Origin of the sequence: Microvirga mediterraneensis (assembly GCF_013520865.1) — a bacterium.
GTDB classification, from domain to species: domain Bacteria; phylum Pseudomonadota; class Alphaproteobacteria; order Rhizobiales; family Beijerinckiaceae; genus Microvirga; species Microvirga mediterraneensis.
Genome location: NZ_JACDXJ010000001.1, coordinates 3,956,399 through 4,071,741 on the forward strand (window position 1 = coordinate 3,956,399; position 115,343 = coordinate 4,071,741).

At 61.3% G+C, this 115,343-nt stretch carries 95 protein-coding genes, 2 tRNA genes and 2 pseudogenes (1 of these 99 cut by a window edge); 61 read left to right on the top strand and 38 right to left on the bottom strand.

The annotated features are described in order from the left end of the window. The first annotated feature begins 109 nt into the window (after positions 1–109). Entirely contained in the window at positions 110–1,345 is a 1,236-nt protein-coding gene (locus H0S73_RS18825) for an acyltransferase family protein (protein ID WP_181053585.1), read from the top strand. 513 nt (positions 1,346–1,858) lie between these two features. After that, positions 1,859–6,406 (top strand): glycosyltransferase family protein, encoded by a 4,548-nt coding sequence (locus H0S73_RS18830; protein ID WP_181053586.1) that lies wholly within the window; start codon positions 1,859–1,861, stop codon positions 6,404–6,406. Between the two features lie 281 nt (positions 6,407–6,687). On the opposite strand, the gene H0S73_RS18835 is transcribed toward H0S73_RS18830, so the two are convergent. Next, complete coding sequence (locus H0S73_RS18835) at positions 6,688–8,766, bottom strand: glycosyltransferase (protein ID WP_181053587.1); 2,079 nt, start codon at positions 8,764–8,766, stop codon at positions 6,688–6,690. A gap of 572 nt (positions 8,767–9,338) precedes the next feature. Between H0S73_RS18835 and H0S73_RS18840 the strand changes: the two genes are divergently transcribed. Both H0S73_RS18840 and H0S73_RS18845 read left to right on the top strand, forming a co-directional pair. After that, positions 9,339–11,237: a glycosyltransferase family 2 protein gene (locus H0S73_RS18840; RefSeq protein WP_181053588.1), complete on the top strand. Its 1,899-nt coding sequence runs from the start codon at positions 9,339–9,341 to the stop codon at positions 11,235–11,237. 252 nt (positions 11,238–11,489) lie between these two features. Further along, complete coding sequence (locus tag H0S73_RS18845) at positions 11,490–12,383, top strand: glycosyltransferase family 2 protein (RefSeq protein WP_181053589.1); 894 nt, start codon at positions 11,490–11,492, stop codon at positions 12,381–12,383. Between the two features lie 42 nt (positions 12,384–12,425). Here the strand turns inward: H0S73_RS18845 and H0S73_RS18850 are convergent. Both H0S73_RS18850 and H0S73_RS18855 read right to left on the bottom strand, forming a co-directional pair. Beyond that, positions 12,426–13,177 (bottom strand): annotated as a pseudogene (locus H0S73_RS18850) (IS5 family transposase). A gap of 495 nt (positions 13,178–13,672) precedes the next feature. Further along, entirely contained in the window at positions 13,673–15,070 is a 1,398-nt protein-coding gene (locus H0S73_RS18855) for a hypothetical protein (protein ID WP_181053590.1), read from the bottom strand. Positions 15,071–15,749: 679 nt separating this feature from the next. Between H0S73_RS18855 and H0S73_RS18860 the strand changes: the two genes are divergently transcribed. From H0S73_RS18860 to H0S73_RS18920, 13 genes are all read left to right on the top strand, one after another. Beyond that, positions 15,750–16,814: a lysylphosphatidylglycerol synthase transmembrane domain-containing protein gene (locus H0S73_RS18860; RefSeq protein ID WP_181053591.1), complete on the top strand. Its 1,065-nt coding sequence runs from the start codon at positions 15,750–15,752 to the stop codon at positions 16,812–16,814. A gap of 21 nt (positions 16,815–16,835) precedes the next feature. Beyond that, positions 16,836–17,795, top strand: a complete 960-nt coding sequence (locus H0S73_RS18865) for a glycosyltransferase family 2 protein (protein WP_181053592.1) — start codon at positions 16,836–16,838, stop codon at positions 17,793–17,795. Further along, on the top strand, positions 17,795–19,156 hold the full coding sequence (locus H0S73_RS18870; protein ID WP_181053593.1) for an FAD-binding oxidoreductase: 1,362 nt from the start codon (positions 17,795–17,797) through the stop codon (positions 19,154–19,156). Before H0S73_RS18865 ends, H0S73_RS18870 begins: the two co-directional genes overlap by 1 nt. Continuing rightward, positions 19,153–19,887, top strand: a complete 735-nt coding sequence (locus H0S73_RS26370) for an SDR family NAD(P)-dependent oxidoreductase (RefSeq protein WP_181053594.1) — start codon at positions 19,153–19,155, stop codon at positions 19,885–19,887. The genes H0S73_RS18870 and H0S73_RS26370 overlap by 4 nt, the downstream gene beginning before the upstream one ends. Positions 19,888–20,022: 135 nt before the next feature. Then, positions 20,023–21,212 (top strand): IS3 family transposase gene (locus H0S73_RS18880; RefSeq protein ID WP_425488199.1). Its coding sequence is split into 2 segments (ribosomal slippage): positions 20,023–20,275 and positions 20,275–21,212, totalling 1,191 coding nucleotides; the frame shifts between segments, so codons are not numbered across the junction. A gap of 542 nt (positions 21,213–21,754) precedes the next feature. Continuing rightward, positions 21,755–22,534: a glucose-1-phosphate cytidylyltransferase gene (gene rfbF / locus H0S73_RS18885; RefSeq protein WP_181053596.1), complete on the top strand. Its 780-nt coding sequence runs from the start codon at positions 21,755–21,757 to the stop codon at positions 22,532–22,534. Between the two features lie 7 nt (positions 22,535–22,541). Further along, complete coding sequence (gene rfbG, locus H0S73_RS18890; RefSeq protein WP_181053597.1) at positions 22,542–23,645, top strand: CDP-glucose 4,6-dehydratase; 1,104 nt, start codon at positions 22,542–22,544, stop codon at positions 23,643–23,645. 26 nt (positions 23,646–23,671) lie between these two features. Beyond that, positions 23,672–24,919 (top strand): class I SAM-dependent methyltransferase, encoded by a 1,248-nt coding sequence (locus tag H0S73_RS18895; protein WP_181053598.1) that lies wholly within the window; start codon positions 23,672–23,674, stop codon positions 24,917–24,919. A 92-nt stretch (positions 24,920–25,011) separates the two neighbouring features. Further along, the gene (gene tnpA / locus H0S73_RS18900) at positions 25,012–25,434 is read left to right on the top strand and encodes an IS66-like element accessory protein TnpA (protein WP_181054385.1); all 423 of its coding nucleotides are present in this window, start codon (positions 25,012–25,014) and stop codon (positions 25,432–25,434) included. Continuing rightward, positions 25,431–25,775 (top strand): IS66 family insertion sequence element accessory protein TnpB, encoded by a 345-nt coding sequence (gene tnpB, locus H0S73_RS18905; RefSeq protein WP_181053599.1) that lies wholly within the window; start codon positions 25,431–25,433, stop codon positions 25,773–25,775. The genes tnpA and tnpB overlap by 4 nt, the downstream gene beginning before the upstream one ends. Positions 25,776–25,822: 47 nt before the next feature. Continuing rightward, entirely contained in the window at positions 25,823–27,496 is a 1,674-nt protein-coding gene (tnpC, locus tag H0S73_RS18910) for an IS66 family transposase (protein WP_181053600.1), read from the top strand. 93 nt (positions 27,497–27,589) lie between these two features. Then, positions 27,590–28,171 (top strand): dTDP-4-dehydrorhamnose 3,5-epimerase, encoded by a 582-nt coding sequence (gene rfbC, locus H0S73_RS18915; RefSeq protein WP_181053601.1) that lies wholly within the window; start codon positions 27,590–27,592, stop codon positions 28,169–28,171. Next, the gene (locus tag H0S73_RS18920; RefSeq protein WP_181053602.1) at positions 28,168–29,073 is read left to right on the top strand and encodes an NAD-dependent epimerase/dehydratase family protein; all 906 of its coding nucleotides are present in this window, start codon (positions 28,168–28,170) and stop codon (positions 29,071–29,073) included. The genes rfbC (H0S73_RS18915) and H0S73_RS18920 overlap by 4 nt, the downstream gene beginning before the upstream one ends. Before the next feature lie 308 nt (positions 29,074–29,381). On the opposite strand, the pseudogene H0S73_RS18925 reads toward H0S73_RS18920, so the two are convergent. The 9 genes and pseudogenes from H0S73_RS18925 to H0S73_RS18965 all read right to left on the bottom strand — a co-directional run bounded on the left by H0S73_RS18925 (position 29,382) and on the right by H0S73_RS18965 (position 43,398). Next, positions 29,382–30,157: pseudogene (locus H0S73_RS18925) on the bottom strand (IS5 family transposase). A gap of 566 nt (positions 30,158–30,723) precedes the next feature. Then, positions 30,724–35,031, bottom strand: a complete 4,308-nt coding sequence (locus H0S73_RS18930) for a rhamnosyltransferase WsaF family glycosyltransferase (RefSeq protein WP_181053603.1) — start codon at positions 35,029–35,031, stop codon at positions 30,724–30,726. 397 nt (positions 35,032–35,428) lie between these two features. Then, a complete protein-coding gene (gene rfbA, locus H0S73_RS18935) occupies positions 35,429–36,301 on the bottom strand; it encodes a glucose-1-phosphate thymidylyltransferase RfbA (protein WP_181054386.1) in 873 nt (290 codons plus the stop codon). Between the two features lie 61 nt (positions 36,302–36,362). Beyond that, positions 36,363–36,944 carry a dTDP-4-dehydrorhamnose 3,5-epimerase gene (gene rfbC, locus H0S73_RS18940; protein WP_202049830.1) on the bottom strand — a complete coding sequence of 194 codons (582 nt, stop codon included), beginning with the start codon at positions 36,942–36,944 and terminating at the stop codon, positions 36,363–36,365. Between the two features lie 44 nt (positions 36,945–36,988). Continuing rightward, on the bottom strand, positions 36,989–38,050 hold the full coding sequence (rfbB, locus tag H0S73_RS18945; protein ID WP_181053604.1) for a dTDP-glucose 4,6-dehydratase: 1,062 nt from the start codon (positions 38,048–38,050) through the stop codon (positions 36,989–36,991). Between the two features lie 184 nt (positions 38,051–38,234). Beyond that, the gene (locus tag H0S73_RS18950) at positions 38,235–40,256 is read right to left on the bottom strand and encodes a glycosyltransferase (protein ID WP_181053605.1); all 2,022 of its coding nucleotides are present in this window, start codon (positions 40,254–40,256) and stop codon (positions 38,235–38,237) included. 130 nt (positions 40,257–40,386) lie between these two features. Then, positions 40,387–41,154 (bottom strand): ABC transporter ATP-binding protein, encoded by a 768-nt coding sequence (locus H0S73_RS18955; protein WP_181053606.1) that lies wholly within the window; start codon positions 41,152–41,154, stop codon positions 40,387–40,389. 9 nt (positions 41,155–41,163) lie between these two features. Beyond that, positions 41,164–42,018, bottom strand: a complete 855-nt coding sequence (locus tag H0S73_RS18960) for an ABC transporter permease (protein ID WP_181053607.1) — start codon at positions 42,016–42,018, stop codon at positions 41,164–41,166. A 72-nt stretch (positions 42,019–42,090) separates the two neighbouring features. Continuing rightward, on the bottom strand, positions 42,091–43,398 hold the full coding sequence (locus tag H0S73_RS18965; RefSeq protein ID WP_181053608.1) for a nucleotide sugar dehydrogenase: 1,308 nt from the start codon (positions 43,396–43,398) through the stop codon (positions 42,091–42,093). Positions 43,399–43,777: 379 nt separating this feature from the next. On the opposite strand from H0S73_RS18965, the gene H0S73_RS18970 reads away from it, so the two are divergent. Continuing rightward, the gene (locus tag H0S73_RS18970; RefSeq protein ID WP_181053609.1) at positions 43,778–44,671 is read left to right on the top strand and encodes a glycosyltransferase family 2 protein; all 894 of its coding nucleotides are present in this window, start codon (positions 43,778–43,780) and stop codon (positions 44,669–44,671) included. Between the two features lie 108 nt (positions 44,672–44,779). On the opposite strand, the gene H0S73_RS18975 is transcribed toward H0S73_RS18970, so the two are convergent. From H0S73_RS18975 to H0S73_RS18985, 3 genes are all read right to left on the bottom strand, one after another. Further along, the gene (locus H0S73_RS18975) at positions 44,780–45,103 is read right to left on the bottom strand and encodes a hypothetical protein (RefSeq protein WP_181053610.1); all 324 of its coding nucleotides are present in this window, start codon (positions 45,101–45,103) and stop codon (positions 44,780–44,782) included. A gap of 174 nt (positions 45,104–45,277) precedes the next feature. Next, positions 45,278–46,276 carry a Gfo/Idh/MocA family protein gene (locus H0S73_RS18980; protein ID WP_181053611.1) on the bottom strand — a complete coding sequence of 333 codons (999 nt, stop codon included), beginning with the start codon at positions 46,274–46,276 and terminating at the stop codon, positions 45,278–45,280. 45 nt (positions 46,277–46,321) lie between these two features. Then, positions 46,322–47,344 carry a substrate-binding domain-containing protein gene (locus tag H0S73_RS18985; RefSeq protein ID WP_181053612.1) on the bottom strand — a complete coding sequence of 341 codons (1,023 nt, stop codon included), beginning with the start codon at positions 47,342–47,344 and terminating at the stop codon, positions 46,322–46,324. 207 nt (positions 47,345–47,551) lie between these two features. Here H0S73_RS18985 and H0S73_RS18990 point away from each other — a divergent pair, with 207 nt between their 5' ends. From H0S73_RS18990 to H0S73_RS19040, 11 genes are all read left to right on the top strand, one after another. Beyond that, entirely contained in the window at positions 47,552–48,793 is a 1,242-nt protein-coding gene (locus tag H0S73_RS18990) for an ABC transporter substrate-binding protein (RefSeq protein WP_181053613.1), read from the top strand. Between the two features lie 131 nt (positions 48,794–48,924). After that, the gene (locus H0S73_RS18995; protein ID WP_181054388.1) at positions 48,925–49,809 is read left to right on the top strand and encodes a carbohydrate ABC transporter permease; all 885 of its coding nucleotides are present in this window, start codon (positions 48,925–48,927) and stop codon (positions 49,807–49,809) included. Beyond that, positions 49,806–50,690 (top strand): carbohydrate ABC transporter permease, encoded by an 885-nt coding sequence (locus tag H0S73_RS19000; protein ID WP_181053614.1) that lies wholly within the window; start codon positions 49,806–49,808, stop codon positions 50,688–50,690. The genes H0S73_RS18995 and H0S73_RS19000 overlap by 4 nt, the downstream gene beginning before the upstream one ends. 3 nt (positions 50,691–50,693) lie before the next feature. Beyond that, the gene (locus H0S73_RS19005) at positions 50,694–51,773 is read left to right on the top strand and encodes an ABC transporter ATP-binding protein (RefSeq protein ID WP_181053615.1); all 1,080 of its coding nucleotides are present in this window, start codon (positions 50,694–50,696) and stop codon (positions 51,771–51,773) included. Between the two features lie 70 nt (positions 51,774–51,843). Next, a complete protein-coding gene (locus H0S73_RS19010) occupies positions 51,844–52,611 on the top strand; it encodes a sugar phosphate isomerase/epimerase family protein (protein WP_181053616.1) in 768 nt (255 codons plus the stop codon). Between the two features lie 4 nt (positions 52,612–52,615). After that, the gene (locus tag H0S73_RS19015; RefSeq protein ID WP_181053617.1) at positions 52,616–53,791 is read left to right on the top strand and encodes a Gfo/Idh/MocA family protein; all 1,176 of its coding nucleotides are present in this window, start codon (positions 52,616–52,618) and stop codon (positions 53,789–53,791) included. 34 nt (positions 53,792–53,825) lie between these two features. After that, the gene (locus H0S73_RS19020) at positions 53,826–54,470 is read left to right on the top strand and encodes a ThuA domain-containing protein (RefSeq protein WP_181053618.1); all 645 of its coding nucleotides are present in this window, start codon (positions 53,826–53,828) and stop codon (positions 54,468–54,470) included. Positions 54,471–54,757: 287 nt separating this feature from the next. Then, positions 54,758–55,747, top strand: a complete 990-nt coding sequence (locus H0S73_RS19025; protein ID WP_181053619.1) for a ketopantoate reductase family protein — start codon at positions 54,758–54,760, stop codon at positions 55,745–55,747. A gap of 126 nt (positions 55,748–55,873) precedes the next feature. Then, positions 55,874–57,205, top strand: a complete 1,332-nt coding sequence (locus H0S73_RS19030; protein WP_181053620.1) for an NAD(P)H-dependent oxidoreductase — start codon at positions 55,874–55,876, stop codon at positions 57,203–57,205. 80 nt (positions 57,206–57,285) lie between these two features. Beyond that, complete coding sequence (locus H0S73_RS19035; RefSeq protein WP_181053621.1) at positions 57,286–58,305, top strand: aldo/keto reductase; 1,020 nt, start codon at positions 57,286–57,288, stop codon at positions 58,303–58,305. A gap of 276 nt (positions 58,306–58,581) precedes the next feature. After that, the gene (locus H0S73_RS19040; protein WP_181053622.1) at positions 58,582–59,019 is read left to right on the top strand and encodes a DoxX family protein; all 438 of its coding nucleotides are present in this window, start codon (positions 58,582–58,584) and stop codon (positions 59,017–59,019) included. Positions 59,020–59,194: 175 nt separating this feature from the next. Here H0S73_RS19040 and H0S73_RS19045 read toward each other — a convergent pair whose 3' ends face one another. Further along, positions 59,195–59,665 (bottom strand): Lrp/AsnC family transcriptional regulator, encoded by a 471-nt coding sequence (locus tag H0S73_RS19045; RefSeq protein ID WP_181053623.1) that lies wholly within the window; start codon positions 59,663–59,665, stop codon positions 59,195–59,197. A 99-nt stretch (positions 59,666–59,764) separates the two neighbouring features. Between H0S73_RS19045 and H0S73_RS19050 the strand changes: the two genes are divergently transcribed. Continuing rightward, positions 59,765–60,724: a threonine ammonia-lyase gene (locus H0S73_RS19050; protein WP_181053624.1), complete on the top strand. Its 960-nt coding sequence runs from the start codon at positions 59,765–59,767 to the stop codon at positions 60,722–60,724. Between the two features lie 45 nt (positions 60,725–60,769). Further along, positions 60,770–61,627 (top strand): GNAT family N-acetyltransferase, encoded by an 858-nt coding sequence (locus H0S73_RS19055; RefSeq protein ID WP_181053625.1) that lies wholly within the window; start codon positions 60,770–60,772, stop codon positions 61,625–61,627. Between the two features lie 55 nt (positions 61,628–61,682). Here H0S73_RS19055 and mgtA read toward each other — a convergent pair whose 3' ends face one another. Both mgtA and H0S73_RS19065 read right to left on the bottom strand, forming a co-directional pair. Beyond that, positions 61,683–64,319, bottom strand: coding sequence for a magnesium-translocating P-type ATPase (mgtA, locus tag H0S73_RS19060; protein WP_181053626.1), 2,637 nt, complete (start codon positions 64,317–64,319; stop codon positions 61,683–61,685). A gap of 19 nt (positions 64,320–64,338) precedes the next feature. Continuing rightward, positions 64,339–65,058, bottom strand: a complete 720-nt coding sequence (locus tag H0S73_RS19065; protein WP_181053627.1) for a CBS domain-containing protein — start codon at positions 65,056–65,058, stop codon at positions 64,339–64,341. 412 nt (positions 65,059–65,470) lie between these two features. Here H0S73_RS19065 and H0S73_RS19070 point away from each other — a divergent pair, with 412 nt between their 5' ends. From H0S73_RS19070 to H0S73_RS19095, 6 genes are all read left to right on the top strand, one after another. Next, the gene (locus tag H0S73_RS19070) at positions 65,471–66,493 is read left to right on the top strand and encodes an ABC transporter ATP-binding protein (protein WP_181053628.1); all 1,023 of its coding nucleotides are present in this window, start codon (positions 65,471–65,473) and stop codon (positions 66,491–66,493) included. 456 nt (positions 66,494–66,949) lie between these two features. Then, positions 66,950–67,360: a hypothetical protein gene (locus tag H0S73_RS19075; RefSeq protein ID WP_181053629.1), complete on the top strand. Its 411-nt coding sequence runs from the start codon at positions 66,950–66,952 to the stop codon at positions 67,358–67,360. Between the two features lie 318 nt (positions 67,361–67,678). After that, on the top strand, positions 67,679–68,971 hold the full coding sequence (locus H0S73_RS19080) for an HlyD family secretion protein (protein WP_425488200.1): 1,293 nt from the start codon (positions 67,679–67,681) through the stop codon (positions 68,969–68,971). Continuing rightward, positions 68,968–71,730, top strand: coding sequence for a ribosome-associated ATPase/putative transporter RbbA (rbbA, locus tag H0S73_RS19085; RefSeq protein WP_181053631.1), 2,763 nt, complete (start codon positions 68,968–68,970; stop codon positions 71,728–71,730). The genes H0S73_RS19080 and rbbA overlap by 4 nt, the downstream gene beginning before the upstream one ends. Before the next feature lie 17 nt (positions 71,731–71,747). Then, the gene (locus H0S73_RS19090; RefSeq protein WP_181054389.1) at positions 71,748–72,875 is read left to right on the top strand and encodes an ABC transporter permease; all 1,128 of its coding nucleotides are present in this window, start codon (positions 71,748–71,750) and stop codon (positions 72,873–72,875) included. An 897-nt stretch (positions 72,876–73,772) separates the two neighbouring features. Next, positions 73,773–74,186: a DUF2721 domain-containing protein gene (locus H0S73_RS19095; RefSeq protein WP_181053632.1), complete on the top strand. Its 414-nt coding sequence runs from the start codon at positions 73,773–73,775 to the stop codon at positions 74,184–74,186. 127 nt (positions 74,187–74,313) lie between these two features. Here the strand turns inward: H0S73_RS19095 and H0S73_RS19100 are convergent, their stop codons facing one another. The 3 genes from H0S73_RS19100 to H0S73_RS19105 form a co-directional block, all read right to left on the bottom strand. Continuing rightward, positions 74,314–76,689, bottom strand: coding sequence for an arylsulfatase (locus H0S73_RS19100; protein WP_181053633.1), 2,376 nt, complete (start codon positions 76,687–76,689; stop codon positions 74,314–74,316). Between the two features lie 286 nt (positions 76,690–76,975). Then, complete coding sequence (locus tag H0S73_RS26160) at positions 76,976–77,107, bottom strand: hypothetical protein (protein WP_281369184.1); 132 nt, start codon at positions 77,105–77,107, stop codon at positions 76,976–76,978. Between the two features lie 265 nt (positions 77,108–77,372). After that, positions 77,373–77,447: transfer RNA gene (locus tag H0S73_RS19105), tRNA-Gln, on the bottom strand. Between the two features lie 149 nt (positions 77,448–77,596). Here H0S73_RS19105 and H0S73_RS19110 point away from each other — a divergent pair. Next, a tRNA-Pro gene (locus H0S73_RS19110) sits at positions 77,597–77,673 on the top strand. 94 nt (positions 77,674–77,767) lie between these two features. On the opposite strand, the gene H0S73_RS19115 is transcribed toward H0S73_RS19110, so the two are convergent. Next, entirely contained in the window at positions 77,768–78,085 is a 318-nt protein-coding gene (locus H0S73_RS19115; protein WP_181053634.1) for a hypothetical protein, read from the bottom strand. Positions 78,086–78,681: 596 nt separating this feature from the next. Between H0S73_RS19115 and H0S73_RS19120 the strand changes: the two genes are divergently transcribed. Further along, positions 78,682–79,083, top strand: a complete 402-nt coding sequence (locus tag H0S73_RS19120) for a DoxX family protein (protein ID WP_181053635.1) — start codon at positions 78,682–78,684, stop codon at positions 79,081–79,083. Between the two features lie 61 nt (positions 79,084–79,144). Here the strand turns inward: H0S73_RS19120 and H0S73_RS19125 are convergent, their stop codons facing one another. Next, positions 79,145–79,843 (bottom strand): hypothetical protein, encoded by a 699-nt coding sequence (locus tag H0S73_RS19125; protein WP_181053636.1) that lies wholly within the window; start codon positions 79,841–79,843, stop codon positions 79,145–79,147. 174 nt (positions 79,844–80,017) lie between these two features. On the opposite strand from H0S73_RS19125, the gene H0S73_RS19130 reads away from it, so the two are divergent. Next, entirely contained in the window at positions 80,018–80,308 is a 291-nt protein-coding gene (locus tag H0S73_RS19130; RefSeq protein ID WP_181053637.1) for a hypothetical protein, read from the top strand. Between the two features lie 79 nt (positions 80,309–80,387). Here H0S73_RS19130 and H0S73_RS19135 read toward each other — a convergent pair whose 3' ends face one another. Further along, positions 80,388–80,996 carry a biotin transporter BioY gene (locus H0S73_RS19135; RefSeq protein WP_181053638.1) on the bottom strand — a complete coding sequence of 203 codons (609 nt, stop codon included), beginning with the start codon at positions 80,994–80,996 and terminating at the stop codon, positions 80,388–80,390. 209 nt (positions 80,997–81,205) lie between these two features. Between H0S73_RS19135 and H0S73_RS19140 the strand changes: the two genes are divergently transcribed. After that, a complete protein-coding gene (locus H0S73_RS19140; protein WP_181053639.1) occupies positions 81,206–82,117 on the top strand; it encodes an MBL fold metallo-hydrolase in 912 nt (303 codons plus the stop codon). Between the two features lie 135 nt (positions 82,118–82,252). Here the strand turns inward: H0S73_RS19140 and H0S73_RS19145 are convergent, their stop codons facing one another. Genes H0S73_RS19145 through H0S73_RS19155 form a run of 3 tightly spaced genes read right to left on the bottom strand, consistent with a single transcriptional unit; the run spans position 82,253 to position 85,373 of the window. Next, the gene (locus H0S73_RS19145; protein ID WP_181053640.1) at positions 82,253–83,032 is read right to left on the bottom strand and encodes a DUF1499 domain-containing protein; all 780 of its coding nucleotides are present in this window, start codon (positions 83,030–83,032) and stop codon (positions 82,253–82,255) included. Beyond that, positions 83,032–84,114 (bottom strand): M48 family metallopeptidase, encoded by a 1,083-nt coding sequence (locus H0S73_RS19150; protein ID WP_181053641.1) that lies wholly within the window; start codon positions 84,112–84,114, stop codon positions 83,032–83,034. Before H0S73_RS19150 ends, H0S73_RS19145 begins: the two co-directional genes overlap by 1 nt. A gap of 8 nt (positions 84,115–84,122) precedes the next feature. After that, complete coding sequence (locus H0S73_RS19155) at positions 84,123–85,373, bottom strand: YjgN family protein (RefSeq protein ID WP_246389092.1); 1,251 nt, start codon at positions 85,371–85,373, stop codon at positions 84,123–84,125. Positions 85,374–85,572: 199 nt separating this feature from the next. On the opposite strand from H0S73_RS19155, the gene H0S73_RS19160 reads away from it, so the two are divergent. The 3 genes from H0S73_RS19160 to H0S73_RS19170 all read left to right on the top strand — a co-directional run bounded on the left by H0S73_RS19160 (position 85,573) and on the right by H0S73_RS19170 (position 87,330). Then, positions 85,573–86,061, top strand: a complete 489-nt coding sequence (locus H0S73_RS19160; RefSeq protein WP_181053642.1) for a MarR family winged helix-turn-helix transcriptional regulator — start codon at positions 85,573–85,575, stop codon at positions 86,059–86,061. A gap of 7 nt (positions 86,062–86,068) precedes the next feature. Further along, positions 86,069–86,914 (top strand): patatin-like phospholipase family protein, encoded by an 846-nt coding sequence (locus tag H0S73_RS19165; protein ID WP_181053643.1) that lies wholly within the window; start codon positions 86,069–86,071, stop codon positions 86,912–86,914. Positions 86,915–87,141: 227 nt separating this feature from the next. Next, complete coding sequence (locus H0S73_RS19170) at positions 87,142–87,330, top strand: hypothetical protein (RefSeq protein ID WP_181053644.1); 189 nt, start codon at positions 87,142–87,144, stop codon at positions 87,328–87,330. Between the two features lie 62 nt (positions 87,331–87,392). On the opposite strand, the gene H0S73_RS19175 is transcribed toward H0S73_RS19170, so the two are convergent. After that, the gene (locus tag H0S73_RS19175; RefSeq protein WP_181053645.1) at positions 87,393–87,980 is read right to left on the bottom strand and encodes a L,D-transpeptidase; all 588 of its coding nucleotides are present in this window, start codon (positions 87,978–87,980) and stop codon (positions 87,393–87,395) included. Positions 87,981–88,175: 195 nt separating this feature from the next. Here H0S73_RS19175 and H0S73_RS19180 point away from each other — a divergent pair, with 195 nt between their 5' ends. After that, a complete protein-coding gene (locus H0S73_RS19180; protein ID WP_181053646.1) occupies positions 88,176–89,117 on the top strand; it encodes a histone deacetylase family protein in 942 nt (313 codons plus the stop codon). Positions 89,118–89,364: 247 nt separating this feature from the next. On the opposite strand, the gene ribB is transcribed toward H0S73_RS19180, so the two are convergent. From ribB to H0S73_RS19215, 7 genes are all read right to left on the bottom strand, one after another. Next, the gene (ribB, locus tag H0S73_RS19185; RefSeq protein ID WP_181053647.1) at positions 89,365–90,654 is read right to left on the bottom strand and encodes a 3,4-dihydroxy-2-butanone-4-phosphate synthase; all 1,290 of its coding nucleotides are present in this window, start codon (positions 90,652–90,654) and stop codon (positions 89,365–89,367) included. A 203-nt stretch (positions 90,655–90,857) separates the two neighbouring features. Further along, complete coding sequence (gene aroC / locus H0S73_RS19190) at positions 90,858–91,973, bottom strand: chorismate synthase (RefSeq protein WP_181053648.1); 1,116 nt, start codon at positions 91,971–91,973, stop codon at positions 90,858–90,860. 582 nt (positions 91,974–92,555) lie between these two features. Beyond that, a complete protein-coding gene (locus H0S73_RS19195; protein ID WP_181053649.1) occupies positions 92,556–92,975 on the bottom strand; it encodes a hypothetical protein in 420 nt (139 codons plus the stop codon). 48 nt (positions 92,976–93,023) lie between these two features. After that, positions 93,024–93,617, bottom strand: a complete 594-nt coding sequence (locus H0S73_RS19200) for a histidine phosphatase family protein (protein ID WP_181053650.1) — start codon at positions 93,615–93,617, stop codon at positions 93,024–93,026. Between the two features lie 22 nt (positions 93,618–93,639). Further along, the gene (fabI, locus tag H0S73_RS19205; RefSeq protein WP_181053651.1) at positions 93,640–94,464 is read right to left on the bottom strand and encodes an enoyl-ACP reductase FabI; all 825 of its coding nucleotides are present in this window, start codon (positions 94,462–94,464) and stop codon (positions 93,640–93,642) included. A gap of 345 nt (positions 94,465–94,809) precedes the next feature. Further along, positions 94,810–95,763, bottom strand: a complete 954-nt coding sequence (locus tag H0S73_RS19210; protein ID WP_181053652.1) for a DnaJ C-terminal domain-containing protein — start codon at positions 95,761–95,763, stop codon at positions 94,810–94,812. Positions 95,764–95,961: 198 nt separating this feature from the next. Continuing rightward, entirely contained in the window at positions 95,962–96,387 is a 426-nt protein-coding gene (locus H0S73_RS19215) for an RT0821/Lpp0805 family surface protein (protein ID WP_181053653.1), read from the bottom strand. Positions 96,388–96,485: 98 nt separating this feature from the next. Here H0S73_RS19215 and pdxH point away from each other — a divergent pair, with 98 nt between their 5' ends. The 3 genes from pdxH (at position 96,486) to H0S73_RS19230 (ending at position 98,357) form a co-directional block, all read left to right on the top strand. Next, entirely contained in the window at positions 96,486–97,094 is a 609-nt protein-coding gene (gene pdxH / locus H0S73_RS19220; RefSeq protein WP_181053654.1) for a pyridoxamine 5'-phosphate oxidase, read from the top strand. 94 nt (positions 97,095–97,188) lie between these two features. Continuing rightward, positions 97,189–97,911, top strand: coding sequence for an SDR family NAD(P)-dependent oxidoreductase (locus H0S73_RS19225; RefSeq protein WP_181054391.1), 723 nt, complete (start codon positions 97,189–97,191; stop codon positions 97,909–97,911). Between the two features lie 11 nt (positions 97,912–97,922). Then, positions 97,923–98,357: a hypothetical protein gene (locus H0S73_RS19230; RefSeq protein WP_181053655.1), complete on the top strand. Its 435-nt coding sequence runs from the start codon at positions 97,923–97,925 to the stop codon at positions 98,355–98,357. A 23-nt stretch (positions 98,358–98,380) separates the two neighbouring features. Here the strand turns inward: H0S73_RS19230 and H0S73_RS19235 are convergent, their stop codons facing one another. Together H0S73_RS19235 and H0S73_RS19240 are read right to left on the bottom strand one after the other, a co-directional pair. Then, positions 98,381–100,360 carry an acyltransferase family protein gene (locus tag H0S73_RS19235; protein WP_181053656.1) on the bottom strand — a complete coding sequence of 660 codons (1,980 nt, stop codon included), beginning with the start codon at positions 100,358–100,360 and terminating at the stop codon, positions 98,381–98,383. Between the two features lie 178 nt (positions 100,361–100,538). After that, a complete protein-coding gene (locus tag H0S73_RS19240) occupies positions 100,539–101,606 on the bottom strand; it encodes a citrate synthase/methylcitrate synthase (protein ID WP_181053657.1) in 1,068 nt (355 codons plus the stop codon). Between the two features lie 74 nt (positions 101,607–101,680). Here H0S73_RS19240 and H0S73_RS19245 point away from each other — a divergent pair, with 74 nt between their 5' ends. From H0S73_RS19245 to H0S73_RS19270, 5 genes are all read left to right on the top strand, one after another. Beyond that, positions 101,681–102,814: a citrate synthase family protein gene (locus H0S73_RS19245; protein WP_181053658.1), complete on the top strand. Its 1,134-nt coding sequence runs from the start codon at positions 101,681–101,683 to the stop codon at positions 102,812–102,814. 166 nt (positions 102,815–102,980) lie between these two features. Further along, on the top strand, positions 102,981–103,370 hold the full coding sequence (locus H0S73_RS19255; RefSeq protein ID WP_343058415.1) for an NUDIX hydrolase: 390 nt from the start codon (positions 102,981–102,983) through the stop codon (positions 103,368–103,370). Further along, on the top strand, positions 103,367–103,942 hold the full coding sequence (locus H0S73_RS19260; protein WP_181053659.1) for a TIGR02301 family protein: 576 nt from the start codon (positions 103,367–103,369) through the stop codon (positions 103,940–103,942). The genes H0S73_RS19255 and H0S73_RS19260 overlap by 4 nt, the downstream gene beginning before the upstream one ends. A 395-nt stretch (positions 103,943–104,337) precedes the next feature. Further along, positions 104,338–104,601 (top strand): hypothetical protein, encoded by a 264-nt coding sequence (locus tag H0S73_RS19265; RefSeq protein WP_181053660.1) that lies wholly within the window; start codon positions 104,338–104,340, stop codon positions 104,599–104,601. 16 nt (positions 104,602–104,617) lie between these two features. Next, positions 104,618–105,013 (top strand): VOC family protein, encoded by a 396-nt coding sequence (locus tag H0S73_RS19270; protein ID WP_181053661.1) that lies wholly within the window; start codon positions 104,618–104,620, stop codon positions 105,011–105,013. Positions 105,014–105,148: 135 nt separating this feature from the next. Here the strand turns inward: H0S73_RS19270 and H0S73_RS19275 are convergent, their stop codons facing one another. After that, complete coding sequence (locus H0S73_RS19275) at positions 105,149–106,483, bottom strand: dihydroorotase (protein ID WP_202049831.1); 1,335 nt, start codon at positions 106,481–106,483, stop codon at positions 105,149–105,151. Between the two features lie 72 nt (positions 106,484–106,555). Here H0S73_RS19275 and ygfZ point away from each other — a divergent pair, with 72 nt between their 5' ends. From ygfZ to H0S73_RS19315, 8 genes are all read left to right on the top strand, one after another. Next, positions 106,556–107,434, top strand: a complete 879-nt coding sequence (ygfZ, locus tag H0S73_RS19280) for a CAF17-like 4Fe-4S cluster assembly/insertion protein YgfZ (protein ID WP_181053663.1) — start codon at positions 106,556–106,558, stop codon at positions 107,432–107,434. A 109-nt stretch (positions 107,435–107,543) separates the two neighbouring features. Then, a complete protein-coding gene (locus H0S73_RS19285; RefSeq protein WP_181053664.1) occupies positions 107,544–109,490 on the top strand; it encodes a hybrid sensor histidine kinase/response regulator in 1,947 nt (648 codons plus the stop codon). Positions 109,491–109,586: 96 nt separating this feature from the next. Next, a complete protein-coding gene (locus H0S73_RS19290) occupies positions 109,587–110,234 on the top strand; it encodes an FMN-binding negative transcriptional regulator (protein ID WP_181053665.1) in 648 nt (215 codons plus the stop codon). Continuing rightward, positions 110,227–110,697 carry an aminoglycoside 6'-N-acetyltransferase gene (gene aac(6') / locus H0S73_RS19295; RefSeq protein WP_181053666.1) on the top strand — a complete coding sequence of 157 codons (471 nt, stop codon included), beginning with the start codon at positions 110,227–110,229 and terminating at the stop codon, positions 110,695–110,697. Before H0S73_RS19290 ends, aac(6') begins: the two co-directional genes overlap by 8 nt. Positions 110,698–110,961: 264 nt before the next feature. Continuing rightward, positions 110,962–111,681, top strand: coding sequence for a DNA-3-methyladenine glycosylase I (locus H0S73_RS19300; protein WP_246389094.1), 720 nt, complete (start codon positions 110,962–110,964; stop codon positions 111,679–111,681). After that, a complete protein-coding gene (locus H0S73_RS19305; protein WP_181053667.1) occupies positions 111,681–112,274 on the top strand; it encodes an HD domain-containing protein in 594 nt (197 codons plus the stop codon). Before H0S73_RS19300 ends, H0S73_RS19305 begins: the two co-directional genes overlap by 1 nt. A gap of 263 nt (positions 112,275–112,537) precedes the next feature. After that, on the top strand, positions 112,538–113,056 hold the full coding sequence (locus H0S73_RS19310) for a tyrosine phosphatase family protein (RefSeq protein WP_181053668.1): 519 nt from the start codon (positions 112,538–112,540) through the stop codon (positions 113,054–113,056). A gap of 59 nt (positions 113,057–113,115) precedes the next feature. Next, on the top strand, positions 113,116–115,343 hold the 5' portion of the coding sequence (locus tag H0S73_RS19315; RefSeq protein ID WP_246389325.1) for a DUF2339 domain-containing protein. It continues 460 nt past the right edge of the window; 2,228 of the gene's 2,688 nt are visible here — the first part of the coding sequence; its start codon is at positions 113,116–113,118; its stop codon lies off the right edge, out of view.

A 115,343-nucleotide genomic window follows, 5' to 3' on the forward strand; every position in this document is an offset into this window, starting at 1 on the left:
CGCCCGCAATCCATTGCGATCGTCGGCACTCACCTAGGGGCGCCGCTAGGGAGGCTTGTCCTCGAAGGTGAGGTTCTGTAACGGATTGCTTCACGATCTGGAACTTCCGATGCCCCATGCACAACGAAATGCACCCCTTGAGGCGCTGCGCGGCCTTGCTGCAATCATAGTCCTGCTATGGCACACGATGCTGGGGTTTTTTCCAAGTAAATCAGGGATATTTGATGGATTTGACCCAGATAAAGCCGCAGTAGGAAAGATATGGTTTGGGCTCATCTATGGCACTCCGGCTGTCGTATTCTTTTTCGTATTGTCGGGATACGTCCTGACAAGAGGATTTTTCCTCTCACAGAACCCTTTCATAATCCTTCGAGGAGCTGTAAAGCGCTGGCCGCGCTTGGCAGGTACAGTGACGGTCGCCACTCTCACATCATCCATCCTTTTTGCACTCGGACTCTATCACTACCAGGAAGCAGGTCGGATAACCGGTTCTCCTTGGCTCGCTACTTTTGCGACCGGGGCTATGACCGCGTTCACTCCAAGTATTTGGGATGCCTTCACACAGGGCAGCTATTTCACGTTTTTTCGAGGGGACGCTTACTACGACACAAGCCTCTGGACGATGCGATATGAGTTCATTGGTAGTTTCATCGCTTTCGGTCTGGCGCTCCTTCTATCACCCATCCGTCGACTCCGCCCTTTGGTCGCCGCTGCCTTATTAGGCGTGGTCGCTATTCTCTGCCATTTCGCGTCACCGTACTTTGTGGCGTTCCCTGTCGGGGTGATGCTGGCGGCACTTATGCCGGAGAAGCGCTTGAACATCCCGACTTGGGGTGCTGTTAGCATGATCATCCTGGCGATTTATCTTTGGGGCTATACAGGTCGGGGAGTTGGTGCCTTTGCCCCTCTGAACATGATCCTGCCAAACATGCCGAGTCTCTGGCTAAGCTATGTGTACATGATCGGTGCTGTTCTGATGATAGTTGCCGTTGAGTCAACTTTCGCTCTGCGGCAGTTCTTATCAAAACGCTGGGCCCTGTTACTTGGTCAGTTTTCATTCCCGCTGTATCTGATTCATGTTCTAGTGCTGTGCTCAATTGGCAGCCTTACACTCGTGCTGACTAATTCTATGATCAGGCCGCCGTATCCCAACATCATTGCCGCCGCCGTGACTATCGCAGCGTCCATGATCTTCGCGCTTCCATTGGTATTGTTTGAGCGGTGGTGGGTGAGATTGGTCAACAGAGAAAGCGATAGGCTTCTGTCGCCTCACATGAGCAGCTATGACCAAGGGGAACGACAAACTCACAGCAGGTCTCTCAGTAAAGCGTCAGAACTCATGTAGGATGCGCCTAACGATGGCGCGCGCCCTGCCAAGACTTCGATTGAAGGGCTCGACAATAGGCTATGGTGTCAGCGATCAGGTTTTCCAGGGCGCCGAGACTAGGTCGGCAGATAAAGCAGCATAACCGGCCCACCGCGCCTCGCTGCGCCGCCTCCACCTCCTCATGCGTGTGGCGTTGCCCCAGGCCACGTACATGGCCTTGTCGGGATATGATTGAGGAGAGCCTGGAGCAGTTCCACGATCTCCCGAACGCGTCATCAGGATCGGGGCTGGTGTGACAGAGGTGGTCAGGCCCACTCATTTGCTCTCGCCTGAACGTATCGACGTGGGTGGCGGCCCACGGCTGCCCTTGCATCCTAACAAACCACAGAACTTCCAGCGCTGTACTTGGACGAGAAGCTCCGCCGAATCGTATCTTAGGGTTTAGGTATTGCGATCCTGATCGGTTAAACTTATTGATCTTCTAATCTTTAGTGGGCCGAGATTTAGGCCTTACAGCCACTGGCAATCGTCATGATCGAATCCTCCCCGAACGGAACTTTCCCTTTTGGAACTAAACTTCATCGTGCAATTGCCTCAGGACAGTGGACACAATGCATATCGCCTGCGTCCTTTTGGTCAGTCTCGCACCTCATCGAGTCTGCCTGGCTGGAACACGCCCCGTTTGCGCTATGGCTGATTGACGCCCTCCGGCCAAGCGTATTGGTTGAACTGAACTCCCAGGATGGGTTTTCCTATCTGACTTTTTGCCAAGCCGTGCGCGACCTTGATTACGCCGCGACCTGTTATGCAGTCGGGGCTCGAAAGAGCGACCAAGGTTCGGGCCTGACCCGCGAAGACGCGTTCGCTCGGTTAATGACGCTCAATCAGGAGAGCTATGCGAACTTCTCGCATGTGTTGGATGTCACGTCCGACACTCCCCTCCCGCACATTGCTGACGGCAGCATCGATCTGCTTCATATCGACGGCTGTCACAGCTATGAGCAAATAAAAGCCAAGTTTCAGAACTGGCAACCCAAGCTTTCCGCGCGCGGAGTGGTGCTGTTCCACAATATCAATGCCCGTGGCGACAATTCCGGAGTCTGGCGCTTCTGGTCCGAACTGAGACCGCAATTTCCGTCGTTTGCATTTGTTCACGGCCGTGGATTGGGTGTGCTAGCGGCTGGATCGGACGTACCGGCTACATTGCAAGCCTTATTTTCTGCGCGTGACGGCGACATCGACATCATTCGTGCGAGCTATGCCCAATTGGGCGGCGCCCTAAGGAAACAATTCGAGCTCGGGGAGTCCAAGAGCCGTCTCGTCGACGCTGTCGCGGAGCAACGCCGGTTGCGCCGCAACCTGGACGAGCAAAGGCATCGCTACGAAGCAGAGATCGCCGCTCAGGAAAAGGCGCTCCAGCAGCTTAGCAGCCTCATCGCACGCGTTCCCAAGTCACTTCGAATGATCGTTCGCCGCAGTGCGAAAGCCGCCTGGTGGCTCCTGACGCCTCATCGGATGCCGGCGCGCGTTGCGCTTATGCGGGCCCGCATGAATGCTGGAACCTCCGTGCCGCGGACGGAAACCCGCCGCACCTCAAAGGACAGCAAGCCTCCTTTACGGCCTGCGAAGGACCGAGTCCAAGGAGCGCATCCGGCAGACGAGCGGGAGGCAACCGAAATCCGCCCAAGCAAGCCCACTCAGGTGCGGTTGGGCGTCCTGACGGCGGCGGTGCGTGATTTCACACTCTCGATTTCAGGATGGGTGATCCATGAGCAATATCCGGGCCTCCCGATCGAGCTTGCGATTGAGCTCAAGGGTGCCCCCCTCCCCCTCAAGACCTTCTTCGCATCGACACCATCTGGAGACATCGCATGGGGACTTCCCGACTCCGCTCTTTATTTCACCATCTCGCATGACATTCCCGAGAGCCTGATCGGCAAGGATTTCCAGATCCGGGCGGTGAAGGATGGCGTCGTCTTCGAGGATCTGCTCATAAACTGGGGCAGCGGACGATCGACGCGGCGCGATGAAACGACATCCTCCAGCATGGAGGAGGAGGTCGGCACGACCGATCTGATCGCCGGCCAGGTCGAGACGGCGAAGCCGAGCAGGATCAGCGGCTGGGCTTTGAACAGAAGCAATCCCTGGAGTGCCCCGGCGGAACTCATTCTGACCGTCGACGACGAGCCTTACGCTCGCACGAAAGCCGTTAGCTTGCGTGAAGATGTTCGAAAGGTCGAAGGCGGCAACGGCTTCGTCGGATTCGAATTTCCTCTGGCGCCGAATGTCCTTGCCGGCGGTAGCATCACGGCAAAAGTGGAACCTTCGATGGGACGACCATCGATTCTTCAGAACATTCGCGAGATCCATCTGCCGGGCTATCATCTTGGGGCAAAGCGCGACCCTGAAGCCCATCTCTTCGAGGTGTGTTCCCGGATTCCACGCGGTCAGAAGATTTCGGTCATCGTCTTGAACCGGAATGGAGCGGGCGTTCTGGAGGGACTCCTGGAATCGGCCTGGAAAACGGGCGATCTCGGGCGGTTCGAGTGGATCGTCGTTGACCACCAGTCGACCGACACCTCGGCCGAGGTTTGCGCCAAAGCCAGGAGCAGTGGCGCCGCCATTCATTTCTTCGATCGACACGGGAATTTCAGCTTCAGCGAATCCAACAATTTCGGCGCGCAGAGAGCAACGGGCGATATCCTGGTTTTCGCCAATAATGATCTGATCCTTAGAGACTCGATCTACGAACGTATCCTTGACACCCTCGAAGACGATCGCGTCGGAATCGTGGGCGCGAAGCTCTTGGACTATGTCGACGCGCCGGGCTGGGAAGCTCGCGGCCCCGTTCAACACCTCGGCGTATTCATGAAGCCTGGGATAGAGCAAGAATACCTAAGGCCGTACGAATCACGGCGGACGAGAGAAACACCTGTTCTTCCCGACGCCCGGCAATCCCGGCCGGCAGTGACCGCCGCATTCATCGCAATGCGTCGAAGTGACTTCGATGCCGTCGGCGGGTTTGATGAAGCTTATTCCTACGGGCTTGAAGATGTTGACATAAGCTTTAAGGTCAAGCGTCAGCTGAAGAAGGAAGTGATCTGCGACCAAGGCCTGGAGATTATCCACCGGCATGGCTACAGTCGAAGCAAGGACGCCAGCGCCGCCTTACGGCGCCGCAACAACAATCATCATTTCAACCGGCAATGGGCGCAATGGCTCCGCCGCAACATCCGTCATGATGTACTGACCAAGCCGGGCTTTTGGATCGGCGCCCGACCCACCATCGGTTTCATTGTCAGCGATACGTCGAGCAGCGATGACTATCTGGCGGCGTTCGAACTCGGACGCGCACTCCAGACGATGGCTCCCGTTCACCTCCGATACCTCAATCATCGCGATTGGTACAGCCTCGGAGGAATTGATATCCTGATCGTGATGGCAAGCGAATTCGATCTTGCCAAAGTGAAGGTCATCAGCCCCTATGTCACGACCGTAAACTGGGTCCAGCATTGGCACCAACATTGGAACGAAGCTCCGCCCGTCGACATGTATGACCATGTTTGGACGGGATCCAGGCGTGCGGCCGACGACCTTCAGACGAGGACTGGGCGTGCAGTCGCCGTTCTCCCAATGGCCAGCAATACAAAGCTTTCTTCAAGGGGCCGAGCACAAGCGGAGTTCACTTGCGACTACTGCTTCATCGGCAGCAATTCCGGTCGTCCGCGCACCATCCAGTTCGACCTCGACCCGTCATCCATCAATGGGCGCGGGCTCGTCTTTGGAGCGAATTGGGAGCGCACTCCAATCGCCCCGATCAGCAGGGGCCCATTGGACTACAAGAGATATCCGGACGTATACGCATCGGCAAAAGTCGTAATCGACGATATGCAAGCTTTTGAAAGTGGATTGAGTATCTGCCGGAACGGGATGTTCGACGCACTGGGTGCAGGCTGCCTCGTCATCACGAACCGTGTCGAAGGCGTCCATGAGTTATTTGGCGACCGAGTGCCGACTTACCGTGATCGCAAGTCACTGACCGAGACACTCAACTACTGGCTCAGCCATGAGGAGGAGCGAAACCAGCGCGTCGCGGAACTCCGCCGGGTCGTGGAGGAACAGCACACCTATGAACACCGGGCCCAGAAAGTCATGGAACTTCTCACGGCCCCATCTTTCTCCCCTCGCGTGGCAATCAAATGTCCGGCTCCTTCAATCGACGGGAAGGATTGGGGCGATTACCACTTCGCACAAAGCCTCGCAGGTGCTCTCCGCCGCATCGGATGTGTGGTTCGAGTGGACATGCGCGAGGATTGGGAATGCGCCTTGTCCGAGATCGATGACGTTTCGATCATGCTGCGCGGCCTGAAGGGCCTGAAGCCGAAGCCGCATCAAAAGAATATCCTGTGGCTGATCAGCCACCCGGAGGCTGTGTCGACACAGGAGCTGAATCGATATGATCAGATTTATGTCGCGTCTGCCGCCCACGCGGAGATCCTGAGAAAACAATGCAAGGTGCCAGTGGAGCATATGCCTCAATGCACCGACATCACGCGGTTCAAGTTCGAGCCTGCCCTTGTAAACAATCCCAAGGATCGAGTCGTCTTCGTTGGAAACTCGCGCGGCACCTTCCGGGACTCGGTGCGGTGGGCCGTTGAGCACGGTTTGGACATTGATATCTATGGGAGTGATTGGGAGCCATTCATCACCGACAATCGCCTCAAAGGCAGAAAGGTACCAAACTCCGTCCTGGGCGAGTTCTATGCTTCGAGCCGCCTGGTATTGTGCGACCACTGGGAGGACATGCGCCGTCTGGGATATGTTTCAAACCGGGTCTTCGACGTTCTCGCGGCGGGCGGAGCTTTGGCCGTAGATCCTGTCGAAGGTCTGTCCGACCTGCTTCCGAAGGGATCATACCAAGTATTCAGGAATGGTGAGGAACTGGCCTCCCTGACGAGGAACACTGACCCGGTGGATTTGGAACGGCGTGCAGAAATCGCGTCCTACGTAGCTGCACATCACTCTTTCGACGCCCGTGCTGCGACGATCATGCGCAAGCTTCAAGAGTGGAATCTATGATGCACCTGACGTGATGCCCTGATTTCTCCTGAAGGCCATTCGGCAACGTGTGTTCAGATAATCGTCAGAAAAATGCAGCGCAGCAAAGGAGCGAGATGTTTCCAAATCTGCAAGGCTGTCTCTCGAAGAACGGCGCTGCACCGTCTCTACGAACTCATTCGCAAAAATCTGGTTCAAGGAGCCGAAACGCTTCAAATTGATCCGCCCCATCAAATGCCGGAGCGGACCATGTAAGCGAGTACTTTTGCATCTTGTCTCAAACCGCGATGCCGATCCGAAGGCTATCGCCTGGCCGACGTCATCCTCTTCTTGATCCAGCGCAACGGCTCAGCCACGCGGAGCAAAACGAGAACCCGAACGGCTTTCCCTCTAAGCCTGAATACTTTTCTGCGAGCATAGGATCTGATCGCCGGGAGGGGGAAAGCGCCATGCGTCTCGAGCGCTTCCAAAACGTGGAGGCCATCGACTATCGGCAGAGAATTCTCACCAGGAAATCCCCTGGCCACTTCGGAGGCGATGGTTTCGATTGATGCGAGATATTGCTCGACCGAGAACTCTTGGTGACGGGCAAAGCAATTCCTTGAAAGAGTGGCATAGTCTTCCGAAGGTATGTGCTCGAGTCGTGAGGCGACTTCGTGCGCTGAGTACTCATCGAGCACGAAGCCGTCTTCTCCATCCCGGATGACCTCGACCGCTCCTGGAACATAGCCAGGGGCAATGACAGGTACGCCGAAGGAGAAGGCCTCCAAGACCCGATCCCAGGCACTATCCCCCCAGGGTGGCAAGATGACGATACGAGCTTGATCGTAAATTGCGTGCCTGGCCGTAACCCCGCTTTTAACGATTACAGGCTCATGCACACCGACATGCGTCAATCTCGCAGACAGCTCTTCCAGAACTGGCGTTTTTTCATCGCCAGTCGCAAAGACATGCAGCGGTGGAAGCTCCCGGTCCACTAGAACCCTGGCAAGTTCCACGAGGAAGTTCACCTCTTCCGGGGGGCAATCCGGAGACACGATGTAGGATAAGCGCTCATTCCCCTGCACATCATAAGTGTTGGAAGAGCGCACCCGAACGGGGCGATTGATCCTTGCCAACTCGTTGATGCCACACTGTTTATAGAGTGCGACATCCTGGCTGTTTGCGCACACGACCCGGGAAGCCGCACATGACTCCATCGTCTCCCATACCGGGGCATCTTGGACAGGTTTTTTCCGGCGACCGGCTATCAACGGCAGCCACCGCATGTGAACGAGGGGCAGCCGCAACAGCCGGCTCTGAACCGATATGGGAAAGCGTTTGATACTGTCATCGTGGATAACCACGACGGCCTCTGCAAAGTGACATTCGTCGAGAAATGAGCAACTGGCTTGCTCGTCCGATGGACGTTGCACAATCTTGACGGCAGGATGCGCTTCGCTTTCCTGCAAAGCCATCCAGGTATGCCTGATCTCCCGGTTGCCCGTGGCTTGGATCAGATCAGGCGCTGCGTTCGACCTCACGCGAAGGCTGGAGAGATCCTCCATCACGTGAATGACGTCCCTAAACCGGAAAGCCATTGCGGCGCTGATGCCTCTGCGCTGCTTCTTCCGCTCGGACTCCGTCAAGGTCGGGTCCCTCTGGACCACTTCAAGGAGATTTCGGTGCAGCGTTTTAAGGTAGATATCGTCAAGGCCATACCTGTCCTTGAGAATTCTATAATTTGCGACACGTGCTGACAACTCATGTGGCAATATATTTTTTGAGTAAGTTGACTTTCGCGACGTTTCTATAAAATAGAATGGCTTAACACTTTCTATACGCACGCGATCAAAACCAGCGAGCAGTATTCGCATATTTAGACGAACATCTTCGCTTCTCCCTTTTATTTCATCTCTTGCATGCAAGAATACAGCCTCGCGATTGTAAATCTTGCCCGCGATACCCGAGAGAAGACGGCTGATCGTGGTGTTGGAGATCGGCCGGGCGTTATCGAACTCCTTGACGAAGTTTATTCTGTTTCTCAGGGCGAACGGCGTCATCACAATATCGAAGCCGGGCCGCAAACGCTCGGCTGCGGAGGCGAGCGCATGCGGGTCGATCAAATCGTCCCCATCGACGAAGGTGATATACGGCGTCGTCGCGTGCTCGGCGATGAATCTCCGTCCCACGGAAGGTGACCCGAAGTTCACATCCGCGAGGTGGGCCTGGAAATTCTCCTGGCGGAACAGCGGGTGCTGAGCGATCAGCGTTGCCGTACCGTCAGAACTCCCATCGTCGTAGAGGATGATCCGAATTCGGCTTTTGGGAAGCCCAAGGAGTCGATCAAGCAGAACGGTTATGTTATCCCGTTCATTATGGGTGGTAACGCCAACTGTCAAGCAAGGATTCATGGGTAATCTCGACCGCTGTTCAATTTCATAGCCTACCGGAATGCTCGGCCAGGCTATGTGCTGACATTAAATGCAATGCCAAGGTTTCACCTTGAGGCTACCAAGGTCTCATTACACTCTCGCGCATGGATGGAATTGTGCGTCGCCAGCCTGTCCAGGAAGCGGTACTTCAACCTTCTTCGCGAAACAAGCGGAGTGCCAGAATTAAGAAAGACGCCCCCGAGCTCCTCCCCGAACAGAGAGGTAGGTTCCAGGCAAATGTGCCGCGACGATCCCGATCGGGCGGCCGATTGCCGAATGCGCTCCGGAAATGGGGTCTCCAGTCGCTTTGTCGCAAAGCCCAGACCTGCCCCCCTCCTTTGATTGCTCTTCTCTGCCGCATAGGGTATCTGCCGACGACGGTCGATCTCTTAGAACCTAACGATCTTTGGGGCGGGCTTGCGAAGAATATACCCCCAAAAGGTGGTTGTATGCGCTGTTCAGCGGAGGCGCGGCCCATAAAGCTTTGGACTCTGGTGGACGCTTCCGGTCACCAAAGCAATCGAACGAGTGCGCATTCGATGACGGATAACAGACGGGCGGAAAGTGAACGAGATACTGCTCAAGTCCAAGAATTGATGCAGAAACTTGCTCAGCTCGAGAAGGCGCTTCTGGTACAGAGCGCTCGTCTCGACAGAGCCGAGACGGCCATCAAGGATGCGAAGCAGCGCGAGGACAGGCTTCTCTCCGGACCCGTCTTTCGGACGCTGAACCGGATTCAAGCCGTTGCACGCTCCTTCAATCGCGGCCTCAGAAGCGGTTACAGGTCGCTTTCTCAGCGCTGGTCCGAGCGCGGGCTTCGCGCGCGCGCGAAGCCGGTCGAAGCGGCTCAACCACCGCAGCCTTCCCATGCAGGAGCCCCCCTCCTCCCGGTGGAGGATCTACCTTGGCCGGTGCAGGTCGACCGCAAGCTCCGTATGGAGCGCAATCGGACCTTGGTAGTTGGGCAGCCGCCAATCCCGTCGGAGCCCTTGATCACCGTCATCCTGACGACCCGTGATTCAGCCTTATACATACGAGATATTCTCCAGTCGGTTCTGCAACAGACGTATTCAAGGTTTGAACTGCTGGTCGTTGACGACGCGAGCCGCGACAACACATGCGCTCTTGTCGAGGAGTGCATTGCCGCAGATCCCAGGGTGCGATTGATCCGGCTGAACAGCAACCGAGGCATTTACTGGGGCTGGAATGCGGCCATCTCCGAGGCCCGCGGGGAGGTAATAGCGCTTCTTCCCGATCGTCAGGTCTGTCTGCCGAGTTACCTCGATGAACATTTGAAGGCGCTCCGCAAGCGGGGTGTCGCCGCTTCGCTATCCTATGGAGAGCCCGCGCCGGAGAGCGCCTCCTCTGCGACACCCGGGTTGGGCTTGGCGCCGGATGTCGCACCGGCGTCTCTGATGCTCAAGCGGCATGTATTTGATGAAATTGGCTATTTCGACACCGTCAAAGCTCTTGCGGAAGCAGAGATGCGCGACCGGGTCCAACTGGCTTACGGAGCAGCATCGGTTCAGTCCGTAACCGGACATATGTGCCGCACCATTCCAGGATCGGGAAATTCGAACCTCAAGACCTCAGCCGAAAAGTCCGCACACTACATCAGATCCTATCAGGCTTGGCACAGGGCAGTTTCGGATGCCCGTTCGCAGCCCTATGTGCCGTTTCCTGTCACCAACCGGTCGTTCGCCCCACATGAGGACCTCCTGGTGGAAGGCAAAAGATTCCTGGCAGAGCCCATCGTCGCCTTTATGGCCACGTTTCCGAAACGTCGGAAACATTTGGCGCGGGCCGTCCAATCCTTGCTCCCGCAGGTCGATCATCTCTACATATATATGAATAATTATGAAGAAATTCCTGAATTTCTGCTAAACGAGCGGATTACGGCACTACCCGCTTCACACCTGGAAGATCTCCGCGACATTGGTAAATTCTATCATATGCCCGATGTACCAACAGGCTACTTCTTCACTGTCGACGATGACATCGAGTATCCTGACAACTACTGCGATACCCTTGTGCGCAAGATCGAGGACTACGATAGAAAGGCCATCGTTGGCGTTCATGGGGTCATTTTCGAACAACCGCTCCAACGGTTCTTCAGCCCCAACAGAACAACCTTTCGGTTTCAACGTGCGCTCGACGTCGACGCAAAAGTGAACCTCATCGGGACTGGGACCATGGCATTCCACTCGTCAACGATCGCCTTCGAGCCCGGCTCCCTCCCTAAAGGCATGGCCGATATCGGGGTCGCGATCGCCGCAAAGGTCAATCGTGTGGACATGATTGCCATCGCGCGCCCGGAGAAATGGCTGACGCCCATTCTGGTGAGAGGACAGGAGGATCAAAGCCTCTGGGAGGAGTTCCGGGAGAACGACGATGAGCATACCGAGATCCTGAAACAGCATGGAGACTGGCGTCTTTGACAGCGCCGAAGCCGATGCTCGCCTGGCACGCGAGCGGCCCGGTCCCAGGCAGTTTCACGTCAGCCAGGGTCCCTGGGGGCCCCGGGAAAACTCTTAACCGCCACCTCCGGTCGAGAAGCCTGCTATAGGATGGGACCACGGACCCTGAAGGCATAAGTCGGTGTGTAGAGAATGAACAGCAGCAGAAACTCAGACCGCGGGCGCATCCCGCAACAGCCCTGATGCTTCCAACCGCTTCCAGAGGACACGAATATGCGCCCTTCTCTCCTTCGTCGTGGATACCAAAGGTTCAAATTCTTTGCCCAAGCCTTCTCAGACCAGATGGGCCGCGGCCGCATGCATCTAACCTCGACGCCGGACGGCACCCAATCCCCCGAACTTTCAGGAAGGCCCCGCGTGCACGTCATTGTCCCGACCTACAACCGGCCCAACGAACTGCGGCGTCTGCTATCGCAAATCGACAGAGAATCCCCCGGCTTCGAGGTCAGTGTTCATGTCTACGATGACGGGAGTTCCGAGCCCGCTTATGTCGAGTGGTCCTCCTATCCGAACATCGCGAGCCTTTCTGTGTCACGATCGGCGAACCATGGCAAGAAACGGTACTGGGAGCTCGTCCATCGCATCCTATCGACAGTGCGATCCACAAACGGCGACTATTTCTATTACCTTGCCGATGACGTGCAACTTGTTCCGAAATTCTTCGAACGCTCCATCGCGCTATGGGATGGGATCAGGGATAGCCAGAAAGTTTCGCTTCACCTTCTCCTGGATCAGCGCGAGGGGCAGCCATGCTGGACCAACTATCAGCCCCACGTGGTCGACACGCCTCAGGGCAAAGTCTACAAGTCCCAATGGGTCGACATGCTCATGATGTTTAACCGCCGCTTTCTTGAGGAGCTGGAGTATAGGATCGATGCGGTCGATCCGGGTCGTTGGAACAAGGACCCCAACCTCTCGAGTGGTGTCGGAATGCAGATTTCGCGGCGGCTCCATCAGCGCAGGGCCTCGATGTATCTGGTGACGGATTCCCTCCTCATCCATGAGGACGAGCCGAGCGTCATGAACCCTGAGGAGCGCCGCCGAAGCCCCATCGTCAGCCGTTTCAAAGAAGCGGGCCGGCCATTGAGCGGATCAGCCACTGACTGACAGCCATGCGGACAGAAGGCCAAGCTGAGGGCTAGGTTTGACCTAGGTAGAGGACACATAACCGCGGATCCAGATGAGAGCTGAGATAAGCTCGATGGCGGCGAGGAAGTTCGCCAAGTTCTTGTCGTATCGCGTGGCAATGCCGCGGAACTGTTTAGGCTTATTGCAGAACCACTCCACGAGATTTCTGTAGCGATACAGAAAGGCGCTGAAGGCAAACTCGCCCCTGCGGTTGCGCTTGGGTAAAATATTGGGCTAGGCGCCTTGCCCTTGGTTCTGATCACGAATGGCGTTGCTGTCGTAAGCCTTGTCGACCAGTAGGGTCGCACTAGAATTCAACTTCGTCAGAAGCCCCTCGACTGCCGTTACCTTATGCACTTGCCCCGTCGTCAGCGAGATCCAAATCGGGCGACCTTCCGCATCTACCAGAGCATGGATCTTGGTGCTCAGGACGCTGCGAGGGCGTCCCATACCCCGATCTCTGCACTCTTTTTACCCGTCGCGCGATGCTGATGGACACGAACGCAGGAGGAGCCGTTCATGATCAGATCGCAATCTTAGCGGCTGAGACTGCATTCAGGATACCGCCCCGCCCATCGGCCTTGCGTCAGTGCACAAAGCGATTGTAGCAGGTGGTGGAGGACCATAGCGCTCGGGATGTCACACCAAGTCGAGCCGGTGCGGAAGCGCCAGACAATGCCGTTACGAACCCGGCGGCCATTCACCCGCGGCTGATTGGGCAGCAACGGCTCGATGACCTTCCAATAGAGGTAAATCAACTCGTGTCGACGCATCAACCCCTCCCAGACACGGGAGATATATCATCACCTCGCTGCGAAGAAAGATCCTTTATGGATTCACGACCTAACTCGGCACCGTGCCTCTGCGTCAGAAATGCCTTTGAATCTTCTATACGTGCACACCCGTTCGCATTTGAAGTTGTGGCAAATATAAAAGTGATCACGACTAAGTCACGCGTGTGTGATAGCCTTCTTTGCCAAGCGGCCAAGATGGATGCTTTATCCGGCAAACTTAGGGCCTAAGCCTTGTGGCAATCGTTTATCGCCCGATTGCTTCTTAGCGCGTCCCTTGCCATTCCCTTCAGGGCTTTGGCATTCATCTTCGAAAATGACCTTCGACGGCAATTCCGTACCGTTGACAATAAGTCTCCATTTCTCGAGGCGCACACTGTCTGGCATTGGAACTCCATTAATTATAGCATAAACCAACGTACTCCTATGCACCTCGTTCCAGTAGTAGAATTGCGGTCGCGGCCGGTGAAAGGCGGATTACCTCTCCCTGTAAGGACCGATCTTTAGCCGCTGCAGGTCCGCCTTAAGCTGGCGAACGAACTCCGGACTTGGATGGATAAAGCCATCGCGTGGTGTAGGCTCGAGCCCTATAGGGTAAGCAGTAGCCAGTTCCGCACTGAAAAATCGCACATCCTGATAAATGCGGATGGCCCGATAATAGGTGATACTGCCCAGCAGGACGGTGGCGCTCACGGCCAGAGATGCAGCGAGTGACGACCAATGCAACCTCCTCGGTTGACTTGGCGCCCGGAGCGCTTTGCGCTGAGCCATGAGGTGCGCTACATAATAGACCTGTCCCAGCAGCAGATAGACACCGAAAATTGTGTAGCGGCTGGCATTCGCGTTCGAGACGCCAGCAGCATCGAATCCCGCCCGCCCCCATCCTGTGACGATCGCTGAACCACCAGCGAAAAGAGCGAATCCAACGAGGATCAGCGCCGGGGGCCGACCGCTGCGCAGATCATCCCAAGCTCGCCAAACCCAGAAGCAACCCGTACCGACCAAGGCGAAGCCACAGATCCCGTTGAACATAGTGGAAGCTGGAACATCAAACTGGTTCTTGAACGGAAACCAAATGAGGCTTCCGAGCGGAGCGCCAAGATAGACGAAAGTAAATCGTATCAGATCGACCACACCTGGGTGTGCCGACTCCATAGAGCCACTCATGCCAGGCACATAGGTCAGCAGAACAACTGCAAAGTTTATAACCCAGAACAGAACCCACTTACTCGGCCGCCATAGACTATGCGATCCGAACTGCAACGTGATGATGATCGCGATGAAAGCCACCAAGCCGTTCGTGAGGCAGTAGGCCGCCAGCCAGCAGCTGATTGCTCCTATCACATGGTTCAACCATTTGCCAGGATTAGTAAATATGACCAGGAGCGCAAGAGCGATGAGAGCGTTGGTCGCATTCAACTGAAACATCATTGACCACCAGTGATTGTTGTGGCCGGCCGGCGAAAATATGAAAATTGAGACCACCAGCATTGCTGCAGGCAAGACAAGCCCGTCATTGGAAGGAATAAGCCTCTTAAGTCCCCACCAATGGCATGCGAAGGTGCCGAATATCGCCACATACATGTAGATGTATTCAGAGCGGAGATCCCAAGCCGTCAGGATGGCATTGGCCAGCATCACGCCGCGATAGACGAGAGGGCGCGTGTGATTGTGCGGAGCCAGCAAACTAGCGAATGTGAACGTCCCGTCATGCCACGCCGCAATCCATCGGATCAACTCAGTGTGATCCCAGAATGGCAATGTGATAGCTGAATACTGTATAACAACAAATACATAGACTGCGGGAAGCACCGCAAGGACATAAAGCGCTCTACGAACGCTAGCAGCAACACCAGATTCTCTCGAGATCTTCAATTTTTGAGTTCCCGCGCTTCTACAGCTTTTATTCGGCGAACCGCCATCTGTCAGCGGCGCATGGTTTTGTCAACTTGCTCGAAATGGAGGTAGAGACCTCCAAACCGCTGGATCATTCTCATAATCCGTGAGCCGCGCCTAGGTACTAGGGCGCCGTTCAAATAGCTTGAGAATCAGAAATCAAGCACCCTGCCGCCTCACCCATTGGGTGGCCTTGTCGCCCTCATGGGCGGCCCGATCGTCGCGGATCACCACATCGCCTTCGACAGAATCGAAGCGATCTATGTATGCATTTTGTTTCGGAAGCCGATGCTGCCCCTGAGCCTAAGCCCATCCCACCACAGTGCGGCGAGGAAGGTTTAAGTTTTCCAGTGTCCGAATAGCACGATCGTATGTAAACGCTGGCCGAACAAAAGCGACTGCCCGGCAGGGATGGCCAGCATCGGCAAAGGCCTCAATCCGATGTTTAAGCCTAGGAAAACCTTCACTCTACAAGCGAACTTCCCTTATTGCAACTATATTGCTTAATAATGATCTGGAAAATGAATAGGCTCATTCTTAGCCTAATGAGCTTCCGACATAACATTTCAATTAATGGCGTCTGTTTAGCCACTGCAAAACTCAATGCTCCGGTGTCCGGTTCGTCATTCGCTCTTGCCTTTGGGCTGAATTATGCGAGATGAGCAGGCTTCAAGTTCAAATGGCAGGTGGAACACTAGCGAATATAGCTCCACACAGAAAATTACTTATAGGCATTCCAACTATGAATCCTTTCCCGAAATTCCGATCGCCTGAGGCACGCTCGAAACGGTCAAAGTCAATTCTTGTCCTTGCGAAGGTTGTCGTTTCAGCTGCCATCCTGATTTTCCTTGCACAGGACCTCGAGCTTGCTGCCATCGAACGCACCTTCAGGACGATGACTGTGGAGATGTTCGGACTTTGCCTTCTGCAGCTCCTCCTCATTCCAGTTCTGGGGGCGGTTCGCTGGAAAATTGTCCTCTCTCGCCTAGGATACGCCCTTAGGCTGAGACCCTTAGGACGGATCTTCTGGATTGGGATGGCGCTCAACCAAGTCCTTCCTACAGCCGTCGGGGGGGATGCCGTCCGAACCTGGATGATTTATCGGGATGGCGTGAATGCGGTTGATGCAACCATCAGTGTGCTTCTTGAGCGAATCGTCCTGCTTGGCAGTCTCCTGGCCATGATCTGTATGGCCGGCTGGATCGGCTCGGCGTTTGTTCCTCATGCGCTGTTCAAGCTGACGGGACTTGCAGTCCTTGCGGGAGTTGTTGCCGTCGCCCTCCTTCCGTTTGGAGAAAGGCTTTTTGCTTTGCTTCCCAACAGCAGGTTTGCCCGCCTGGGGCGCAGCATGTGGAGTAGCCTGAGCAAGGTCGTGCTCAACTATTGGGCTCTTCCACTCGGAGTTCTCTGCATTCTCACTAATTTGAACTTTGCGATAGCAGGATGGTGGCTGGGTCTTGCGATGAATCTGCCTTTCGACGGTGCGGTTTACCTTGTCGCCATCCCGGTTGTAACACTCGCGACCGTAATCCCAATTTCCGTCGGCGGATGGGGCGTCCGGGAAGCTGCTATGGTTGGAATGCTTGGGCCGCTTGCGGGAAATGACGTGGCCCTCCTCTACTCGGTGATGTTTGGTATCGCGCTCTTGCTCTCAAGTCTCCCAGGTCTTGTTCTCATGCTTTGGAACCCGGCTGAGAACCGTAATCTACAAAGTAGCCGCTAGCCCCGTCCTAAGAGGGTCAACATGAATTCCATTACCCAAGCCACGCGACCTGTTCTCACTATCCTGTGCCCATGCTTCAACGAGCAAGGAGTGGTCAGCGCATTCTTCGACCAACTGCGCCCGGTAATCGAGTCGGTCTCGGACCGCTATCACGTCAAGACGATCTTCCTGAACAACGGTTCCACAGACGGTACCCTCGATGAAATCCTTGGCCTTCGGATGAAATGGCCGGATATATACGTAATAACGTTTAGCAAAAATGTAGGTTACCAGCGCTCGCTCGATAGTGGCTTACGGAACACGATCAGCGATCTTTACCTTTTCATCGACGTGGATTGTGAGGATCCGCCTGCTCTCATCCCGGTGTTCCTTGAGAAGTATGAACAGGGCTACGACATCATTTATGGCGAACGCATCGATCGTGAGGAGCCCGAGGCCCTGAAATCCGCTCGGCGCTACTTCTACCGACTTCTCAAGCGTCTGGCCGATGATGAAATCCTACTCGATATGGCCGAGTTCGGCATGTTCACCGCCGAGGTGCGCGACGCGATCATCAGCGACCAAAACTCTTTCCCGTTCATCCGATCTTCCATCAGTCGTGTCGGGTTCAGACGCTGCGGCATTCCGTTCAAGCGCCAGCGCCGCATTGGCGGACAGACCCACTACAACATCATGGGAATGGTCATCTTTGCCGTAGCGGGAATTCTGTCCGCGTCTACTCTTTTCCTGCGGCTTCCTATCTACATTCTCCCATTCTGGATTCTCGTGCTGACCGGCCTGATGATCGCCTTTCTACAGACAGGCGCGTATTGGACGGCGATAGTTGGTCTGTACGTCTTTGCAATCTATGTCGGTACAGCCCTGGCATTCGTCAGCTTGTACGTAGCGCGCAGCTACAAGAACGGATTGCAGCGGCCAAGTGCCTTCATCAACCGCAGGGACACCTATCTCGAACCCGCGGTTGCTAAGGCGAACGCCTGATGGGCGACAGCATAGACATGCAGGACGGGCGGCCGACGCCCGACGCCGCACTTGCCCAAAAGTGTCTTCGCAGCTTCGACGGCGGAGTTCTCTGCAACGTCCGGACCGTCAAGCCCGAGTCCTATCGGGCCATTTCCGCCTTGGGGCCGGGGCAAACCCCTTTCGTGCCTCGCGGTCAGGGTCTATCGTATGCGGCCGCGAGCTTCGGCTCATCAAGTACGGCGATCGACATGCGATCCTTCGACCGAGTTTTGGATTATGACTCGGATACAGGCGAGGTTGTTGTTGAAGCAGGTATGACGCTGGCGAGCCTTTTCGAATTCCTGTTGAGGAAAGGGCGATACCTTCCGGTCCAACCAGGGCATGGGCAGATCTCCGTCGGAGGCTGCATCGCAGCGAATGTCCATGGCAAGAACCAAGCAAGAGACGGAACCTTCTACGACCAAGTCCAGCAAATTACCCTCTTTCATCCCCGGCATGGCATCGTCACAGTGAGCCGCGAACAGTCGCCAACGGTCTTCGAGACCACCTGCGGCGGTTACGGGCTAACCGGGCTCATCTTAACTGCGCGCCTGAGGACACGGCGCATCCCGGGCGGTACCGTGACAATGAAGACGTCCGTGGCCGATCGGCCCGAGACCGGGATGGAGATGATCAGCAAGGCAGCTGCATCCTGCGACGTCGCCTATTCCTGGCACGACATGATCGGCACCGCAGGTTCGGGCCTCGTCGTGACCGGCAGTTTCGATGAGGGCCCGTTGGAGACCGAACGACGGCAGCGCCACCGCACGATTTCATCGGAGTGGCGTGCGGCAATGCCAATCTCAGTGCAGACGGCACTTGTCGGTCGAGCGGTCAACACGCTGTACCGTATTCTGAACGGACCAGGGGAGCGGAAGGTCCATCTGCGCGAGGCTCTCTTCCCCGCGCAGGGTAAGGAAATCTATTTCCGTCTCTTCGGAAGAGCGGGCTTTCACGAATATCAAGCCATCGTTCCAGTTTTACAATTTCCGGAATACATCGCGCAGGTGCGGGCGAGCGCACGCAAACACAGAGTGCCCATTGTACTTGCCTCGGGAAAGAGCTTCGATGGCGTTTCAAAACTTCTTCGATTTACCGGCGCGGGGACATGCTTCGCCATCAATGTGCCACGAACACGAACGTCGCTCGATTTCCTCGCTGAACTTGATGGCATTGCCATTGACCTCGGTTGCCGTCCTAACATCATCAAGGATGCGCGCCTGCCCCGCTCCGTCGTAGAGGCCACCTACCCGGACTACGATCGCTTTAAGAGACTTCTCTCTGAGTGGGATCCCGAGCGCATGTTCCGATCTGAACTCTCTGAAAGGCTGGGCCTTTGACTGCCGTTATCCTCGGTGCGACTGCCGGCGTTGGACGTGCACTTGGCCGCGAGCTGGCTCGGCGCGGGATGAATGTGCTTCTGATAGCCAGGGACGAGCAGAGCCTTCAGGCGGAGGCGGCCCACCTTCGCTTGATGTACGGTGTCTGCGCTTCCACGGTCGTAGCCGACGGCACGCGGCCTCAGGAACTCGCTGCGAAGCTATCTGAGGCATGTAGTCATCTGGATAGTATCGACGTTTTACTATGCCCGATCGGAGCCTCCCGTTCGGACGATGACGGCTCTCAACCTTTGCAAGAGACGCAATCCCTGATCGACACCAACTTCACTGCGGTCGTAGCGGCTACAGACGTTATACTTCCTGCCATGATACGGGTTAATCGCGGAAGTATTGTCGGATTCAGTTCAATCGCAGCGACACGCGGACGCGGCGCGAACGTCGTGTACTCCGCCTCTAAGCGCGCTCTCGAGAGCTATTTCGAAAGCATGCGCCACAGGCTGGCTGATACTGGAGTCCGCACCACCGTCTATCGGCTTGGATATATTGCAACTCAGCAAAGCTACGGAAAGACTTTGCTATTACCAATCGCTACTCCAGAAGACGTCGCCCGCACGGTCTGCGCTCATTTGCAAATGCGGGAGGGATGCGTCACCTACCCGTCATTCTGGCTGCCAATTATCTACCTTCTGCGTGTAGTACCCTGGGCCATTTTCAAGAAGATGAAGTTTTAGATTCTTGATCTAGGGCTTTGTGACGGGTTGTTTCCTCCCACATAAAGGGATGTGCTATAGGCTACGTAATCCTGACCTGCCCCTGAGATTTCCCTCCAACTGGAGTTAGAGTCCGGCCCATCATAAGGACGGACCATGAAGCGTTCACGGTTTACGGAAGAACAGATCATCGGGATCCTGCGCGAGCAGGAGGCTGGGGCAAAGGCGGCCGATCTGTGCCGCAAGCACGGCATGTCGGAAGCCACCCTGTATAACTGGAAGGCCAAGTACGGCGGCATGGACGTCTCGGACGCCAAGCGCCTCAAGGCGCTGGAAGACGAGAACGCCAGACTGAAGAAGCTGTTAGCCGAATCCATGCTGGATGCCTCGGCCCTGCGCGATCTCCTCTCAAAAAAGTGGTAGGGCCCGCCGCGAAGCGCGAAGCCGTCGCGCACCTGCAGGCCGGCTTCGGCCTGTCGGAGCGGCGGGCCTGTACCCTGATCGGGGCTGACCGAAGCACGATCCGATACCGCTCATGCCGGCCGGACGAGGCCGTCTTGCGCGGCCGCCTGCGTGACCGGGCGCGGGAACGGCGTCGGTTTGGTTATCGGCGGCTGTTCGTGCTGCTTCGGCGTGAGGGCGAGACGGCGGGTCTCAACCGGATCTACCGCCTCTACCGTGAGGAGGGTCTGGGCGTTCGCAAACGTCAGGCACGTCGGCGGGCGGTCGGCACGCGAGCGCCCATTCTGGTGGAGGCGAAGGCCAATGCGCGCTGGTCGCTGGACTTTGTCCATGACCAGTTCGCGAACGGCCGGCGCTTTCGCATTCTGAACGTCGTCGATGACGTGACACGGGAGTGCCTGGCGGCGATCCCCGACACCTCGATCTCAGGCAAGCGGGTCGCCCGGGAGCTGACGACCCTGATTGAGCGACGCGGCACGCCGGGGATGATTGTGTCCGATAACGGCACCGAACTGACCTCGAATGCCATCCTCGCCTGGTGCACCGAGCACCGGATCGAGTGGCATTACATTGCCCCAGGCAAGCCGATGCAGAACGGCTACATCGAGTCGTTCAACGGCCGCATGCGCGATGAACTGTTGAACGAGAGCCTGTTCTTCGGACTGGATCATGCCCGCGAGCTGATCGCCGCCTGGGTCGAGGATTACAACACCGAGAGACCCCACTCTTCCTTGGGTTATCAGACGCCGCAGGCGTTCTCCAAAGCCCTACGAACCGCAAGGGACCATCGCGCTGCGCAACGGACAGGCTCCGCGCGCTGGCCCCTTGCTCCTGTCGCGCCATGCGGCCTATCACCGGTCGAGGCTCTAAACGCCATTGGATGAAGCTTCGGTGGCAGGTCAGCAGACGTGGAGTATGCCCAAGTTCGGCGATCAGGGAGAGTTCGCCAGTCGTGACATGCGGCATCTCTGTATCCATCGGCAGGTTCACTGACGCTTCCTTCTCGCTCTTGAACCTATCGGAGACTCGACTGAGAAACTTGGCCGCGTTGGTTGATTCAGTCAGGTTGTACACCGTGCGGCAGGGCTACCGCTGTGGGGCCTCGCCCCACAGTGACCAGCGCCACTTCAGGCTCAAAGGCAAGAGAGTCGTTCCCGCTTGGTCTCTTGCTCATCGTTTCTCCTGCCCAGCAGCTGTTCCAACTGCTGCCAAGCGAAACTTCCACCTATCTCGCTGGCTTGCTCTTTCCCGAGTCATCTCTGGGTGTCAGGGTCTTTAATTTTGTTGAGGCTTAGGGTATGTGCCAAGTTCAAATCTATAGAGCTGCTTCCACGCGTGTGGAATCACCTCTCTTCTTTGTTTGACCGCATCTTCTGGCGGTGAACCGGATCCACGTTACCGAAAAAACGCTCTAGAAGGACCCGACATGAACGTGCGTAAAGCTGTAATTCTCGCTGGTGGATACGGCACTCGACTATCAGAGGAAACCGGTTTACGCCCGAAACCATTAGTAGAAATCGGCGGTCGCCCTATACTCTGGCACATAATGAAGACGTATTACCATCATGGCATTTCAGAATTCATTATTTGTCTAGGCTACAAAGGGTATATGATAAAGGAATACTTCTCCAATTATTTTCTTCATATGTCCGATGTTACCTTTGACTTCAATGACAATAGCACGACGATTCATGATCGCCGCTCAGAGCGCTGGAAGGTAACCCTTGTCGACACGGGCCAAGACACAATGACCGGAGGACGCCTCAAGCGTATCGCTCCCTACGTGGGCGATGAGACGTTTTGCATGACCTATGGCGATGGCGTTGGTAGCATCGATATCGGCAAGCTAATCCGGCATCACGCCGACAGGGGGCGCGATGCCACGGTCACTCTCGTCAGACCCCCCGGACGTTTCGGTGCGGCTGACCTTGATGGCGACACCGTCCACGGGTTTAAAGAAAAGCCAACCGGCGGCAGTGGCTGGATCAATGCTGGATATTTCGTCCTGGCTCCGTCGGTGTTCGACATAATCGAAGGAGATGCAACGATATGGGAGCGCGAACCATTGGAGCGCCTCGCAGCGAAGGGGCAGTTGAGCGGGTATCAACACGAGGGGTTCTGGGAGCCCATGGACACGTTGCGTGACAAAAACAACCTTGAGGACTTGTGGGCTCGCGGTTCGGCGCCGTGGCGCGTTTGGGAGTGAGTGATCTATGGGTAGGCTCTCAGCGTCCCAAGCGCTAGACAGTTACAAGTCTCGGCGCGTCCTTGTTACTGGCCATACAGGCTTCAAGGGTTCATGGCTCACGGGTTGGCTGCATGCACTCGGCGCTGAGGTGACCGGCTTCTCGCTCGCGCCGGATCAGGGGCCTGACAACCTGTTCGATCAGGCTGGGATCGACGGATTGTGCTGTTCACGAATTGGAGACATTCGCAATTTCGATGCCGTTCGCAGTACATTTGAGGAATCGCGTCCAGAGATTGTGCTGCACCTCGCCGCTCAGCCGCTGGTACCGCGGAGTTACGCCGATCCAGTCGGCACCATGGCAACAAACGTGCTCGGAACCACACACGTTCTAGAGGCTGCGCGGCTCTGCTCCAGCGTCAATGCAGTTGTATGTGTAACGACAGACAAGGTTTACCGTAATCACGAGTGGGCTTGGCCATATCGTGAAACGGACGAACTCGGCGGCTTCGATCCATACAGCGCGAGCAAAGCCGGGGCCGAGATGGTTGCCCGATCTTACCGGACTGCTCTTGCACCAAAGGATAGGCCTTTTGCACTCGCTACCGCACGCGGTGGGAATGTGTTAGGAGGAGGCGACTGGTCAGCTGATCGCCTTGTGCCGGATATGGTGCGAGCGCTTCGTGCCGGCGTCCCTCTTGAGATCCGCCATCCGAACGCAATCCGTCCGTGGCAGCACGTCCTCGACCTCTGCTATGCCTACCTGCTCATTGGAGCCGTTCTCCGGGAGCGCGCCGATGGTGTTGACGTTGAGGCCTGGAATATTGGCCCTGATCCGAGCACCTCCATCCCGGTTCAGTCGCTAGCGAGCCTGTTCTTCCGGGCTTGGGGGGCACCAGATCACCCTATCACCTCTACCGACGCGGTTGGCTTTGAATCGCGTACTCTGTCGCTCGACTCGTCACTGGCCCGCAGCCGCCTCGGCTGGGCACCTGTGCTCGGGGCAGAGGAAATCGTCCGCCTTTCCGCTCAATGGTACCGCGGATATGTGAATGAGCCCAACCAGGCCCGTGTCCTTATGGATGCGCAACGTACCGCGTTCGAGCAGCGTCTCGTCTCAAGCAATTACTGATTAGCTCTGGAAAATAGCTTATCGCCATGCATCAATTTAGCTCCCCCCCCTGCCGCCACTGCGGTACTGCGTTGAAGCTCACCTTCGCTGACCTCGGATCGACACCGATTTCGAACGATTTCCTATCGGCCGAGCAGGTCAACGGGCCAGACCCTTTCTATCCTCTGCGAGCATTTGTGTGTCAGGAATGTAGACTGGTGCAACTCCAGGACTTTTTCCGCTCGGACGACCTTTTCCGCGAGGATTATGCCTACTTCTCATCGTTCTCGCCCTCATGGCTGCAGCACGCCGAACGTTATGCCGCTGACATGGCAGAGCGATTCAATCTTACCCCACAAAGCCATGTCGTCGAGGTGGCGAGCAATGATGGATATCTTCTGCAATATTTCAAGAAGCGGGGTATTTCGGTTTTGGGCGTGGAGCCAAGCCGGTCGGTAGCAGACGTTGCCGTGGCAGAGCGGCAAATCCCGACCGTGGTCCAGTTCTTCGGTGTCGACACGGCGCGAGCTCTTCTAGCAGATGGCCATGCCGCGGATGTGATGTCTGCTAACAACGTGCTCGCGCATGTGCCCGACATCAACGATTTCGTGGGAGGATTTACGGTTCTGCTGAAGCCGAACGGTGTCGTAACCTTCGAGTTCCCGCACCTTCTCAACCTGATCCGTCTCAACCAATTTGACACCATCTATCACGAGCACTTCTCGTATCTGTCCTTGTTGGCCGTCGAGCGAATTCTCGCGAAGAACGGGCTGCGCGCTTTCGATGTGGAGGAACTTCCGACTCATGGCGGCTCTCTGCGGGTTTTCGCATGCCGCCCGGAGGCCATCCATGCGGAACAGTCCGGGCTCAGTGCTATTCGTGCAAAGGAGGCTGAGGCTGGCCTTGACCGCGACGAAGTTTATTTAGCGTTCGGCGAGAGAGTGCGGGAGACGAAACGCAGCTTACTTGAGCTCCTTATCCGTCTTAAGCGTGAGGGCAAGCACATCGTCGGATACGGCGCGCCGGCGAAAGGCAACACGCTCCTGAATTATTGCGGCATTGGTACCGATATGCTCGACTTCACCGTCGACCGCTCCCCATATAAGCAGGGGCGCTTTCTGCCGGGCACACGCCTCCCCATCCTCGACCCGGCTGCCATTGATCAGGCGCGGCCGGATTATGTGCTGATCTTGCCCTGGAATCTCAAGGAGGAAATCACAGAGCAGTTGGCATCGATCCGCTCCTGGGGCGGGCGCTTCATCGTGCCGATCCCAGTTGCTACTGTGCTCGACTGAAACGTACGCATCCGAGCTGGGCCGTCTTGTAGAATTGAGGCATTTGGAAGAGCACTGGCTATATCGACGTCGATATGGACGGTGTTGTAGCCATGGACATTATCAGGGATCGTGAGCCGGTCAGCCGCCTGGATGTGGTCGACACGGGCCGCCGTCGCCGGTTCAGCGATGAAGCCAAGCTGGCAATTGTGGCCGAGAGCTATCGCGGGCCAAAGCAGGTGTCGGCCACGGCGCGCCGGCACGGGATCACCCGCTTTCAATTGAACAGCTGGCGCAAGGCTCATAGAGAAGGACGGCTTGGCGCTGGTTCATGGGATGGGTTTGTGCCCGCCCTGGTCGTTCCGGACGCTCGCGCGCCCTTGGAGCCTTCGCCGACGGCACCGGTGCCGTATCCCCCAAGCGGCCTCGGTCGGATGGACGTTGTCACCGCGAACGGGCGGCATGTGATCGTCGACCGGGATGTCGATGTCGATGCGCTGCTGCGGATCATCCGGGGTCTTGAGGCGCTGCGATGATCCCAATCCCAACCGGCGTTCGGGTATGGCTGGCGACGGGCTATACTGACATGAGACGGGGCTTTCCATCGTTGGCCCTGCAGGTGCAGGAAGTCTTGAAGCATGACCCGCTCAGCGGTCATTTATTTTGCTTTCGGGGCCGTCGCGGCGATCTGATCAAAGTGATTTGGCATGACTCCCAGGGAGCATGCCTGTTCACGAAGCGCCTTGAGCGCGGCAGGTTCATCTGGCCGTCAGCGGCCGATGGCGTCGTGACGATCTCGCCGGCGCAGCTGTCTTACTTGCTGTCCGGAATTGACTGGCGTGCCCCTCAGGAAACCTGGCGTCCGACACGGGTGTGAGCCTGTTTTGCCATTGAAGTTGCTGGGAAATCTGGTTCAATGGTGTCATGTCATCGGCACCGTTCTCCCTGCCTTCGGACCTTGCCAGCGCCCAGGCCGCGCTGCTAGCTGAGCGCGAGGCACGGCTGCGCAGCGAGGCCGAGCGGGATGCGGCGGTTGCCGATGCCACCAATGCGAAGGCGAGGCTGTCCAGCACGGAAGCGCTGATCGCGTATCTGCAGCTGCAGATCGGAAAGCTGGAACGTGAGAAGCATGGCCCACGCCGTGAGCGCACCCAACGGCTGATCGACCAGCTGGAATTGCAGCTCGAAGAGCTGGTGACGGCGGCGACCGAGGATGAACTGGCGGCTGAGGCTGCGGCGGCGAAAGCACAGACCGTGCGCGCCTTCACCCGCAAGCGCCCGGTGCGCAAGCCCTTTCCGCAGGACATTGAGCGTGAACGCGTCGTGGTTGAGGCGCCGACGGTCTGCGGGTGCTGTGGCGGCGCACGGCTATCGAAGCTGGGCGAGGACGTGACGGAAACGCTGGAGGAGATCCCGCGCCGTTTCAAGGTGATCGAGACGGTCCGGGAGAAGTTTACGTGCCGGGATTGCGAGGCGATCAGCCAGGCTCCCGCGCCGTTCCATGCCACGCCGCGCGGCTTCCTCGGCCCGCATCTGCTGGCGACGATCGTGTTCGACAAGTTCGGACAGCATATCCCTCTGAACCGCCAGAGCACGCGCTTCCAATGCGAGGGCATCGCGCTGTCGACCCAGACCCTGGCCGATCAGGTCGGCCATGTCAGCGCCGCGCTTCAGCCGATCTTCGACCTGATCGAAGCCCATGTGTTTGCCGCCGAACGGCTTCATGGCGACGATACCACGATCCCGATCCTGGCGAAGGACAAGTGCACGACCGGACGGATCTGGACTTACGTGCGGGACGACCAGCCGTTTGGCGGACCTGCACCGCCGGCCGCGGTCTACTACGCCTCCCGCGATCGGCGCGGCGAGCATCCGCAGAAACACCTGGCCGGGGTCGGCGGCGTGCTTCAGGCGGATTGCTACAATGGTTTTAATCCGCTGTTCGACCCCGCGAAGAACCAAACGCCGATCACGGCCGCCTTCTGCTTCGCACATGCCCGCAGGAAATTCTTCGAACTGGTCGATGTCTCCCGCAATCCCCGGTGCGGCCAGAACGCCAGGCCGGTCTCTCCGATTGCGCTGGAGGCGGTCAGGCGCATGGATGCGCTGTTTGCCATCGAGCGCGAGATCAACGGCCGGAGTGCGACTGAGCGGCGCGCCGTGCGGCAGGAGAAAAGCAAGCCGCTCCTCGACGAGATGGAGGCCTGGCTGCGCCAGGAGCGGGGTCATCTGTCGCGATCCTCCCCGGTGATCGAGCCGATCAACTACATGCTCTCGCGCTGGGCCGACTTCTCCCGCTTTGTCGACGATGGCCGAATTTGTCTCACGAACAACGCCGCCGAAAGGGCATTGCGTGGTGTCGCCTGCGGCAGAAAATCGTGGCTCTTCGCCGGTTCTGATCGTGGCGCCGACCGGGCCGCCGTCATGCTGACGCTGATCATGACGGCCCGTCTCAACGATGTCGACCCGAAGGCATGGCTCGCCGATATCCTCGCTCGGATCGCCAACCTGCCGATCTCACGCCTCGATGAAATGCTGCCATGGGAATGGAAGAGATTGCGCCAGGGCGAGGCCTCCACGCCACAGCAGGCCGCCTGAACATCCACCATCATACAACAAATCGGATTACGCGCGACACTCAAAGTCCGCGTGGCTCCTCGGATGCTTACACTGAAACTGACGGCTACTGCAATGCAAGTTTTCGACACTCCGCTTTCAGGTTGCCGGCTGATCAAGCCAACGCCTCTCAGCGACGAGCGGGGATACTTCGTTCGTCTCTTCGACGCCGATGTCTTCGTGGCCCACGACCTCAACCCTGCTCTTGCACAAGCGAGTTTGTCCTACAATCTCCAGAAGGGAACTTTGCGTGGACTGCATTTTCAGGCGCATCCCCGTATGGAGGACAAGCTGGTGCGCTGCGCGAGCGGAGCTGTCTTCGACGTAGCGGTCGATATCAGGCCAGGATCTCCCACCTTCGGACAGTGGTATGGGGTCGAACTCTCGGCCGATAACAACTATCAGCTTTATATTCCCGCCGGGTTCGCACATGGGTTCCAGGCCCTAACTTCGAATGCGGTGGTCGCTTACCACATCAGTGTCCCTTATGACCCAGCGTTGACGGCGGGACTGCGTTTTGATGACCCGGATGTTGCCGTCGATTGGCCGCTGCCGCCGGCTCACTTGTCGGAACGTGATCGGTGCCTTCCTCGCCTCTCGGAGCTGGGATCGAGTTGCCTCATGCCGTACCCAGGATTTGGCGGGGCGCATCAGTGAGCAAGCGCCTGCTCGTGACTGGAGCGCGAGGCTTCATCGGACGACAAATCGTCACTGCTGCCGTGCAGGCGGGATACGATGTGCATGCAGTCGGAACACGGGCGCCCCCTGCAGATGAAGCAGGACCGGTCCAGTGGCATGTCGCAAATCTCCTTGCAGAAGGCGAGCCGCGCCGCTTGGTGTCCGTAGTCAAGCCGACGCACCTCCTGCATGCTGCTTGGGAAACCAGCCACGGCAACTATTGGACAAGCCCGGACAATGTGCTTTGGCTCGGGACGACCGCTGCGCTTGCTCACGCATTTGCGAGTAGTGGCGGCCAGCGCTTCATATTGGTTGGGACTTGCGCCGAGTACGACTGGCAGCAAGGCGTGATGGTGGAGGGTGTCACGCCGAACCGTCCGCATACGCTCTATGGCGCGTGCAAACTTGCCGCTCACCAGATGCTTCAGTCGATGACCCCGGAGGTGGGATTTACCGCTGCGACAGGGCGTGTATTCTTTGCATTCGGCCCGCGCGAGAATGCTCAGCGGCTGATCCCATATATTTCTCGCTCATTGTCTGCCGACGATGTCGCCCTCCTGTCGAGCGGCCGTCAGATTCGAGACTTTCTCCACGTTGATGATGTCGCAAATGCCTTCGTGGTTTTGTTGAACAGCGAAGCTAACGGCGCCTTTAATATTGGCATGGGCGAACCGGTTCGACTATCCGAGATTGCGCAGACCCTTGGCCAGGTTAGCGGGCGACCGGATCGGATCCGCCTTGGTGCTCGGCCCGATCGATCTGATGACGTCCCCGTGCTGGTGCCCGACACTCGGCGCCTGCAAAGCCTTGGCTGGAAGCCGCTCATCTCACTTGAGCGAGGTTTGGCTGAGACCTATGCTTGGTGGGCGGCTCAAGAGTGAGTGCCGTGTAATCTCTGAGTTTTCAACTTGGCTCTCTGTGAACGGACGGAGTTCCCGGATCGCTGTTTCGAAGCGCCTGCCAAGCTATGTTGCTATGTGTCTGCGGGCGGGGAAGATTGGTTTGTAGACCCTGAATAACACACAATTAGTTGAGGTGAAGAATTCTCCATCATCGCGAAGCATTGCGAAATGCCAGCTCCGGGGTGCCGACCCACGAGATCCCTGTATATTTCCGTGGGGTCTAAGCCGACAACGCCGTTCTCTACTGCAGCCGTCTCGATCAGATCCTCGCTCCGCACTAGGCTCTGTTAGCTCTTGATCCAGTCGTGAGTTGCGGCGATGCACAGCACCGCCATGAAGCAGCGTGCCGTCTTCTCGTAGCGAGTGGCGATGGCGCGCCATTCCTTCAGCCGCCCCCAGAGCTGCTCGACACGGGAACGGTTGGCGTAGATCCAGGCGGGACAGGCCAACGGGCCCTCGGTGGGATTGGTGGGGATCGCCGGTCGTGCACCTCTGTCCCAGACGGCTTGACGCAAGCCATGCGACGAGTAGATGCGATCGCCCACCACCCACAGCGGCACGCCCGGCAAGCTGTCGAGCAGGGGCAGCGCCAAGCGCAGTTCGTGCGCCTAGCCTGGGGCAAGGAGGAACGTCACCGCCCGCCCGAGCGCATCGGCAATCACGCAGGCCTTCGTACCGAAGCCGCCACGGCTTCGTCCAAGTGCCTCATGCTGATCGCGGCTTGCCGCACTCCCCCCTTTTTAGCCGCGCCCGCCGCCTTGGCATGCGCCCGGATGCTGCTGCCGTCGAGGAACACCATGCCCAGTTCGACCTTGCGCTCTTGCGCCAGCTCGAAAATGGCTTCCCACACTCCCAGTTCGGCCCAGCGGATGAACATCTGCGCGGCACGCCACCATGGCCCGAGTTCCGCCGGAATGGAGCGCCACTTGGCGCCGTTGCGGTGACGCCAGACAATGGCTTCGAAGGTTTGGCGCAGATCGAGCGGTTGGGTCTTGCCATGCGGGCGGCAGGCCGCAATCAGCGGCTCCCAGACCGCCCACTCAGCATCGTCTAGAACTTGCATGATGGCCTCCCTCGGCATCCAGCAAAGGGAGAACGCTTTCAAGGCCTAACAGGGCCTAGGACCTCTTTCGCTCTAGTTCTGATCGGGCGCGCTCTGATCTCCGCTTGAGCAAGCCTTAGGCGACGCTCATAAGTCCGAAAATCGCCAATCCACAGTAGACCCGAACCGGATGCACTGGTAACGGCAGTTGGTGACGTAGTTCCGACGCCGTCGGACGGTAACTATCGAGAAACTCGTCGATAGGGCTCCAGAACGCCTCCTGAGTGCGAGCGGCCGCCAATACACAAAAGCGACTTGAGATTATCAAACGGCTGCTTGTTCAGTTCGGGTCGACTAAGTACGGCGCCCGGTAACCAGACTGGTGCCAGCCAAACGGGCCTTCTCCCGGACGCTTGCCACCTTGTGGGAAGCTCGGCGGTCAAGCACAACTACGTCATCGGACGAGAGGCTCAGGATCAGCGCTTGCTCAACGCAAGCGCGGAAAACATTTGGCTAGGAGTGGCACTCGCACTGCACTCTCCGTCGCCAATCGGAAATCCGATGTCCGATTTACGCCCTATCTCTCACTACTGGTTTCGCTCGGGAAATACCATTTCCGCGAGCGCATTGTAGTCGAGCAACGGGTGGCGGCATTCCAGCGATGCCACAGTTGCACACGCTGTTATATCCACCAAGTTGACGCGCTTCTTGGCTTCCTCTAGCGCCCTGGCAACGGCCTCCGGGGTGACCTCGTCTATGCTGATAATGTTAGCGGAGCGCTTTGAAAGATCTTTAGATTCATAGCTATTCGTGATCGTCACACAGCCCGCGCTGGCCATTTCTAATGGTGGGTAACTCGGGTGCGGGCTTATCATAAGTGATAGTCCGATCGCTGATCGATTGAGCAGTTCAGCATACTCGTCGAGTGACAACTTCCCCACTACCGAGACATTCTCTAGCTCGCGCACTAGGTCAGGGTTGAAGCCCTCTCCAGCAAGAACGATTTTGTATTGGCAGTTTTCCTCAGGATTGTGAGCTTGCCACTGCCGCACTGCTTCCTGCACGGTTGCGAAGGCGTTCCGTTCGACTGAGGGCCTGCCGTAGGCTAGCACAATCCTTTCTTTCTGGGTTGGACGCAGCTTCGCTTGTATCTTTTCATTCAAGGTGAAGGGAAGCACATAGGTTTCGGAGAAACTGAAGCGCTTACCCAGGAAGTCAGCAAGTTCTTCCGAATTGATCAGAGCGATTGTATCTGCGCCATTTCTATACGTGGCGTCCGCGAGCGCTTGCCGAGTTGACCATGCATAAAAGCCAGGTTCGTAGTCTTGGATAAGATACAGCAGCTTTGAGTTCGTATGGAACAAAGCTCGCTGATCACGCAGAAGGCGAAATCCGAGATCGGCGGTCCACCAAGCTGTTGCCAGGAAAACATCCCTGCTTCGGACCATCAGCGGAGTGAATTGCCGTTCAGCCATACTAACGACCGAAACATCCCCGACATCGTCGTCAGGCTGTACCAAGACACAGGACTTGCGGAGATAGGATGACAATGCAGTGAGCGAATCCCTATCCACGGGATCCGATGTAATTATAATCCTCAAATCTACATTGGTCGTACACGCCATAATGTCGGCGGCACAGCGAAGTGCGCTTGAGACACCGCCGTAGATTTTCTCCGGTTTGGCGGTTGGCAGCAAGAGATTAAGACGAGCCTTTAGACCATTAGATCGAGCCGTCGTTACGGGATAGATCTCGGAGACAGCCTCAAAGAAGGCAGATCGTCGCCCCGAAGTACCTAGGATCTTCGATGAGCGTCGGCTGAGATGATAACCGATATCAGAAACGCTGAGGCGCATGAGGTCGCCGGTCGCCTGTGCACGACGGTTGCTGGCGACGGCACAAACGTGTGTATAGCCGCGGCTCTCAACCAAATATAGCAGAGACCTCTCTATAGCGTGCGCGAGTGTTCCATCGACTTGGCCCAACTCTTCATCAAAATCATCATAGTCTAGGCCTAGTTCGAACAGCGGCTCGATGGCCTCCTTCCGGGCCCAGAACATAGTACTGGTTGGAAACTCAAGCAGATCGTCAGCGGATACATTCACGTTGAGGCGCTTAAGGAGCGCACTGGCTTTATCGAAGTCGTAACCCCAATTCCGCAGCCCCACGACTTCCCTATGGTGATCCGAGTAGACGATGCCAACTCGAGGATCTTCGAACAGGTCCCAAATCGAGCGGACGATTTCCTTCGAACCTAAGAGGTTATCCCGCACATATTTTCCCCAATCCGCGTAACGGCTGTCATGAGGAGATTTTTTGGTGTGAAGGTGGAAGATTAACTCCGCATCGTGAATAAATTTTTTGCCCTCGATAAGGAACGGCGCAACATCGCGGCCGCGATTTGGACAAACAACAGCCTTCCCAGACAAGTGGAGCGCTTCTAGCAGCCGCTCAAGATCATGCCGCTTCTCTTCCGTATCTGTTGTCAAGACAAGGCTTAACTGCAAGTCAAGACTTGCAATCTCACGCAGGATCTCCTCAGCAACATCTGTATAGAAGCAATGAATGACCCCTAAGACTTTCGGCTCCCGTACTTTGGTCGGATTGTCGCCCAAGAATGGTAACACAAGGGATGGATACCTACTGCTTGGTGGATTAAATGCCTGTTGCGCACCATACTCGTTAAAGAGTGCGGGTATCCCTATAGAAGGCTGAGCAGGTGAGTTCGGATCACTCCCCGTCGACTCAGTACTTGAACTGCGCTCACGGACATGCTCATCCAGCATCGCGACAATTTCATCACCAAGAAAATCTCGAACGTCGGGATCTGAGATGCTGACTAAACCGAGCGTAAAAAGCTGGATCTTCAAGAACGGATAGCCATCACGGATCAACGTACGCCAATTGTGTATTGTCGGATTTTCGCGGTTGCTTTTTGCCTCCTCACAATCATAGATTGCCTTTACTTGCAATCCAGCTTCAACAATGCGTTCTGAAAGCGTCAGCTCGACATTGTCGATAAGTTTCTGTTTGTCGAAGTAGCAAGGAATTGAGGCAAGGATTCTGAATGCAGCAGAAGATTTCGACGGTTCCTTAAAGCAGAAGAAATAACTTTGCAGATGGGGCCGGTGCTCCGTGTTTTCAGTAGCAAACACGACGTCCGCCATGGTCGAATCAACCTGTCTCCGCAACTGCGCAATGCCGCCGCGAGGAGCAATGACACTATCATTGGTGAAGATGATTGAACGCGCCGTCTCAACGCCCCCGATCAAACGGACGGCCTGCCTCCACGCACCAAAATCATAGCCCAGGTTCTCGCGTACGATCTGAATCGCGGCAGGAGAAGTCCCGAGATCGCGATGCGATTCAAAGCACCCCGAGTTTGCGATAAGAGCCACCAAGTAGCCAGCATCGTTATACTCGCATGCGAGTTGACGCTGCAACCGTGTCAAGCGCCCGTTTGGACAGTAGCAGACGAGAATAACAACATCCTGCCCGGCAACACTCGCAGTTCGATCAACACGGTAGCGCGCTTCGACATCAGCCGAGTGCTGCTCCCGCGAAAGAGGGACATCTGCAATCTCATGCTTATATGGAGACTTCTGCAATTGGCCCGAAGCAAGCGAGCTCTGCTTCCGAGAGCGTAGAAATGCTATACGCGCAGGGATGCGGTGAGGCGTCATCGCCCACCATACTGCCTTTGCACCTCGACGTAACAGGTTCCGAAGCGGAAGCCTTTGCAGGACGCTGCGAAGAGGGTTAAATGCGCGCCATAGTGTGCTCTGCTGAACCTCGGCCAGCGCCTTCCGCGCAAGCATCTCTCTCTTGTTGGTACGGTTTATCTCTCGCTTCAGTTTTGCCACACGGGCACTGTGCTGAGCGGCGGCTGCGGCCAACTGTGCGGCACTGTCAAGGGCAACATTGGACATTGTCGCGTGCAACTGAGAGATCGCACTGCGCAACTCCTCACCTTCGTTGCGCAGCTTCTCACCTTCGCTACGCAGCTTCTCACCTTCGCTACGCAGCTCCGCGACCTCTATACTCAGTGCATTCTTCTGATGCAGTTCTTCGTGCAAAGCTTGTTCAAGACTCCGCCCGCGCTCCGATGCCTGGCGTGCGGTATAGGCCTCTACCCAACGCGCACCCAACTCGCTGAAACGTTCCCGAACTTTTGCAGAATCGTCTGCTGTGAGCCCCACTAGGGCCGTTACCGACCCGGGAGGCTCAGTCCCAACGACAAGAACTCCGAGTCCGTGGCAGTGGAAAAATTCAAAACCGGCGTAATCTTTCCGCAACTCTTCCCAAAGGCGCCAAACTCCGAAGCCTCGCTCCCGGACGTTTATGTCATGAAATAGGATAACTCCCCGCTTCGACATCTTCGGGAGCCAAGTTTCAAAATCGTGCTTTACAGCTTCGTACGTATGCAGTCCGTCAATATGCAGGAGGTCGATTGAGGCATCCGCAAAGTACTGCAACGCATCGTCGAAAGTGGATCTGATAAGTCTTGAGAAAGAGCTATATCGCGCAGCATTGACGCTGTTCAGTTCCTCAAAGACCTGTTCACCATACTGTCCAGCATGCTCGTCACCCATCCAAGTATCAATCGCGAAGCACCGGGTCCCTAGCCCTTCACGAAGGACTGCCTCACAGAATGCTCCGTAGGATACGCCCGCGTGCGTTCCCAATTCCACGATCGTTCGAGGGCGTGCCGATTTAGTCAGCCAATGAGCGAAAGGAACGTGCCCCCACCAGGCGCTAACAGCTCCGGCCCGAGATGATGGCCAGAAAACGACATCGAGCTCCGGAGCGAGGAGCGAGCCGATAGTACCGTCTTTAGAGCTTCTGGGACCCTGGCTATCAACTTCTCGATCCGCGACAGGAAGGTTCGGGAGCATATATTTCCTTGAAATACGGAGGACTTGAATGCAGGTTTGGATATGGCTTTAAACAATGCCGAGCGTGATTTCAAGCAAGTAGAGCAGATCGCGTGGGGCGTATCTTGGCCCCGCAAATCTGTTCTGTAAGGGTAGACGATAAGCTCCCGTTCTAATGGGAATTATCTGTTTGCACTCTCAAGGCGGATCAATCTCCAACAGGGTAAGTTATCTGAGCTATAATTCCAGCCGCACATCGCGTATTAAGATATCGTTATCTTTGGAGGATTGCCAGTTGAGTATAGAATTTCTGGGGAATGACGTAGAGTATCTATACCCAACTCCTGCGTTCGCTTAATATGCAAGACCCGCTGTGCGAAGCGCGCATTACACAGGCTTGAAGCGACGTCTTCGACCCTCAACGAGACGATGTAGCGATTTGGAGCAAGTACTGTCCATAGGTGCTCTTAGATAGCTTCGTGCCAAGCTCGACGAGCTGCTCACGTTCGATCCAACCAGCGTTATACGCGATCTCTTCAGGGCATGCGATCCTGAAACCTTGGCGCTTCTCCAGAGCGCGTACGAACTCGGCTGCCTCGACTAGGCTGTCCGGCGTCCCGGTATCGAGCCACGCATAGCCGCGTCCCATAAGCTCGACCTGGAGTTGCCCTCTCTCCAGGTAGACACGGTTAACATCGGTAATCTCAAGCTCGCCTCGCGAGGAGGGCTTGAGGTTTGCGGCAATATCGACGACTTGGCTGTCGTAGAAGTACAGCCCAGTCACTGCCCAATTCGAACGTGGAGCTTTCGGTTTCTCTTCGATGGAGATGGCTCTGCCACTGCTGTCAAACTCCACAACACCGTATCGCTCAGGGTCAGTAACGTGATAGGCGAAAACTGAGGCGCCCGAAGGACGGCTGGCAGCCGAACGCAGTAGTTCTGTCAGGCCGTGGCCATAGTACACGTTGTCACCGAGAACGAGAACAGAGGGACCACCCGCGACGAAGTCCGCTCCGATGATGTAAGCTTGGGCAAGCCCTTCTGGCTTGGGCTGTTCTGCATAAGAGAGACGGATTCCCCATTGGTCACCGCTTCCCAGGAGCAGCTTAAAGCGCGGCAGATCCTCGGGCGTCGAAATAATCAGGATGTCCTTCACACCAGCCAGCATGAGCGTGGTCAGTGGATAATAGATCATCGGCTTGTCATAGATCGGAAGCAGTTGCTTCGACGTGACATAGGTCATCGGGTGCAGTCGAGTTCCGCTGCCACCGGCCAGAATAATGCCTTTCATCGATGTGTCTTGTCCCTTGTTCATGAATTGAACCTTGTACAGATCTGCGGCTCAAGCAGGCTTACGAGAAGTAACTTGGCAACTCCGCCAAGATCGGCTGTCGACGATCCTTATCGGAAATCGTTGCCTGCTCGGATGCAACTGGCCAAGCTATGGCCAAAACAGGATCGCTCCAGAGAACTCCATGATCATTAGCAGCGGAGTAGAAGTTAGAAACCTTGTACTGGATTTCGGTGTTTGGTTCGAGAGTACAGAATCCGTGCGCAAACCCAATCGGAATGAGGAGCTGACGTCCATTCTCGGCCGATAGTTCAACAGCCACGTGCTTCCCGTAAGTCGGAGACGATGTGCGAATATCAACAGCCACATCTAGAATGCGCCCTCGAACGACGCGGATCAGTTTGTCTTGAGCGAATGGAGCGCTCTGGAAGTGCAGGCCGCGCACTGTGCCAACTGCAGCCGACATTGAATGGTTGTCCTGCACGAAGTCGATCGTGATGCCGGCCTCTGCAAAACGCTGCCTATTGTAGGTTTCCGAGAAAAATCCGCGATGGTCGCCGAAACGATCAGGCGTAATTATTTTCACGTCGGGGATCGCGGTCGGCTCCACTGTTAACACGTCGTATCTCTCCTCAAACACCATGGCGCCAGGATCCAGCGCCGTACACTTCAGAACGGCAGAGGACCCTAGACGGCCGCTCCCAGCCGTTCACCCCGATACACTCCCGAGCGAATACGTTCCCACCAGGCTTGATTATCAAGATACCACGCGACGGTTTTCCTCAAACCGCTCTCGAAGGTCTCGGCCGGGCGCCATCCCAGTTCGCGCTCAATCTTGCTGGCGTCGATGGCATAGCGCAAATCGTGGCCGGGCCGATCGGTCACATAAGAGATGAGCTTTTCTCGCGGTCCAATCGCATCGCTCGGCGCCATCTCATCGGTAAGGTGACAGATGGAGCGAACGACATCAATGTTCGTGCGCTCGTTCCAACCGCCGATGTTGTAGTTCTCGCCCACCCTACCCTTCTCGGCCACGAGGATCAGAGCCTCAGCGTGGTCCTCGACGTAAAGCCAGTCGCGCACGTTCTCGCCCTTGCCGTAAACCGGCAGAGGCTTTCCCTCGAGCGCGTTCAGGATCATGAGGGGAATGAGCTTTTCGGGGAAATGATATGGGCCGTAGTTGTTGGAGCAGTTGGTGATTAGCGTCGGCAGGCCATAGGTGTGGTGCCAGGCGCGCACGAAATGATCCGATGCAGCCTTCGAGGCTGAGTAAGGCGAGTTGGGCTGATACGGATATTCCTCGTGGAAGAAACCTTCCTCGCCCAAGGAGCCGAAGACCTCATCGGTCGAGATGTGATGGAAACGAAAGGCATCGCGGCGCGCGGCGTCCAGCCTGTTCCAATAGGCCAAGGCCGCCTGGAGCAGTGTGAAGGTGCCTACGACGTTGGTCTGTACGAACTCACCTGGGCCGTCGATCGAACGATCAACATGGCTCTCGGCGGCAAGATGCATGATCACGTCCGGCTGGTACTCGCTGATCACAGCCTGCATCTGTTGGGCGTCAGCGATATCAGCGCGCACGAATCGATAACGATCGCTGCTTGCGACAGGGTTAAGGGAGTCGAGGTTACCTGCATAGGTAAGCTTGTCGACGACGAGCACCTGATGCGACGTGCCCGAAACAAGCTTGCGAACGACGGCCGATCCAATGAATCCGGCGCCTCCAGTGACCAAGTATCTCTTTGCCATAACGTTGCTCTTGTTCATCCCCTTGCGGAACAAGCCTCGCCACTTGGCCCAGGCACCCCGCTTCTCGCGTCGTCGGCAGGGTACTACCCTATAATTGAAACATCGTCCACGCCCTCTGGCTTTGACCCGGCTTAGGGGGCAATAAGCCACATCTCAAGGAATATCAACTTCAGGTTTCAAGACCTTAACTCGGTCGTCCATTCCGCGATGAGTGAGGATTGTGCTCTGCCTTCTTGCGCATCCGCTCCAGCATGGGGTGCCTCTCCACTTGCCGGTAGGCCACCAAGATCTTGTCCGTACCGTGGAGCTCCCGCAGACGTTTCCAGGCTTCAGCCATGTGGACCACCCGCTTCTCCTCATCGATGCTCCGCGACTTGCGATGGTAGACGAAGGTGTTGGTCGCAACGGAAAGTTCAAATCCAGCAGCCAGGGCTCGGAAACAGTAGTCGTTTTCCTCACCGTAGAAGAGCTTGAAGTTCTCATCGTCGAAGAAGCCGATGGATTCGATGACCTCCTTCTTGATGCCGAAGCAGAAGCCATGGATCAGCGGTACGCGGGGCGCGAGATCGGCATCGCTCCAAGTCTCGCAGGCCAGATCGAGATCGGAGGGTGACATTCCTGGCGGCAACAGGTTGATTGCCGTGTTCTTACCCTTCGGCTTGATCTGGGGAATGGATTGTGCCCCTGCGGCATTCGAAAGCGGCCCAACGATGCCGATCCTTGGGCTTCTGTTAGCCACCTCGAGAAGCTTCAGAGCCCAGTTGGGGCTGACAATGGTGTCACTGTTCAGGAGAATGCGAAAATCCGCGGTTCCGGCGGCAAGGCCCCGGTTTGCCGATCGCGTATAGCCCAGGTTCTGGTTGTTGTTGAGTAGGATGACCGACTCCCTGCCCTCAACGAACTCACGCAAATAGGACGACGTCTCCTCATCGGAACAATCATTGACGATGAAGATCCTGTGACTGGGCAGCAGGCACGCCCAAGCGGACTCGAGGCAGAGGCGGACATCTTCCAACGCGTTATGAACGCATACGACAACGTCGATAGGAACCTCGGCCAAGGACTGAAGCCGCTGGTTCTTCACTTCGGCAAAAGAGCGGTTCGCCAGGGGATCTGCAAGCGTGCCCAATTTCAGGAGCCCTTCCGGGACCATCAAGGCCTGTGCGAAGCTGTGCCGAAAATATCGGAAATCCTCGTGATCCCTCACCGAGGCTCCCTGCGGCAGCACCGAAACAATGTCGAGATCGGGACAGCGATAACTCACCCACGCCAGACCAAGCTGATCCCGACGACTGTACCGTTCAATCTGTTGCCACCATAGGTGAAGAGCGGCGGAGGTTTCCTGTCTATTCAGCGGAACGATCATGAAGCCGGTTTCGAACAGAGGCTGCTTGAGGGGCAATCCAGCCTTTCTGTATTCCTCGACCTGCCTGTCGATGAGCTTCGCGGCATCCTTGTTGAGGCGCTTGCAGGCTTCAGCCTCGTCGTAAAAGCATGCGCGATGCGGATGAGCGATGAGGCCGAGATGGGCATCCTTGCCCGCAACCAGTCCGATGTAGCGATGAATATCGCCCTTCAGGATGATGTTGGCGTCGAGCCAAATGGCAACCTCATGACCTGGGAACAGCTCATGCGGGTGGGTCTTAACCCAGCGGGCAATCCGCGTCGGATCGGGATGATAGAACGGTGAGGCGCGCATCTGCCAGACGCCATAACCATTCCGCGGCCGATCCGTGAAGCACACATAATCGACATCGGGATCGATGCGCTCCGGGAGGAGCAGGTTATCGTATTCTCCGAAAATCGCCGTGTAGAGAACAATCTTCCGCCCGCCTGCTACGGACTTTCCATAGGCGGAAATCTGCTCCACTAAGTCGTCTCGGACCTCCCAGCGATTGTCGAACAAAACCCGCACAGTTCGTTTCGGCAATATGACGACCAAAACATCCCTGGATCGGTCTATAGTACGTCGAACCAGGGCGGCTACGCCGGGAAGGCCGCGTGCCAAGGTGCGCAATGGACGCGTTACCATCCAGGATAAGGATCCACGGAGTCCCTTGATCTCGGCTTGCAAGCGACTGATGGTCGCTTGAAGTTCAGTGATTTCCTCCCTTTGCCGCTCCAGTTGCTCATGCAGCGAGGCAGCATTCCCTCCTCCACCAGTATCGGCTTCCTGAGATGATGAATGCAGGGTGTCTTGGGTCATTTATCCAGGCCCTTACCGCTCAGTGTTCAAAAGCGGAAAGAGGCAAGGCTGAGCCTGCTGCACCAGATACGAGTGAAACTCTCGCATCAGGTCACCCGCCTTCATCCGACCGCCTTCCAGCATAGCGGGATCATCCATGGCTGGGGTCGACACCCGCAGAGGCGGAATAGGTTTCGATCACCTCCTCAAGATCTCCGAATGCTTTGATGCGACCATGCTCCAGGAGAACTGCTTTATTGCAGAGGTCCCGCAGAATCTGGTTGGAGTGCGAAGCCAGGACAAGAAGCTTGGATTCCCGCGCGAAGCTCTCCAATTTCTCGTTGGCTTTTCTCAGGAAGCGAGCATCGCCGGTTGCCACGGCCTCGTCCAGTAGCAGGATGTCCGTCTCGACATGGGTTGAGATCGCAAAAGCCAAGCGCGCCCGCATGCCGGAGGAGTAGGTGCGCATGGGCAGGTCGAGAAACTCTCCGAGTTCGCTGAACTCAGAAATGGCATCGGCCTTTTTCTTCAGCTCTGCCTTGCTCATCCCCAAAAAGAGGCCGCGAATGAAGATGTTGTCGTAACCGGTCGAATCCATATCCATGCCGAAGCCGAGATTTAGCAAAGGCGCAACGCGTCCCTGAATCGTTACTCGTCCATGGGTAGGTATAAAAAGCTTGGCCATCACGCGCAGAAGTGTGGTCTTGCCCGCCCCATTGTGACCCAGCAGGGCCAATCGGTCGCCTGCTCCCAAACTGAGCGACACCCGATCGAGGGCACGCACCACCATATGCCCCGACTGTCCTGACGACAGTTGCCCGCCGATGGGCTTTTCCTCCTTAGATGAGCGTCTCCTGTCGGACTTCCAGGCCTGAACCGGGAATTCCATCGTCACATTTTCTAGGTTGATTAGCGCCATATTTCGACCTCAAACCCAGAAGGCAATCCGCTGCCGCCAATGGGCATAAATCGGCAAAGTGATACCCCAGCCAACCGCTGTAATCCCGATAGCGACGATCCAGATCAGAGACGTCGGCGCCTGCCCTAAGAGGGGCGTACGCATAAGCTCGATAAAATAATAGAAGGGGTTGAAGTCTACGAAAATCCTTCGGATTCCGCTAACGCTGTCTGGGTACCAGAGGATTGGTGTTACGAAAAATCCGAGACGCATCGCATTCGGGATCAGCTGACCGAAGTCTCTATAGCGCACGTTGATAAGGCCCAGCAGAAGGCCTACCCAGATCCCATTGACCAACACGAGTGCCAGAGCCGGCAATACGAGAAGAATGTTCGGAAATGGTGAGACTTGGTAGAGGATAAGGACCGCGACATAAACAAGTGAGTTGTAGCCAAGGATGATCAGGTTTTTCCAGAGAAGCTTATAGACATAAACTGTTCCCGGGACGGCGATTTCCCTAATGGCGGCGGCGTTGCTCACGAAGGCATCCTTACCCTCGCTCACCAACGCCTGCAGCAACGTCCAGATCATGTAACCTGCAACGAGATGAGGAATATAGTCGGACATTGGCCGTTCCATGATCCCGCCGTACAAGCCACCGATGCAGATCGCGACGAAAGCCAGGCTGAGCGTGTTCCAGAACGGCCCGATCTCCGAACGACGGTGGCGCATCTGGACCTCACGCCAACCTAGCGTCATCCAAAGTTCGCGCCAACGCCAACCATCTCGAACCTCGCGCAGTACCTCCAGCACTTGCGAACCGACCGTTCTCGACTTCGCTTCCTTGAATCCGTTGTCCGCGCTGGGGCTATCAACCTGCAACACCAAACGTCTTCTCCTTGCGCCCGCTTTCAACGATCAGGCAATGGTACAATTTCAGGATTCCGCACCTGCGGCTCACGCCTTCACCACATTGCGGCGGGCACCCAGGTACCGTCCCCGGGTATCCACGATGAGCTTGGCGTGCCGCTCGATGGCGTCGTAGTCGAACCTGTCGTGGTCCGTGGCCAGCAGCACCAGATCGTAGCCCGCCAGCGTCTCCGGCGTCAGCTCGACGCTTTTGAGATCGAACGCATAGCGCCGCATCTTCGGGAAAGTCGGGACATGCGGATCGCTGTAGGCGATCTCAGCGCCCTTCGCCTGAAGAAGTGTCATCAGCTCGACCGACGGCGACTCCCGCATATCGTCGACATTCTTCTTGTAGGCGATGCCAAGGACGAGGATCTTGCTGCCGCGGATCGGCTTCTCGCGCTCGTTCAGAGCATCGGCGATCTTCTCGACAACCCACTCGGGCATCGTGCTATTGATCTCACCGGCCAGCTCGATGAAGCGCGTGTGAAGGCCGTACTCGCGCGCCTTCCAGGTCAGGTAAAAGGGGTCGATCGGAATGCAGTGACCGCCGAGGCCGGGCCCCGGATAGTACGGAACGAAGCCGAACGGCTTGGTTGCGGCCGCACGGATCACCTCATGGATGTCGATTCCCATGCGATCCGCGATGATCTTCATCTCGTTGACCAGGCCGATATTGACCGCACGATGAATGTTCTCGAGAAGCTTCGTCAGTTCGGCCGCTTGGGTGGAACTCACCGGAACGACCGTGTTGATCACTTGTCCGTAAAGAGCCAGACCAACCTCGAGACAGGCCCGGGTGCTGCCGCCGCAGACTTTCGGAATGGTGTGTGTGCTGAACTTGGCGTTGCCCGGATCCTCGCGCTCCGGCGAGAACACGAGAAACGCGTCTTCGCCTACCGTGAAGCCGGCTTTCTCAAGCCGCGGCCGCAGCTCCTCTTCCGTGGTGCCGGGATAGGTCGTGCTCTCCAGTGACATGACCTGGCCCGCCCTGAGATGCGGAACTAGGGCATCGACCGTGTTCAGGACGAAACTGAGATCCGGTTCGCGGTATTTGTTGAGGGGCGTCGGAACGCATAGGATCAGCGCATCCACGTCGCGGGCGCGAGACAGGTCGGTGGTCGGTTCGAACCCATTCTTAATGGCCCTGGCGATGCCCTCCGAGCCGATGTGCTCGATATAGGTCTGCCCCTGCTTCAGGATATCGACCTTGCTCTGATCGATATCGAAGCCGACGACTCTATATCCGACCTCGGAATACCGAAGAGACAGCGGGAGACCGACATAGCCCAGGCCGACGATGCCGATCACGGCCGTCTTGTCATTCAGCTTCTTCAGCAACGTATCTTTGTGCATCGAAAATCTCGGCTTCAGGCTCGTGGGACAGCGCGCCCCTTCTATCAGGGCATTGATCCGGACCGCATACCTCCGGAAAGCGCTATAGTGCCGCGCCTTTCCCAAGGTAAGGACATTCCAGTCGGCAAGCCTAACTGGAGCCCTTCGGACGCCGCTATACCTCTTCGGCAGTGCTCCAGCAACCCTGGTACCTTATTGGCCTTACGACCGGGATCGGATGCGGCCAGGAATGAAAGCCATGCGTGCGCGGGGCTGCCATGGAGGCGCTGCTGGGCACGATGCTCCGCCCCGAGACCGGAGCAATGCCCTCTGCATCATCCCCAAGCTTGCCCGCGTGTGAACATCGCTTTACTACGCTCGCCTGATCCAGGGGGCTTCCATGCGCATCTTGGCCGTCGCGGTCACTTATAATCCGGAGATTGCGCTGCTGGCCCAGGTGTTGGAGGCGGTGTCGCCCCAGGTGCAGGGTCTCGTCGTCGTCGACAACGGGTCGGCCAATGTCAGGGAAATCAGGCGGATCGTCACTGGGAACGACGGTCAAATTATTGAAATCCCTGGAAATATCGGCATTGCCGCAGCTCAGAACAAAGGCGTCTCTCGGGCCCGGGACGACGGCTTCACCCATGTCCTGCTGCTCGACCAGGATACGGTTCTCGCCCCCGGCATGGTGAGAGATCTGGCGGATCACCTGGATGCCCTCACCCATGGGTCGGAAGCGGTCGCGGCCATAGGGCCGGCCTATTTCGAACTCAACAGCCGGCGGCAAACGAGAGCTTATCGCGCCGACAGGCTTCGTGTCTCGCGGCTCCCCCTGGATGCGGAGACCCGGCCGGTCGCAAGCGACTTCATCATCGCCTCGGGCTCCCTGGTGCCCCTGTCGGTTCTAGAGGCGGTGGGAGGGTTCAAGGAAGACCTCTTCATCGATCTCGTCGACGTGGAATGGTGCTTCCGCGCCCGGGCAGCCGGATACAGGAGCTATCTCTCTCCCACGGCTGCCGTCGAACATCGGCTCGGGAGCGGAACCGTGCAGATCGGAGCGCGCCAAGTAGCCGTCCATGTGCCCATACGGAATTACTACTGGGTGAGAAACGCTCTCTGGCTGGCCCGTCAACCCTACACACCCCTCGCCTGGCGCCTCTATTTCATCAGCCGAAGCTTGGCTTTTCTTGGTACTTATACAGTCATGGCCGATAAGCGGGCGCTCAGACTCAAGCTGATCCTCCGCGGCATTCGTGACAGCGTCGCCGGCCGCCTCGGCCCATTAGGCGGCTGAAGACGGGCCTGATCGCACCTGGTTCTGCGCGAGGGTCAGTCCCAGTTCAGCAGCTCCTCTGCTCGTTCTTAGGTTGCGGCCTCCACATAGACCCGCAGTTCCGGCGCGTTACCGGACGGCCGGAAAGCCAAAGCGCATGCCGTGGTGAGCGAGCGCGGGCTTAGGAAGAGCGCCGCAATCGACCGGAATGAGCCCGGATTCATGCAAAGCAGCGCAACAGAGCCGGGCGATGCTCGGGCTGCTCTCTCGCAGTTCCTGCCCGACCAGCACCTTGTTCCCGGACGCGGCGGCCGAGCCGTCCTCCTTGAGCATCTCGGCAAAAGCCCGGGTATAGGCGAACGCCGGAACGCCGTTCGGCTCGACAACGAGCCCTCGCAGCCCGCTCGTGCCGAACTTCAAGGACGATGGAATGTCTGCTGAATTCTCGCTCATAAGGAGTGTCTGCCTGTCGATTGGGGCCGGTCCCCACCCGGTCATCGAGATCCGGCGCGGGGTGGCCTTCTGTTCCGAGAACATGTCCTCCGTGCAGAGCCGCACAAGTCAATGAATCCAATCGGCTTCGGTGCCGCCCGGCCTCCGCCCCTGGCCAGCACCCCTGCCCCGCTCTCAAACCCGCTCCCACGCCGCCGATGCCTCCGACTGCCGCAGGGCGTCGAGGATGCGCATGTTCAGGACGGCATCGTCCAGGCCGTAGTCCAAAGGCCCGGCGCCCCGGATCGCCCGGCTGAACGCCTCTCCCTGGAGCTGATACTGGTCCGTGGCCGGAAACTCGATGGCCCGGGCGGAGCGGTTGCCGTGGGCGCTGCCGTCGTCCACGAGGATCCGGGTCGGCGCGTCGGGCGGTGCGTTGAAGGGGATCTCGATCTCGATCCGCCCCCTCGTCCCGAGGATCTGGACGCGCTGGTAGGGCACCGCCTGGGTCGAAACCGTGAACGCCAGTTGCCGCCCGGCGCCGAAATCCAGGAGCGCGCTGGCGGTCCGGTCCACGCCGAACGCGGGATCGCGGTCCATGAGGGTGACGACGCGCAGAGGCTCGGCCTCGAAGACATAGCGCCCCGTCACGACGGCATAGCAGCCGATGTCGAGGAGCCCCCCCCCGCCGATATCGGCCTTGTTGCGGATATTGCCCGGGTCGACGTTGAAATAGGAAAAGGCGACCTGGATCGCGCGCGGCTCCCCGATGTCGCCGCTCCGGATGATGTCGCGGGCGCGCTGCCATTGCGGATGGTGGCGCACCATGAAGGCCTCCGCGATCAGCACCTGCGAGGCCGCCTGCCTGAGCTGCTCCGCCTCGCTGGCCGTTACGGCAATCGGCTTCTCGCACAGCACGTGCTTGCCCGCGGCGGCGGCCGCCAGGGTCATGGGCACGTGCAGGTGATTGGGCAGGGGGTTGTAGATCGCCTCGATATCGGGATCGGCGAGCAACGCTTCGTAGGAGCCATAGGCCTTCGCGATCCCGAGCTCCTCCGCCATCGCCCGGGCGGATCCCTCGTCCCGGGATGCGACGGCGGCCACGTCGCAGAGCGGGCTCTTCATCATGCCGGGGGCCACCTTCGTCCGGCCGATTTTCGCGGTGCTCAGGATCCCCCAACGGACCGGCTGCATGGCGTTCTCCTCCTCGTTGAAAAAATGATTGTCGTTTCGGCGCGCTCAGAGCGAGGAGCGCCGCAGGGATTTGTAGTCCTTGTGCAGGACCGGTCCGGTCGTGCCGCGCTCCAGCAGGGTCAACGGCAACCGGATGTTCCAATCGTCGGGCGTCATGCCGTTCTGGATCAGCTTCAGGAGAACGTCGGCCCCGGCCCGCCCCAGCTCGTGCAGGGGCTGCCGGAAGGTGGTGAGCGCCGGCTCGGTGTAGTCGGAAAACTCGATCCCGTCGAAGCCGATCACGGACACATCCTGCGGAACACGGACACGAGCCTCCCGGACGCGCTTGATGAAGCCGATGGCGCTCTCGTCGCAGGCGGCGAAGATCCCCGTGGGACGATCCTTCATCGCCAGGAACGATTCGGCCGCCGAGACGCCCGTCGAGAACACGAAGTATCCTTCCCAGCGCACGAAATCGTCCTCGCCGAAACCGGCCGCCGCGATTCCCTCGCGGAACCCACGGAACCGTTCGTGCTCGATGATCGAAGTCGGCGTTCCCGAGATGTAGCCGAACCGGCGATGCCCGAGCCCGGCCAGATATTCCACGGCCTGGCGGGTGGCCTCGCGATCCTGGACGACGACGTTCGGGATCTTGTCGTCATCGATGGCGGCGCACATGGCCACGATGGGAAGCCCGGATTCCCGCATGTCGCGGGCCCCCTTCTCCGGAATGTACCCCGTCAGCAGAAGAACGCCGTCCACCTGCCGGGACAGGGCAAGATCCACATAGCGGGCCTCGCGCTCCCGGCGGTTGTCCAGGTTGCCGATGATGATGCCGTAGCCAGATTGCGTCAGCTCGTCGTCCACGCCGCGGAGGATCTCGGCGAAGACCGGGTTGGTGAGTCGCGGCGCCACCACCAGCACGTTCATGGTGCGACGGGTGCGCAGCTTCTGCGCCGTGCTGTTGGGGATGTAGCCGCTGCGGCGCACCGCCTCCATCACGAGATCGTGCGTCTTCTGCCTCACCTTTCCCGGTTCCGAGAGGACGCGGCTGACCGTCGCCGTCGATACCCCGGCAAGTCGAGCCACATCGGCAATGCGTATCTCCTTTACGGAGCGCCATCCTTTTCGGCTCATGCAGGTTACCTTCGGGCGCTGGCCAAGATATGTTACCTCCTCTCATAGGAAATGACTTACCTCAACTCGTGTCTTGACTAATCTAAAAAGCCACTACAACCTATATCGCAAGATGTAATCGATTACAAAAATCGATAAAACGCTTCTCGGGAGGAAGCCATGAGCATGAAGACACGCGTTTCCGCGTATACCCTTTCTGTTGCCCTTTTCTGCAGCACCGGAGCGATGGCTCAGCAGATGAAGGCGGAGGTGCTGCATTGGTGGACCTCGGCCGGCGAGTCCGCCTCTGTCAAGGTGTTCGCCGACCAGTTCACCAAGGCGGGCGGCACCTGGGTCGACAACGCCATCGCGGGCGGCGCCAATGCCCGCACGGCCGGCATCAACCGCATGGTGGGCGGCAATCCCCCGACCATGATGCAGTTCAACACCGGCAAGCAGTTCGACGAGCTGGTCAGCAACGGCCTGGTGCGCGACGTGGATGCGATCGCCAAGGCAGGCAAATGGCGCGAGATCATGCCAAAGCCGATCGTGGATGCTACCGTGCGCGAGGGCAAGTTCTTCGCCGTCCCGGTCAATATCCACGGCCAGAACTGGATGTTCTACAACACCAAGGTCTTCGCCGATGCCGGGCTCGAAGTCCCGAAGACCTTCCCCGAGCTGGTCGCGACCGGCGAGAAGCTGAAGGCCAAGGGCATCATCCCGATTGCGCTCGGCGGCCAGCCGAACTGGGAGCACAACCTTTTCCGGGCCGTGCTCGTCGGCCATGGCGGGGCGGACATGTTCCGCAAGCTCTACGGCGCCCGTGACCCGCAGATCGCCAAGGATCCGAAATTCAAGGAATCGGTCGAGCTCTTCGGCAAGATGCGCGCTCTCGTCGATCCCGGCAGCCCGGGGCGCAACTGGAACGACGCCACCGCCCTCGTGATCACCAACAAGGCCGCCATGCACTTCAACGGCGACTGGGCCAAGGGCGAGTTCATCGCGGCCGGCCAGACCGCCGGCAAGGAATACGGCTGCACGGTCGTGGGCCAGGAGCCGAAGCTCCAGATCGGCGGCGACGTGTTCGTCTTCCCGGCCACGAAGGACAAGAGCCAGCTCGCCGTCCAGGACAAGCTGATCGAGGTCATGCTCGATCCCACCACGCAGATCGAGTTCAACAAGAAGAAGGGCTCGATTCCGGTGCGGATGGATGTGGACGTGTCCTCCATGGATGTCTGCGCCCAGAAGTCCCACGCGATCCTGAGCGATCCGGCCAACCAGGTGGAAAGCATGGAGATCCTGAGCACGCCGAACTTCTCCGGCGCCATGCAGGACGCGGTCACCCAATATTGGAACAACCCGAACATGTCGGCGGACGCCTTCATGGAGAAGGTCACCAACGCCATGCGGGACGCGCCCTGATCGGCCGCCCGCCTCGCCCCGGCAACACGGGGCGAGGCACCCATGCCTGAGGTTCGAACACTCTCCATGGAGCCTGTCCGGTGGAAACCATCTCGATCCGCGCTCCCAGCGTCGCCCCGGGCGGCACGAAGATCCGGCGCAGCCTGCGAACGCGCCTGCCCGCCGCCATCGCGCTCCTGCCGACCGCGCTCGTCGTTCTCGTCGTCTATATCGGCTGCATGCTCTGGACGGTGCGGCTCTCGTTCACGAGTTCCACCCTGCTGCCGAAGCTCGATTGGGTCGGCCTTGCGCAGTATAATCGTCTCTTCGTCAATGACCGCTTCGTCACCTCGGCGGAGAACATCGTCATCTTCGGCATCCTGTTCATCTCGGGCTGCCTGATCATCGGCTTCCTGCTCGCCGTGTTCATCGACCAGAACGTGCGCGGCGAAGGCCTCTTCCGGACGGTTTTCCTCTATCCCTATTCCATGTCCTTCGTCGTCACCGGCGTCGCCTGGCAATGGTTCCTCAATCCGGGGCTCGGCCTGCAGAAGCTCGTGCGCGACCTGGGCTTCGGGAGCTTCACGTTCGACTGGCTCGTGAATCAGAGGATGGCAATCTACACCATCGTGATCGCGGGCCTGTGGCACGGGGCGGGCCTCACCATGGCCATCCTGCTCGCCGGCCTGCGCGGCGTCGACAAGGACCTGTGGAAGGCCGCCAAGGTCGACGGCATTCCGACCTGGCGCGTCTACACCTCCGTCGTCCTGCCCCTGCTCCGGCCCATGATCGTCACCGCCGTTGTGCTTCTCGCGACCGGCGTGGTGAAGCTCTACGACCTCGTGGTCGCCATGACGCTCGGCGGCCCGGGCATCGCCACCGAAGTGCCGGCCAAGTTCGTCATGGACCACCTCTTCGAGCGCAACAACATCGCTCTCGGAACGGCCGCCGCGACCATGATGCTGATCACCGTCGTGATCGTCCTCGCGCCCTGGGTCTATGCCCGCTACATCCGCCAGGAAGGGAGGCGCGCATGAGCACCCTCGTGCCTCAGGGCCGCCGCCCGCAGCATCTCACGATCGGCCGCGTCGGCGTCTATGCCTTCCTGGTGACGGCCGCCCTGTTCTTCCTGCTGCCGCTCTGGATCATGGTCATGACCTCGCTCAAGCCCATGGACGAGATCCGGCTCGGCAACATCGTCGCCCTGCCGGCCGCCATGACCTTCGAGGCCTGGAGCAAGGCGTGGTCCTCCGCCTGCACGGGCCTGGAATGCAACGGCATCAGCGTCGGGTTCTGGAACTCGGTGCGGATCCTGATCCCGTCCGTGATCCTCTCGATCGTCGCCGGCGCCATCAACGGCTATGCGCTGTCGTTCTGGCGCGTGAAGGGCGCGAACGTGATGTTCGGCATCCTGCTGCTCGGCGCCTTCATTCCCTACCAGGTCTTTCTCTATCCCCTGGTGCGCATCTTCTCGATGACGGGCATCTACAACTCGCTCACCTGCATCGTGCTGGTGCATGTGATCTTCGGCCTGCCGACGATGACGCTCCTGTTCCGCAACTATTACGCGGGACTGCCCATCGAGCTGTTCAAGGCCGCGCGCATCGACGGCGGCGGGTTCTGGACGATCTTCTTCCGGGTGATCCTGCCCATGTCGACGCCGATCCTGGTGGTGGCTACCATCCTGCAGGTCACCGGCATCTGGAACGACTTCATCTTCGGCCTGACCTTCGCGGGCCGCGAGAACCTGCCCATGACGGTGCAGCTCAACAACATCGTTCACTCGACGCAAGGCGAGCGCGCCTACAACGTGGACATGGCGGCCACCATGCTCGCGGCGCTCGTTCCGCTCGTCGTCTACTTCGTCTCCGGACGCTGGTTCGTCCGCGGCATCGCCGCCGGCGCTGTGAAGGGATAAGGCATGTCGTCCGTTTCCGTTCGCGACGTGACCGTCGCATTCGAAGCCGTCCAGGTGTTCGACGGCCTCTCGCTCGACATCAGCGAGGGCGAATTCATCGTCCTGCTGGGACCATCCGGCTGCGGCAAGTCCACCCTGCTCAACGCCATCGCGGGCCTGCTCGACGTGGCCGAGGGGCAGATCTGGATCAACGGCAGGAACGTCACCTGGGAGGAGCCCAAGGACCGGGGCATCGCCATGGTGTTCCAGTCCTATGCCCTCTATCCGCGCATGAGCGTGCGCGAGAACATGTCCTTCGGCCTGAAGATGGCCAAGACGCCGCGGCCCGAGATCGAGAAGCGCGTCGCCAAGGCGGCCGAGCTGCTGCAGATCGCGCCGCTCCTCGACCGGCGCCCGGACCAGCTCTCCGGCGGCCAGCGCCAGCGCGTCGCCATCGGTCGCGCCCTGGTGCGCGACGCCGCCGTGTTCCTGTTCGACGAGCCGCTCTCAAACCTCGACGCCAAGCTGAGGAACGAGCTGCGCGTCGAGATCAAGCGGCTCCATGCCCGGCTCGGCAAGACCACCATGGTCTACGTCACGCACGACCAGATCGAGGCGATGACGCTGGCCGACCGGATCGTGGTCATGAAGGAGCAGAAGATCCAGCAGATCGGCACGCCCGACGAGATCTATCACCGGCCGGCCAACCTGTTCGTGGCGGGCTTCGTCGGATCGCCGCAGATGAACTTCATCAAGGGCCGCATCGAGAACACCGGCGAGGGCCTGAGCTTCCTTGCGGGCGACCGCCGTCTCTCCCTCTCCGCCTATCCGTTCGCCACCGCGCCGCAGACAGGTCAGGATGTCGTGCTCGGCGTGCGGCCGGAGCATCTGGAGATCGCGCGCGACGGCGCATGGCCGGGCTTCAAGGTCGACATCGTCGAACCCATGGGCGCCGACACGGTCATCTGGTGCAGCGATCCCGTCGGCTCGGTGCAGGTCCGCACCACCGGCAGCCGCAAGGCGATGCCGGGCGAGAGCCTGACGCTCCATATCGACCCCACGCAGGTATCTCTCTTCTCGGCCGAAACCGGCGAGCGCCTGTGATCACACCAACATCGCGACAGATCGCGCCGCGAGGCTCGTCGCGCCGATTTCCACGAACCCTGAGGACCTCATGAGCGTCACGGACATTCTCTCCATTCAACTCTACACCTTGCGATCCCTGGAGGATCTCGACCTGATCCTCGATACGGTCGCGGATGCCGGCTATCGCCACGTGGAGACGGTCGGCTCGCATCTCGACAAGGCCGCGGAGGTCCGCGCGAAGCTCGATGCGCGCGGCCTTAAGGCATCCTCGAGCCACGTCGGCATGGCGGCCCTGCGGGACAAGCCCGACGCCGTCGTGGACGCCTGCAAGACGCTCGGTCTCACGCATCTCTACATGCCGGCGGTCCCGCCCGAGGAGCGCGACATGGCCGCCGACGGCTGGCGCTCGCTCGGCCGCGAGCTCGGGCAGATGGCGGAGCAGTTCAAGGCCAAGGGAATCCGCCTCGGCTATCACAACCACCATTGGGAGCTGAAGCCGAAGGACGGGGCGAAGACGGCCCTCGAACTGATCTTCGAAGCAGCCGGATCGAGTCCTCTCGAATGGCAGGTCGACGTCGCATGGCTCGTGCGCGGCAACGCCAATCCCAGCGAATGGATCGACCGCTACCGCAGCAGGATCACGGCCGCCCACGTGAAGGACATCGCCCCCGCAGGCCGCAACGAGGACCAGGACGGCTGGGCCGATGTGGGTTCCGGCACCCTGAACTGGCGCGAGTTGTGGCGCGTGTGCCGCGATGCCGGGGCCGAATGGATGGTCGTCGAGCACGACAAGCCGGCCGACCCGGCCGCAACCGCCCGCAACAGCTTTGCCTTCCTGCGCACGATCGAGGATTAGGATCATGAACTCCCTCAATGTCGGCATCATCGGATGCGGCAACATCTCCGGCATCTATCTCCGGAACATCCCGGCCTATCGCGGCCTCACCCTGCGCGCCTGCGCGGACATGAAGCCGGAGGTCGCGCAGGCCCAGGCGAGCCGGCACGGCATCGAGGCCCTGACGGTCGATGAGTTGCTCGCCCGCGAGGACATCGACCTCGTGGTCAACCTCACGGTCCCGGCCGCGCATTTCGGCGTCTCGCTCGCGGCGCTTTCCGCCGGCAAACACGTGTTCTCGGAGAAACCGCTCGCGGTCGATTTCGAGCAGGGCCGCAGGCTCGTGGACGAAGCGGAGGCGCGCGGCCTCCATCTCGGTTGCGCCCCCGACACCTTCCTCGGCGCGGGCGGGCGCCTCGCCCGCAATCTCGTGGACGAGGGCAAGATCGGGCGCATCCTGTCCGGGACGGCGTTCCTGATGTCGCACGGCATGGAGCACTGGCATCCGGATCCGGAATTCTTCTTCAAGCCCGGCGGCGGCCCGATCCTCGACATGGCGCCTTATTACCTGAGCACCCTCGTCAATCTCATCGGCCCTGTCCAGCGCGTCGTCGCCATGTCGAGCATCGGTTACCCCGAGCGCATCGTGACATCCGAGTCGCCGCGCAAGGGCCAACGCATCGCCGTCGAGACGCCGACACACGTGATGTCGCTTCTCGAATTCGCCTCGGGCGCGCAGGTCACCTTCTGCATGAGCTGGGACGTGTGGAAGCACAGCCATCCGGCCATCGAGATCTATGGGGCGGAGGGCTCGCTGCGAGTACCGGACCCGAACTTCTTCGGCGGACAGGTGGAGATCACCGAGCGTGGCGGCGACTGGCGCGCAGTGGATTCCAGCGAAATGCCGCTGGGTTCTCCCAACTGGCGCTCGCCGAACTGGGCTCCCGACGTTCCCAACAAGGCGAACTATCGGGCGCTCGGCCTCGCCGACCTCGCAAGCTCCGTTCTGAGCGGCACGCCGCACCGCTCCAGCGGTCGTCTCGGCCTGCACGTTCTGGAGGTCATGCACAGCATCCTCGAAGGAGCGGCCACCGGACAGCCGCGCGCGATCACCACGTCCCTCGAACGGCCGGCCGTGCTGCAGGATTCCGACGCGGCGCTGCTCTGGAAGGGTCTGCCCGAGACGGCGTCCGCCGCCTGAGATCGAGCGACGCAAGACAAGGAAAGTACGAACGATGCGCGAAGCACTCATCGTGTGGGGCGGCTGGCCCGGCCATGAGCCGGAACAATGCGCCGCCATCGTGGCCGGGATGCTGCGGGACGAGGGTTTTCAGGTTCACCTGGAAAACTCGACCCGCGCCTTCGCCAGCCCGCAGCTCTCCACGATGAGTCTCATCGTGCCGATCTTCACCATGTCGAAGATCGAGAAGGACGAGGTGTCGAACCTCTCCCTGGCGGTCCGCGAGGGCACCGGTCTCGCGGGCTTTCACGGCGGCATGGGCGATGCCTTCCGCGAGGCGGTCGAGTACCAGTTCATGTGCGGCGGGCAATGGGTGGCCCATCCCGGCAACATCATCGATTACCGCGTGACCGTCACCCGGCCCGACGATCCGGTCATGCAGGACGTCGGCGATTTCGACTACCGCTCCGAACAATACTACATGCACGTGGACCCCTCGAACGAGGTTCTCGCCACGACGACGTTTTCCGGAGAACATGCGCCCTGGATCGACGGTGTGGTCATGCCGGTCGTGTGGAAGCGCCGCCACGGCCAAGGCCGCGTCTTCTACAGCTCCCTCGGCCATGTGGCGAAGGAGTTCGACGTGCCTCAGATGCGCACCATCCTGCGGCGCGGCATGGTGTGGGCGGCGCGGGAGTGAAACGCGGCGCGTTGCTCGCGCAAGGCGTCGGCACCCACCACGTCATGACCGGGCTTGTCCCGGTCATCCCAATCGGCAGAGCGCGACGCTTCAAGTCATCGGGATCACCGGCACGAGGCCGGTGATGACGTGGATGGACCTGTTCGAAGCTCTACAGCGGGGTCTCGACCTTTCATCGCAGCCACCTCTCACCGAAAACGTGCTAAACCCTGGAACACACGGGACAAGGCGCTTAAAGAGGATGCGAGTCCCTTTCCCTCTCATCCAGCTTTCACGCGAGGATCATCATGCGGATCATTGTCTATGGCGCTGGCGCAATCGGAGGGACCGTCGCGGCGGCCCTGACGCTCTCGGGGCAAGAGGTCGTCGGCATCGCGCGCGGTGCTCAGCTCAAGGCGATCCAGGACGACGGGCTGCTTCTGCGCACGCCGGAGAAGACCGAGCGGGCGAAGTTCTCCTGCGTGTCGGACCCGACGGAGATCGATTTCCGCCCGGACGATGCCATCCTGCTGACGATGAAGACCCAGGACACGCTGGCCGCGCTCGAACGCCTGCGGGTAGCAGGCGTCACCGGGCAGCCGCTCTTCTGCGTTCAGAACGGCGTGACGAACGAGCGGCTCGCCCTTCGCCTGTTCCCCGAAGTGCATGGCGTGACGGTGATCATGCCGGCGGCGATCTCGGCGCCGGGCGAGATCGCCGCGCACTCCGTGCCGCGTCACGGCATCTTCGACATCGGGCGCTATCCGGGCGGCAGCAACGCGCACGACGCGAAGCTCGCCGAAGCCCTGGAGGCGGCCAACATCGCGGCCTTCGTGTCGCAGGACGTGATGCAGAGCAAATACGGCAAGCTGATCCTCAACCTGAGCAACATCCTGCAGGCAGCCCTCGGCCTGGATGCCGATTACAAGCACTTGGAAGCACTGCTCCGAGCCGAGGCGGAAGCCGCCTACAGGGCGGCCGGCATCCCATGGCTCGACGTCGGTGCAGCCGATGCGCGCAGGGCGCAGCTGGTGAAGCAGCAGCCGATCGCAGGGATCGACCGCCTGGGCAGCTCGACGACGCAGAGCCTTGCGCGCGGCGGCGGCTCCATCGAGACGGATTATCTCAACGGCGAGATCGTGCTGCTCGGACGCCTGCACGGCGTACCGGTTCCGGCGAACACCTATTTCACGGAGCTGGGTGCCCGCATGGCGCGGGAAGGACTCAAGCCCGGAGCGGTCTCGGTCGCAGAGGCCGAGGCGCAACTCTCCGCTCTCGGTGCATTGCCCACGCGCTGACCGCGCAGCCGCGTCCCTCACCCTTTAGGCGCAATGGGCCGCATCGAACGATGTAGCCCATTGACTTGCGCCATCGCAGCTTCGAGCCTGACCGGAAAGGAAACCCAAGCCGGGAAGCGAGGCGCCATGAATCTGACAGCATTGCTCCGCCAACGACACGAGACGGGGCGCCCTGTTCGCACCGCGCTGATCGGCGCCGGCAAGTTCGGTTCGATGTTTCTCGCCCAGGTACCGACCATCGACGGTCTTGAGGTCGCGCTGATCGTCGACCTCGATCCGGAACGGGCGCGCGCAGCCTGCCGCAATGTGGGCTGGAACGAGGAGAGGATCGCAGCCACGCGCTTCTCCACGAACGGGACGGATGCGTCCCATGCCGACGATGTGGAGGTCGTGATCGAAGCGACCGGCCATCCCGAGGCAGGCATCCGGCACGCAATGGCTGCCATCGAGGCCGGCAAGCACATCGTCATGGTCAATGTGGAGGCCGATGTCCTGGCAGGACCTCTGCTTGCCGAAAGGGCGCGGGAGCGCGGCGTCGTCTACTCGATGGCCTATGGCGACCAGCCCGCGCTCGTGTCCGAGATGGTGGACTGGGCCAGGGCCGCGGGCTTCACGGTCGCGGCGGCCGGCAAGGGAACGAAGTACCTCCCGGCCTATCACGCGGTCACGCCGGACGATGTCTGGACCCATTACGGACTGACCGCCGAGCAGGCGAAGGCGGCGGGCATGAACCCGCAGATGTTCAACTCCTTTCTTGACGGCACCAAGTCCGCCATCGAGATGGCCGCCATCGCGAATGCCTGCGACCTCGACGTTCCGGAGGACGGCCTGCGCTTCCCGCCCTGCGGCGTCGACGATCTCGCGCATATCCTGCGCCCGCGCGACGTCGGCGGCCTGCTCGACCATGACGGCATGGTGGAGGTGGTGTCCTCGCTCGAGCGCGACGGCAGACCCGTGTTCCGGGATCTGCGCTGGGGCGTCTATGTGGTGCTCAAGGCCCCCAACGATTACGCGGCAGCGTGTTTCAGGCAATATGGGCTGCCCACCGATTCGACGGGCCGCTATGCGGCCATGTATAAACCCTTCCATCTGATCGGCCTCGAATTGTCGATATCCGTCCTGAGCGCGGCCCTGCGCGGCGAGCCGACCGGCTCGTGCCGGTCATGGCGCGGCGACGCGGTGGCGGTTGCCAAGCGCGACCTCACGGCAGGCGAAAGCCTCGACGGCGAAGGCGGCTACACCGTCTATGGTCGCCTGGTGCCCGCAGCGCGCAGCAAGGCCCGGCGCATGCTGCCCATCGGCCTCGCCCACGGCGTGCACCTGACTCGCGATGTCGCGGCGGGTTGCGTGGTCACGGAGAACGATGTCGATCTCGATCCAACGCGGCTGGCCGTGCGGATCAGGCACGAAATGTGCAGCCGCGACAGAGCTCAGTCCGATCCGCAGGTCCCGCGATGAACGCCGCCGTCTTCGTTGCGCATATCGATATCCCGGCAATCGCCCTATCTTTCCCCCGACACCGATGACGGAGCTTCGCAATGGATTACCGCAACCTGGGCCGGTCCGGCCTCAAGGTCTCCCCGATCTGCCTCGGCACGATGATGTTCGGCGGGCCGACCGATGAAGCGCTCTCCGGGCGCATCATTTCGAAAGCCCATGAGGCGGGCGTGAACTTCATCGACACGGCCGACGTCTACAACGAGGGCGTCTCCGAGGAGATCACGGGACGGGCCATCGCGCCTCATCGATCCCATTGGGTGCTCGCCACAAAGGTGGCCAATGCGACCGGGCAAGGTCCCAACGAACGCGGCCTCTCGCGCCGGCACATCATGGAATCGGCAGAGGCGAGCCTGCGGCGCCTCGGCACGGACTGGATCGACATCTACTACATCCACCGGGAAGACTACACGACGCCGCTGTCCGAGACAGTGCGCGCCATGGGCGATCTCGTGCGCCAGGGCAAGATCCGGTATTTCGGCGTCTCGAACCACAAGGCCTGGCGCGTGGCCGAGATCTGCCGCCTCTGCGACGAGCTCGGCATCGACCGGCCCGTGGTGAGCCAGCCCTACTACAACGCCATGAACCGGATGCCCGAGGTGGAGCACCTGCCCGCCTGCCATTACTACGGCCTCGGCGTGGTGCCCTATTCGCCCCTCGCGCGCGGCGTCCTGACCGGCAAGTACAGCCCCGACGCGCCGCCGCCGGAAACGAGCCGCGCCGGACGCCAGGACAAGCGCATGCTGCAGACCGAGTGGCGGCCGGAATCCCTCCAGATCGCACAGGACCTCAAGCGCCATGCGGAGGCGCGCGGCATCACGGCGGGCCAGTTCGCCGTGGGATGGGTCCTGAACAACCGCATCGTCACGGCTGTGATCGCGGGCCCGCGCACGGAAGAGCAATGGGACGATTACCTGAAGGCGCTCGATTATCGCTTCACCGCCGAGGATGAGGCCCTCGTCGACAGTCTCGTCCCGACCGGCCATCCCTCGACGCCCGGATACAACGACCCCGCCTATCCGGTCGAAGGCCGGGCCCCCTGGACGGTCCCGGGAGCCTGAGCATCGTCCAGGGGCCGCTCCCGCGTGACTGGTCCGGAGAACGGCTCCGGGCTCTAAAGCATCCAACGCAAAAGTGGGAACCGGTTTTGCGCAAAAAGGATGCCACGAGACAAAAGCTGAGAGCATCGGACGTGAGTTCGAATTGACGCCCGCTGCTTTCAAAGGAGGCAACTTTGCATTACTGCAATGTCCTATCTGCACGTTGCTACGTTGCATTGCATCGATGAGCAGATCAGGTTCTTGGCAACGGACCATAGAGGTCTCGGAGACAAAACTATGATCGACACCCGCCTTGCTCCCTATGGTGCTTTCGCCCTCCGCGTGGCCCTCGGCATCATGTTCATCGCTCACGCTTATCTGAAGATCGCCGTCTTCACGGTGCCGGGCTTCGCCGGCTTTCTGACCCAGGTCGGCTATCCGGCCTTTCTCGCCTGGCCGATCATCCTGGCCGAGCTGATCGGCGGCCTCGCCATCCTGCTGGGCTTCTATGGTCGCGCCGTGTCGGCCGCCCTCTTGCCGGTTCTCCTGGGCGCCCTGCTCGTGCACGCCCCGAATGGCTGGGTGTTCAACGCCCCCAATGGCGGCTGGGAATATCCCGCCTTCCTGGCGCTCGCCGCCCTTGCCCATGTCCTGATCGGCGACGGCGCACTCGCCGTGAAGCCCGGCACCTTCGGCCTCGGCTCCGCCACCCCGCTCCGCCCTAACGCTGGGTAACTTTTCACGTAAGCGATGAGCGACCGGGCAAGGCGCCCGGTCGCTCGGCGGTCTGGAAGATGCCCTATCGTCTGTCTACCAGATGAATTGGCATCTCCTTCCAACGCCTTCCAACCTTTATCCCCCATGCCAAGCCGCCGGAGCCTCTCGGCAAGATGGACGTTGGGTCATGGGTTCAGGTCACGTCCGTCGCAATCTTCAGACCGCGCTTGATCGTCTTGAGGGAAATCAGGCTCTTGTACTTGCGCACGACCGGTTGCTCGGTCATCAGCCGCTCGATGAAGGCGTTGTAGCCGTCGAGGTCGCGAGTGGACACAAGAAGCACGTAATCCGCATCCCCCGTGACGTACCAGCATGATTGCACCTCCGGGGCCTCGGAAACCCAACGCTTAAAGGCCTCCAGGGCGCTTCGACGCTCGTTGTCGATCTCCACCTCGACCAGCACCGTCACCGTTCGCCCGAGCGACCGCGGCTCGACCAGTGCAATCACCTTCTCGATGACGCCCTCCCGCTTCAGGCGAGAGATCCTGCGCTGCACGGCGGACGCGGAGAGACCGACCTCGGCGGCGATCACCTCGCTCGATCGTTCAGCGTCGTCCTGGAGCAGATCGAGGATCAGACGGTCGAAATCATCAAGGCTCGTCATGCGGAAATCGTGCGATACATCAGGTTCTCGAGCGGGCTTTCAGCGCGCCTCGCATAAAAATCGGGAGCAAGCCGCACGGAAGATTGCTACGTTTCTCGCATGAGCAACACTGACCTGTCACCTGTCCGAATCGCCAAGGCGCGGCACCTGATCGACCCCGTCTTCATGAACTCCGCCCTGCGGACGTCGCCTGCTATCGACCGGCATCTCGGGCTGTCCCTGTGGCTGAAGGACGAGACTGAAAATCCGATCCGCTCCTTCAAGGGCCGAGGAACCAGCCTGTTCGTCGCCAGCGACCTTGGCGGGCCCACAACCCTTGTCGCGGCCTCCGCAGGCAATTTCGGCCAAGGCTTGGCCTATGCCGCCGCCAAAGCCGGGCATCGGGTCATCGTCTTTGCCGCCGAGACGGCGAGCCCGCTCAAGATCGACGCCATGCGCAAGTTCGGGGCCGAGGTCATCCTCCACGGGCAGGATCTCGATGCCGCCAAGGCCCGAGCGAAGACCTTCGCCGCCGAGCGGAGCTTCCGGTTCGTGGAGGACGGGGCGGAGCCTGCCATCGCCGAGGGTGCGGGCACGATTGCCATGGAAATCACAGACGCGCTGCCGGAGATCGATGCCGTGTTCATTCCGCTCGGCAACGGCGCTCTCGCCTCCGGCATGGGGTGCTGGCTCAGGCACCGCTCGCCCAGGACCCGCATCGTCGCCGTCGCGGCCGAAGGAGCGCCCTGCATGGCACATTCCTTTACGGCAGGGCGCCCGATGGAGACACCCTCGGTCGACACGATCGCCGACGGCATCGCCGTGCGGGTGCCGGTGCCGTTCGCGGTCGAGTCCTTGAAGGAGACCGTCGACGAGGTGGCGCTCGTGAGCGATCGGGCCATCCTGGAGGCCATGCGTCTCATTCGGCAGCATCTCGGCCGCGTGGTGGAGCCTGCGGGCGCCGCAGGCCTGGCCGGACTTCTGACCCGACGACGGGAACATGCGGGTTCCCGTGTAGCAACGGTGCTATGCGGGGCTAACCTCACCCCGCAGCAGATCACAGCCTGGCTGCCGGATTAGCGCCTTCGGCATTCCCCGCCCCTTCTCAGCCGAATGGAGGCCCCGATGTCCCTTCCCCCGGGCGTGACCAGCCGCCCTGCCCTGACCTTTACGACATCTGCGCTCGCCGAGATCATGACCGCCTGCTTCGAAGGCTATGTCGTGGCTCAGACGATTAACGGAGAGATGTTCAACGCCCGCTTCCGGCGCGAGACCCTAGACCTGCACGCCAGCCGCGTGTTCGTGGAAGGCGAATGCCCTGTCGCTCTCATCCTTGTGGCCCGTCGTGGCTGGACGGCGCGGATCGCCGCAATGGGCATCGTCCCGTCTCACCGGGCTCGGGGCCTCGGGCGGATTGCTTTGAGTGAGGTCGTCGACAATCTGCGCAGCCTCGGCGACCGCCGTGTGCTGCTCGAGGTCATCGACACCAACGAGCCGGCCGTGCGCCTTTACCGCAGCCTCGGCTTCGAGAGCAGCCGCCGGCTGATCGGCTATCGCCGACCTGCGGCGGCCGAAGCATCATCTGCCATGGCTCACCTTGTCGACATCGATCCATTGCTCATCGCCCGCAAGCTGGCCGAGGAAGGACCGGCAGATCTTCCATGGTTCATGGCCCCGGAAACTCTTTCTGCCATGGCCGCACCGGCGCGTGGGCTGTCTCTGGAGGGAGCCGCCTTCGCCCTCGTGGAACCTGCGCCGCAACCTGCAAGCCTCACCCTGCGTACCCTCTTCGTGAACCGCGACGCGCGGAGACGCGGATTGGGCCGCGCCATGATCTCTGCCCTGTCGGCAACCTATCCAAAGCATGATCTGCTCGTCACCGCGAACATGCCCGAGGAACTCGCTCTGGACTTCATGGCCCGCATGGGATTCGACCGGACACCGATCGGCCAGTTCGAGATGTATCTTGAGATCGCTACCTGACCTTATCATTCAAGGCCGACCGCTAAACCGCAAGGAGGACAAGTGGAAAGGACACTCAGCCCGCAGCTTTCAAGCCTCTGGAATAGCGTCTTGCAATCGAGCGCTGCTTTGGCAGGGCGAAGCGCTTCAGGATCTCCGCCATCAGAAGGTAGCCCGCCCCAAGAACAGCCAGGATCGCCAGGATGGGCCAGGGAAGCGTTACGAATCCTAGGCCCATCCCCATGGGCGACAAGGCCATGAGGAGAGCCACGCCCAGGGTTAAGAGCGAGCTCGCCACCAGCACCTTGTTCGGCCCGCTGATCCAAGCCGGCAGGGAGGTCCGGATCAGGAAGACGACGAGAATCTGCGTTGCCGTGGATTCCACGAACCATCCCGTCCGGAAAACCTCTGCCGATGCACCAAAGCCCTGAAGCAGGACCACGAAAGTCGCGATGTCGAACACGGACGACAGCGGCCCCATGATCAACGAGAAACGCAAAAGCTCGTGCATGTTCCAGGTATGAGGACGGGCAATCTCGCGCTCATCGACATTGTCGAAGGGAATGCCGGTTTCGCTTACGTCGTAGAGCAGGTTGTTGAGGAGAACCTGGATCGGCGTCAGCGGGAGGAAGGGCAAGAAAAGCGATGCGAAAGCCATCGACAGCATATTGCCGAAATTCGACGACGTCCCCATTCGGATGTACTTCATGATGTTCGCATAGGTCCGCCTGCCCTCGGCGACCCCATCCGCTACGACGCCAAGATCGTGCTCGAGCAGGATCATGTCGGCTGCGGCGCGGGCGACATCGGACGCTCCATCCACGGACAAGCCGGCATCTGCGGCCTTGATGGCAGGAGCGTCATTGATGCCGTCGCCGATGAATCCGACCGTGTGGCCCTGCGCCTGAAGAGCTCGAACGATCCGCGTCTTCTGATCTGGCGATACGCGAGCGAACAGGTCGGTCTGGACAGCACGCACAGCCAGCGCCTCGTCGCCGAGCTTGGCAATCTCGGCTCCCGTCAACAAACCATGCGCGGGGACATCGAGGGCCCCGACGATGTGGTGCAGAACCGGCGCGGCATCGCCTGAGATGATCTTGATTTTCACCCCGACTGCCTCCAGCCTGGCGATCGCCTGAGCGGCCGAGGCCTTCGGCGGATCGGCGAAGACGCAATAGCCGGAGAAGACGAGGTCCTGTTCATCGTCAACGGCAGGCCTGTCACGATCCGCAGGTATGCTCCGCCAGGCAACGCCGAGACAACGAAGTCCTTGAGTGGACTTCTCCTCGAGAAGGCGTTCCAATCTCATCCGGACGTTTGAATCGAGGGCAATTGCGACACTTGTTCCCTGATCGACCCGATCACATCGCGCCAGAATTTCCTCAGGCGCCCCCTTCACGATCAGAATGCGCTCTCCGTCCTTCGCGGCAAGAACAGAAACGCGTCGACGCTCGAAGTCGAAAGGCACGTCCGCGATCCGCCGCCATGCGTCCAAGGATTTGTCTTCCGCATGCGCAAGAATGGCGTCATCGAGTGCACTCCTGACGCCGCTCTCGAACCGGCTGTTGACCGTGGCCAATTCGATCACCCTCTCTGAATCCACTCCATTGAGATCCGGATGACCGACCAATGCGATGCTGGCCTCGGTCAGGGTACCGGTCTTGTCGGTGCACAGAACATCCATGGCCCCAAGATCATGGATCGCCGACAGACGCTTCACGACCACCTTGCGGGCTGCCATGCGTACGGCCCCACGCGACAAGGTCACGGTCATGATCATCGGCAGCAGTTCCGGCGTGAGCCCGACCGCCAATGCCACCGCGAAGAGGAAGGACTCAATCGCTGGTCGATGAAGCATCAGGTTGGCAAGGAGGACGAACAACACCAGGAAGGCCGTCATGCGCAGGATCAGGATCCCGAAGGCATGCAGCTCCCTTTCGAAGGCGGTGGGCGGCTCCACTGTTCGCAGGGCGGCTGCAATCCCGCCGAACCGGGTTTGTGCGCCGGTGGCGACCACCAGCATGGTGGCCTCACCGCTCACCAGCGCCGTGCCGCCAAACAGGGCATTGAAGGCTTCCGCCGGCGTGTCCGCATTGCTCGGTCCGGGCCGCTTCTCGACCGGAAACGGTTCGCCGGTCAGCAATGCCTCGTTCGTGTGGGCCGCCTTGGTGTCGAGCACGATCCCGTCAGCCGGGACGAGGTCGCCTGCGCGCAGCAGAACGATGTCGCCAGGCACGATCTCGTCAACCGGCAGGCTGAGCGGCTTTCCGTCCCGCTCCACGGTCGAGCGCACTGCCACCGAACGCTTGAGAGCGTCGGCCGCAGCTTCGGCGCGATGCTCTTGCGTGACATCGAGTGCAATGGAGAGCCCCAGGATCGTCAGGATGATGCCGAAGCTTGCCCAGTCGCCGGTAGCGCCGGAGATCAGGGCAGCCGCGATCAGGATGGCAATGAGCGGCTCGACAAGGCGCTTGCCGATCTTCGCAAGAATTCTGCGGCGCGTCGGCTCGACGGCGACATTGGGGCCGAAGTCCAGCAGACGCCGAGCCGCTTCTTTCGCGGACAATCCATCCTTCCCTGTCCCGCATCGGGTAAGGCATTCCTCTGTAGGATAGACCCAGAAGCGATCCTGGGCGCCCGCTGGCGCACGCTCAGGATCGGCAAGGCCTTGGCGCACCGCCTTTCGATCCGGAGTCGAACTCGATTGTATCATCGCCTAAGTTCCGAAGCGGCTATCTTGGGCTGTCGTCCGGCGGAAGGATCACCATTCCGGACACAGGCTCGATCCAGACCAGCTGATCCTTCACCGACTTTACACCGGGCACGTTCTCCGCGATCACGTGGGCGGCCCTCCGCTCCCGCTCATCGAAGATCGATCCGATAAGTTCAACGGCGCCGTTCAGCACATTGACCCTGATGAACGACCCACCCCAGTCCTGACTGGCGAGTTCCGCAACGATGGCATTGCGGATCTGCTCGTCGTTCATCATCTCCTGCGCGCTCGCCGGAGGAAGAGCCTGCGCCAGGGCGCGCATGATATCGGATCGCGTCACGATCCCGATCAAGCTATCGCCCTTGATGACCGGAAGCCGCTTGATGTGGCGGCGGCTCATGGCTTCGACGACGTCATCGAGCGTCGCATCGCTTTGAACCGTCACGAGGTCGGCGGACATTACCTCTTCGACCTTGCGGCCATGGGCATGGACGAATTCATCCGCGATCCTGCCGGGCCCGACGAGGAATTCCAGCCACGATGGACGTCTGCATTCGGTACCGAGCTCGCTTCGGCGCAGAAGGTCACCTTCGCTGACAACACCGACCAGGCGGCCGTTGCGTTCGACCACGGGAAGGCCGCTGATCCGATGGGCCAGCATGAGCTTGGCCGCCTCACCGATGGAGGTCGAAGGCTCGACGCTGATGACCGGCGTGGTCATGACATTCTCGACAATCACGGTACGTCTCCAGACGCTGTGGAAGGGCTCACTCGAAACCCGGATGGTGGCAGGGACGTGAGCATCTTGGTGTGGGTCGACTTGCTTGCCTCGTTCGGCCCGACGAGGCCGAATATCTCGCGGAGCCGCACGTCCAGCGACACGCTGTCGACGGCAACTATCTCACCGAGGCGTCTCGTCAACGCATGCGTTTCGACGATGCCGGGCTCTTCCGGCTCACAACGAGTGTCGGAGTCCGCCATCCCTCCTCCTATGAGACACGTTCATAACCTTGGATATCGCAACCCGGACGAACATTGATCTTCGTCAAGCATCTGCCCTCGTAGGATCGATTGATCCTTCGCAATGTGCGGCTTGGCGGACCCGGGCAGGATAAAGTTCTTGTCGTCTCTCGTACCGATGAGCGAACGCAGTGGGCAGTAACCCGTCTCAATCCAAGCTGCAGGCGAGCCATTGGAGACGGCGCCATTCGCCCCCCGCAGAGGTTGAGAGCATCGGAAAGACACCTTTTGGCCTTCTCGACTTCGTCATGTGGGCGAGCGGCTGGCATCAGTTTGGGCTGGCGCTTCTGTCTGGGCTCGCCTTTGCCATGGCCGTCGTCCCTCTCGAGCTCCAGCGGCGCATCATCAACGATACGCTCCGAAGCCATAGTATCCGTGATATCGCAACGCTGGCGGGGATCTATGTGGCGATTGCCCTCGCGGGCGGTTTGATCAAGCTCATCCTGAATCTGTACCGGAGCTGGGTCGGCGAGAAGGCCGTGCTTCGGCTGAGAACCTCGCTTCTAGCCGACCTCGTCGACCTGGAGACCGAGCATCAGCCGATGAAGGACGGAATCAAGGTTTCACTGATCATGGATGAGGCCGATCCCATTGGCGGGTTTGTAGGCACCTGCATCTCGGAACCGCTGCTGCAGGGTGGGATCCTGATCAGCGTCTTCGGCTACCTGATCCATCTGCAGCCGCTGCTGGCTATGGTTACACTCCTTGTCTTCACGCCTCAACTCGTCTTCGTGCCGCTCATGCAGCGGGCGATCAACCGAAGGGTTAGCGCCCGCATTGTCGCTCTTCGCCAGATCAGTGTCGGGATTATAGGCGGATACGCGGACATTTCTGCGCCGGGTCTGCGGGAGAACGCATTGGTCGAGATCGTCTTCAGCCTGAACATGGGCATCTACAAGCTCAAGTTCTCCATGAATTTTTTCATGAACCTTATGCATCAACTCGGCATATGCTCCATCCTGACCCTTGGCGGTTACTGGGTCATACAGGGCAAGATGGAGGTTGGGACTATTGTCGCGTTCCTGTCGGGATTGGCTCAGATCAATGATCCATGGGGCGACCTGGTCAACTGGTACCGGGACCTGCAGGTCACCCAAACCAAGTATCGCCGAATTGTGGGAGCCGTGCAGGATCTCCAGAAAAAAACTCGCTAGGATCTTTCAATGCATTCACAAAGGCCCTGCGGACGGCATACCAATCGTCTTTACATAAGATTGACGGATATGCCGCTCAGTAGAACCTGATTTCATTCTTAGGCCCTACACGCAGCTGTTACACTCGAACTCAGTTGCCAACTGCATGGCCCCAATGAGTGTCTTGTCTGCGGGGAACAATCAGGCGATCCTAATCCAACCCTCGTCAACCGCCGCAGCTTCTATCATCAGGAACCGCTGGGTTGCGTAGCCAAGCATGTGCGGTTCACGCCGAGGCTACCGTATCAAGAGGCACAGGAACCAGTTTTCGTAACGAAATCCAACCATGCGAACTGAACGATATTGCTCGAACGCGCTTCAGCGCTGAGAGGATATGCGATGGACAGATATTCCGCTTCACGATCTTATCTGTCTCTGATCGCGGCCATGATCATGTGTCTCTCAGGAGGCCCATCCATGAGAGCCATCGCGCAGGAGCAAGACGCTGGCCGCCCGACGTTGGGCGACCTTATGCTCCTGACCCAATTGAGGCACTTTAAGCTATGGTATGCGCAAAAGGTCGGAAACTGGCCACTTGCCAATTACGAACTGCAGCAGTTCAAGACGACAATCGACCGAATTGTTAAGCTGTATCCGACAGCATCGTCGATCGCTCAAGCCAACTTGATCCATGAAAAGACGGATCCGGCCATGCAGGCCCTGCAGCAGGCTGTCTCAGACCGGGACGGCTCGCGGTTCGAAGCCGCTTTCTTGCAGGTCACGAATGCTTGCAATCAATGCCACCAAGCTGCCGGCGTCGGGTTTATCACCGTGCAGGTGCCAACCCACTCGCCATTCGGCAACCAGAACTTCGGACCGGCGCCCTGATCGGTCGCAACGTCCTGGATTTGGAGCCGACGACCGCTGATCTGAACCTTCGCATCAGCACGACACATTAGGATCACCGTAAAGGCAAGGTGATCGGGGCCAATGGTAGGAATTCTGTCCTCACAGCCCTTGCCCAGCGCAATACCCCCGGATTTGCTCAATATCAATCCGCCTACCGGACAGCAGGTATAGCTTGTCTGCCAAGAGTTAGGGGATGCGCAACATGCTGCATCCAGAGGATTACGGATCCCGATGTCCAATGGGTACACAGAGCCAGGACCGAATGATCCTGCCGCAAGGACGGATGTGCGCGAGGGGATGCATCCTCCCCCCTTAGGGAACAATGCCGTCACCGTTCAAGGGCAGATCCTGCCGAGACACGAGGGCATCCAACCCGGCCAGCCGTCGCGGTTGCCGGTCATGCAACCAATGCGCCCGCGATGGCGCACGCCGTTGCTCGTCGCCCTCCTTGTAATCCTCGCAATGGCGGGATCCGGATATTACTGGTGGCGTCAACATCAGCCGACGCTGCCGCCGGGCTTTGCCGTGGGAAATGGCAGGTTGGATGCCGATGAGATCAACATCAGCACCAAGTTCGCAGGACGCATCCTCAACCTTTACGTCGACCAGGGTGATCTGGTGAAGGCCGGCCAAGCGGTCGGTCTTATGGACACACGGGACCTCCAGGCTCAGTTGAAGCAGGCCGAAGCGATGGCTCTCCAGGCGCAACGGGCCGTGGATGAAGCTCAACAGAATTTGGCGCAGCAGCGGAGTCTGGTATTGAGCACCCAAGCGGCCGCGGTTCAGTCGCAAAAGACCGTTGACGAGGTGAATGCCAATCTGCTGCAGCAGCAGAGCCAGGTGAAGCTGGCCCAACAGGAGCTCGACCGGACGACTGCGCTGGTGCCAAGAGGGATTGCCACAATCGAGTTGCTCGATCAGCGCCGGCAGGCGCTGAATGCCGCTGTGGCGGCGGAACGCGCAGCGGTCGCCAGGGTCAGTGTGGCGGAGCAGGCACTCATTTCCGCCCGGCACAATGCCGACGCGGCGATATCATCCCGCAATGCGGCGGCAGCCAGGGTGGGCCAGGCTGAAGAAGCGCGCGAAGCGGCCGCACACAATGTCGAGTATTACAACGTGAACATTGCGGACAACACGCTCGTTGCGCCACGTGACGGGCCGATCGAATACCGCATCGCCAATATCGGAGAAGTTCTGCCGGCCGGCGGCAAGGTCTTCACCATGCTCGACGCGTCTTATGTCTATATGGATATCTTCCTTCCGACAGCGGACGCCGGTCGGGTCAGGATCGGGAGCGAGGCGCGCATCGTTCTCGACGCCTATCCTCAAGTCGCTATTCCGGCCAAGGTCGTATACGTGGCCAGCGAGGCGCAGTTCACGCCGAAGACCGTCGAAACGAAGAGCGAGCGTGACAAGCTCATGTTCCGGATCCGAATTCGGATCGATCCCGAACGGCTCAAGGGTTATGAGGCTGCGGTAAGAAGTGGCTTGCCGGGTGTTGCCTATGTCCGCACCGACCTGAATGCGGAATGGCCGCCCAACATGCGTCCAGAACCTGTGCCGGACACGTTGCGAGCGGTGACGCCATGACGAGAGACGGCGCGATTGCAGTTCTTGAGGATATTGCGCTTCGTTACGGCCAGACCGTTGCACTTGACGGCATTACTCTCACGATCCCCAGCGGCTGCCTGGCCGGCTTGATCGGGCCGGACGGGGTTGGGAAATCGTCCCTGCTCGCCATCATGGCCGGCGCCCGGCAGATCCAAGCCGGCAGAGCCTATGTCTTGGGTGGGAATATGGCCGACTCCGCGGTTCGCTCCGCCCTTTGCCCACGCATAGCCTATATGCCGCAAGGGCTTGGCAAAAATCTTTATCCAGATCTCACCATTCGGGAGAATATCGAGTTCTTCGGCCGTCTGTTCGAAGAGCCCCGATGCGAGCGCGAAGCCCGCATGGCCGAGCTTCTGTTCAGCACTGGACTTGCACCTTTTGCCGACCGACCGGCCAAGAAACTGTCCGGAGGAATGAAGCAGAAACTCGGCCTCTGCTGTTCACTGATCCACGATCCGGATCTGCTGATCCTCGATGAGCCGACGACGGGCGTCGATCCCTTGTCCCGTCGGCAATTCTGGAGGCTCATCGAGCGAATTCGAGCGCGGCGTCCAACGATTTCGGTTCTTGTCGCGACTGCATACATGGAGGAAGCGGAACGATTCGATTGGCTGGCAGCGGTCGATGCCGGCAGGATCGTGGCAGTTGGATCCCCCTCCCAGCTCGAACGCGCGACCAAGGCCAGCTCTGTCGAAGAGGCCTTCATTGCCCTGCTCCCGGAGTGCGAGCGTGTCGGCTATCACGCTTTCGCAACATTCCGTCGCCCTGACGCAGATGCTGAACCGGTCATCGTGGCCGAGGATCTGACCCGCCGGTTCGGGGACTTCACGGCCGTCGACCATGTCAACTTCACAATCAAGAGAGAGGAAATTTTCGGCTTTGTCGGCTCTAATGGTTGCGGCAAGACGACCACCATGAAGATGCTCACCGGTCTTCTGCCATCCAGCGAAGGCGAAGTGCGGCTGTTCGGTCGGCCTCTCGATGCGCGAGACCTCAATGCGCGCAAGCGCGTCGGCTACATGTCCCAGGCATTCTCGCTCTACACCGAGCTGACGGTCCGTCAGAACCTCGATCTCCACGCCCGTTTGTTCCATCTGCCGGTCCAGAAGGCGAAAGAGCGGATCGCCGAATTGGTCGAAACTCTCGGCTTAGCCGAGTATATGGACGAACAAGCGCAGGATCTGCCCCTCGGGATCCGTCAGCGGCTCTCACTGGCGGTCGCCATCGTTCACGAACCCGATCTCCTTATTCTCGACGAGCCGACCTCCGGGGTCGACCCAATCGCGAGGGATCAGTTCTGGAATTTTCTGACGGATCTAGCACGCAATCGTGGCATAACGATTTTCGTCTCCACCCACTTCATGAATGAAGCCGAGCGCTGCGACCGTATCGCACTCATGGATTCAGGTCGTGTTTTGGCAACCGACACGCCGGCCGGATTGATGCAGGCCCGGTCCGCCAAGTCTCTGGAGGAAGCTTTCATCGACTACCTCGAGGACGCGGAACGGACGCGCTCCGGCACCGAAGAGCCGAACTTGAGCTTTGAATCGGAGTCTATTGAGAAAGTCGCTCCTTTCTCGCACGGATCGAACATGAAACTTGGCATGAGTGCACGCTTCAGCTTCAAGCGGCTTGCTGCCTGTACCATCCGGGAGACCCTGGAACTGGCGCGAGATCGCGTCCGGCTCGGCTTTGCCATCCTCGGCACGACCTTCCTGATGCTTGTTTTCGGCTTCGGGATTTCCACTGACGTCAACGGCCTCACATTCGCGGTTCTCGACCACGATCGCAGTCACGAGAGCCGATCCTATCTTGAGGCTCTACGCGGCTCGACCTACTTCACGGAAAAGCCTCCTCTGACAGATTATGCGGCCCTGGAGAAGCGCCTTGCCGACGGCGAGATCGATGCGGCCATTGAAATCCCTCCCGGCTTCGGTCGGAATATCATGCGCGGCCAGAGCACAGCGGTTGCGGCGTGGGTCGATGGAGCCCGCCCCTTCATCGCGCAGACGATCCGTGGCTATCTGCAAGGTCTCCATCAGCTCTATCTCGGCGACCCTTTGATGAAAACAGGCCAGACGGCGAAGCCTGCCGCTGCGGCCGTCCAGATTCGTTTCAAGTACAATCAGAATTTCGACAGCATCTACGCGATGGTCCCGGCACAATTAGCCATGCAACTTGCCCTCTTTCCTGCCATCCTCATGGCGCTTGCGGTGGTGCGCGAAAAAGAGCTTGGATCGATCACCAACCTCTATGTGACGCCGGTCACCCGTCTCGAGTTTCTTCTGGGAAAGCAGGTTCCGTACGTTGGATTGGCGATGATCAACTTCGCTCTCATGTTCACCATGGCGCAGCTCGTCTTCCATGTTCCTCTCAAGGGAAGCTTTTTGACCCTGTTTCTTGGAACCTTGATCTACGTCGTCACGACGACAGCCTACGGAATGCTGGTCTCGACCTTTGCCCGTACGCAGATCGCCGCCCTCTTCGGAACGGCGATCCTGACTGTTCTGCCGGCGACGATGTTCGCCGGCATGCTCGTGCCGGTTTCGTCCCTGACAGGAATGGCCCAAATCATGGGGCGTTTTTTCCCGATGACATACTATCTTCCAATCAGTGTCGGCACCTTCACCAAAGGGCTCGGCTTCCGCGATCTTTACGCCGAAATTCTCGTTCTCGTGGCGTTCGTACCGGCACTGACGACTTTCACCCTGTTGCTGCTCCGCAAACAGGAGCGCTAGGTTCGGTGAACTGGGTTATGCGGAAGATATCGAACATTTTCTGGCTCGGAACGAAGGAGCTGCGAAGCTTCCTGCATGATATCGTCTTGCTCAGTCTCGTCATCTACAGCTTCTCTCTTGCAATCATAGCGCAAGCGCAAAGCAGCTCACAAGAAGTCCACAATGCATCGATCGCTATCGTCGACGAGGACAACTCGAACCTGTCGCGAAGCATACGACATGCATTCCTCGCTCCTTATTTTCAGACACCGCAGCTGATCGCCGAAAGCGAGGTGGTCCCATTGATGAATGCGGGCCGGTATACTTTTGTCATCGACATCCCTCCGCGCTTCGAAGCCGATACTCTCGCGGGACGTCAGCCGGAAATACAACTCAACGTCGATGCGACCGCCATGGTGCAAGCCGGACTGGGGTCGAGCTACGCACAGCAGATCATCTCCAGAGAGATCGATGCCTTCATGTCTCGCGTCGAAAAGGCCCATCCACCCGTGGTCGATCTCGTCGTGCGTATTGCCTTTAACCCCAATGCTGAGACAGGGTGGTTCACCAGCGTTATGGGCATCATCAACAGCATCACGATGCTCGCTATCATTCTTGCCGGAGCGGCCATCGTTCGCGAGCGCGAGCACGGCACATTGGACCACCTCCTCGTCATGCCGCTGACTCCGTTCGAAATTGCGGCATCGAAAATCTGGGCAAACGGCTTCATTATCATCGCAGCAGCGGGCTTTTCCTTGTACATCGTGGTCAAGGGCGTGTTGCACGTACCGATCACAGGCTCAATCCCACTGTTCTTGCTTGGAACCGCAGCTTATCTTTTCTTTGCCACGGCCATCGGGGTCTTCCTCGGAACGATTGCGCGTTCAATGCCGCAACTCGGCCTTCTCTATCTCCTGGTCTATCTGCCCTTGGCCATGTTGTCGGGCAGCAATACGCCGCTTGAAAGTATGCCGTCTTGGCTGGCGGCGATCCTACAGATCTCGCCGACAGTCCATTTCGTCAGCTTCGCACAGGCCATTCTTTATAGAGGAGCTGGATTTGACGTGGTCTGGCCGGAGTTCCTGATCGTCGTTCTCATCGGCGGCGTCTTTCTTGCGCTAGGACTATTACGCTTTCGCAATATGACGTCCACCGCAGCAATGTGACGGTTGTTCGACTCTAGCGCCGGTCGGGCAGTAAAAGATCCGGTTCCATTCGACAGCGGGTCCTGCAATCCCATTACTTCCTTTTGGGACACTCGAACCTGATCCATCGTCACTGGCCAAGGCATCCGGGGCTTGCAAACAATCTGCCGTTCATTGGAGTGACCTGACAGGAGGCGGATGATACCGGAAGAACAATCGCGATATTGTTTGCCGAAGGCCCAAGTGGCGGGGCGAGCGCGATGGGATCGAAAGCACTCATTGGCACATAATTTGAACCGACGAGGTAAACCGGCATCGGGCGATAGAAACCGCGCGGCGTCACTCGCAAGACAAGAGGGCGGCTGTTTTCGTTCCGACGAATGTTGGATTGGGCACCGGCCTGCGAGGGAGAGATTACGGAAGTCATTCCGGCTATGGTCAAGATTGTAAGTGTTCTGCGCATGAGCCGCCCTCCTCTCCTGAGCAGATCTGCCGGGGCACCCCTTCAATAATCCTAAGCTGCTCTACGCTGTTTGCTTGACCGTCTGAGCCATCGTCTTGACATTGAAGGACATGGCTCACTGAGCGAAGCAAGATCATGTATCATGGGAAAAGTGGTCCCGGATTTCGGCAAAAAACCATGCTCTGTTCAGAGAGTGGAGCATCGGACCCGAAGTTGGTTTGGACCTTTAAGTCTGTCTCCTTGTTGATTGAGACTATCGCGCGGGCGCCATAAAATGAGCGCGGGGGCCGACCTCCATCAAATCGGCAGCGTCCCAATCCCGGAGCAGCGATAGGCGACTGCCCTCCTATCCCTTTGGGATTCTATATCGGTGATCGGCACATTTGTTCTCAGAACATGGTTGACGTATGTTTCGCCAATGTGAGTAGTGGGCGCGCCCGATTGTGAGGGTTGTGTTGATTGAACTCATTCCCGATGCAGAGAGACTGTCAAAGGTCTTCAGTGAGGCAGCCGCACCAGCCTTCTTCCTGGGCGCCGTTGCCGGATTCATCTCGATTCTGATGTCCCGGCTTTCGGACGTGATGGGGCGTATGAGAAGAGGAGAACCAGAGGCCGGAGACGATCGCGACTATCTCTTGGAGCGGGCGCGGCTCTTGCTGAGTGCGATCAGATTGTCTCTGGCTGGCGGTCTCTGCACGACGTTGCTTCTCGCGCTCGCGTTTCTTGGTGCACTCCTGCAATTACCCCATATCTATGGCGCGGCCATGCTGTTTCTCTTAGCGACCGCCTTCGTCGGACTGTCTCTTCTCCGCTTTTTCCAGGAGGTTCATGTCAGTCTTGAGGAGCTGAAGCGTTTCCGAAGAGAGTAACCATACAGTACACTCTGAACTTCATCGCAGCTGGGAGCATGCGCGAGATCGCCGACGCGCCTTGAGCTGGATGCTGAGTGGCGCTTCGCCCTACGCGCAGTTGTCTTTCGACGATCTGAATTGATTGCTATTGCCGCGCCATCATCACGCGCAACCTGTCCTCCGGCTTGATCAGGTGACTGAAATCGTCCTGCCCGGTATCGAGCTGCACCCAATTGATCGTGCCGGTGAAGTGTCCGTTATGCGCCGGATAGTCCGGAACCACGAGAGAGCCGCTTTCATACCCGATGTCGGTACTCTCCTCTGCGGAGAAGAGCAGCGGCTCGGTCTGCGGAATACGGTCCCGGCCAACCTCCTGGCCATCATAGTACAGGGTGAGAGTACCGCCCCTGCCGAGACCGCCGCCGTCATAGGCAAACTCCGCTCTGACCTGGTGCGTACCCGCTGGAAGCGGCTGCCGGGCCTTTGCCCGATAAAGATCCAGGCCGAAATAGTTGTAGGCGAACGTCGCCTTGCCATCCTCCATGTAAAGGCTCCAGCCGCCGAACCGTCCGCCCTGGGCGATGATGATGCCCTCCGTGGCATGATTCATGACGGCGACCTCCGCCGTGATCGAGAAGGAAACATTCTTCATCGACAAGACGGCGTGCTCGGAGAGTCTGCCCATACCGGGGAACAGCATCTGGGAATGCCCCTGCACGAGGACCGGACGCCCGGCTATGACAGGATTGAAACGCTCCACGAGCCGGTCATCAAGCGGGAACACGTTGTATTTCACCGCCTCGATGGCAAACATCAGATGCAGCTCTTTGAGCTTCTCCGGCATCTTTTGGGCGAGATCATCAACCTGGGTCCAGTCCTTGGACCCGTCATAAAGCTCCCAGGTGTCCTGGTCGAAGGGTATCGTGCTGTTGGTCGTCACGACCCAGGGCGTGCGGTGCTTGGTGATCGCGCTCCAGCCCTTGTAGTAGATGCCGCGGTTGCCGAACATCTCGAAATACTGGACGTCGTGGCGTTCCTCTGCGTTGGCTTCGTCGAAGCTGTAGCCCATGGAGACGCCTTCCATGGGGCTTTGGGTGATCCCGTTGACCATCTCAGGTTCAGGCAGCCCTGCTGCCTCAAGGATCGTCGGCGCCACATCGATCACATGGCTGAACTGGTGACGCAGCTCGCCCTTGGCCTTGATCCCATTCGGCCAATGCACGATCGTTCCGTTGCGTGTGCCGCCCCAGTGCGAGGCTATCTGCTTTGTCCACTGATACGGCGTGCACATGGCATGAGCCCAACCGACGGCATAATGATTATAGGCTGTCGGCGTGCCGAACTCGTCGATATGCGCCTTCAGGAATTCCGGGGTCTCGATGCCGCTGATGCCGTTGAGAAGCAGTGCTTCATTGAACGTGCCCTGTAACGTGCCCTCGGCGCTCGCGCCATTGTCGCCGATGATATAGTAGACCAACGTGTCGTCGAGGATGCCGAGGTCCTCCAGGACGGCGATCAGGCGCCCGACCTGATGATCGGCGTGTTCCAAGAAGCCAGCATAAACCTCCATCTGGCGCGCGAGAACGGGCTTCAGTTCGTCCGGCATGTCGGCCCAAGCCGGGATCTCGTCGTGGCGCTTCGTGAGCTCGCAATCTCCGGGGATCACCCCGAGTTCCTTCTGGCGTGCGAAGGTCAAGTCGCGCTGCCGATCCCATCCGTGATCGAATTTACCCTTGTACTTGTCCGCCCATTCCTTCGGCACATGGTGGGGCGCGTGGGTTGCGCCGGGAGCGAAGTAGATGAAGAAGGGCTTGTCGCCGCCCGCCAGTGCCTTTTGCTGGCGCACCCAGTTGATCGCCTTGTCGGCCAGATCCTCGGTCAGGTGGTAGCCTTCCTCCGCTGTGCGAGGGGGAGCCACAGCCGTGGTTCCTTCAAAAAGTTCCGGCTCATATTGATTGCACTCGCCCCCGATGAAACCATAGAAGTACTCGAACCCTCCGCCGCCCGTGGGCCATTGGTCAAAGGGGCCTGTCGGACCGGTTTGCCAGGTTGGAACCTCGTGGCATTTGCCGAAGTGAGCTGTCGCATACCCGTTCAGTTTCAGGATCTCGGGGAGCAGCGCCTTGGTATTGGGCCGAAGTGAGTTGTAGCCGGGAGCGGAGGTCGCCGCTTCCGTGACGCATCCCATTCCGACGCTGTGATGATTGCGCCCTGTCAGGAGGGCCGAGCGGGTGGGAGAGCACAGCGCCGTGGTATGAAACCGGGTGTATTTGAGCCCGGTCGCGGATAGTCGTTCCGCCGTAGGCGTACTGACGGGGCCGCCGAAGGCACTCGATGCGCCGAAGCCGACATCATCGAGCAGCACCACCAGGACGTTCGGCGCTCCCTTGGGCGGTCGCAGAGGCTCGATCGGGGAGAACTTCGTGTTGGGATCCTTGGCATCGTAGGTCGTCAGGCGCACCTGTGTGCGATCCGGGATGGGAAGGATAGAGCGCTGGATGCCGTCTCGTCCGTTGATCATGCTGAGCCTCGTTCCGATCTTCGCTCATCTGTACTGACGCCCGCGCAGGCGCTATCGACCCTCATCTGCCGAGGCACCATGATCCTGAACGCGTCGGGCGTTGAACGGCGCCCCTGGCCTCGGCAGGATCATACCGATCCGCTGAGCCGCCACTTCAGGTACTCTGGCGAGAAGGTCAGACATCATGGTCATGGCGGGCTCCCGACATCGCAACCCCGCCCAGGCGAGGCCGTCGCTCTGGCAAACGCCACATTGGGACCATAGGAAATGCGGGGAGCTGCTCTGATCAAGGCAGCCAGACACGGCGGCACATCCTCGTCTCGAAGAAGATGTTGCGCGCATCGAGCCAGATCGTCAACGGATCATCAGGATAGGGTTCGAAGGCTGCCCAGGCTTTGTCGGATGACCAAAAAGGCATGCCATGACACTCCTCCCGCTCAGCCAAACTCAATCAGGAGGATAGAACCTAAATTGTGCCAAGAATTTATATCGATTCCCTACTTAGGAGGAGGTGGCTGTGGTGCCCTCTCTCCCGATTCACGATCGTCGCTCTGTGGGGAACTTCATTGAACCGCCTTGCTATCGCTGAGTGCGACCGGCAGGAATACTGTCAGCTCTGCCAGGGGACCTGCCGGTTCAGGTAACTCTTTGAGTCTCTGAGATTTTTATGAGGCAGAGAAGGATGGCTGGGGCGCCAGGATTCGAACCTGGGAATGGCGGTACCAAAAACCGCTGCCTTACCACTTGGCGACGCCCCAACAGATGTGGCGTGTACATAATCGGCCAGATGGCGGCTGGCAACAGCGTTTTGCGCAAGGTCGTATATCTGGAAGAAAGACTGAATTCTCCCCTTGCGGCGCCCCCGCCTCGCCGCTATAAGACCGGCCTCCCGGGAATTTCTCGGTGTCGGAGTGTAGCGCAGTCTGGTAGCGCACCACGTTCGGGACGTGGGGGTCGCAGGTTCAAATCCTGCCACTCCGACCATTCTCCTCACAGAAATGGTCGATCGAAGCACAGGGCATCGTCCCTGTCTGATGCAGGTTGGTCGTCGGCACGGCGCGCTTCCCCGTACCGACCGTCAATGCGTCGAGAAGCGTCCGTCCTCCTGGTAGGTCTCATAATGAAGTGTCTGGGCTGGAACCGCCTCGCGCTGGGCCTTGGGCCAGTCCTGCGGGGTTTCGTTGGCTTGAGGCATGTAACGCGGACGGAACCTCAGATCGACAAGGCTACGCAGTTCCGGAGCTGCGAGGTCCAGCACATTCGCGTCGCGCCAGCGGCGATGAAGCTTGGCCTTGCCGAACATACGGCCCCAGAAGCCCATCACTTCTTCCTCGACCTGCAGGACAATGCGGCCGGTGAAGGTTTTGCGAAGATTGAAACGTCCCGTCAGAGCCATTCGACTCTCCTCAACTCTTAATTCTTCAAAACGCGGATCGCCTAAGGCGCAGCTATCGACCAAGGACCATCCAACCCTGGCTTAGGCACGCGGTTGAATGCTTTCCTGTTAGCCAATGCCGTTGCACAGCAAGGGTTCCGGCCTTTCCTGCCATCGACAAGTTGTCACAGGAGCGATGTGCGCCACGTCACGAATGCGCGCCGCTCGACATCAAATAAGGCGCCCTGCGCGAAGGTTCAGCGGAAGGGGCGATCAAATAATCGGGAGAAGAAAAGTCTTTGAGGCTCATCGGAAACGTCTAACCGCCGTCGGCAATCGGCATCACGCCCGACGCGGCTTGGAGGTGAGATCGATAGTGACGAGTTGCCCGGTTTTCGGATCGAGGATGGTCATGCAAGCCTCCTGTTCTGTTGGCGTAGGAGAAACGCCCGAGTCGTGAGCCGGATCAAACCGTGTTGGGAACGTGGTAAGCAACTCGTTACCGGAAGCTTCGCGTTGAAGACTGGGAAGATCGGAGCGGAACCTGTATCGGGGCTTCGCTCATGGGCGGATCGGCGAAGCCGTCCGCTCCCCCCTCTGAAGCTTGGAGATTTCTGATGAATACCGATCGGCTCGAGACCGTCTGGGCGCCGCGCCTTCTCAGCATCCTGCGCATCGTCGCCGCTCTCATCTTCATGGCGCATGGGACGCAGAAGCTCCTCGGTTTCCCGGCCTCGCCCAATCCTGGACCGGCCGCTTTCAGCCTTCCCTGGATTGCCGGCGTTCTGGAGATCGTGGGTGGAGCACTCCTGATCCCCGGCCTGTTCGTGCGCCCGGTCGCTTTCGTCCTCTCGGGCCTTATGGCCGCCGCCTATTGGATCGCCCATGCTCCCCGCAGCCCCTACCCCGTTCTGAACGGTGGCGACGCGGCCATTCTCTACTGCTTCGTTTTCCTGTTCATCGCAGCGGCTGGCGGCGGCGCATGGAGCCTGGATCGGGCTCTTCGCGCAGGCCGCTAAAGCGGATCGAACACGTCGAAGAGTGGAAGGCGAATGGCAGGAGATACCTTTCCTCGTCTTCCTATTCCGGCTTCGTGCCGGTCGGGCGGCGAAGGCGCTCGTCCTCCACCTCGACATGGAGTGTATGGTCGCCCTCATCCTCGTCGAGGGGGATGGGCATGAGATCCGTGGTCAGGCCCGTGGTGGTGGAGGCGGCGGCGCCGATTGGAGGAGCCGGAGCCTCATCCTGTTCCCTGGCCGCCTCCATCGCCTCTTCGCTCGGCTCGACTTCGCCCTCATCGTCGAGAATCCGCACGACCCTGTCCCGTTGCGCCTCGTCGACCTTCACGGTGACGAGCGCACCGCCGCGACGGACGCCCTCCGCATAATTCTGCGCTTCCTCGTCGCCGAGCCCGGCATCGACCAGCGCGCCTGCGAGGCCGCCGACGGCGGCTCCGGCGCCCGCTCCCACGAGGGTCGAAACGATCCATCCCGCGGCGATCACGGGCCCGAAGCCCGGAACGGCAACCGTGCCGAGTCCTGCCAGGAGTCCGGCTCCGGCCCCGGCGACCGTGCCGGCCGCGGCGGTGGCTCCGGCGAATTCGTGAGGCGCCCCCTCCTTGTCGAAGGAGCGCGTCGCGTAATGCGTATGGGCATCGTTGAAGTTGTTGGAGACCAGGCTGATCTCGAAATTCGGCACATGGGCTGCCTCGAGCCGCTGAACGGCCCGCGCGGCTTCGTCGTAAGTATCGAAGAAGGCGGTGATTCTGCGCTCGGCCATGGGAGCCCTCCAGTTTCGAGACGGTCGCAAGGCTAATGAGCGGCTGGCCGGCCCGGTTCCCCCTTGGCCTATCGCTCCAGCGGATGCGCGTCCATGCCGCCTTCCAGCGCGGGATATTCCTTGATACATTCCAACAAAAGGTGCCCGGAAAGGGTGATTTGGGGGCTTCCCGTTATGCGACATATCCACCTGGACGACGGTCTGCGGCTGCGTTTTCCCGGCCGCACCGAGGATTTCGATCAGGGCGTCGAGATCGGCATGATTGCCGTGTTGATGGATCAGGGCCTGGGCGAGTTCTCGCGCTGGATCGCCCGGTCGAACCTCAGCCAGGTCGAGGCCATCGCCAAGCAGATGGGCTACCGGATCGAGGACAATGGCGGCGACGAGGAATGGGCCGACATCACCTTCCTCCATGGCACCGCGAAGGCCAAGCCCAAGCTGCGGCTGGTGCATTCGGTCGGCTGATCCGCCGGCCCGATCCGATCCTCAAAAAGAAGAAGCCGCCCGAAGGCGGCTTCCGGAAGACATTGCGTCGCGAACCCGATCAGGCCTTGCCGCCGCGGCGGGTCACGGACCAGGCCGCCTGCATCAGGGCCACGGCCAGGGCGGTCTTCACCAGGGTTGCCGCCATGAAGGGCGCCGCGCCCACGGTCCAGGCCTTCGCGAAGGGCATGACCAGCGACAGCTGGCCCAGGCCGAAGGCGAAGATCACCGCATGACCGATGGTCATCATGATGATGACGCGCGGGAGCGAACGATCCCAACCGCGCTCGGCCATGAAGCCCATGACGACGGCCGCGGCCAGGAAGCCGATGAGGAAGCCTCCGGTCGGGCCCATGAGGTAACCGATTCCAGCCGTCGGACCGGCGAAGACCGGCATGCCCATGGCGCCCTGAGCGAGATAGAGGCCGACGGTCGCGCCGCCGAGGCGCCAGCCGTAGGACGCACCGATGAGCAGCACGACCAGGGTCTGCAGCGTCAGAGGAACGTAAGGCAGGGGCACCTGCACCTTGGCGGAAAGGGTGAGGAGCGCCGTGCCGACGGCCATCAGGACGATGGCGCGGAGGGCCGCGAAGCGGGCATCGTCCCGGGACGGCCAGAGCAGGCCGACGAGGGTCGACGGAGAAGACAGCGAAGAGACGCCGGTCGTCATGAATTGAATCTCCAGATCGTTCCGCCATTCGCGCGGCGGCTCATGAAGCCTTATACGGAGGTCCGGCCCATGCCTCAAGCGAAGGTTCGGGCATTTGCCGCTGCTGTGGACACGCAACGGCCCCATATCCGATCCAAAACCCAGGTCCACTTTTCCGCACGATGCGCTAGGAAGCGCCGGATGCCTATCGCCTCCCTGAGGATTCCTGCATGGCCGACGATCTCACCTTCGACATCCGCGCTCCGGCCCAATCGGGCGAATGCGTGCGCGTGAGCCCCCTCGTACGCAGAACCGTCGCCCGAAATCCGGGGCCCATCACGTTCACCGGAACCTGCAGCTACATCGTCGGTTCGGGGAACGTGGCCCTCATCGATCCCGGCCCCGATGTGCCCGGCCATATCGAGACCCTTCTCGACGCGGTGAGGGGCGAGACCGTGACCCACATCCTCGTCACGCACACCCACAAGGACCACTCGCCGGCTGCTCGCGCCCTCCAAGCCGCCACGGGAGCCGAGATCGTCGGCTGCGCGCCTCATCACAGCGCCCGCCCCCTGTTCTCGGGCGAGGTCAATTCGCTGGAAGCGAGCTCCGACAAGGATTACACGCCCGATCGCGAACTGCGTGAGGGCGACGCGGTCGAAGGTCCCGGCTGGACCCTGGAGGCGCTCGCGACGCCCGGACACATGGCGAACCACCTCGCCTTCGTTCTGCCCGAGGAGAAGGCGCTTTTCTCCGGCGACCACGTGATGGCCTGGTCCACGACCGTGATCGCGCCCCCCGACGGATCGATGAGCGCCTTCATGGACTCGCTCGACAAGCTGAAGGGTCGCGAGGAAACGCTCTACTGGCCCGGCCATGGAGGCCCCGTGCAGGAACCGCAGCGGTTCGTGCGGGCCCTCATCCATCACCGGCGCCAGCGCGAGGCCTCGATCCTCAACCGGCTCAAGGCCGGCGACCGGACGATCCCCGAGATCGTGGCGGCGATCTACCAGGGCCTGAACCCGGCCTTGGTCGGAGCCGCGGGGCTCTCGGTCTTCGCCCATCTGGAAGATCTTGTCGCCAAGGGACAGGCAAGCGTCGAGGGCCTGCCGGCCCTGGACAGCGAGTACCGGCCCGCCTGATTAGAGCCTCGGACCCAAAAGTGGACACCACTTTTGGGATTCATCCGATGCTCCAACTCTTGGCTGGCGCATCGGAAAGACCGGAAAACCGGGTCCACTTTTCGCTGACGCGGCCCTCCGAGTCCGTCCGATGCGCTAGCGCACCGCGATCGCCAGGTTCGAGGCCTCTTCGAGGAAGGCGCGGATATAGCCCGCATTGGCCCCCAGATCGTGGCTGCCGAAGCGGGAGGCGGAGCGGATGTCGATGCGCGTGCCATCGACGCGCGGGCGCACCCGCACCGTGATGTCGCTCGGCATCTTGAGCAGGCGGGAACGGTCGACCGCCTCCAGCCGTCCCAGGCCGATGCGCCCGCCGGGCGGCACGGCCTCGATCACCTGCCAGCCCAGATTGTGGGCGGCCTTCTCCACGATGGCGAAGGCCTCCTCCGGGCCGATATCCAGCGTGAGCGGCGCGATCTGCACATAGGCGGCCCGCTGCATCTCCCGCGCTTCCGGCGCAACATCGGGCGGGATACGCCCGTCACGGGCCGCCAGGGCGGCGCGCGAGCGGGAAAAGCCCGGCGGATCGTCCGTGTCGGTGCTGACATCGGTGATCGGCGGCAGGGTGGCGGCCTTGAGCGCCATGAAGCCCGGATAGGCGAGAACGAGCGCCGCGATGAGCAGCCCCTTGACGGCACTGCCCAGCCCCCGGCGCCCCTCCTGCCAGATGCGGACGAAGCTCAGCAAGGACATGGCGACCGCCACGAGCGCGATCGCAATGCCTGCGCCGAGCGCGATGAAGCCCGATGGATAATCGATTCGGCCGAAGCGGATGAGCAGCGTTGCGAGCAAAGTCACGACGAGCGCGAACGATGCCAGGGCGGGAGACCATTTCGCCGGGCGGGAGACCGGTTCTTCGATGATGAGACGGCGCATCAGGTCGTCTTACAAATCTCTTTGAGCGCGCGCCACTCCTCTTGGCTGAGAAGCGGCTCGCCTTGTTGGGACGGTACCTGTTTTTCCAAAGCTTTCAGCCGTTGATCGGTAACCGGGTGGGTAGACAGAAAAGCCGGAATGTTGAAATCGTTCCCGCCTTCCCCATCATCCTTGCCTTCGATGCGTTTGAGCAACAGGGCCATGGGATGGGCGGGGCGCCCCAGAGCCGTCATCGTTTGTCCCGCAAAACCGTCCGCGGCGGCTTCAGCCTCGCGGGAATAGGCGCTGTCGACGAGATAGCGGCTGACGAAAACGATAGCGCCGCCCCCCGTCACGTCGCCGAACAGGAGACCGAGCAGATAAGAGGTCCCGCCGGCCTGGATCATCTTGCGAAGACCGTCCCGGTGCGCGACATGGCCCATCTCATGGGCCAGCACGCCTGCGATCTCGTCGGGGGCTTCGGCTTTGTCGAGAAGGGCGCTGAACAGGTAGATCCGGCCGCCGGGCAGGGCGATGGCATTGGGAACCTTGGATTCGAGCACCGCGATATCGACATCGACCGGTAGATCCCCATTCCTCATCAGCCGGGCCCTCAGCGTCTTCATCGCCGCGAGACCACGCGGCTCCTCGCAGATCTTGCCGCTGAAGATCGCCCGCACCTGATTGTCCACAGCCTTTCCCAGGTGCTGCTCATAAGATGCCGGGATGAGCGGCGTCAGGCGCTCCGCCAGGATCGGAAGCAGATAGAAGACGCACAGAAGGATCGAGGCCGCTGCGGAGATCGACCAGAACAGGATTTGACCGGTCCGCTCCCGGCCGTGGCCGGTCTCGAGATGGCGGCAATGGAGCCGGATGGTCTCCTGATCGGCCGCATCGGTGACGTCGAGCCGGGCGAGCGGCGGCCCGCTCTCGCAGGTCAGTCGCAGTGTGCCGTCGGGCGCATCCTTGCGCCGCACGTTGCCGACGGGCCAGGAAGCGATCCATTCGGATCCGTCATGAATGTCGAGACTGGATGCGCTGACCTTCAGGACGACCGGCCTGCGACGGGCGCTCTCCCCATCATAGAACACCGCATCCGTCATGATTTACCTCATATGCCGACGTTGAAGTCGAGCGCGTCAGCAAGGCCTTCGCCGAGCAATCCGGCCGGCTGCCCCGCCGCCACGACGGCATCGATCGAATGAAGGTTTGCGACCGTCGTCGTCGTGACGACGGCTGCCCACAGGCCGCGTACGAGGAAGTAGCGTTGAAGGACGCCAAAACCAAGCAGGAACACGAGATAGGCTATGGCGATCAGGGTGCCGAGGCTGAACGTCGCCACGGTTACCTCGCCGCTCTTCAGCGCTGCCATGGTGTCCTGAAGGAACATCCCGGCCACGACAGTGGCAATGCCGACCAGAGCGGAAAATGCGACCGCGAACCCGATGGAGGAGAAGATCAGTTTGAAGAACAGACCATAAAACGTGCCAAGTCGAAGTTTACTCGCAATGGACACGTCGCCGAAGCGCAGACCGTCGATATGCCAGCGCGTGAAGATCGCCATTGCAAGCGGAAGGAGGACCACGCCGGCAATGAACAGCACCAGAGCCCCTAAAATTGCGAGACCCGCGCGAGTTGTCGAATAGTGAGGAAAGAACATTATGGCGGCCGGGGACGTACCCAGAATTGCGAGAGCGATCCCCACGACGAGCGCGACCAATCCCAAAACCCAGATCCACCATCCGCGTTTGAACAGCGACCAGCCCGTCCCGGCGAAGCCGCCTTGTACGCTGCCGAAATAGGTGTGGCGCATCCGGTAGCGCTCCAGGGAGGCCGTCGCCCATGGCAGAGCGAGGCCGAGCGTCAGAAAGGTTGCGATATCCCACAGGATCGCACGACCGGCATAAGCCCAGCCCGATCCCTTCATCCAGAAGCGGATCCCACGGAACATCGTCCGGCTTGCCCGGTACTTGCGGGCGCGATAGCTGCCGAAATGGGCCAGCACATACATGACGAGGACCAGCGGTACGCTGGCGAAGGCATACCGCTCCTCGGCCATGAAAGTGAGAATGGCGTAGGCGATGTAGATCGGCCCGAGCACCGCCAGGGCGATCAGGAAGCCGATCAGCAGCTCCTTCGCCGTCCCCGTATACTCGAACGACTCTCCCTCGACCTGCGTATTCGCCCAGAGATGGCGCCGCAGCTTGGTGATCATCCAGAACCGATAAAATCCGAAGGTCGGGATCTGGAACAGGCTTCCGGCGATCAGGAGTTTCAGAAAATCGCGCCCGCGCCCGGAGAAGGCCATGGGAGAAGCCTGAGGAGCGGAAAGACGGAAGCCAGGGTCGTACGAGGTCGTCATGGTTATCGGCCTTCTCGGAAGAGACAGCCATGCGTAACACAATGTTGAAACTTTAGAACGCGACTAGGCGATCGCCCTTTCGGTATCCACGGGAATTGCGCACAACGGAGAGCACGACCGGCCGCCTGCCGTTTCACAGGGGTGACGGCGTGAACGGTTTGAATATAAACTATCCGCTTGCACCTGGAGCCCTAAGCCTTTGACGTCTCTCTCGCCAGCCCCTGCTCCCGTCGAGACCGCCGATCCTCTGCGGATCTGGTTTCGCTTCATCCGCCTGAACCGCCGGGCGACCAATGCGGTCGCCGCGGAGCTGAAGGAATTGGGCCTGTCGATTCCGCAGTTCGACCTGCTCTCCACGCTCACGGAACGCGAGGGCATGAGCCAGCAGGAGCTGGCGGAGCGGCTCTACGTCACCAAGGGCAACGTCTCGGGACTGCTCGACCGCATGGTCGAAGCAGGCCTTGTCGAGCGGCGCTCGATCCCCGGCGACCGGCGATCCAATGCCCTGTACCTGACCGCGAAAGGCCGCGACCTCGCGAATCGCGGGATCGCCGCGCAGCGGGCCTATGTGATGCGCACGCTCGGGACGCTTCCGTCTCAGGACCTGGCCGACCTCGAGCGCATCGTCCTGGCCTGGCGCGACAAAGCACGGGCCGAGGAAGCCGCTTCCGGCCCCAAACCCCGATAAGGTCTCGATGTTCGACGCGGTAGCCTTCGCGGGCGGCGGCAACCGCTGCTACTGGCAGGGCGGCTTCTGGGAGGCGGCCGCTCCCCTGCTCGGCCTGAAGCCCGAAATGGTCGTCGGCGTGAGCGCGGGCGCTTGGTCGGCCTGCTACAGCCTTCTCGGGCTCGGCCGTCGGGTGAACGAAATGGTGGCGGAGGGCTGCAGCCTGGGGCGCCGCAATTTCGAATGGCGCGCCTGGCGCAGCGAAGGCTCGCCCTGGCCGGTCTCGCTCATGTACCGCAGTCTGATCGAGGCGATCATCGACGAAACCGCCCTGGCACACCTGAAGCAGGGTCCGAACACCCTGATCGGGCTCGCCCGCAAGCCACGCCGCCTGCCCCTGTCGGTCGCCATTCCGCTGGGCATCGCGACCTATCAGATCGAGAAGAAATGGCATTCCCCGGTTCATCCGCGCGGCGGCAGGGCCCTGGGATTCCGCCCGGAATTCGTCCAGGTGCGGGATCTGGCCTCGCCCGCGGAACTCTCGGCCGCCCTGATGGCGAGCGCCAGCGTACCGCCCTTCATGCCGGTCGGCCGCATCGGCGGCATGGCGGCCCTGGATGGCGGGCTCGTGGACAACGTGCCGACGGAACCCCTCCTCCCGGTCGAAGAGCAGGGCGGCAGGACGCTCGTCATTCTCTCGCGCCTCTACCGCGCTTTCCCGAAGGTGAAGGGCCGCACCTACATCCAGCCCTCCGAACCCGTCCCGGTCGGGCAGTTCGACATCACCAACCCGGCGGGGATCCGCAAGGCCTACGAGATGGGATTGAGGGATGGAGAAGCCTTCGCAAGGGGTGCGGGCGCGCACCGCGTCTAATGCCGTCCGACTGTAGAAGGTTCAATGGAAGGCTCGTTGATGACCGCGGGGCGGTGTTCGTCTGCGAATTTCTTCAGAATGTTGCACCGTTAAGGATTGATTCAGCTTGAAAAGTTCATCTGCTGCCAAGCCAGCACATGATCACAGGTCTGCCCCAAAGCGGTCACAGGCGAGCGGATCATAAAACGCAGGTTGAGCCAACAGCCTCAATATTCCGGAGAGGATCCATGACCCAACAGGTTTCAGAGCAGAACATCCGAACGGGCGAACAGAACGCCGCCCGCTCCATTCCGGCCTTCAAGGCCGTCGCGCTACCGGCCCTCGCGGCAGCCGTCCAGGCAGCCAAGCCGCAGCAGAACCCGCCGAAGACGTCCGATCTTCCGGCGTTCCTTCGCAAGGAAGCCATGCTGGACTGACCGGCCTGCAAAACAAAAAGAGCGCCCACGAGGCGCTCTTTTCATATCCGATGGCGCTCGCCTTATCGGACGATGACCTTGGTGTTGAGCGCGACGCGGTTGTAGAGGTCGATCACGTCGATGTTGCGCATCCGGATGCAGCCCGAGGACACCGCGTGGCCGATCTTCTCCGGCTCGTTGGTGCCGTGGATGCGATAGAGCGTGTCCTTGTTGCCCTCGTAGAGATAGAGCGCCCGCGCGCCGAGCGGATTGGCCGGGCCGCCCTTCGTGTACTGGACATGGGGCCAGCGCGCCTTCATCTCGGCCGGTGGGTTCCAGTCCGGCCATTCCGCCTTGCGGGCGATGCTGGCCGTGCCGGTCCAACCATAGGCCTCATCGCCGACGGCGACGCCGTAGCGGATCGCCTTCTTGTTGGGCTGCACGTAGTAGAGCTGCCGCTCCTTGGTATCGACCACGATGGTGCCCGGGGCCTCGCCCGTGGGATCGTCGATCATGTAGCGGCCGTAACGCGGGTCGTCCTCCGCCGTCGGAACCTGCGCCATCCATTCGGTGTCGCGGGCCGAGACCTGAGGGTCCGGAACGCCTTTGAAATTACAGCCGGCGAGGGCCGTGATCATTGCCAAAAGAAGGGGCAGACGGGAAAGGCGCATTGTGTAAAGCTCTGCAAGCTCGGCTCGGGCCAAGACGGAGGTCCGTTTCAGCCGGGTTATAGACCGGAAGGTCGGCAAATCGAATCGAAACACACCATGGCACGGCTACGCATCAAAGAGTGTTGCATCGCAACAACATAGACAGCCGCTCATGCCACTGCGACACTCCCGGCGGCCCTTTACGCAAGAATGCACATGTCCACGCTTTACATCACCCATCCGGCCTGCCTCGAACACCAGACGCCGATGGGACACCCTGAACGGCCCGACCGCATCCGCGCCATCGAGCGTGCGCTGGAAAAGGAGCGGTTCACCTCGCTCGTCCGCGAGCAGGCGCCGATGGCCGAGATGGAGAGCCTGACCCTCGCCCATCCCCGAGACTACATCGTCCGGCTGCGGGATATCAGCCCCCGAGAAGGGTTAGTCAGGATTGACGAGGACACGGTGATGTCGCCGGGCACCTACGAGGCGGCGCTGCGAGGCGCCGGCGGGGCCGTGCTGGCCGTGGACGAGGTCATGTCCGGCCGGGCCACCAACGCCTTCGTGGCCATGCGCCCGCCCGGGCACCATGCGGAACGCACGCGGGCCATGGGCTTCTGCTTCTTCAACAACGCGGCCATCGCGGCCCGCCACGCCCAGAAGCGCCATGGCGCCGAGCGCATCGCGATCTTCGACTGGGACGTGCACCACGGCAACGGTACGCAGGACATCTTCTGGTCGGATGCCAGCGTGCTCTATTGCTCGACCCACGAGGCCCCCCTGTATCCCGGGACCGGTGCCCTGTCCGAGACCGGCGAGTACGACACCATCGTCAACGCGCCGCTCAACGCGGGCGACGGCAGCGAGGCGTTCCGGGAAGCGGTCGAAACCGCGATCCTGCCCCGGATCCACGATTTCGCCCCCGACCTGATCGTCATCTCGGCGGGCTTCGACGCCCATTGGCGCGATCCGCTCGCGAGCCTGAACCTGATGGAATCTGACTTCGCCTGGGCGACCCAGAAGCTGATGGCCCTGGCCGAGCGCCATTGCGGCCAGCGGATCGTTTCGGTTCTCGAAGGCGGCTACGACCTCGAGGGCCTGTCGAGATCGACGGCCTTCCACCTCGACGCCCTCATGGGTCGCGAGACGGGGGTGTGAGCGAGGTGGCGTGAACCACTGCCGCCATGGCCAGCTTCGTCCTGGCCATCCCAGTTCGGTGAAGCACCAACGCTGTCATCCCCGGCGGTCCACAGGACCGGGAAGGGGATCAACGATCAAGCGCGTCACGATGGTTTCCCTTCCCCTCCGCTTCGCTCCGGCCGGGAATGACACCCAGAGTGCTTCATGCAATCGAGATCACCGGCACAAGGCCGGTGATGACGTGAAGAGGCCGAGAGAACTCACCTCAACACTCGATGGGCTCTTCACCGAGCAGCTCGATCCCGAAGCCGGAGAGGCCCACATAGGACCGGCTCGACGTCGCGAGATTGCGGATCGACGCGACGCCGAGATCCCGCAGGATCTGTGCGCCGAGGCCGATCTCGCGCCATTGGCTGGACCGCATCGCTTCGGACTCCGTCTCGTCGCTGTCGGAGAACGAGGTCGTCGGCACGCCGGCGGTGCCGTCGCGCAGGTAGACGAGGACGCCCCGGCCCTCCTTGACGAAGCGCTGGAGGGCCGCGTTCACGGTCTTGCCGCCCTCGAACACGTCGGTGAGCGCATTGGCCCGGTGCAGGCGCACGGGAATGTTCGTGCCGTCGCCGATGCGGCCATGGACGAGCGCGATGTGCTGCACACTGTCGAACGGCGTCGAATAGGCATAGCCCGTGAACGAACCCCATTGCGTCTCGACCGGGAAGGTGGCGATCCGCTCGACGAGCTTCTCCCGCGCCTGACGGTAGGCGATGAGGTCGGCGACCGAGATGCGTTTGAGCGCGTGCTGCTCGGCGAAGGCGTCGATCTGCGGCCCCTTCATGACCGTGCCATCGTCGTTGGCGAGCTCGCAGATCACGCCGACGGGCGGCAGGTTCGCGAGCTTGCAGAGGTCGACGGCGGCCTCCGTGTGGCCGGAGCGCATGAGCACGCCGCCATCCTTGGCGATCAGCGGGAAGACATGGCCGGGGCGCACGAAATCGGCCGCACCCATGTTGTTGTTGGCGAGCGCCCGCACCGTGTTCGAGCGCTGCTCGGCGGAGATGCCGGTGGTCAGCCCGTGCTTCACGTCCACCGTGACGGTGAACGCCGTGCCGAGCGGAGCGTCGTTCGACTGGACCATCGGGTCGAGCCGCAGGCGTCGGGCCTCCGCAACGGTAAGCGGCGCGCAGACGATCCCGCAGGTGTTGCGGATGATGAAGGCCATCTTCTCCGGCGTGCAGAGCGAGGCGGCGACGATGAGGTCGCCCTCGTTCTCGCGGTCGTCGTCGTCGGTCACGATGACGATCTCACCACGGGCGAAAGCCTCGATGGCTTCGGTAACGGAGTGGGACATCCATGTCTCCTTGGCGGATTCGGGCAGGAAATCGTTGGGTGTGACGGCCCCGCGCGTTTCGCGGGCGATCACTTCGGCGGTGTCGCGGGACAGCCAGGCGTGGTCCGAATTGCACATCTGGGTGATGGCCCCGGGCGTCACGCCAATCCGGCGCGCGAACGCGACGCGCGACACACCGTTGCGGGACAACCAGTCAGCCAGTTTCATGAAGCTGAATTAGCCGAGGCGTGGATTTTAGTAAAACTAAAATTTGCAATGGAGGCTTTGCAAAAACCGCCTGAAATGGAGGGCGGGAACCAGCGAGCCCTCCTCGTCGCCACCGGCCTTGTGCCGGTGATCCCGATGGCCTGTAGCGCCGCCCCCCCTATCGAGATGGCCGGCACGAGGCCGGCCATGACGTCGAGGAGGCCTCAGCCCTCGAACGGCCAGGACGGCCCCTGCCCCACCTGGCCGCGATGGCGCAGGAGGTGATCGGCCAGGACGCAGGCGACCATCGCCTCGCCGACCGGCACCGCCCGGATGCCCACGCAGGGGTCGTGCCGCCCCTTGGTCCGCACCTCGGCCTCGCCGCCCGTGCGGGTGACGCTCGACCGGGGGGTGAGGATCGACGAGGTCGGCTTCACGGCGAAGCGGCACACCACGGGCTGGCCGGTGGAGATGCCGCCGAGCACGCCGCCGGCATGGTTCGACAGGAAGGTCGGCGCCCCCTGATTGCCGGGGCGCATCTCGTCCGCGTTCTCCTCGCCGCGCAAAGCTGCCGCCGCGAAGCCGTCGCCGATCTCCACGCCCTTGACCGCGTTGATGGACATCAGCGCCGAGGCGAGGTCGGAATCGAGCTTGCCGTAGATCGGCGCGCCGAGACCCGCCGGAACGCCCTCGGCCACGATCTCCAGGACCGCCCCGATGGAGGAGCCGTCCTTGCGCAGGCCGTCGAGATATTCCTCGTAGAACTGGGCCGCCTTCGCATCCGGGCAGAAGAACGGATTGCGCGCCACCTCGTCCCAATCCCAGTTGTTCCGGTCGATGGCATGCGGCCCCATCTGGACGAGCGCGCCGCGGATGGTGATGCCCGGCAGTACCTTTCGGGCGATGGCGCCCGCGGCCACGCGGGCGGCGGTCTCGCGGGCCGAGGAGCGCCCGCCGCCGCGATAGTCGCGGATGCCGTATTTCACGTCGTAGGTGAAATCCGCATGCCCCGGCCGGTAGGAATTCTTGATCTCAGAGTAGTCCTTGGAGCGCTGGTCCACGTTCTCGATCAGGAGCGCGATCGGCGTCCCGGTCGTCACCTGCCGTCCCGTGCGCTCGTCGATGAAGACACCCGACAGGATCTTGACCTGGTCCGGCTCCTGGCGCTGGGTCGTGAAGCGCGACTGACCCGGACGGCGGCGGTCGAGCTCCGCCTGGATCTCGGCGGCCTCGAGCGGGATCATGGGCGGGCAGCCATCGACCACGCAGCCCAGGGCAGGCCCATGGCTTTCGCCGAAGGTGGTGACACGGAACAGGTGGCCGAACGTATTGTGGGACATGGCGCTTCTTCGATGTTCAGCGCGTCTTAAAACCAAAGCGCCCCGGTGTCACGCGCGATGCAATGCCGGTTTTCAAAGAGCCAGCACCTTTGGGCCCGCAGCGTGCGCTGCGAGCCTGAAGGTCAGTCGAGGGAGGGTGCGGTGTGTCGCCCGGCTCGCTGTGAGGGTGAGAGTGGAAGAGCCGGACGGCGCCTCGCACGCGGTTCTTTTCAGGTGGACCAGCTGGGGAGCGCCCAAGGTCGACCTCCCGCGACCACAGGCGTGCGAGGCCTGCGGCGGGACCGCCTCCCGCCCCGCACTGGCTGACGCCTCGCGAGCGCGCCCCTCGGCGGGCGGGAATACGAACGATATAGCCGAGCTTGTCCGCCCTGTCAAGAACAAAGTGAGAACATGCCATCCGCCCGACGATCCCTCCTCCTGAGGAGCAGCGCAGCGGCGTCCCGAAGGATCGTCCAGGGCTCTCCAGCTCCTCCTTCGCGACGCCACGGCGTGGCGCCTCAGGATGAGGGTGGAGGAATGTAAGGAAGACGTGAATGGCCGCAGCATGTGCGGCCATGACATAGAAGAACGCCCATCCGCACCTCACCGATAGGGATAGCAATCGGCGCGGTTGAGGGTGAGGCCGAAATGGTGGCCCAGAGCGGCGATAGCCTCCTCGTGCTCCAGGTAGGGATCGCTGTTCTCGGGACCGACGATGATGATCCTGAAGCCCGGGTCGCGCCGGCCCTCCGGCGGCAGCATGGCGGTGACGAGGGTCTTGCCCTCCGCATCCCTCAGAGTCAGGAACAGGGGCATCATGCGCTGCACGTGGGCTTTGAGGCCGATATTCCGCTCGATAAAGGGAGAGGAGGCCGACTGATAGCCGTTCGCCGCAGCCTCCCAGGCATTGCGGAAATGCTTCTCGACCGCGTGGTGCATGGCGTCGGATTCGAGCGCGGCCTCGCCTTCCGTCTCGATCCGGAACCAGGTCTTCGCCCCCGGCGCATCGCAGATATATTGCATGTCCTGACAACGCGGCAGCGCGGCGAAGGTTGGCCCCGCGCGCTCCCGTCACACCCAGCGGTAGCTGCGCCCTTCGATCATGAGCACCCGGCCCTGCCAGATGTCCATGCTGGCGGCCTGACGGGAGTTCACCCCGCAGCAGATCGCGAGGAAAGCCCGGGCGACGCCGCCATGGGCGACGATCACCGTGTCGCGGGTGAGATCGTCCAGGATCGGGCGGACGCGCTCGACCAGCATGGCGTAGCTCTCGCCCCCGCCGGGGGGCGCGTAATGCCATTTGTCCTGCTCGCGCAGGGCCGCGAGCGACGGCTCGGCCTTGCGGACCTCTTTCCAGGTCATGCCCTCCCAGGACCCGAAGGTCAGCTCGACCAAGCGGTCGTCGAGCTTGTAGGCTTCAGGATGCAGGCCGAGGGTCCTGCGCAGGATCTCCATGGTCTCGCGGGTGCGGGTCATGGGGCTCGCCACATAGGCGAGGTCCTCCACATGCGGCGCGAGCGCCTGGAGCTTGCGGCCGGCCTCTTCGGCCTGGACGCGCCCGACATCGTTGAGCGGAATGTCCTTCTGGCCCTGGAGCCTGCCCTCCAGATTCCAGTCCGTCTCGCCATGGCGAATGAAATAGATCGTGGGGCGGGACGCGATCACTGCGGAATCCGATACGCTGGAACTAATCTTTGTCGAGGGAGAGATCCGGCGCTTCCGGGTTCTTCATGCCGACCACGTGGTAGCCCGCATCCACATGCAGGATCTCGCCGGTCATGCCGCGCGACATGTCGGACACGAGATAGGCGGCGGTCTCACCGACCTCCTCGATGGTGACCGTGCGGCGCAGGGGCGAGTTGTACTCGTTCCACTTCAGAATGTAGCGGAAATCGCCGATGCCGGAGGCGGCCAGCGTCTTGATCGGTCCCGCCGAGATCGCGTTGACGCGGATGTTCTTGGGGCCGAGATCGGCCGCCAGGTAGCGCACCGACGCCTCGAGCGCCGCCTTGGCCACGCCCATGACGTTGTAGTGCGGCATCCACTTCTCGGCGCCGTAATAGGTGAGCGTCAGCAGCGAGCCGCCGTCGTTCATGAGCTTCTCGGCGCGCTGGGCGATGGCCGTGAAGGAATAGCAGGAGATCAGGAGCGACTTGGTGAAGTTGCCCTCGGAGGTCTCGACATAGCGGCCGGTGAGCTCGTCCTTGTCGGAGAAGGCGATGCAATGGATCACGAAGTCGATGGAGCCCCAGAGGCGCTTCACTTCCTCGAACACGGCGTCGATGGTGGCGCCGTCCGTCACGTCGCAATGGCCGACCACATGGGCGTCGAGTTCCTTTGCGAGAGGCTCGACGCGCTTCTTCAGGGCATCGCCCTGATAGGTGAAGGCGAGTTCCGCTCCGTGCTGGCGGGCCGCCTGAGCAATGCCCCAGGCGATCGAACGGTTGTTCGCCACGCCCATCACCAAGCCACGCTTACCGGCCAGAATGCCGGTGGCCTTTGTCTCCGCCATGATTCACCTAGATCGTCACTGGACAGCTCAAGAAAGAACGGCCTCTTTAGCCGACCGAGCGACCACGGGGAAGCCCTCTTGAGCCAGCCGTTCGGACAATCGCGCCGTTCTTGAGACATTCTCTCGATGTCATCACCGGGCTCGTCCCGGTGATCCCGATTGGAAAGGCACGACGCTTCACCGGATCGGGATGGGCGGCGCAAGGCCGGCCATGACGTGAGTGGGTGTCATTCCCGGCCGAAGAGCAGCGAAGGGGAAGGGAATCCACGATCAGGCGCAACGCCATGGATCCCCTTCCCGGTCCTTAAGGACCGCCGGGGATGACACCGGCTCGTGAGGCCGACCCTACTTCGCGTTGGCCGAGCGGCGCTTGCGGGCATATTCCATCAGGTCTTCGTCCACGACCTCGGGCAGCCTGATCTCCGTGGTCACGAAGAGGTCGCCGTGGCCGGACTTGGTGGGCAGGCCCTTGCCGCGCAGGCGGAAGGTGCGGCCGGAATTGGTCATGGGCGGGATCTTCATCTCGACCGAGCCGGTCAGGGTCGGCACCCGCACGGTGCCACCGAGGATCGCTTCCTCGATTTCGACCGGAAGCCGCAGGCGCAGGTCCGAGCCCTCGGGCGTGAAGCGCTCGTGGGGGGCAAAATTGATCGTGAGCAGCGCATCGCCCGGATCGATCCCGGGGGCGCCCTGCCCCAGACCGCGCAGGCGGATCACCTGGCCGTTGCTCACGCCCTTGGGGATCACCACGTCCACGTCGCGGCCGGTGGAGAGCCTGATGCGCTTCTTGGCCTCCTGGGCCACGTCCTCCAGGGTCACGGTCAGGGTGGCGGCCACGTCCTCGCCCTTCTGGGAGCGGGCACGGCCCTGGCGCGGAGTTTCGCCGCCGGAGCGGAAAGCCTCGGCGAAGAACTGGGAGAAGACGTCCTCGCCCGGATCGGCGCCGAAATGGCTCCGGCTCGAGCGGCGGGAGCCGCCGCCGAAGCCGGAGAAGCCGCTGAAACCGGCAAAATCCTCCGGCCGCGCGCCGCCGCGTCCGCCACCGCCGCCGAACCCCTCGAACCCTTGGAAGCGCGGCTTGCCCTCCGCGTCGATCTCGCCCCGGTCGAACTGGGCGCGCTTTCCGGCATCGCCGAGGATCTCGTAGGCGGCATTCGCCTCGGCGAACTTGTCCTTCGCCTTGGGATCGTCCTTGTTGCTGTCGGGATGATAGGTCTTGGCGAGCTTGCGGAACGCCTTCTTGATCTCCGCTTCGCTCGCCGAGCGGGATACGCCTAGAACGTCGTAGGGGTTTCGCATCGTGGATTCCATGAACCGTCAGATTGGGAGCTTAGAGCATCGGGCCCGAAAAGTGGCCTTGCACTTTCGGGATCCGATCCGATGCTCGTCTTCAGAGCTGAGGCATCGTCCGGACCCGGAGGATGCCCCGGGGCTCAACGGGTTTGACGGTCATATGGGCGAAGTGTTGCGCCTTTGCAACGCCTTTGCCCGTAAGAGCTAGACCTTGGCCGAGGCCTTGAGGGGCTTGACGTCCTTGATCGCCCAGTCGCCCCCGGAGGGCCGGCAGGCCGTTCCGTGCAGGGAGGAAGACGAGGGACCGTTCAGATGGGCCGAGAAGGCGCGGCAGATCTCGTCGTTCTTCACGAAAGGCGCGCCCATGGGCGTGAAGGTGCCTTTCATGGTCGTGGCGGGATTGTCCCAGGACACCTGGGTGCCGGGTCCCTGCGGATCGAGCGCGACGGCCAGGGCCGCCTTGGCCCGGCGCCAGTCCTCCTGGTCGAGGTCGGCGGACAAGGGGGTATCGGTCCGGGCCGTGATGGTGCCGGTGGATTTCGGCTCCTCGTCGTCGAGAGCCGAGAGGCCGAAGGAGAAGCTGCATGCGCTCGTGGACAGGGCGACAAGGCCGACGACCAACAGCTTCATGGCTTCGCTCCGGACAACATCTGATCTATAACGGCGCGCATTGATCCACGTCACGCGTCGGATCCCCCAGAACCAAAAGTCACAGTACGAGATAACCATTGAACCCGTTAACAACCGGTGACTTCACTGAATCGGAAGAGCCCTTCGCCCTCTTCAAAACCTGGCTCGCGGAGGCCGAGGCCTCGGAGCCGAACGACCCCAACGCCATGGCGCTGGCGACCGTCGACGAGACCGGGCTGCCGAACGTCCGCATGGTGCTGCTGAAGGGCTTCGACGAGAACGGCTTCGTGTTCTACACCAACACGGAATCGAACAAGGGCCGCGAGCTGCTGGGCCAGAAGAAGGCGGCCCTCGTCCTTCACTGGAAGAGCCTGCGCCGTCAGGTGCGGGCCCGGGGCCCCGTGACCGTCGTCAGCGACGCGGAAGCGGACACCTACTTCCAGAGCCGTCCCCGCGACAGCCGCATCGGCGCCTGGGCGAGCCAGCAGTCGCGTCCGCTGGAAAGCCGCTTCGCCCTCGAAAAGGCGGTGGCGCTCAACACGGCGAAATACGCCATCGGCGAGGTGCCGCGCCCGCCCTACTGGACGGGCTTCCGCATCGCGCCTGTCTCCATCGAGTTCTGGCAGGACAAGCCGTTCCGCCTTCACGACCGCGTCGTCTTCACCCGCGACGGCGAGGGCTGGCGGAAAGTGCGGCTTTATCCGTGATCCCATAGACCTCAGCCCTGAACTGGGATAGGGGTCTGCCCCCTCTCGGAAAGAAACCCAGATGTCCGCATCGCCCAGCAATTCCCGCCGCATCATGCTGCTCACCGGCGCCAGCCGGGGGATCGGGCATGCGACCGTCAAGCGCTTCTCGGCGGCCGGGTGGCGGGTCATCACCTGCTCGCGGCACGGCTTTCCGGAAAACTGCCCCTGGGAGATGGGACCGGAGGATCACCTCCAGGTCGATCTCGCCGATGCGCAGGACACCCACCGCGCCATCGCCGAGGTGAAGGAGCGGCTCGCCGCCGAGGGCGGCTGCCTCCATGCGTTGGTGAACAACGCGGGCATCTCCCCCAAGGGACCGGGCGGCTCGCGGCTGGACGCCATCCACACCACCCACGACGATTGGCTGCGCGTGTTCCAGGTGAACTTCTTCGCCTCGATCATGCTGGCCCGCGGGTTGCAGGACGAACTCACCAAGGCCAAGGGCTCGGTAGTGAACGTGACCTCCATCGCGGGCTCCCGCGTCCATCCCTTCGCGGGCGCGGCCTATGCCACGTCCAAGGCGGCGCTGGCGGCGCTGACCCGCGAGATGGCGGCCGATTTCGGGCCGCTGGGCGTTCGCGTCAACGCGATCTCCCCGGGCGAGATCGACACCTCGATCCTCTCGCCCGGCACGGAGAAGATCGTCGAGCAATTGCCGATGCGCCGCCTCGGCACCCCCGACGAGGTCGCCAAGGCGATCTATTTCCTCTGCACGGACGCGAGCTCCTACGTGACCGGCGCGGAACTGCACATCAACGGCGGCCAGCACGTCTAGGCGGGTGATCCATGCTCCTGCGGTCTGCCGAACCCAGAGATGGCAAATGCACATCCCTGCTTGCAGCCGCTCTGGTCCTTGGCTCGGCGCTGACGGTCCATAGCCAGGAAGTTCCCGAGAAAAATCCATTCGCCGCCCCGGACATGCAGCCGTCGTACCGGGCTAAATGCCATGAAGTCCGTGAACTGACCAAAGATCGCGAAACCGGCGCGACCCGGGTCGATTTCAGCGTGACGGGTCCCCTCGCCCTCGTGCATTTCGACGGGACCCTCGCCTATCTCGGCCTATGCGGCACCGCGCCCGACCCGAAGGTCCTCTGCGTCACCTACCAGACCAACGACATGAAGGTCGGCGACGTGGTGACTATCGCGGGCGGCTACAGCCGCCCGAACCCGGATTTCATCGTCCTGGACCCATGCCTCGCGCGACGGCCGGAGGAGCCGTAAGGGCACGCATTTCGCGGTCCGGCCTAATCGAGGCGCACGTCGAGCGACAGCTCGCTCCGGAAGGCGTGGCTCAGGGTTCTGGCGAATGTGGCCGTCAGATGATGGCGGTCCCGATAGACCAAGATGCCGCCGATCACGGTCGGGCACCGCTCGGAATCGCATAGATATTTCGTGAGATCGAGCACAGGACGCTTCAGTTCCCGGGCGGTCGTGAGAACGGGATCCTTTCTGAAGACATCATCCCGTGTCGGCGCGCAGTCGACGCTCCGGTTCCCGCTCGTGGCCAGACATTTGTCCGCATCGAACTTGAGCCAGGGCGTCGACCTTATGGCGCGCACATCGAGCCCCATGGCCGTGAGCCGCGACCACGCCTCCGCCATGCCCTTCAGGACCGTCTCGGGATAGGCCGGCGACTGCGCGATCAGGACCAGATCGGGCCGCTCGCGCTCAAGCCAGGCGATCACGTTCTTCGACCATTCGAGACATTCGGTATAAAGGCGCTTGAAGGGGGGATGGTAGAATGCCTCCAGCGAGAACAGGCATGCGGACTTCGACAAGCCGTGGAATTGGATCGAGCCCTTACGCGCGAGTTCCTCGAAGGCGGGATAGAAATGGCCCGCGTGTGAATCCCCGATCATGACGATCTTCATCCTGGCGGCCCGATTGCCGTAAGTGCATGTCAGGACTTCCGTCTTACGCTGATCCTGGTGGCATTTGGTCTTGTAGATGGACGGCACGTCCGCTTTCACGTGCTCGGGCCTTGGGATGAAGTTGGCGAGATCCTCGTTCCGCCAATCGTAGCGGGGATCGATCATCGCCCGTATTCCGGGCCGGTCCGTCCCTGAAGCGACCTGTCCCGGTTCCTGTCCGCTCGCCACGAGATAACCCGCCCCGAGCGCAAGGGTCGCCGCCACGCAGGCCGCCCCCGTGGCTATCGTTCTTCCAATCGGGATGAGGCCCGACCTGAAACGATCCTCGACGAACACCTTGCTGACATGGGCAAGGCCGCAAGAAGCAAAGAGGATCAGAGCACCGGCCGCAAGACCTGGATTGCGTTCCGTCACCTCCGCATAGACGACAATAAGGGGCCAGTGCCAGAGGTAGAGCGAATAGGATATGTCGCCGAGATACTGAAACGGCCTGGAGTTCAAAAGGATGCGGCCGGACCAGGCCTCCTGCGCGCCGCTTGAGGTGATAACGGCCGCTGCGGCCAGAGTTGGGAGCAGCGCCGCATAACCCGGAAATTGCGTGTTCTCGTCGAAAGCGAGGCTCGCGGCCACGATCCCGAGGATGCCGACCAGCCCCAGTACGGCCCGCAGAGGATCGGAGACCCGTCCGGGAGCAAGGAAAACAGCCAAGGCGCCGCCGAGCGCCAGCTCCCAGGCCCGGGTCGTGGTCGCGAAATAGGCGGTGCCAGGGTCGAGGGGCGTGAGATAGACGGAATAGGCGAGAGAGCCGGCTCCCACGGCAGTGAAGATCCAGCCGAAAGCCTTGCGGGCCTCCACGCCTGCCTTGCGCGCGGCGACGAGCATGGGAAACAGGATCAGAGGCCAGATGATGTAATATTGCTCTTCGACGGACAGGGACCAGAAATGATTCATGGGTCCTTTCGTGTCGCCCGCTAGGTAATCCACGGCTTGAGCCGCCAGGAACCAGTTCTGGACATAGGCCGCGCTGGCGACGATGCCGCTGACGATGTCCGGCCATTGTCCCTTCGGGAAGAGCGGGATGCTCAGCGCGACTGCGACGGACACCACGGTCGCAGCCGGTAGCAGGCGCCGGATGCGGCGGGCATAGAACCGCAGGATATCGATCCTGCCTTCGGCCTTGAACTCCTTGAAGAGGGAGCCGGTGATCAGAAAACCCGAAATGACGAAGAAGACGTCGACGCCGACGTAACCGCCAGGCAGTATTTCAGGCCAGACATGATAGACCAATACGGACAGGACGGCGATGGCCCGAAGTCCCTGCACCTCTTTGATGACTTGATGAGAAGGATGCATGATGCCCTGCAGGTCCGGCAGGGCTTTCTGCGTCTGCCAGATCCTGTCGGCTGATACTCACGATCGTTTTCGATGGCAAGCCGGATAGGTCACTCTCTGGCCGCGCACATCGACCCTAAGGGCGCGCGAGGGACGGGACTCGACAATACCCGGCGCAGACCCTCGCGCCTGCCTCGGTTCAAGCCGCCTCGGCGGGCCAGGCTCCGACATAGCGCGATTGCGGCCGGATGATGCGGCCGACCTTCTCCTGCTCGATGTCGTGGGCCACCCAGCCCGCCGTGCGGCCGGCGGCGAAGAGGGGCGTGAAGCCCTCGCGCGGGACGCCCAGGGCGTCGAGCAGGATCGCCGTATAGAACTCCACGTTGGTGTCTAGCCGGCGGCCGGGCTTGCGGCGCTCCAGCACCTTCAGGGCCGTCACCTCCACGGCTTCGGCGAAGGCGATGCGGTCGCTGCGTCCCTTCAGCCGGCCGACGGCGGCCATGAGCACGTCCGCCCGCGGGTCGCGCACCCGGTAGATGCGGTGGCCGAAGCCCATGAGGCGCTCGCCCCTGGCCATGGCGTCGTCGAGCCAGGCTTCCGCATTCTCGATGGAGCCGATCGCATCGAGCATGTCGAGCACCGGACCGGGCGCGCCGCCGTGGAGCGGCCCCTTCAGGGCGCAGAGACCGGCCACCACCGAGGACAGGATTCCCGCCTGGGTCGAGGCGACCACGCGCGCCGTGAAGGTCGAGGCGTTGAGCCCGTGGTCGATCACCGTCACGAGATAGGTATCGAGCCCCTGCGCCTCGTCCGACGCCACGGGCGCGTCGCGCATCATGCGCAGGATATCGGCCGCGTGTCCCGCACGGGCGTCGGGCTCCACAGGCGCGAGGCCTTGAGCCCCGCGCACCGCCATGGCGGCGGCAACGCCAGCCGCCCCTACGGCGAGAACGGGATGATCCTCCTCCGCATCAGGCAGGCTCGACAGCAGCAGCCGCATCCCCTCGACCGGAGTGAGGCCCGTCAGCCGGTCGGCCAGGCGCGCGAGATGCCGGTAGGCCCTGACCCGTGCCCTGCCGAGAAGCGCGCGCGGATCGGCGACATTCGGGACAAGGCCGGTCCAGAGCATCGCCACCACGTCCTCGAAGGACACGTGGCCCGCCAGTTCTTCCAGGTCGTGCCCGCAGATGATCAGGCGCCCTGCCTCGCCGTCCACATGGCTGAGGGCGGTCTCGGCCGCCACGACGTCGTCAAGTCCGATACTCATGAACTGTCTCCTTCATCGGGGCAGCTTCACGCCGGTCTTGCGCAACGGTCAATCTTGAATCAACATATCAACATATGGGCGCTCCATCTTTTGACCTCGCATCGGCCGAAGAGGCCTCGTCGCGCCTCGGCATCAGCCGGGCGAGCCTCTATGCCTATGTGAGCCGGGGTCTGATCCGCTCCTTCTCGTCTCCGCACGATCCCCGCCAGCGGCTCTATGCGATCGAGGACCTGGAGGCCCTGGTAGAGCGCAAGGCGCGCTTCCGCCGCCCCGCCGTCGCGGCAGCGACCGCCCTCGATTGGGGCCTGCCGGTGCTGGAAACGACCATCGCCCAGATCAAGGACGGCCGCCTCTTCTATCGCGGGCAGGACGCCATCGCCCTGGCCGGAACCGCCACCCTCGAGGATGCCGCCAGAATCCTGGTCGGCTCCCTGCGCGCGGATGCTTTCCTCGAATCCTCCCGTATCCCCGCCCCCCTGCCCGCCCCGGCCTTCGGCCTCCATGGTTTCGTCACCCAGGCGGTCCGCCTTCTGTCGGAACCGGCCCCGAAGGAGGCCAGGGCCGCGGAAGTGGCCGCGATCCTGCGCCTGACGGCTGCCGCCGCCAGCGGCGCCGACCCGGGCATCGCGCCGCTCCATCGGCACCTGGCCGCCGCCTGGAAAGCTTCGCCGCAGGCAAGCGATGCGATCCGGCGCGCCCTCGTTCTCTGCGCCGACCATGAACTCAGCTCGTCCACCTTCGCCGTTCGGGTCACCGCCTCGACCGGCGCCTCCCTGCGCCATGCGGTGATCGCCGGGCTCGTCGCCTTGAGCGGGCCCTATCATGGCGGCATGACGGAGCGGGTCCGGGCCTTCCTGGACGATCCCGCGAGGGCTCCCCGGCCCGGCTTCCGGCACCGCCTCTACCCGGAGGGCGACCCCAGGGCTCAGGCCCTCTTGGAAAACGTACCGCTCCTGGCCTCGGACGCCACGACCCTGAAGATCCTGGCGGACGCGTCCGGCGGCAGCCCCGGCATCGACGTCGCCCTCGTCATGATGGAGCGGGCCTACGGACTGCCGGTTGGAGCGGCGTTTGCGATCTTCGCGATCGGGCGAACGGCCGGATGGCTCGCCCATGCCGTCGAGCAGCGCAGCCAGGCAGCCCTGATCCGCCCCCGGGCCCGCTACGTGGCGGCCGATGACCCACCGCCCCGAAACCCCCCCTCATGACCTCCGACCGCCTCTATCCCGCCCGCCCGATCCTCGCCGCCTCCGTGGCGGTGCTCCGGGACGGGCGCATCCTGCTCGCCGCTCGCGGCAAGCCCGAGCATCGGACCTAAAAGTGGACTTGCACTTTTGGGTTTCATCCGATGCTCTACTCCTTGAAGAGCGCATCGTGAGGGCGGAAAACCGGACCCACTTTTCCGCACGATGCGCTGGTGAAGGCCTGTTCTCGCTCCCCGGCGGCATGGTCGAGACCGGCGAGACCCTGGGCGAGGCCGCTCTTCGGGAACTTCGTGAGGAGGTCGGGGTTGAGGCCAAGCTTATCGGCTTGATCGCCCCGGTCGAATTCATTGAAAGGGACGAGAAAGGCCATATAAAGCATCACGTCGTCATCGCCGCCCACGCTGCCCGCTGGGTTTCGGGCGAGCCCCAGACAGGTCCGGAAGCAAAGGAAATCCGTTGGGTCACGGAACGGGACATCGCCGATCTGCCGATGACGGCAGGCCTCACGGGGATTCTGAAGCAGGCCTTCGGGCTCGCGGGCGAGGCTTCATCCACATGAAGCGCTCCGGCCTTCTGCTCGCCCTTCCGGCCCTGCTGCTTGCGGTAGCGCAGCCCGCGCAGGCTCAGAGCTTCTTCGAGCGGCTGTTCGGCGTTCCGCCACGGCCGCAGCCGGGCCAGCCCGTCCCGCAGCAGCAATACCGCCCCGCGCCGCAATATCGACAGCAGCAGCCGCAGCAACAGCAGCGGCGCCCACAGCCGCAGCAATCGCAGAAACCCTCCAGCCAGCCGCAGCAGCAGGCGGAGCCCGCTCCGGCGGTCGAGCCGCCGCCCGCCCCTTACGAGAAGGAATTGCTGCGCCTTGCGGAGATCATGGGATCGCTTGCCCTGCTGCGCCCTCTCTGCAGCGCGTCCGACGGCCCTGAATGGAGCCGCCGCATGCAGGTTCTGCTCGAGGCGGAAGGGACGACGCCCGGCCGCCGTGAGCGTCTCGCGGGGGCCTACAACAAGGGCTACCAGGCCTACGCCCTCACCTACCGGGTCTGCACCCCGTCGGCCCAGGAGGCCTCCGTGCGCTTCCTGAGCGAAGGCGAGCATCTCGCCCGCAACATCACCGGCCGCTACGGCGGGTGAGCGGAAGCAAAGGCGGACTTTCCTCATAGCGCCCGATCCAGGGTGTCCGGTCGGGTATTGATCTCCAGTGTCATTCCCGGCCGAAGCGCAGCGGAGGAGAAGGGAATCCATGATCAGGCGCAGCGCGATGGATCCCCTTCCCTCGCATTCGGCTTGGCCTGAGGATGACAGCGAAGCGCGTTCCTCGGCGTTGTGCGTCACGGTGGCAGGATGGCCATGTTCATGCACGGGTGGCCCTGCGCGGCCAGTGTTGCACCGGCGCCTCTTATCCACATTTTTCGGGAAATCCCCTCTCGCGTTAACCTCCTTGCAAGGTGATGCTGGCGGCGGGTCGGCGCGACGTCTAGAAATGATTCAACCGAACTCGCGCGCCGCCCCTCAAAGGGGCCTGGATCATGAACGACAACAACGTCCCTCTCGACGAGCTGCCCGAACTCAGCGCCCTCAAGCAGGCGGCCCTGAGCTATGTGACCGAGGCCTTCGCCGAGGCCGAGCTCGACGGGCTCGACGGCGATTGCATGGCGCAGGCCGCCCTGTTCGCGGCCTTCACCGAACTCGTCGCCACCTATGGCGAGGATGCCGTTGCGGAATACGCGGCGACGCTCGCCGACAAGATCCGCGGTGGCGCCTTCTCCATGGTGGGCGCGCTGAAGCATTGAGGGCATCGGCTCGGCCATGAAGAAAGGCACCACCCTGCGGGTTGCTCGACCGACGGATCGGCTCGACGACGTCGTGCGCTTCTATCGTGATGGTCTGGGCCTGGAGATCATCGCCGCTTTCGACCAACATGACGGCTTCGATGGCCGGATGCTGGGCCATCCGCAGGCCCCCTGGCATCTCGAATTCACGCAGCACCGCGACCATGCGGCCGGGAGCGCTCCGACACAGGACAACCTGCTCGTCTTCTATCTGCCCGATCGCGCGGAATGGGAAGCCGCGGTACAGCGGATGCGGGACAATGGATATGCGCCAGTCCCCTCCTTCAATCCTTATTGGGATCGCGAGGGCATCACCTTCGAAGATCCCGACGGCTATCGCGTCGTGCTGCAGAACATGGACTGGGTGAAGTAGAGTCGTCGCACTGTCATTCCGGGGCGGCTTGTTACAACCAAGCCCGAATGCTTTGTGCCCCTCCTCGCCATAAGCGGCACAAGGCTGGCCATGGCGAAGAGGGAGGCGAAATGTCGGTTAAAAGCGTCTAGGAAATCACCCGCCCAGGGTCTCCTCGAACCGCACCACCTCTCCTTGAGAAGGCGCTTCCAGCGATCCGTCCCACATCACCACATTGCCGCGCACGACCGTGCCGATCGGCCATCCCGTCACCTTCTTGCCGTCGTAGGGCGTCCAACCGCATTTGGAGGCGATCCAGTCGTTGGTGATCGTCTCCGTGCGCTTCAGGTCGACCACGGTGAAATCGGCGTCGTAGCCCACGGCGATGCGGCCCTTGTTGGCGATGCCGAAGAGGCGCTTGGGGCCGGCGCTCGTAAGGTCCACGAAACGCTCCAGTGTGAGCCTGCTCGCATTCACGTGGTCGAGCATGATCGGCACCAGGGTCTGCACGCCGGTCATGCCGGAGGGCGTGTTGGGATAGGTCTTGTCCTTCTCCTCGCGCGTATGCGGCGCGTGGTCGGAGCCGAGGACGTCGGCGATGCCCTCGTCCAGTCCCTGCCAGAGGGCTGCGCGATGAAGCTCGTCGCGCACGGGCGGGTTCATCTGGATGTATGTGCCTAGGCGCTCGTAATCCTCCGGCCCCGCCAGCGTCAGATGATGCGGCGTGACCTCGACGGTCACGAGGTCCTTGTGGTTCTTCAGAAGCGCCATCTCCTCGGCCGTGGTGATGTGCAGCACGTGGATGCGCGCGCCCGTCTCGCGGGAGATGCGCACGAGACGCTGCGTGCAGGCGAGCGCCACCTCGGCCGAGCGCCACACGGGATGCGAGCGCGGATCGCCCTCGACGCGCAGTCCCTTGCGCTCGCGCAGCATCGCCTCGTCCTCGGAATGGAAGGCGGCGCGGCGACGGGTGCGGCGCAGGATGCTGGCGATGCCCTCGTCGTCCTCCACCAGAAGGGAGCCCGTGGACGAGCCCATGAACACCTTGATGCCGGCGGCGCCCGGCAGGCGCTCCAGCTCCGGCACGTGGGCGGCGTTCTCGTGCGTGCCGCCGACCCAGAAGGCGAAGTCGCAGTGCATCCGGTGATGGCCGCGGCGCACCTTGTCGGCGAGGGCCTCCGGCGTCGTGGTCTGGGGGTCGGTGTTGGGCATCTCGAACACCGCCGTGACGCCGCCCATGACAGCCGCGCGGGAGCCCGTTTCGAGGTCTTCCTTGTGGTCGAGGCCGGGCTCGCGGAAATGCACCTGGCTGTCGATGACGCCCGGCAGGATATGCAGGCCCCGGCAATCGATCTCCCGCGCGGCGGAGGCTCGGGACAGGTCGCCGATGGCGGCGATCCGCCCGTCGCGCACGCCGATGTCGCGCTCGACGCGTCCGTCGTGATTCACGACGATGCCGCCTTTGAGGATCAGGTCGAAGGTTTGGGGCATGGCAATCTCATCCCTTGAGGCCGCTGCGGAACGGGCATATGTCACGCTTGTAACGATAAGGAGAGCGGGCACATGCCGTCAGTCCATCTGGCCGACCGGGGCGTGGTAAGGGTTTCGGGCGAGGACGCCAAGAGTTTTCTCGACAACCTCATCACCTGCGACCTGGACCGCGTGTCGCCGCACGCCGCCCGCCTCGGCGCCCTCCTGACGCCGCAGGGCAAGATCCTGTTCGACTTTCTCGTCTTCCAGGCTCCCGCCGAGATCGGCGGGGCCTATTATCTCGACGTGCTCAAGGTCTTCGCGCCCGATCTCGCCAAGCGCCTCGGCTTCTACAAGCTGCGGGCCAAGGTGGCGGTCGAGGACCTGTCCGAATCCCTGGCCGTCGTGGCCGGCTGGGATGCGCCGCGGCCGGACGACGAGGCCGGGTTCGTGGTGGAGGACCCTCGCCTGCCCGAGCTTGGCTGGCGGGCCATCGTGGCGACCCAGGATGCGGCCGAGTTCGGCCGGGATCCGGCCGACACCTACCTCGCCCATCGCATCGCGCTGGGCGTGCCGGAGGGCGGCCGCGATTTCCTGTTCGGCGAGGCCTTCCCGCACGAGGCCCTGATGGACCAGCTCCACGGGGTCGATTTCGACAAGGGCTGCTATGTGGGCCAGGAAGTGGTCTCGCGCATGCAGCACCGGGGCACGGCCCGCACCCGGATCGTGCCGGCCGTCTATGAAGGCGGGTTCGCGGCCGATGTGGGCGTCGAGGTGACGGCCGGGGGGAAGGCCTTGGGCCAGACCGGCATGGGGATCGAAGGCAGGGGGCTCCTGATGATCCGCCTCGACCGGGCGGCGGATGCGATTGCCGCCGGCGAGACGATCAGGGCCGGGGGCATTCCCGTGAAGCTCGAAAAGCCCGCCTGGATCCGGTTCCCGTTCCCGGGCGAAGCCGAGCTTCCATCTTAAAATTCCAGCCAAGCTCGCGGAACAAGAAGAACTCCAGGTCAGTTATATACCACTGGGCTGGACCATGTGCCGAAGAAGCGCACGGACGGCCTTGCTGGGGAATTTCCGAATGAGTGCAGTATCAGGTGAAACGACACCGACGCAGGAGAGGCGTTTTCAACTCCTCGTCGACGCGGTCACCGATTATGCCATCTACATGCTCGATCCGACCGGCACCATCGTGAGCTGGAATCCGGGAGCCCAGCGCTTCAAGGGTTATGTGGAAAGCGAGATCATCGGCAAGCATTTCTCGCGCTTCTACACGGACGAGGATCTTGCGACGGACCTGCCGAAGCGCGCCCTCGAGACCGCGGCGCGCGAGGGCAAGTTCGAAGCGGAGGGCTGGCGCGTCCGCAAGGACGGGACCCGCTTCTGGGCGCATGTGGTCATCGATCCGATCCGCGACCGCCAGGGCCAACTGCTCGGCTTCGCCAAGATCACCCGTGACCTCACCGAGAGGAAGAGGACCGAGGAAGCCCTCAAGGAAAGCGAGGAGCGTTTCCGCCTGCTGGTTCAGGGGGTGACGGACTATTCCATCTTCATGCTCGACCCGCAGGGCCATGTGACGAACTGGAATGCCGGCGCGCAGCGTATCAAGGGATATGACGAGAGCGAGATCGTCGGATGTCATTTCTCGCAATTCTACACCGAGCACGATCGCGCCGCCGGCTTGCCGAAGAGGGCATTGGAAACGGCGGCGCGCGAGGGCAAGTTCGAGGCGGAAGGCTGGCGCGTCCGCAAGGATGGGACGCAGTTCTGGGCGAACGTCATCATCGATCCGATCCGCAACGAGCTGGGTGATCTCATCGGCTTCGCGAAGATCACGCGCGACATCACCGAGCGCCGGAAGGCGCAGGAAGCTCTCGAAGAGGCGCAGGCCGCGCTTTTCCAGGCCCAGAAGATGGAGGCGGTCGGACAGCTCACCGGCGGAGTGGCGCACGACTTCAACAATCTCCTGACGATCATCGTCAACAACCTGGATCTCCTGACCCGCAACGCGCGCGACCCGCGCGACATCAAGCTGATCGAAAGCGCGCAGCGCGCCGCCGAACGCGGCGCGAAGCTGACACAGCAGCTGCTCGCCTTCTCGCGCCGCCAGCCCCTCCAGCCCAACGCGCACAATCCGAACGCGCTCATCGAGGGCTTCGAAACGGTGCTGCGCCGGGCCTGCGGCGAACTGATCCGGCTGCAGCTCTCGCTCGCTCCGCGCGTGCGGTGGATTTCCGTCGACGCGCCGCAATTCGAATCGGCCCTTCTCAACCTCGTCGTCAATGCCCGCGATGCCATGCCGGAAGGCGGCTCCCTCAAGATCATGACGGGCAATGTCACCCTCGATGAGAAGGACGCCGCTGCGACATCCCTGCCCCCCGGCCTTTATGTGTCGGTCGCCGTGCAGGACACGGGAATCGGCATGTCGCCCGATGTCGTCTCCCGCGTCTTCGAGCCCTTCTTCACCACCAAGGAGATCGGCAAGGGGACAGGGCTGGGACTGAGCCAGGTGTACGGGTTCGTCACCCAGTCGGGCGGGCACATCAAGGTCGACAGCACGCCGGGCCAGGGCACAAAGGTCACCATGCTCCTGCCGGCCCAGGAGAGCGGCGAGGATGCGCCCGAGGAGGAAGGCGACAAGGAACGTCCCATCCGGGACAGCGCGGGAACCGTGCTGATCGTGGAGGACGAGCCGGCGGTCCGGGAGGTGGCGAGCGACATCTTCGACAGCCTTGGCTACGACGTGGTGACGGCGAACGACGCCAACGAGGCGATCGAGGTGCTCGAAAGCAATCCCGGCATCGACATATTGTTCAGCGACGTGATCATGCCCAACGGCATGAACGGGGTCGAGCTGTCCCGAAAGGCCCGCGAGATGCGGCCGGACCTCAAGATCCTGCTCGCCTCCGGCTATCCCATGTCGGCCCTGCCCTCGGACGGCCTGGGCACGGGCGTTTCCTTCATCAGCAAGCCCTATCGCTGGACGGAACTGGCCGAGAAGCTGCGGGTGCTCCGGACCGGGGCGTGACGACCATCGCCGCATGTGATGCGCAACATCGGGATTTTTGATTGGTCTGGGCCTTCGTGAATCGCTAGCATCCGCGCTCCATCGCCCGGGAACGCCATGTACCAGCCGCCTCATTTTCGCGAGGACGACCTCGCGGTCCAGCATGCCCTCATCCAGGCCCATCCGCTCGGGCTCCTGGTGACGTTCGGCAGCGCCGGGATCGAGGCCAACCCGATTCCCTTCGTGCTCGACGCGTCCGCCTCGCCTCTCGGAACCCTCAAGGCCCATCTCTCCCGCGCCAACCCGCAATGGCGGAACATCGACCCCGAGCAAGAGGCTCTCGTGGTCTTCCAGGGTCCGGAGACCTACATCACGCCGTCCTGGTACGCGGCGAAGCGCGAGCACGGGAAGGTCGTGCCGACCTGGAACTACGCCATCGTCCAGGCGCGCGGCCGCCTGACGGTCAAGGACGACCCGGACTGGCTGCTGCAGCAGATCGGCGCGATGACGGACGTGCAGGAAGCTCCGCGGCCGGAGCCGTGGGCCGTGAGCGATGCGCCGGCGCCCTTCGTGGCCGCGCAGCTCAAGGGCATCATCGGGGCCGAGATCGAGATCGCGCGAATCGAAGGCAAGTGGAAGGTGAGCCAGAACCGCGCCGAGGGCGACCGGCTCGGCGTGTCGGCCGGCCTGCGGCTCACCGGGGACGACGCGGCGCACCGTATGGCGGATCTGGTCGATGCGCGGGGAGCCCCGTCCCATGGATGACGGAAACCGCCCGAGGATCGAGCCCTGCACCCTCCAGTCGCTGGAGGAATGGGCCAACCTGCGCCACGCCCTCTGGCCTGATGGCCCAGTGCAGGAGCACCGCTCCGACGCGCAGGCCATGCTCTGGGAGCAGAGGAAGGCCGTGGCCTTTCTCGTGCGCCTGCCCGACGGCACGGCCGCAGGCTTTGCCGAGGCCGCCCTGCGCCATGACTACGTGAATGGATGCGCCACGTCGCCCGTGGCCTTCCTCGAAGGGATCTATGTCGAGCCGGAACACCGCCACCGGGGCCTCGCCCGGCTGCTGTGCCGGGCCGTCGAGGATTGGGCGAGGCGCCTCGGCTGCCGCGAATTCGCCTCCGACGTGCTCCTCGACAACACCGCCTCGCAGAACATGCACCGGGCGCTGGGCTTCGAGGAGACGGAGCGGGTCGTGTATTTCCGGAAGCCGCTGTCGGGCGGGTGATGAGGGTTTCCTTGGGATCCAAACTCATCACGCAGCAACAACCTGGGCCCTCATCCTGAGGGGATTGCGTCAGCAATCCGTCTCGAAGGACGAGGGCACGTCCCGTGCGCTCTGGACGATCCTTCGAGACGCAGACTGCGTCTGCTCCTCAGGATGAGGTGAGAGGGTGTAAGGGGCCCGGCGATGGCAGTGAGCCGTTGAATTCCCCGTCCTCCCCGCACCGCCTCTCTTCCCGTTTCGACACGGCCCCGCTACACAGGCTTCATGACCGACGGACTGATCCTGCATCCCGACAACAAGGCCCGCTGCTGGTGGCCCGGCACCGATCCCTTCTATGTGGCGTATCACGACACGGAATGGGGCGTGCCGGAATTCGACGACCGCGCCCTGTTCGAAAAACTCATTCTCGACGGCTTCCAGGCGGGCCTGTCCTGGATCACGATCCTGCGCAAGCGCGAGAACTTCCGCAGCGCCTTCGCGGGATTCGAACCGGCGGTGATCGCCCGTTTCGATCAGGCGCAGGTCGAGGCGCTGATGCTCGATACCGGCATCGTGCGCAACCGCGCCAAGATCGAGGCGACGATCGCCGGCGCCCGCGCCTGGCTCGTCATTCAGGAGCGCGGCGGCTTCTCGCGCTTCCTGTGGGATTTCATCGACGGTCGGCCGGTGCAGACCAATGCAAAGACCCGCAAGGACGTGCCGACCGAAACGGAGATCTCGCGCAGGATCTCGAAGGCGCTCAAGAAGGAAGGGTTCAACTTCGTCGGTCCCACCATCGTCTACGCATTCATGCAGGCGGTCGGCATGGTGAACGATCATCTCACCGGCTGCTATCGCCACGCGGAATGCGCCGAACTGGCGCATCGTGCGGAAAAGTGGTCCCGGTTTTCCGCTTCGAACGATACGCCAATTAAGGAAGAGAGCATCGGATCAACCCCAAAAGTGGCTTCCACTTTTGGGTCCGATGCTCCCGAGAAGCTCTGATGGCGAAGGAACCGCGCGTCTGGCAGCGGATGCTCTCAGGCCGCCGCCTCAACCTGCTCGATCCCTCGCCGCTCGACGTCGAGCTCGACGACATTGCCCACGGCCTCGCCCGCGTGGCGCGCTGGAACGGGCAGACCGTCGGCCCGCATATCTTTTCCGTCGCGCAGCACAGCCTGCTCGTGGAGGGCATTGCGAGTCACATCGCCCCGGACATGTCGCGCGAATGGCGCCTCGCGGTGCTGCTGCACGACGCGCCGGAATACGTCATCGGCGACATCATCTCGCCGTTCAAGGCCGTGATCGGCGATGCCTATAAGACCATCGAGGCGGGGCTGCTCGGCGCCATCCATCTGCATTTCGGCCTGCCCGCCCAACCGGCCGCCGCTCTCAAGCGCTTCATCAAGCAGGCCGACCGGCAGGCGGCCTTTCTGGAGGCGACTCATCTCGCCGGCTTCGGCCGCGAGGAAGGCATCAAGTTCTTCGGGCGTCCCGAGCCCCTGCCCCGCGCCGTGCTCGCGCTCCTGGAGCCGTGGCCGGTCGCCGAGGCGGAGGAGCGTTACCGGGAGAAGGTGACGGCGGCACTGGCGCGGTGAGGGGTGGCCTCAAGCCAGTCTAACCCTTTTACGTCATCACCGGCTCGGTGCCGGTGATCTCGATGCGGAAAACGTCCCCCCATGTCATCCCCGGCCGGAGCGCAGCGGAGGGGAAGGGAAACCACCCGCATGCTCAGCGCCTTGGATCCCCTTCCCGCACTGTGTGCGCCGGGGATGACAACGACGCACGCGGCACAAGCCCGGCCATGACAGGGAGGCCTCACCGTGCCATACCGCTCCCGCCCCCACTCCGAGACCGCCCCATGCCCACCCTGCACGTCTGTCCCCTATCCCGCCTGCACGAGACCGTGGCGGCGGCACGCGCCAGCCATGTGGTGAGCCTCATGGGGGCCAGCGCGACGGTGGAGCGTCCGGCCGGCATCGCGGCCGAGCGCCATCTCTTCATCGGCGTCAGCGACATCGTGGAGCCCCTGGAGGGCTATGTCCTGCCGGGGATGGAGCATATCGAGCAGCTTCTCGCGTTCGTGCGGGACTGGGGCCGGGAGAGCCCTCTCCTGTTCCATTGCTGGGCCGGGATCAGCCGTTCCACGGCCGCCGCCTATATCGCCGCCTGCGCGCTCGCGCCGGAGCGTCGTGAGGATGAGCTCGCGTGGGCCCTTCGGGAGGCGTCCCCTAGCGCGACGCCGAACGCCCGCTTCGTCGCGCTCGCCGACGATCTCCTGGGCCGCCGGGGCCGGATGGTCGATGCGGTCCGCGCCATCGGCCGGGGCGCGGAGGCTATGGAGGGCACACCCTTCATGTTACAGCTTAACGGGGGCTAGCCTGATTCCGGTCGGGAACGCGGTCCACTGGTGTATTCGGGGAGCCCTTCGTGGACGACATGCTGCTTGGCCTTGCCATCCTCCTGGCGGTCCTGATCGGACTTGGTTCTCCCGTTATCGCCGTCGCGGGTCTCGTCACCGCCGTCAGGGCACGGCGGAACCTTCAACACCTCCTCCTGCGCCTCGACCGTCTCGAGGGTGAGCTGCGCGCGGCCCGACGCCCTGGCGATCTCGCGGCGGAACCGGCCGCCGAGCCCACTCCACCGCCCGAACGCGTCCCGGAAGCGGCCGCCCCTCGGCCGGAGCCCGAGGCGACGCAGACGACTTCCGTCCCGCCGATCCCAGCCGGCACACCCCGGCCCGCTCTGCCCGGTGCGGGTTTCGAGGAAAAGCTCGGCTCGCGCTGGGCCGTATGGGTCGGCGGCGTGGCACTGGCCCTCGGCGGGATCTTCCTCGTGCGCTATTCCATCGAGCAGAACCTCCTCAGCCCCGGAACGCGCATCACGCTCGGCATTCTCTTCGCGCTCGCCCTGACCGGCGCAGGAGAATGGATGCGCCGTCGCGAGCGCAGATTCGGCCTGCCCGGCATTCCCAGCGCCAATGTGCCCAGCATCCTCACGGCGGCGGGCATCTGCACGGCCTTCGCCTCGGCCTATGCGGCCTATGCGCTTTATGATCTCATCGGCCCCGCCACGACCTTCGTGCTGCTGGGGCTCATCGCCGTCCTGGCCATGGTCGCCTCGACCCTGCACGGTCCGGCCCTCGCGGCCCTCGGCCTTGTCGGCGCCTTGGGAAGCCCGCTTCTCGTTTCCTCGAACGACCCGCAGCCCTGGGCACTGGTGATCTACCTCGCCTTCGTGGTGCTGCCGGCCTATGGCGTGGCGCGTCTCCGCCTGTGGCGCTGGCTCGCCCTCGCGGCCGCCATGGGAGCCCTGGCCTGGGCCCTGCCGATCTTCCTGGTCGACCAAGCCAATACGCTGCCCGCCATGGTGCATCTCGTGCTCCAGGCCGGGTTTGCCGCCTTTTTCCTCGCCGTCGATCCCTACCGCCATGTCCCGGACGAGGAGGCGCGGACGGACTGGGCCGCGAGCGCCGCCCTCGCCGCCTTCGCCCTGGCCGGGATCGTCGTGACGAGTTCCGTCGCCACGGGGGACGGACGTCCCGTCTTCGTCGCGGCCCTGGCTCTCGTGCTGCTGGCGGCCGGCTTTCGAACAGCCTCCGTCGCGTCGGCCATGGGGAGCGCGGCCCTGCTGGCGGCGGGCGCCCTGCTGGCCTGGCCCTTGGCCAGCGAGATCGGGGATGCGCCGGAAAACCTGTTCTACCCGTCGGGCGACGTCTTCGCCGTCCGGCCCCATGCCCTGAGCACCTATCTGGCCCTCGCCGCGCTCCTGCCCGCCTTCATCGCCGGAGCGGCCCTGCTGCGGCTGGCCATTTCGAGGAATCCTCGCCTGCCGGTTGCCGCTTGGTACGCCGGTGCGGCGAGCGCCGGGCCGCTGCTCGCGCTTGTCGCCGCCTATTGGCGGGTCACGAATTTCGAGCACAGCCTGTCCTTTGCCATCGTGGCGGGTGTGCTCGGCCTCGCCTTCGTGCTGGCCTCGCAATGGCTGATGCGCCGAAGCGACAACGGAGCCATCCGGCTCGGCCTCGGGGCAACCGCCTCCGCGGCCCTGGGCGCGCTCGCCCTCGGCCTCACCTTCGCCCTGGACAAGGGCATGCTGACCGTCGCCTTCGCCCTCGCGGCGCTCGGCACGGCCTGGATTTCGGAACGAATCGCCATTCCGGCCCTGCGCTATGCGGTGGGCGCCATCGGTGTGATCATCCTCGGACGGCTGATCTGGGACCCGACCATCGTGGGTGGCGATCCGGGCCCGGTCATCGTCAACTGGCTCCTCTGGGGCTACGGCGTTCCCGCCATCGCTTTCCTGGCCGCGTCCCGCCTGCTCGAACGTACGGGACGCGACTGGACCGTCCGTCTGACGGAGAGCCTCGGCATCGCCTTCGCGGCCTTCCTTGTCTTCTTCGAGATCCGCCATGCGCTCCATGCCGGGGATCCGCTGGCCGCAACCACCGATCTCCTGGAGATCGGGCTCGTTGCGACAGAAAGCCTCGTCTTCGCCATCGTCCTCACGCGCCTGGACATCCGGCGATCCGACCCGGTCTATCGCTGGGGCTCGCTGATCTTCAGGACCCTGTCCCTTGCCCTCTGCGCGGGCGGACTGCTTCTCGTCGCCAATCCGCTGCTGACGGAGGACGAGATCCGGGGCGGGACACTCTTCAACGCGCTGAT

What these genes read in the sequence shown, in the direction of transcription:
- H0S73_RS18825 (WP_181053585.1), top strand. Translation starts at nt 110, where the DNA reads ATGCCCCATGCACAACGAAATGCACCCCTTGAGGCGCTGCGCGGCCTT.
- H0S73_RS18830 (WP_181053586.1), top strand. Translation starts at nt 1,859, where the DNA reads ATGATCGAATCCTCCCCGAACGGAACTTTCCCTTTTGGAACTAAACTT.
- H0S73_RS18840 (WP_181053588.1), top strand. Translation starts at nt 9,339, where the DNA reads ATGACGGATAACAGACGGGCGGAAAGTGAACGAGATACTGCTCAAGTC.
- H0S73_RS18845 (WP_181053589.1), top strand. Translation starts at nt 11,490, where the DNA reads ATGCGCCCTTCTCTCCTTCGTCGTGGATACCAAAGGTTCAAATTCTTT.
- H0S73_RS18860 (WP_181053591.1), top strand. Translation starts at nt 15,750, where the DNA reads ATGAGCAGGCTTCAAGTTCAAATGGCAGGTGGAACACTAGCGAATATA.
- H0S73_RS18865 (WP_181053592.1), top strand. Translation starts at nt 16,836, where the DNA reads ATGAATTCCATTACCCAAGCCACGCGACCTGTTCTCACTATCCTGTGC.
- H0S73_RS18870 (WP_181053593.1), top strand. Translation starts at nt 17,795, where the DNA reads ATGGGCGACAGCATAGACATGCAGGACGGGCGGCCGACGCCCGACGCC.
- rfbF (WP_181053596.1), top strand. Translation starts at nt 21,755, where the DNA reads ATGAACGTGCGTAAAGCTGTAATTCTCGCTGGTGGATACGGCACTCGA.
- rfbG (WP_181053597.1), top strand. Translation starts at nt 22,542, where the DNA reads ATGGGTAGGCTCTCAGCGTCCCAAGCGCTAGACAGTTACAAGTCTCGG.
- H0S73_RS18895 (WP_181053598.1), top strand. Translation starts at nt 23,672, where the DNA reads ATGCATCAATTTAGCTCCCCCCCCTGCCGCCACTGCGGTACTGCGTTG.
- tnpA (WP_181054385.1), top strand. Translation starts at nt 25,012, where the DNA reads ATGGACATTATCAGGGATCGTGAGCCGGTCAGCCGCCTGGATGTGGTC.
- tnpB (WP_181053599.1), top strand. Translation starts at nt 25,431, where the DNA reads ATGATCCCAATCCCAACCGGCGTTCGGGTATGGCTGGCGACGGGCTAT.
- tnpC (WP_181053600.1), top strand. Translation starts at nt 25,823, where the DNA reads ATGTCATCGGCACCGTTCTCCCTGCCTTCGGACCTTGCCAGCGCCCAG.
- rfbC (WP_181053601.1), top strand. Translation starts at nt 27,590, where the DNA reads ATGCAAGTTTTCGACACTCCGCTTTCAGGTTGCCGGCTGATCAAGCCA.
- H0S73_RS18930 (WP_181053603.1), bottom strand. Translation starts at nt 35,031, where the DNA reads ATGCTCCCGAACCTTCCTGTCGCGGATCGAGAAGTTGATAGCCAGGGT.
- rfbA (WP_181054386.1), bottom strand. Translation starts at nt 36,301, where the DNA reads ATGAAAGGCATTATTCTGGCCGGTGGCAGCGGAACTCGACTGCACCCG.
- rfbC (WP_202049830.1), bottom strand. Translation starts at nt 36,944, where the DNA reads ATGGTGTTTGAGGAGAGATACGACGTGTTAACAGTGGAGCCGACCGCG.
- rfbB (WP_181053604.1), bottom strand. Translation starts at nt 38,050, where the DNA reads ATGGCAAAGAGATACTTGGTCACTGGAGGCGCCGGATTCATTGGATCG.
- H0S73_RS18950 (WP_181053605.1), bottom strand. Translation starts at nt 40,256, where the DNA reads ATGACCCAAGACACCCTGCATTCATCATCTCAGGAAGCCGATACTGGT.
- H0S73_RS18955 (WP_181053606.1), bottom strand. Translation starts at nt 41,154, where the DNA reads ATGGCGCTAATCAACCTAGAAAATGTGACGATGGAATTCCCGGTTCAG.
- H0S73_RS18965 (WP_181053608.1), bottom strand. Translation starts at nt 43,398, where the DNA reads ATGCACAAAGATACGTTGCTGAAGAAGCTGAATGACAAGACGGCCGTG.
- H0S73_RS18970 (WP_181053609.1), top strand. Translation starts at nt 43,778, where the DNA reads ATGCGCATCTTGGCCGTCGCGGTCACTTATAATCCGGAGATTGCGCTG.
- H0S73_RS18975 (WP_181053610.1), bottom strand. Translation starts at nt 45,103, where the DNA reads ATGAGCGAGAATTCAGCAGACATTCCATCGTCCTTGAAGTTCGGCACG.
- H0S73_RS18980 (WP_181053611.1), bottom strand. Translation starts at nt 46,276, where the DNA reads ATGCAGCCGGTCCGTTGGGGGATCCTGAGCACCGCGAAAATCGGCCGG.
- H0S73_RS18990 (WP_181053613.1), top strand. Translation starts at nt 47,552, where the DNA reads ATGAGCATGAAGACACGCGTTTCCGCGTATACCCTTTCTGTTGCCCTT.
- H0S73_RS19000 (WP_181053614.1), top strand. Translation starts at nt 49,806, where the DNA reads ATGAGCACCCTCGTGCCTCAGGGCCGCCGCCCGCAGCATCTCACGATC.
- H0S73_RS19005 (WP_181053615.1), top strand. Translation starts at nt 50,694, where the DNA reads ATGTCGTCCGTTTCCGTTCGCGACGTGACCGTCGCATTCGAAGCCGTC.
- H0S73_RS19010 (WP_181053616.1), top strand. Translation starts at nt 51,844, where the DNA reads ATGAGCGTCACGGACATTCTCTCCATTCAACTCTACACCTTGCGATCC.
- H0S73_RS19015 (WP_181053617.1), top strand. Translation starts at nt 52,616, where the DNA reads ATGAACTCCCTCAATGTCGGCATCATCGGATGCGGCAACATCTCCGGC.
- H0S73_RS19020 (WP_181053618.1), top strand. Translation starts at nt 53,826, where the DNA reads ATGCGCGAAGCACTCATCGTGTGGGGCGGCTGGCCCGGCCATGAGCCG.
- H0S73_RS19025 (WP_181053619.1), top strand. Translation starts at nt 54,758, where the DNA reads ATGCGGATCATTGTCTATGGCGCTGGCGCAATCGGAGGGACCGTCGCG.
- H0S73_RS19030 (WP_181053620.1), top strand. Translation starts at nt 55,874, where the DNA reads ATGAATCTGACAGCATTGCTCCGCCAACGACACGAGACGGGGCGCCCT.
- H0S73_RS19035 (WP_181053621.1), top strand. Translation starts at nt 57,286, where the DNA reads ATGGATTACCGCAACCTGGGCCGGTCCGGCCTCAAGGTCTCCCCGATC.
- H0S73_RS19040 (WP_181053622.1), top strand. Translation starts at nt 58,582, where the DNA reads ATGATCGACACCCGCCTTGCTCCCTATGGTGCTTTCGCCCTCCGCGTG.
- H0S73_RS19045 (WP_181053623.1), bottom strand. Translation starts at nt 59,665, where the DNA reads ATGACGAGCCTTGATGATTTCGACCGTCTGATCCTCGATCTGCTCCAG.
- H0S73_RS19050 (WP_181053624.1), top strand. Translation starts at nt 59,765, where the DNA reads ATGAGCAACACTGACCTGTCACCTGTCCGAATCGCCAAGGCGCGGCAC.
- H0S73_RS19055 (WP_181053625.1), top strand. Translation starts at nt 60,770, where the DNA reads ATGTCCCTTCCCCCGGGCGTGACCAGCCGCCCTGCCCTGACCTTTACG.
- mgtA (WP_181053626.1), bottom strand. Translation starts at nt 64,319, where the DNA reads ATGATACAATCGAGTTCGACTCCGGATCGAAAGGCGGTGCGCCAAGGC.
- H0S73_RS19075 (WP_181053629.1), top strand. Translation starts at nt 66,950, where the DNA reads ATGAGAGCCATCGCGCAGGAGCAAGACGCTGGCCGCCCGACGTTGGGC.
- H0S73_RS19080 (WP_425488200.1), top strand. Translation starts at nt 67,679, where the DNA reads ATGCATCCTCCCCCCTTAGGGAACAATGCCGTCACCGTTCAAGGGCAG.
- rbbA (WP_181053631.1), top strand. Translation starts at nt 68,968, where the DNA reads ATGACGAGAGACGGCGCGATTGCAGTTCTTGAGGATATTGCGCTTCGT.
- H0S73_RS19090 (WP_181054389.1), top strand. Translation starts at nt 71,748, where the DNA reads ATGCGGAAGATATCGAACATTTTCTGGCTCGGAACGAAGGAGCTGCGA.
- H0S73_RS19100 (WP_181053633.1), bottom strand. Translation starts at nt 76,689, where the DNA reads ATGATCAACGGACGAGACGGCATCCAGCGCTCTATCCTTCCCATCCCG.
- H0S73_RS26160 (WP_281369184.1), bottom strand. Translation starts at nt 77,107, where the DNA reads ATGCCTTTTTGGTCATCCGACAAAGCCTGGGCAGCCTTCGAACCCTAT.
- H0S73_RS19115 (WP_181053634.1), bottom strand. Translation starts at nt 78,085, where the DNA reads ATGGCTCTGACGGGACGTTTCAATCTTCGCAAAACCTTCACCGGCCGC.
- H0S73_RS19120 (WP_181053635.1), top strand. Translation starts at nt 78,682, where the DNA reads ATGAATACCGATCGGCTCGAGACCGTCTGGGCGCCGCGCCTTCTCAGC.
- H0S73_RS19125 (WP_181053636.1), bottom strand. Translation starts at nt 79,843, where the DNA reads ATGGCCGAGCGCAGAATCACCGCCTTCTTCGATACTTACGACGAAGCC.
- H0S73_RS19130 (WP_181053637.1), top strand. Translation starts at nt 80,018, where the DNA reads ATGCGACATATCCACCTGGACGACGGTCTGCGGCTGCGTTTTCCCGGC.
- H0S73_RS19135 (WP_181053638.1), bottom strand. Translation starts at nt 80,996, where the DNA reads ATGACGACCGGCGTCTCTTCGCTGTCTTCTCCGTCGACCCTCGTCGGC.
- H0S73_RS19140 (WP_181053639.1), top strand. Translation starts at nt 81,206, where the DNA reads ATGGCCGACGATCTCACCTTCGACATCCGCGCTCCGGCCCAATCGGGC.
- H0S73_RS19145 (WP_181053640.1), bottom strand. Translation starts at nt 83,032, where the DNA reads ATGCGCCGTCTCATCATCGAAGAACCGGTCTCCCGCCCGGCGAAATGG.
- H0S73_RS19150 (WP_181053641.1), bottom strand. Translation starts at nt 84,114, where the DNA reads ATGACGGATGCGGTGTTCTATGATGGGGAGAGCGCCCGTCGCAGGCCG.
- H0S73_RS19155 (WP_246389092.1), bottom strand. Translation starts at nt 85,373, where the DNA reads ATGACGACCTCGTACGACCCTGGCTTCCGTCTTTCCGCTCCTCAGGCT.
- H0S73_RS19165 (WP_181053643.1), top strand. Translation starts at nt 86,069, where the DNA reads ATGTTCGACGCGGTAGCCTTCGCGGGCGGCGGCAACCGCTGCTACTGG.
- H0S73_RS19170 (WP_181053644.1), top strand. Translation starts at nt 87,142, where the DNA reads ATGACCCAACAGGTTTCAGAGCAGAACATCCGAACGGGCGAACAGAAC.
- H0S73_RS19175 (WP_181053645.1), bottom strand. Translation starts at nt 87,980, where the DNA reads ATGCGCCTTTCCCGTCTGCCCCTTCTTTTGGCAATGATCACGGCCCTC.
- H0S73_RS19180 (WP_181053646.1), top strand. Translation starts at nt 88,176, where the DNA reads ATGTCCACGCTTTACATCACCCATCCGGCCTGCCTCGAACACCAGACG.
- ribB (WP_181053647.1), bottom strand. Translation starts at nt 90,654, where the DNA reads ATGAAACTGGCTGACTGGTTGTCCCGCAACGGTGTGTCGCGCGTCGCG.
- aroC (WP_181053648.1), bottom strand. Translation starts at nt 91,973, where the DNA reads ATGTCCCACAATACGTTCGGCCACCTGTTCCGTGTCACCACCTTCGGC.
- H0S73_RS19195 (WP_181053649.1), bottom strand. Translation starts at nt 92,975, where the DNA reads ATGCAATATATCTGCGATGCGCCGGGGGCGAAGACCTGGTTCCGGATC.
- fabI (WP_181053651.1), bottom strand. Translation starts at nt 94,464, where the DNA reads ATGGCGGAGACAAAGGCCACCGGCATTCTGGCCGGTAAGCGTGGCTTG.
- H0S73_RS19210 (WP_181053652.1), bottom strand. Translation starts at nt 95,763, where the DNA reads ATGCGAAACCCCTACGACGTTCTAGGCGTATCCCGCTCGGCGAGCGAA.
- H0S73_RS19215 (WP_181053653.1), bottom strand. Translation starts at nt 96,387, where the DNA reads ATGAAGCTGTTGGTCGTCGGCCTTGTCGCCCTGTCCACGAGCGCATGC.
- H0S73_RS19225 (WP_181054391.1), top strand. Translation starts at nt 97,189, where the DNA reads ATGCTGCTCACCGGCGCCAGCCGGGGGATCGGGCATGCGACCGTCAAG.
- H0S73_RS19230 (WP_181053655.1), top strand. Translation starts at nt 97,923, where the DNA reads ATGCTCCTGCGGTCTGCCGAACCCAGAGATGGCAAATGCACATCCCTG.
- H0S73_RS19235 (WP_181053656.1), bottom strand. Translation starts at nt 100,360, where the DNA reads ATGCATCCTTCTCATCAAGTCATCAAAGAGGTGCAGGGACTTCGGGCC.
- H0S73_RS19240 (WP_181053657.1), bottom strand. Translation starts at nt 101,606, where the DNA reads ATGAGTATCGGACTTGACGACGTCGTGGCGGCCGAGACCGCCCTCAGC.
- H0S73_RS19245 (WP_181053658.1), top strand. Translation starts at nt 101,681, where the DNA reads ATGGGCGCTCCATCTTTTGACCTCGCATCGGCCGAAGAGGCCTCGTCG.
- H0S73_RS19260 (WP_181053659.1), top strand. Translation starts at nt 103,367, where the DNA reads ATGAAGCGCTCCGGCCTTCTGCTCGCCCTTCCGGCCCTGCTGCTTGCG.
- H0S73_RS19265 (WP_181053660.1), top strand. Translation starts at nt 104,338, where the DNA reads ATGAACGACAACAACGTCCCTCTCGACGAGCTGCCCGAACTCAGCGCC.
- H0S73_RS19270 (WP_181053661.1), top strand. Translation starts at nt 104,618, where the DNA reads ATGAAGAAAGGCACCACCCTGCGGGTTGCTCGACCGACGGATCGGCTC.
- H0S73_RS19275 (WP_202049831.1), bottom strand. Translation starts at nt 106,483, where the DNA reads ATGCCCCAAACCTTCGACCTGATCCTCAAAGGCGGCATCGTCGTGAAT.
- ygfZ (WP_181053663.1), top strand. Translation starts at nt 106,556, where the DNA reads ATGCCGTCAGTCCATCTGGCCGACCGGGGCGTGGTAAGGGTTTCGGGC.
- H0S73_RS19285 (WP_181053664.1), top strand. Translation starts at nt 107,544, where the DNA reads ATGAGTGCAGTATCAGGTGAAACGACACCGACGCAGGAGAGGCGTTTT.
- H0S73_RS19290 (WP_181053665.1), top strand. Translation starts at nt 109,587, where the DNA reads ATGTACCAGCCGCCTCATTTTCGCGAGGACGACCTCGCGGTCCAGCAT.
- H0S73_RS19300 (WP_246389094.1), top strand. Translation starts at nt 110,962, where the DNA reads ATGACCGACGGACTGATCCTGCATCCCGACAACAAGGCCCGCTGCTGG.
- H0S73_RS19305 (WP_181053667.1), top strand. Translation starts at nt 111,681, where the DNA reads ATGGCGAAGGAACCGCGCGTCTGGCAGCGGATGCTCTCAGGCCGCCGC.
- H0S73_RS19310 (WP_181053668.1), top strand. Translation starts at nt 112,538, where the DNA reads ATGCCCACCCTGCACGTCTGTCCCCTATCCCGCCTGCACGAGACCGTG.